The sequence below is a fragment of the Pseudomonas sp. GW821-FHT02A08 genome (genome assembly GCF_059422045.1).
In genome coordinates this window covers 1-114,669 of sequence record NZ_JBWKWD010000001.1, presented here as the reverse complement: position 1 = coordinate 114,669, position 114,669 = coordinate 1, and the positions used below count along the sequence as shown (strand labels likewise).

The 114,669-nt window shown below is 60.2% G+C and carries 104 protein-coding genes (1 of these 104 only partly in view); 70 read left to right on the top strand and 34 right to left on the bottom strand.

What is annotated here, in order from left to right; genetic code table 11:
- Positions 1 to 1,225, bottom strand: partial view of a glucan biosynthesis protein D gene (locus AC07W4_RS00520; RefSeq protein ID WP_495031125.1) — the 5' portion only. Its footprint begins 404 nt before the window's first position; the window shows 1,225 of its 1,629 coding nt (coding positions 1-1,225); it begins with the start codon at positions 1,223 to 1,225; its stop codon lies beyond the left edge, outside the window.
- Positions 1,226 to 1,641: 416 nt separating this feature from the next.
- Between AC07W4_RS00520 and AC07W4_RS00515 the strand changes: the two genes are divergently transcribed.
- On the top strand, positions 1,642 to 1,827 hold the full coding sequence (locus AC07W4_RS00515; RefSeq protein ID WP_046041279.1) for a hypothetical protein: 186 nt from the start codon (positions 1,642 to 1,644) through the stop codon (positions 1,825 to 1,827).
- Positions 1,828 to 1,887: 60 nt separating this feature from the next.
- On the opposite strand, the gene AC07W4_RS00510 is transcribed toward AC07W4_RS00515, so the two are convergent.
- From AC07W4_RS00510 to AC07W4_RS00470, 9 genes are all read right to left on the bottom strand, one after another.
- Positions 1,888 to 2,394: a BRO-N domain-containing protein gene (locus AC07W4_RS00510; protein ID WP_495031124.1), complete on the bottom strand. Its 507-nt coding sequence runs from the start codon at positions 2,392 to 2,394 to the stop codon at positions 1,888 to 1,890.
- Positions 2,395 to 3,032: 638 nt separating this feature from the next.
- A complete protein-coding gene (locus tag AC07W4_RS00505) occupies positions 3,033 to 4,517 on the bottom strand; it encodes an APC family permease (protein ID WP_495031123.1) in 1,485 nt (494 codons plus the stop codon).
- 233 nt (positions 4,518 to 4,750) lie between these two features.
- Positions 4,751 to 6,175 (bottom strand): gamma-aminobutyraldehyde dehydrogenase, encoded by a 1,425-nt coding sequence (locus tag AC07W4_RS00500; protein WP_495031122.1) that lies wholly within the window; start codon positions 6,173 to 6,175, stop codon positions 4,751 to 4,753.
- Between the two features lie 159 nt (positions 6,176 to 6,334).
- Positions 6,335 to 7,144, bottom strand: coding sequence for an ABC transporter permease (locus AC07W4_RS00495; RefSeq protein ID WP_008052711.1), 810 nt, complete (start codon positions 7,142 to 7,144; stop codon positions 6,335 to 6,337).
- Positions 7,134 to 8,081 carry an ABC transporter permease gene (locus AC07W4_RS00490; RefSeq protein WP_495031121.1) on the bottom strand — a complete coding sequence of 316 codons (948 nt, stop codon included), beginning with the start codon at positions 8,079 to 8,081 and terminating at the stop codon, positions 7,134 to 7,136. The genes AC07W4_RS00495 and AC07W4_RS00490 overlap by 11 nt, the downstream gene beginning before the upstream one ends.
- Position 8,082: 1 nt before the next feature.
- Positions 8,083 to 9,120, bottom strand: coding sequence for an ABC transporter ATP-binding protein (locus AC07W4_RS00485; RefSeq protein WP_495031120.1), 1,038 nt, complete (start codon positions 9,118 to 9,120; stop codon positions 8,083 to 8,085).
- A gap of 192 nt (positions 9,121 to 9,312) precedes the next feature.
- Positions 9,313 to 10,464, bottom strand: coding sequence for a putative ABC transporter substrate-binding protein YdcS (ydcS, locus tag AC07W4_RS00480; protein WP_495031119.1), 1,152 nt, complete (start codon positions 10,462 to 10,464; stop codon positions 9,313 to 9,315).
- An 83-nt stretch (positions 10,465 to 10,547) separates the two neighbouring features.
- Positions 10,548 to 12,047, bottom strand: a complete 1,500-nt coding sequence (locus AC07W4_RS00475; protein WP_081498110.1) for a gamma-aminobutyraldehyde dehydrogenase — start codon at positions 12,045 to 12,047, stop codon at positions 10,548 to 10,550.
- Between the two features lie 105 nt (positions 12,048 to 12,152).
- Positions 12,153 to 13,067, bottom strand: a complete 915-nt coding sequence (locus AC07W4_RS00470) for a LysR family transcriptional regulator (protein ID WP_007975056.1) — start codon at positions 13,065 to 13,067, stop codon at positions 12,153 to 12,155.
- A 184-nt stretch (positions 13,068 to 13,251) separates the two neighbouring features.
- Between AC07W4_RS00470 and AC07W4_RS00465 the strand changes: the two genes are divergently transcribed.
- The 15 genes from AC07W4_RS00465 (at position 13,252) to AC07W4_RS00395 (ending at position 29,924) form a co-directional block, all read left to right on the top strand.
- A complete protein-coding gene (locus tag AC07W4_RS00465; protein WP_495031118.1) occupies positions 13,252 to 13,944 on the top strand; it encodes a tellurite resistance TerB family protein in 693 nt (230 codons plus the stop codon).
- Positions 13,945 to 14,256: 312 nt separating this feature from the next.
- A complete protein-coding gene (locus AC07W4_RS00460; protein WP_495031117.1) occupies positions 14,257 to 15,879 on the top strand; it encodes a methyl-accepting chemotaxis protein in 1,623 nt (540 codons plus the stop codon).
- The gene (locus AC07W4_RS00455; RefSeq protein WP_495031116.1) at positions 15,879 to 16,415 is read left to right on the top strand and encodes a chemotaxis protein CheW; all 537 of its coding nucleotides are present in this window, start codon (positions 15,879 to 15,881) and stop codon (positions 16,413 to 16,415) included. Before AC07W4_RS00460 ends, AC07W4_RS00455 begins: the two co-directional genes overlap by 1 nt.
- Positions 16,412 to 17,683: a CheR family methyltransferase gene (locus tag AC07W4_RS00450; protein WP_495031115.1), complete on the top strand. Its 1,272-nt coding sequence runs from the start codon at positions 16,412 to 16,414 to the stop codon at positions 17,681 to 17,683. The genes AC07W4_RS00455 and AC07W4_RS00450 overlap by 4 nt, the downstream gene beginning before the upstream one ends.
- Complete coding sequence (locus tag AC07W4_RS00445) at positions 17,680 to 18,360, top strand: chemotaxis protein CheW (protein WP_495031114.1); 681 nt, start codon at positions 17,680 to 17,682, stop codon at positions 18,358 to 18,360. The genes AC07W4_RS00450 and AC07W4_RS00445 overlap by 4 nt, the downstream gene beginning before the upstream one ends.
- Positions 18,357 to 20,636, top strand: coding sequence for a hybrid sensor histidine kinase/response regulator (locus tag AC07W4_RS00440; RefSeq protein ID WP_495031113.1), 2,280 nt, complete (start codon positions 18,357 to 18,359; stop codon positions 20,634 to 20,636). The genes AC07W4_RS00445 and AC07W4_RS00440 overlap by 4 nt, the downstream gene beginning before the upstream one ends.
- A complete protein-coding gene (locus AC07W4_RS00435; protein ID WP_495031112.1) occupies positions 20,633 to 21,643 on the top strand; it encodes a chemotaxis response regulator protein-glutamate methylesterase in 1,011 nt (336 codons plus the stop codon). Before AC07W4_RS00440 ends, AC07W4_RS00435 begins: the two co-directional genes overlap by 4 nt.
- A 48-nt stretch (positions 21,644 to 21,691) precedes the next feature.
- On the top strand, positions 21,692 to 22,693 hold the full coding sequence (locus AC07W4_RS00430; RefSeq protein ID WP_495031111.1) for a diguanylate cyclase domain-containing protein: 1,002 nt from the start codon (positions 21,692 to 21,694) through the stop codon (positions 22,691 to 22,693).
- Positions 22,694 to 22,975: 282 nt separating this feature from the next.
- Positions 22,976 to 24,071, top strand: a protein-coding gene (prfB, locus tag AC07W4_RS00425; RefSeq protein ID WP_109790603.1) for a peptide chain release factor 2 whose coding sequence is annotated in 2 segments (ribosomal slippage) — positions 22,976 to 23,047 and positions 23,049 to 24,071 — 1,095 coding nt in all. Because the reading frame shifts where the segments join, the coding sequence is not laid out codon by codon here.
- A gap of 95 nt (positions 24,072 to 24,166) precedes the next feature.
- Entirely contained in the window at positions 24,167 to 25,669 is a 1,503-nt protein-coding gene (lysS, locus tag AC07W4_RS00420) for a lysine--tRNA ligase (protein ID WP_057716207.1), read from the top strand.
- A 98-nt stretch (positions 25,670 to 25,767) separates the two neighbouring features.
- Positions 25,768 to 26,484, top strand: coding sequence for a TetR/AcrR family transcriptional regulator (locus tag AC07W4_RS00415; RefSeq protein WP_008051378.1), 717 nt, complete (start codon positions 25,768 to 25,770; stop codon positions 26,482 to 26,484).
- Positions 26,485 to 26,672: 188 nt separating this feature from the next.
- On the top strand, positions 26,673 to 27,227 hold the full coding sequence (locus AC07W4_RS00410) for a hypothetical protein (RefSeq protein ID WP_495031110.1): 555 nt from the start codon (positions 26,673 to 26,675) through the stop codon (positions 27,225 to 27,227).
- 32 nt (positions 27,228 to 27,259) lie between these two features.
- The gene (locus AC07W4_RS00405) at positions 27,260 to 28,537 is read left to right on the top strand and encodes a flavohemoglobin expression-modulating QEGLA motif protein (protein ID WP_008051382.1); all 1,278 of its coding nucleotides are present in this window, start codon (positions 27,260 to 27,262) and stop codon (positions 28,535 to 28,537) included.
- A 146-nt stretch (positions 28,538 to 28,683) separates the two neighbouring features.
- The gene (locus tag AC07W4_RS00400; RefSeq protein ID WP_495031109.1) at positions 28,684 to 29,598 is read left to right on the top strand and encodes an alpha/beta hydrolase; all 915 of its coding nucleotides are present in this window, start codon (positions 28,684 to 28,686) and stop codon (positions 29,596 to 29,598) included.
- Positions 29,595 to 29,924: a PA3694 family proteiin gene (locus AC07W4_RS00395; protein WP_008051386.1), complete on the top strand. Its 330-nt coding sequence runs from the start codon at positions 29,595 to 29,597 to the stop codon at positions 29,922 to 29,924. The genes AC07W4_RS00400 and AC07W4_RS00395 overlap by 4 nt, the downstream gene beginning before the upstream one ends.
- Positions 29,925 to 30,071: 147 nt before the next feature.
- Here AC07W4_RS00395 and AC07W4_RS00390 read toward each other — a convergent pair whose 3' ends face one another.
- Complete coding sequence (locus tag AC07W4_RS00390; RefSeq protein WP_008051389.1) at positions 30,072 to 30,416, bottom strand: hypothetical protein; 345 nt, start codon at positions 30,414 to 30,416, stop codon at positions 30,072 to 30,074.
- 201 nt (positions 30,417 to 30,617) lie between these two features.
- Between AC07W4_RS00390 and ppc the strand changes: the two genes are divergently transcribed.
- From ppc to AC07W4_RS00360, 6 genes are all read left to right on the top strand, one after another.
- The gene (gene ppc, locus AC07W4_RS00385; protein ID WP_495031108.1) at positions 30,618 to 33,248 is read left to right on the top strand and encodes a phosphoenolpyruvate carboxylase; all 2,631 of its coding nucleotides are present in this window, start codon (positions 30,618 to 30,620) and stop codon (positions 33,246 to 33,248) included.
- A 288-nt stretch (positions 33,249 to 33,536) separates the two neighbouring features.
- Positions 33,537 to 34,184 (top strand): adenylate kinase, encoded by a 648-nt coding sequence (gene adk / locus AC07W4_RS00380; protein WP_008051393.1) that lies wholly within the window; start codon positions 33,537 to 33,539, stop codon positions 34,182 to 34,184.
- A gap of 94 nt (positions 34,185 to 34,278) precedes the next feature.
- Positions 34,279 to 34,953, top strand: coding sequence for a tRNA (adenosine(37)-N6)-threonylcarbamoyltransferase complex dimerization subunit type 1 TsaB (tsaB, locus tag AC07W4_RS00375; protein ID WP_495031107.1), 675 nt, complete (start codon positions 34,279 to 34,281; stop codon positions 34,951 to 34,953).
- 254 nt (positions 34,954 to 35,207) lie between these two features.
- Positions 35,208 to 35,513 (top strand): hypothetical protein, encoded by a 306-nt coding sequence (locus AC07W4_RS00370; RefSeq protein WP_057716196.1) that lies wholly within the window; start codon positions 35,208 to 35,210, stop codon positions 35,511 to 35,513.
- Entirely contained in the window at positions 35,513 to 36,373 is an 861-nt protein-coding gene (locus AC07W4_RS00365; protein ID WP_495031106.1) for a DUF72 domain-containing protein, read from the top strand. Before AC07W4_RS00370 ends, AC07W4_RS00365 begins: the two co-directional genes overlap by 1 nt.
- A 34-nt stretch (positions 36,374 to 36,407) precedes the next feature.
- Positions 36,408 to 37,229, top strand: coding sequence for an isocitrate lyase/PEP mutase family protein (locus AC07W4_RS00360; protein ID WP_495031105.1), 822 nt, complete (start codon positions 36,408 to 36,410; stop codon positions 37,227 to 37,229).
- A 21-nt stretch (positions 37,230 to 37,250) separates the two neighbouring features.
- Here the strand turns inward: AC07W4_RS00360 and AC07W4_RS00355 are convergent, their stop codons facing one another.
- On the bottom strand, positions 37,251 to 37,871 hold the full coding sequence (locus AC07W4_RS00355) for an energy transducer TonB (protein ID WP_495031104.1): 621 nt from the start codon (positions 37,869 to 37,871) through the stop codon (positions 37,251 to 37,253).
- A 93-nt stretch (positions 37,872 to 37,964) separates the two neighbouring features.
- Here AC07W4_RS00355 and AC07W4_RS00350 point away from each other — a divergent pair, with 93 nt between their 5' ends.
- The gene (locus AC07W4_RS00350; RefSeq protein WP_495031103.1) at positions 37,965 to 38,747 is read left to right on the top strand and encodes a class I SAM-dependent methyltransferase; all 783 of its coding nucleotides are present in this window, start codon (positions 37,965 to 37,967) and stop codon (positions 38,745 to 38,747) included.
- A 137-nt stretch (positions 38,748 to 38,884) separates the two neighbouring features.
- On the opposite strand, the gene AC07W4_RS00345 is transcribed toward AC07W4_RS00350, so the two are convergent.
- A complete protein-coding gene (locus AC07W4_RS00345) occupies positions 38,885 to 39,523 on the bottom strand; it encodes a TetR/AcrR family transcriptional regulator (RefSeq protein WP_495031102.1) in 639 nt (212 codons plus the stop codon).
- 93 nt (positions 39,524 to 39,616) lie between these two features.
- Here AC07W4_RS00345 and AC07W4_RS00340 point away from each other — a divergent pair, with 93 nt between their 5' ends.
- The 3 genes from AC07W4_RS00340 (at position 39,617) to AC07W4_RS00330 (ending at position 44,757) form a co-directional block, all read left to right on the top strand.
- Positions 39,617 to 40,717 (top strand): efflux RND transporter periplasmic adaptor subunit, encoded by a 1,101-nt coding sequence (locus AC07W4_RS00340; protein WP_008051407.1) that lies wholly within the window; start codon positions 39,617 to 39,619, stop codon positions 40,715 to 40,717.
- Between the two features lie 6 nt (positions 40,718 to 40,723).
- Positions 40,724 to 43,789, top strand: a complete 3,066-nt coding sequence (locus AC07W4_RS00335; protein ID WP_495031101.1) for an efflux RND transporter permease subunit — start codon at positions 40,724 to 40,726, stop codon at positions 43,787 to 43,789.
- A gap of 692 nt (positions 43,790 to 44,481) precedes the next feature.
- On the top strand, positions 44,482 to 44,757 hold the full coding sequence (locus tag AC07W4_RS00330; RefSeq protein ID WP_008052805.1) for a DUF6124 family protein: 276 nt from the start codon (positions 44,482 to 44,484) through the stop codon (positions 44,755 to 44,757).
- Positions 44,758 to 44,823: 66 nt separating this feature from the next.
- Here the strand turns inward: AC07W4_RS00330 and AC07W4_RS00325 are convergent, their stop codons facing one another.
- The 4 genes from AC07W4_RS00325 to plsB form a co-directional block, all read right to left on the bottom strand.
- Positions 44,824 to 45,513, bottom strand: a complete 690-nt coding sequence (locus AC07W4_RS00325; protein ID WP_007995770.1) for a DUF4197 domain-containing protein — start codon at positions 45,511 to 45,513, stop codon at positions 44,824 to 44,826.
- Between the two features lie 30 nt (positions 45,514 to 45,543).
- Positions 45,544 to 45,942: a YbaY family lipoprotein gene (locus tag AC07W4_RS00320; protein ID WP_495031100.1), complete on the bottom strand. Its 399-nt coding sequence runs from the start codon at positions 45,940 to 45,942 to the stop codon at positions 45,544 to 45,546.
- A gap of 100 nt (positions 45,943 to 46,042) precedes the next feature.
- On the bottom strand, positions 46,043 to 46,384 hold the full coding sequence (locus tag AC07W4_RS00315) for a YbaY family lipoprotein (RefSeq protein WP_495031099.1): 342 nt from the start codon (positions 46,382 to 46,384) through the stop codon (positions 46,043 to 46,045).
- A gap of 169 nt (positions 46,385 to 46,553) precedes the next feature.
- The gene (plsB, locus tag AC07W4_RS00310) at positions 46,554 to 49,046 is read right to left on the bottom strand and encodes a glycerol-3-phosphate 1-O-acyltransferase PlsB (protein ID WP_495031098.1); all 2,493 of its coding nucleotides are present in this window, start codon (positions 49,044 to 49,046) and stop codon (positions 46,554 to 46,556) included.
- Between the two features lie 236 nt (positions 49,047 to 49,282).
- Between plsB and AC07W4_RS00305 the strand changes: the two genes are divergently transcribed.
- On the top strand, positions 49,283 to 49,492 hold the full coding sequence (locus AC07W4_RS00305; RefSeq protein WP_007954750.1) for a cold shock domain-containing protein: 210 nt from the start codon (positions 49,283 to 49,285) through the stop codon (positions 49,490 to 49,492).
- A 125-nt stretch (positions 49,493 to 49,617) separates the two neighbouring features.
- On the opposite strand, the gene AC07W4_RS00300 is transcribed toward AC07W4_RS00305, so the two are convergent.
- The 4 genes from AC07W4_RS00300 to AC07W4_RS00285 form a co-directional block, all read right to left on the bottom strand.
- Entirely contained in the window at positions 49,618 to 49,995 is a 378-nt protein-coding gene (locus AC07W4_RS00300; RefSeq protein ID WP_008052800.1) for a hypothetical protein, read from the bottom strand.
- Between the two features lie 76 nt (positions 49,996 to 50,071).
- Positions 50,072 to 50,881, bottom strand: a complete 810-nt coding sequence (locus AC07W4_RS00295; protein ID WP_495031097.1) for a putative RNA methyltransferase — start codon at positions 50,879 to 50,881, stop codon at positions 50,072 to 50,074.
- Entirely contained in the window at positions 50,881 to 52,032 is a 1,152-nt protein-coding gene (gene dapE / locus AC07W4_RS00290) for a succinyl-diaminopimelate desuccinylase (protein ID WP_008052798.1), read from the bottom strand. Before dapE ends, AC07W4_RS00295 begins: the two co-directional genes overlap by 1 nt.
- Before the next feature lie 216 nt (positions 52,033 to 52,248).
- On the bottom strand, positions 52,249 to 54,840 hold the full coding sequence (locus AC07W4_RS00285; protein ID WP_495031096.1) for a glycosyltransferase: 2,592 nt from the start codon (positions 54,838 to 54,840) through the stop codon (positions 52,249 to 52,251).
- Positions 54,841 to 55,110: 270 nt separating this feature from the next.
- Here AC07W4_RS00285 and tcdA point away from each other — a divergent pair, with 270 nt between their 5' ends.
- Positions 55,111 to 55,923: a tRNA cyclic N6-threonylcarbamoyladenosine(37) synthase TcdA gene (gene tcdA, locus AC07W4_RS00280; protein WP_442967262.1), complete on the top strand. Its 813-nt coding sequence runs from the start codon at positions 55,111 to 55,113 to the stop codon at positions 55,921 to 55,923.
- A gap of 117 nt (positions 55,924 to 56,040) precedes the next feature.
- Here the strand turns inward: tcdA and AC07W4_RS00275 are convergent, their stop codons facing one another.
- The 4 genes from AC07W4_RS00275 to AC07W4_RS00260 form a co-directional block, all read right to left on the bottom strand.
- On the bottom strand, positions 56,041 to 56,445 hold the full coding sequence (locus AC07W4_RS00275; protein ID WP_495031095.1) for a SufE family protein: 405 nt from the start codon (positions 56,443 to 56,445) through the stop codon (positions 56,041 to 56,043).
- On the bottom strand, positions 56,442 to 57,647 hold the full coding sequence (locus AC07W4_RS00270) for an aminotransferase class V-fold PLP-dependent enzyme (protein WP_008052794.1): 1,206 nt from the start codon (positions 57,645 to 57,647) through the stop codon (positions 56,442 to 56,444). The genes AC07W4_RS00275 and AC07W4_RS00270 overlap by 4 nt, the downstream gene beginning before the upstream one ends.
- 142 nt (positions 57,648 to 57,789) lie before the next feature.
- On the bottom strand, positions 57,790 to 58,824 hold the full coding sequence (gene dapD, locus AC07W4_RS00265) for a 2,3,4,5-tetrahydropyridine-2,6-dicarboxylate N-succinyltransferase (protein ID WP_495031094.1): 1,035 nt from the start codon (positions 58,822 to 58,824) through the stop codon (positions 57,790 to 57,792).
- Between the two features lie 32 nt (positions 58,825 to 58,856).
- On the bottom strand, positions 58,857 to 59,165 hold the full coding sequence (locus tag AC07W4_RS00260; protein WP_238538813.1) for an arsenate reductase: 309 nt from the start codon (positions 59,163 to 59,165) through the stop codon (positions 58,857 to 58,859).
- Between the two features lie 348 nt (positions 59,166 to 59,513).
- On the opposite strand from AC07W4_RS00260, the gene AC07W4_RS00255 reads away from it, so the two are divergent.
- Positions 59,514 to 61,145, top strand: coding sequence for a Na+/H+ antiporter (locus tag AC07W4_RS00255; RefSeq protein ID WP_495031093.1), 1,632 nt, complete (start codon positions 59,514 to 59,516; stop codon positions 61,143 to 61,145).
- A gap of 10 nt (positions 61,146 to 61,155) precedes the next feature.
- Here the strand turns inward: AC07W4_RS00255 and dapC are convergent, their stop codons facing one another.
- From dapC to map, 3 genes are all read right to left on the bottom strand, one after another.
- The gene (gene dapC / locus AC07W4_RS00250) at positions 61,156 to 62,352 is read right to left on the bottom strand and encodes a succinyldiaminopimelate transaminase (RefSeq protein WP_495031092.1); all 1,197 of its coding nucleotides are present in this window, start codon (positions 62,350 to 62,352) and stop codon (positions 61,156 to 61,158) included.
- Positions 62,353 to 62,510: 158 nt separating this feature from the next.
- Complete coding sequence (locus tag AC07W4_RS00245; protein ID WP_495031091.1) at positions 62,511 to 65,213, bottom strand: [protein-PII] uridylyltransferase; 2,703 nt, start codon at positions 65,211 to 65,213, stop codon at positions 62,511 to 62,513.
- A 41-nt stretch (positions 65,214 to 65,254) separates the two neighbouring features.
- The gene (gene map / locus AC07W4_RS00240; protein ID WP_102669828.1) at positions 65,255 to 66,037 is read right to left on the bottom strand and encodes a type I methionyl aminopeptidase; all 783 of its coding nucleotides are present in this window, start codon (positions 66,035 to 66,037) and stop codon (positions 65,255 to 65,257) included.
- Between the two features lie 371 nt (positions 66,038 to 66,408).
- On the opposite strand from map, the gene rpsB reads away from it, so the two are divergent.
- The 23 genes from rpsB (at position 66,409) to ispD (ending at position 92,542) form a co-directional block, all read left to right on the top strand.
- Positions 66,409 to 67,146, top strand: a complete 738-nt coding sequence (gene rpsB, locus AC07W4_RS00235; protein WP_008052780.1) for a 30S ribosomal protein S2 — start codon at positions 66,409 to 66,411, stop codon at positions 67,144 to 67,146.
- 189 nt (positions 67,147 to 67,335) lie between these two features.
- Positions 67,336 to 68,199 (top strand): translation elongation factor Ts, encoded by an 864-nt coding sequence (tsf, locus tag AC07W4_RS00230; protein ID WP_008052779.1) that lies wholly within the window; start codon positions 67,336 to 67,338, stop codon positions 68,197 to 68,199.
- A gap of 210 nt (positions 68,200 to 68,409) precedes the next feature.
- Positions 68,410 to 69,153 (top strand): UMP kinase, encoded by a 744-nt coding sequence (gene pyrH, locus AC07W4_RS00225; protein WP_003222124.1) that lies wholly within the window; start codon positions 68,410 to 68,412, stop codon positions 69,151 to 69,153.
- Positions 69,150 to 69,707: a ribosome recycling factor gene (frr, locus tag AC07W4_RS00220; protein ID WP_007978385.1), complete on the top strand. Its 558-nt coding sequence runs from the start codon at positions 69,150 to 69,152 to the stop codon at positions 69,705 to 69,707. Before pyrH ends, frr begins: the two co-directional genes overlap by 4 nt.
- A 13-nt stretch (positions 69,708 to 69,720) precedes the next feature.
- Positions 69,721 to 70,476: a polyprenyl diphosphate synthase gene (uppS, locus tag AC07W4_RS00215; protein WP_008052778.1), complete on the top strand. Its 756-nt coding sequence runs from the start codon at positions 69,721 to 69,723 to the stop codon at positions 70,474 to 70,476.
- The gene (locus AC07W4_RS00210) at positions 70,476 to 71,282 is read left to right on the top strand and encodes a phosphatidate cytidylyltransferase (RefSeq protein ID WP_414929171.1); all 807 of its coding nucleotides are present in this window, start codon (positions 70,476 to 70,478) and stop codon (positions 71,280 to 71,282) included. The genes uppS and AC07W4_RS00210 overlap by 1 nt, the downstream gene beginning before the upstream one ends.
- Positions 71,279 to 72,469 (top strand): 1-deoxy-D-xylulose-5-phosphate reductoisomerase, encoded by a 1,191-nt coding sequence (ispC, locus tag AC07W4_RS00205; protein ID WP_495031090.1) that lies wholly within the window; start codon positions 71,279 to 71,281, stop codon positions 72,467 to 72,469. Before AC07W4_RS00210 ends, ispC begins: the two co-directional genes overlap by 4 nt.
- Positions 72,470 to 72,522: 53 nt before the next feature.
- A complete protein-coding gene (gene rseP, locus AC07W4_RS00200) occupies positions 72,523 to 73,875 on the top strand; it encodes a sigma E protease regulator RseP (protein ID WP_495031089.1) in 1,353 nt (450 codons plus the stop codon).
- Between the two features lie 74 nt (positions 73,876 to 73,949).
- Positions 73,950 to 76,340 (top strand): outer membrane protein assembly factor BamA, encoded by a 2,391-nt coding sequence (gene bamA, locus AC07W4_RS00195; protein WP_495031088.1) that lies wholly within the window; start codon positions 73,950 to 73,952, stop codon positions 76,338 to 76,340.
- Between the two features lie 45 nt (positions 76,341 to 76,385).
- A complete protein-coding gene (locus tag AC07W4_RS00190) occupies positions 76,386 to 76,889 on the top strand; it encodes an OmpH/Skp family outer membrane protein (RefSeq protein WP_007990260.1) in 504 nt (167 codons plus the stop codon).
- A gap of 3 nt (positions 76,890 to 76,892) precedes the next feature.
- On the top strand, positions 76,893 to 77,948 hold the full coding sequence (gene lpxD / locus AC07W4_RS00185) for a UDP-3-O-(3-hydroxymyristoyl)glucosamine N-acyltransferase (RefSeq protein WP_495031087.1): 1,056 nt from the start codon (positions 76,893 to 76,895) through the stop codon (positions 77,946 to 77,948).
- Between the two features lie 108 nt (positions 77,949 to 78,056).
- Positions 78,057 to 78,497 carry a 3-hydroxyacyl-ACP dehydratase FabZ gene (gene fabZ, locus AC07W4_RS00180; protein ID WP_007978374.1) on the top strand — a complete coding sequence of 147 codons (441 nt, stop codon included), beginning with the start codon at positions 78,057 to 78,059 and terminating at the stop codon, positions 78,495 to 78,497.
- Positions 78,494 to 79,270 carry an acyl-ACP--UDP-N-acetylglucosamine O-acyltransferase gene (gene lpxA / locus AC07W4_RS00175; RefSeq protein ID WP_008052771.1) on the top strand — a complete coding sequence of 259 codons (777 nt, stop codon included), beginning with the start codon at positions 78,494 to 78,496 and terminating at the stop codon, positions 79,268 to 79,270. Before fabZ ends, lpxA begins: the two co-directional genes overlap by 4 nt.
- 2 nt (positions 79,271 to 79,272) lie before the next feature.
- The gene (gene lpxB / locus AC07W4_RS00170; RefSeq protein WP_495031086.1) at positions 79,273 to 80,403 is read left to right on the top strand and encodes a lipid-A-disaccharide synthase; all 1,131 of its coding nucleotides are present in this window, start codon (positions 79,273 to 79,275) and stop codon (positions 80,401 to 80,403) included.
- A gap of 11 nt (positions 80,404 to 80,414) precedes the next feature.
- Positions 80,415 to 81,041: a ribonuclease HII gene (gene rnhB / locus AC07W4_RS00165; protein WP_340316675.1), complete on the top strand. Its 627-nt coding sequence runs from the start codon at positions 80,415 to 80,417 to the stop codon at positions 81,039 to 81,041.
- A 76-nt stretch (positions 81,042 to 81,117) separates the two neighbouring features.
- Positions 81,118 to 84,639, top strand: coding sequence for a DNA polymerase III subunit alpha (gene dnaE, locus AC07W4_RS00160; RefSeq protein WP_008052762.1), 3,522 nt, complete (start codon positions 81,118 to 81,120; stop codon positions 84,637 to 84,639).
- A 139-nt stretch (positions 84,640 to 84,778) separates the two neighbouring features.
- Complete coding sequence (locus AC07W4_RS00155; RefSeq protein WP_223442774.1) at positions 84,779 to 85,726, top strand: acetyl-CoA carboxylase carboxyltransferase subunit alpha; 948 nt, start codon at positions 84,779 to 84,781, stop codon at positions 85,724 to 85,726.
- A 131-nt stretch (positions 85,727 to 85,857) separates the two neighbouring features.
- Entirely contained in the window at positions 85,858 to 87,186 is a 1,329-nt protein-coding gene (gene tilS / locus AC07W4_RS00150) for a tRNA lysidine(34) synthetase TilS (RefSeq protein WP_495031085.1), read from the top strand.
- Between the two features lie 274 nt (positions 87,187 to 87,460).
- Entirely contained in the window at positions 87,461 to 89,092 is a 1,632-nt protein-coding gene (gene pyrG / locus AC07W4_RS00145; protein WP_008019781.1) for a CTP synthase, read from the top strand.
- Between the two features lie 5 nt (positions 89,093 to 89,097).
- Positions 89,098 to 89,943 carry a 3-deoxy-8-phosphooctulonate synthase gene (gene kdsA / locus AC07W4_RS00140; RefSeq protein WP_495031084.1) on the top strand — a complete coding sequence of 282 codons (846 nt, stop codon included), beginning with the start codon at positions 89,098 to 89,100 and terminating at the stop codon, positions 89,941 to 89,943.
- Between the two features lie 156 nt (positions 89,944 to 90,099).
- Positions 90,100 to 91,389 (top strand): phosphopyruvate hydratase, encoded by a 1,290-nt coding sequence (gene eno, locus AC07W4_RS00135; protein WP_007990244.1) that lies wholly within the window; start codon positions 90,100 to 90,102, stop codon positions 91,387 to 91,389.
- 170 nt (positions 91,390 to 91,559) lie between these two features.
- A complete protein-coding gene (gene ftsB / locus AC07W4_RS00130; RefSeq protein ID WP_007970710.1) occupies positions 91,560 to 91,838 on the top strand; it encodes a cell division protein FtsB in 279 nt (92 codons plus the stop codon).
- Entirely contained in the window at positions 91,835 to 92,542 is a 708-nt protein-coding gene (gene ispD, locus AC07W4_RS00125; RefSeq protein ID WP_495031083.1) for a 2-C-methyl-D-erythritol 4-phosphate cytidylyltransferase, read from the top strand. Before ftsB ends, ispD begins: the two co-directional genes overlap by 4 nt.
- A gap of 191 nt (positions 92,543 to 92,733) precedes the next feature.
- Here ispD and AC07W4_RS00120 read toward each other — a convergent pair whose 3' ends face one another.
- A complete protein-coding gene (locus tag AC07W4_RS00120) occupies positions 92,734 to 93,630 on the bottom strand; it encodes a LysR family transcriptional regulator (RefSeq protein WP_495031082.1) in 897 nt (298 codons plus the stop codon).
- A gap of 107 nt (positions 93,631 to 93,737) precedes the next feature.
- Between AC07W4_RS00120 and AC07W4_RS00115 the strand changes: the two genes are divergently transcribed.
- The 8 genes from AC07W4_RS00115 (at position 93,738) to rpoS (ending at position 100,873) form a co-directional block, all read left to right on the top strand.
- Positions 93,738 to 94,850, top strand: coding sequence for an S-(hydroxymethyl)glutathione dehydrogenase/class III alcohol dehydrogenase (locus tag AC07W4_RS00115; RefSeq protein WP_495031081.1), 1,113 nt, complete (start codon positions 93,738 to 93,740; stop codon positions 94,848 to 94,850).
- An 8-nt stretch (positions 94,851 to 94,858) separates the two neighbouring features.
- Positions 94,859 to 95,704: an S-formylglutathione hydrolase gene (fghA, locus tag AC07W4_RS00110; protein WP_495031080.1), complete on the top strand. Its 846-nt coding sequence runs from the start codon at positions 94,859 to 94,861 to the stop codon at positions 95,702 to 95,704.
- 43 nt (positions 95,705 to 95,747) lie between these two features.
- Complete coding sequence (gene ispF / locus AC07W4_RS00105; RefSeq protein WP_007970721.1) at positions 95,748 to 96,221, top strand: 2-C-methyl-D-erythritol 2,4-cyclodiphosphate synthase; 474 nt, start codon at positions 95,748 to 95,750, stop codon at positions 96,219 to 96,221.
- Entirely contained in the window at positions 96,218 to 97,276 is a 1,059-nt protein-coding gene (gene truD / locus AC07W4_RS00100; RefSeq protein ID WP_495031079.1) for a tRNA pseudouridine(13) synthase TruD, read from the top strand. The genes ispF and truD overlap by 4 nt, the downstream gene beginning before the upstream one ends.
- Entirely contained in the window at positions 97,264 to 98,013 is a 750-nt protein-coding gene (gene surE / locus AC07W4_RS00095; RefSeq protein WP_495031078.1) for a 5'/3'-nucleotidase SurE, read from the top strand. Before truD ends, surE begins: the two co-directional genes overlap by 13 nt.
- Before the next feature lie 41 nt (positions 98,014 to 98,054).
- The gene (locus AC07W4_RS00090; protein WP_172435346.1) at positions 98,055 to 98,690 is read left to right on the top strand and encodes a protein-L-isoaspartate(D-aspartate) O-methyltransferase; all 636 of its coding nucleotides are present in this window, start codon (positions 98,055 to 98,057) and stop codon (positions 98,688 to 98,690) included.
- A gap of 212 nt (positions 98,691 to 98,902) precedes the next feature.
- Entirely contained in the window at positions 98,903 to 99,760 is an 858-nt protein-coding gene (locus tag AC07W4_RS00085) for a peptidoglycan DD-metalloendopeptidase family protein (protein WP_489318605.1), read from the top strand.
- 105 nt (positions 99,761 to 99,865) lie between these two features.
- Complete coding sequence (gene rpoS, locus AC07W4_RS00080) at positions 99,866 to 100,873, top strand: RNA polymerase sigma factor RpoS (RefSeq protein WP_007990225.1); 1,008 nt, start codon at positions 99,866 to 99,868, stop codon at positions 100,871 to 100,873.
- Between the two features lie 599 nt (positions 100,874 to 101,472).
- On the opposite strand, the gene fdxA is transcribed toward rpoS, so the two are convergent.
- Together fdxA and mutS are read right to left on the bottom strand one after the other, a co-directional pair.
- Positions 101,473 to 101,796, bottom strand: a complete 324-nt coding sequence (fdxA, locus tag AC07W4_RS00075; protein ID WP_108227902.1) for a ferredoxin FdxA — start codon at positions 101,794 to 101,796, stop codon at positions 101,473 to 101,475.
- A 142-nt stretch (positions 101,797 to 101,938) separates the two neighbouring features.
- A complete protein-coding gene (gene mutS, locus AC07W4_RS00070; RefSeq protein WP_495031077.1) occupies positions 101,939 to 104,518 on the bottom strand; it encodes a DNA mismatch repair protein MutS in 2,580 nt (859 codons plus the stop codon).
- A 209-nt stretch (positions 104,519 to 104,727) separates the two neighbouring features.
- Here mutS and AC07W4_RS00065 point away from each other — a divergent pair, with 209 nt between their 5' ends.
- The 5 genes from AC07W4_RS00065 (at position 104,728) to recX (ending at position 108,212) form a co-directional block, all read left to right on the top strand.
- Positions 104,728 to 105,462: an XRE family transcriptional regulator gene (locus tag AC07W4_RS00065; RefSeq protein WP_495031292.1), complete on the top strand. Its 735-nt coding sequence runs from the start codon at positions 104,728 to 104,730 to the stop codon at positions 105,460 to 105,462.
- Positions 105,463 to 105,633: 171 nt separating this feature from the next.
- Positions 105,634 to 105,975 carry a phage holin family protein gene (locus AC07W4_RS00060; RefSeq protein WP_495031076.1) on the top strand — a complete coding sequence of 114 codons (342 nt, stop codon included), beginning with the start codon at positions 105,634 to 105,636 and terminating at the stop codon, positions 105,973 to 105,975.
- Positions 105,976 to 106,093: 118 nt separating this feature from the next.
- Positions 106,094 to 106,594, top strand: a complete 501-nt coding sequence (locus AC07W4_RS00055; RefSeq protein WP_008054081.1) for a CinA family protein — start codon at positions 106,094 to 106,096, stop codon at positions 106,592 to 106,594.
- An 83-nt stretch (positions 106,595 to 106,677) separates the two neighbouring features.
- Positions 106,678 to 107,736: a recombinase RecA gene (recA, locus tag AC07W4_RS00050; RefSeq protein WP_007996915.1), complete on the top strand. Its 1,059-nt coding sequence runs from the start codon at positions 106,678 to 106,680 to the stop codon at positions 107,734 to 107,736.
- Between the two features lie 8 nt (positions 107,737 to 107,744).
- On the top strand, positions 107,745 to 108,212 hold the full coding sequence (gene recX / locus AC07W4_RS00045; RefSeq protein WP_008054083.1) for a recombination regulator RecX: 468 nt from the start codon (positions 107,745 to 107,747) through the stop codon (positions 108,210 to 108,212).
- 45 nt (positions 108,213 to 108,257) lie between these two features.
- Here the strand turns inward: recX and AC07W4_RS00040 are convergent, their stop codons facing one another.
- A complete protein-coding gene (locus tag AC07W4_RS00040) occupies positions 108,258 to 109,376 on the bottom strand; it encodes an LOG family protein (RefSeq protein ID WP_495031075.1) in 1,119 nt (372 codons plus the stop codon).
- A 479-nt stretch (positions 109,377 to 109,855) separates the two neighbouring features.
- On the opposite strand from AC07W4_RS00040, the gene AC07W4_RS00035 reads away from it, so the two are divergent.
- Entirely contained in the window at positions 109,856 to 110,050 is a 195-nt protein-coding gene (locus AC07W4_RS00035; RefSeq protein ID WP_057716151.1) for a hypothetical protein, read from the top strand.
- Here AC07W4_RS00035 and AC07W4_RS00030 read toward each other — a convergent pair whose 3' ends face one another.
- Complete coding sequence (locus AC07W4_RS00030; protein WP_008054088.1) at positions 110,051 to 110,473, bottom strand: quorum-sensing-regulated virulence factor family protein; 423 nt, start codon at positions 110,471 to 110,473, stop codon at positions 110,051 to 110,053. It lies immediately after the preceding gene.
- A 189-nt stretch (positions 110,474 to 110,662) separates the two neighbouring features.
- Between AC07W4_RS00030 and AC07W4_RS00025 the strand changes: the two genes are divergently transcribed.
- The 3 genes from AC07W4_RS00025 (at position 110,663) to AC07W4_RS00015 (ending at position 112,728) form a co-directional block, all read left to right on the top strand.
- A complete protein-coding gene (locus tag AC07W4_RS00025) occupies positions 110,663 to 111,421 on the top strand; it encodes a tRNA-uridine aminocarboxypropyltransferase (protein ID WP_495031074.1) in 759 nt (252 codons plus the stop codon).
- Between the two features lie 218 nt (positions 111,422 to 111,639).
- Positions 111,640 to 112,290, top strand: coding sequence for a response regulator transcription factor ErdR (gene erdR, locus AC07W4_RS00020; protein ID WP_008054094.1), 651 nt, complete (start codon positions 111,640 to 111,642; stop codon positions 112,288 to 112,290).
- Positions 112,291 to 112,365: 75 nt separating this feature from the next.
- Positions 112,366 to 112,728, top strand: coding sequence for a diacylglycerol kinase (locus AC07W4_RS00015; protein WP_495031073.1), 363 nt, complete (start codon positions 112,366 to 112,368; stop codon positions 112,726 to 112,728).
- Here the strand turns inward: AC07W4_RS00015 and AC07W4_RS00010 are convergent.
- The gene (locus AC07W4_RS00010) at positions 112,725 to 113,651 is read right to left on the bottom strand and encodes a LysR family transcriptional regulator (protein WP_008054099.1); all 927 of its coding nucleotides are present in this window, start codon (positions 113,649 to 113,651) and stop codon (positions 112,725 to 112,727) included. The genes AC07W4_RS00015 and AC07W4_RS00010 overlap by 4 nt on opposite strands.
- A gap of 146 nt (positions 113,652 to 113,797) precedes the next feature.
- Between AC07W4_RS00010 and fpr the strand changes: the two genes are divergently transcribed.
- Positions 113,798 to 114,577, top strand: a complete 780-nt coding sequence (gene fpr, locus AC07W4_RS00005) for a ferredoxin-NADP reductase (RefSeq protein WP_008054100.1) — start codon at positions 113,798 to 113,800, stop codon at positions 114,575 to 114,577.
- Positions 114,578 to 114,669 lie beyond the last annotated feature (92 nt).

Sequence of the window (114,669 nt, the reverse complement as noted above, 5' to 3'; positions counted from 1 at the left end):
ACAGCTTGTAGCCGTAGTTCAACGAATCCCCCGCAGCCACCGGTTTCTTCGGCGTCCAGAAGGCGACGATGTTGTCCATGGTTTCGCCGGTCGTAGGAATTTCCAGCAGATCGACCGAGCCTTCGCCCCACGCGGTGGTCGGTTCGACCCACAGGCTCGGGCGACGGCTGTACCAGTCGACGGTGTCCTGATAACTGGCGAATTCGTGATCGGTCTGCACCAGGCCGAAGCCCTTCGGGTCGATATCGGCGAAGGCATTGAATTGCAGGGTCGCCGGGTTGTTCAGCGGGCGGCAGATCCACTCGCCGTTGCCGCGCCACATGGCCAGGCGGTCGGAGTCATGGATTTGCGGGTGAATGGTGTCGCACATGCGGCGCTCGTGGGTGCCGCAGCTGAACATGCTGGTCATCGGCGCAATGCCCAACTGGTCGATGGCGGTCCGTGCGTTGACGTGGGCGTCGATCTCCATCACCACGCGCTCGGCCTGGCAGTCGATATCGAAGCGGTAGGCACCGGTGGCGCTCGGCGAGTCGAGCAGGGCATAGACCACGAAACGGGTGCTGTCCTTGTCCGGCGTCTCGAACCAGAACCTGGTGAAGTCCGGGAATTCCTCACGTTTCTTGGCATAGGTATCGATGGCCAGCCCGCGGGCCGACAAGCCGTACTGGCCGGTAGCGTCTACCGCGCGGAAATAACTGGCACCGAGGAAGGACACGACGTCGTGCTTGTCCAGTTCCGGAGCCTTGAACAACTTGAAGCCGGAGAAACCCAGGTCGCCCTTGAGCTGTGCGGTGTCGACCGTGGTGTTTTCATAGTTGAACAGCGACGGGCGAAAATGCACCTCGCGGGCCATCCGGGTTTTCGGATCGACGCTGTACATGCGCACCGGCTGCTTGAACCCCATGCCGACGTGGAAGAACTGCACGTCCAGTTGGCCCTTGAGCTCTTTCCACAACGAATGATTGCCGTCGTAGCGGATCGCATTGAAGTTCTGCGGCGTCATGGTCGCCAGGGTCGGCGGCAACTGCTGCTTGGTGTCCTGGTAGCGATTGCTGGCGAGCTGTTTGGCCTGGAGCTTCAGCGCCTCGAAATCGAACGCGGTGGCCTCGCCATCAGCGGTGCCGCCGCCGGCGGCCCAGGCTTGGGCGGCCAACAGTCCCGTGGCGGACAAACCGGTGTAGGCCGCGATGGCCATGGAGGCTTTGAGCAAGTTCCTGCGGTGCATAAATACAACCTGTCGTGAACAATCCCGCGCCGTTCCTGGCACGTGCTGGATCAGAAATATCGGTTCGGACATGCCTTCGGCCAAACACAACGGACTTTTACACAGATGCCCGACAGCTTAAACCGTTCGATTGAAGAGCAAAATTGATTGATGGCACTGCGCTGGCTCGGCAATGAAACAAGACATGTCGGGAAACAATTCCGACAGGGGCTTCTGATTTAAAGGGCATTTCTGCTTTTTTCGACTAATTACTCTAAAAACAGCTTTTCAGCGTCCGGAATATTTCTATTCTGTGCACATGACCGGTTTATGCCCGAAAGACCGGTGCGGTTCAGTCGGCACGATGCGGCTGCTGAAAAGGGAGAGGGCGATGCGGTTTTTTGCAGTTTTCTTTGACGTTTAGAAGGACATCGTCCATGTCGAAAGTACAAGGCATCACCGAAATGTTGGGAATCTTTCCGTGTCTGGCCCTGGGGCGACGAAGACGCCGGCTCAATAGCGAGGAAATGAAACTGGTGGAACGCTATCGGGAACTGTCGGAGAGCGACAGGATCGCGATGAGGTATCTGGTGGATGCGATGAGGAGTGTTTCGCGGTTTTAACTAGCCAATCAAAGGGGCCGGCTGAAGTCGGCCCCTTTGATCATTCACTCAATGTGTTCTTTAGCAGCAAGTGTCAACAACCGGGAACGGTCGCTGTACCTGCATCAAATCAGGCATGTCTCGCCACTTGATCCAGGCGTGATGTTGGTAATGCAGCAAGGGCACCGAAACTCCGGCCCAGTTCAAGGAACTCAGGCTTGGCAGGTTTTCCACAGGCTCTGATTTCGCATCACGCAGCGAGGGAATGACTTCGTTGCTCAACCACTGGCGCAGGTTGCGGTTTTCCGGGACGAAGTGGTGAACCAGCAAGGCGTACATGCCTGATTCGCTGACCATCAGGGTTTCGATCGTTTTACCGTCCTTGCGCAGCCAGACGGTGCGACGTTGGTCGGGATCGAGTTTCAGGGTCAGGCGATCATTGAGTGGTTTGCCCATCATGCGACCCAGATCCTGGGCGCAGAACCAGGCTTGGTTGCCTTGCATGAAGGCGTGGAGGAAGCGGTTGTGGCGGGTGAAGACGGAGGGATCGAAATAGGGAAGAGGCGAGCTTTGAGGATGCATTGGCATGGCGTGATTTCCGTTTTGGCTTGGAAAGTCGCCACCAACCCTTCGACAGGTTGGGTGGCGGACCGAGTGACGTTCGAAGCCGGGACACTTCCAATCAAAACGGAAGCCGGAAGCCCCGCGCCACACGGCCCGCCATAAAGCAGAACTGAAGGCATAAAACAGCCACAGTTCTATGGGGGCACACGAGCACCGTTTTGACTTGTTCCGGCTTCGACTCCGGGCCGCTGATTTGGCAGCGACGGAGCAAAGCCTATCGGTCAGGCGCTCGCGGCGCCAAGTCTACTCTGGCGACGCGTGTTGTAGGAATCGAGGGTTTTTCAGGAAGGGCGGATCTGTAGGATCTTGCTGGTTTTGTATAACGCTGAGTGGTGCTGATCAGTTAAGCCAAAATACGATCTGTAGCAGCTGGCGTAGCCTGCGTCCGGCTGCGTAGCAGTCGTGAAATCGGACCACGCGGTGTTTCAGGAAGATCTCGCACGCAGGCTTTACGACTGCTGCGCAGCCGAACGCAGGCTTCGCCAGCTGCTACTCCGCATTTCGCTTTCTGAGGGTGGTGTTTCATGTCCCCTCAGCCCCTTATTGACTTGAAGTCCTGCCCGTATCGTTACGGGCAGGGTCTCCAAGCGAGGGCGAATACCTTACCGACTAACCTTCCACGCATCCCCCGCAGGTGCCTTTCCGTGGTCATATGGTTTGGCGATCCACATGTAGAGCAGGCCCAGGCCAATAACGATGGCAGTACTCAGGACCATGGCGTAGTTGATGTACCACGCGGCATCCGGGGTGCGTGGCCAGGCCATGTTGATAATGGCCCCGACACCATAGACCAGCGCGCCGATGTTCACCGCCCAGCCCCAGGCGCCGAGGGAGAATTTACCGCTCGGTTTCCAGCCCTTCATGCGGGCGTACAGGGCCGCGAGCACGATCATCTGGAACGCCAGGTAGATGCCGATGGCCGCGAAGCTGACGATGGTGGCGACCGCATCCTGCAGGAAGAAGCCGAGGATGATGATGAGTGCCGGCAGGACTCCGGACACGAACAGCGCGGCAACTGGAACCTGAGTCGTAGGGGAAATCTTCTTCAGCAGTCGGCTGCCGATGACCATTTCGTCACGGGCGTAGGAATACAGCAGACGACTGGCCGCTGCTTGCAGGCTGATGACGCAGGAGATGAAGGAAATCATCACCACGCCCATCACCACTTTCGAACCGACCGGGCCGAAGGCGTTGTTGAGGATGGTGGTGACTGGATCCTTGTCGGTGCCGTTGATCACGGCCTGCATGTCCGGTACGGCCAGGATCAGTGCCAGGCAGGCGAACATCGCCGCGATGCCGCCGATGTAGATCGTCATGCGCATGGCCACCGGGATCTTCTTGCTCGGATTCGGGGTTTCTTCGGCCACGTCGCCGCAGGCCTCGAAGCCGTAGTACAGGAACATCCCCGCCAGAGACGCGGTGAGGAACGCCGGCAGGTACGAGCCGTCGACGCTGATATCAAAGGTATTGAACAACACGCTGATGGGTTGATGACGCTCGAAAATCAGCAGGTAAACGCCGACGATCACCGCGCCCACCAGCTCGCAGAGGAAGCCGAACATGGCAATGCGCGCCAGTACTTTGGTGCCGCTTAGGTTGACCAGGGTGGCGAACAGCGTCAGGAACAGGGCAATGATGATGTTGGTGTTGTTGCTCGGTTCAAAGCCCATCATGGCGGCGAGGTACGGACCGGCACCCACGGCAACCGCCGCGATGGTCACGCACAGGGCGATGGAGTAGATCCAGCCGACCATCCACGCCCAACGCTTGCCCACCAGGCGGCGGGCCCATGGGTACACGCCGCCGGAAATCGGGAACTGCGAAACCACTTCGCCGAAGATCAGGCACACCAGCAACTGGCCGCAACCGACCAGCAGATAAGCCCAGAACATCGGTGGCCCGCCCGCGGCAAGGCACAAGCCGAACAGGGTATAAACCCCGACGACCGGGGAAAGGTAAGTGAAGCCCAGGGCGAAGTTTTCCCACAGGCTCATGCTGCGGTTGAAATTGGAGGTGTAACCCAGCTTGCGTAGTTGCTCGGCATCGCTGTCGGCAAGGGCTGCAGAGAGTTCGGGTGATGCACTCATATGTGATTGCTCCGGAAAATCGGCAGATTTCGGATGTCCGAAACCGTGACGGGGCCTTGAGGGCACCGCCCGGATCGGTGGTTATTGTTTTGTTTTTTTGGTGTGGAGCCTGGTGGTGCGTATTGCCGGTTTCTGCCTTGAAACCGAGGTGACCTCTTCGCGAGCAAGCCCGCTCCCACAGGTACTGCGCAGTCCATGTGGGAGCGGGCTTGCTCGCGAAGCTTTTAATGCCTTTAGTGCTTGAACATCACATGCCGTACGACGGTGTAGTCCTCAAGCCCGTACATGGACATGTCCTTGCCATAGCCCGACAGTTTCTGACCGCCATGAGGCATTTCGCTGACCAGCATGAAGTGCGTGTTCACCCAGGTGCAGCCGTAATGTAAGCGGGCCGACAGGCGATGAGCGCGACCGACGTCGGCGGTCCATATCGAGGAGGCCAGGCCGTATTCCGAATCGTTGGCCCAGCCGAGTACCTGCGCTTCATTGCTGAATTTGGTCACCGACACCACCGGCCCGAACACTTCACGGCGGACGATTTCGTCGTCCTGCTGGGCGTCGGCCAGCACCGTCGGTTCGAAGAAGTAGCCGTTGCCCTCGACAGCCTTGCCGCCAGTGATCAAGCGAATGTGCGGCTGGGCGATGGCGCGCTCGACGAAACCGGCCACGCGGTCGCGGTGTTGTGCGGTGATCAGCGGGCCGAGTTCGGTAGACGGATCGTCCTGCAAGCCGTACTTGATGCTGCTGACCGCAGCCCCGAGTTTCTCCACGAACTTGTCGTAGATGCCTTCCTGCGCGTAGATGCGGCAGGCGGCGGTGCAGTCCTGGCCGGCATTGTAGAAACCGAAGGTGCGGATGCCTTCGACGGCGGCGTCGATGTCGGCGTCGTCGAAGATGATCACCGGAGCCTTGCCGCCCAGTTCCATGTGCATGCGTTTGACGCTGTCGGCGGTGCTGGAAATGATGTTCGAACCGGTTGCGATCGAACCGGTCAGCGACACCATGCGCACTTTCGGGTGGGTGACCAATGGGCTACCGACGGTAGGACCACGGCCGAACACCAGGTTGAGCACGCCGGCCGGGAATATGTCCGACGCCAGTTCGGCCAGGCGCAGGGCAGTCAGCGGGGTCTGTTCCGATGGCTTGAGCACCACGGTATTACCGGCGGCCAGGGCCGGGGCGATTTTCCAGGCGACCATCATCAGCGGGTAGTTCCACGGCGCGATGGAAGCGATCACGCCCACTGGGTCGCGGCGGATCATCGAGGTGTGGCCCGGCAGGTATTCGCCACCGGCCGAACCGCTCATGCAACGGCTGGCGCCGGCGAAGAAGCGGAACACGTCGGCAATCGCCGGGATCTCGTCGTTCAGCGCGGCGCTGTAAGGCTTGCCGCAGTTGTCCGATTCCAGCCTGGCCAACTCTTCGCCGTGGGCTTCTATGGCATCGGCGAGTTTGAGCAGCAGCAGCGAACGCTCTTTCGGCGGGGTATGCGACCAGCTGTCGAACGCGGCGTCGGCGGCGCGCACGGCGGCATCGACCTGGGCTTCGCTGGCTTCGTTGATTTCCACGAGCACACGACCCAAGGCCGGGTTGAAGACGGGTTGGGCGGGGCCTTCGCCGTTTTGCAGTTGGCCGTTGATCAAGAGTTTGGTTTGCATGGCTTTGTCCTCATCAATGCAGATCTTGTTTTGAAACCGGTCCCTGTGGGAGCGAGCTTGCTCGCGATGGCGGTGTGTCAGCCACCATCCATGCTGAATGTGATGGCCTCATCGCGAGCAAGCTCGCTCCCACAGGGGGTAGTGGTGTCTATTTTGAGTTTATTTCCCGCCACTCCCCGCAACGCTCTCACCACCCCGCGTCAGGTAATAGGCACCAAGAATCGGCAGCATGGTCACGATCATCACCAGCATCGCCACGACGTTGGTCACCGGTACGTCCCGTGGGCGGCTTAGCTGGTTGAGCAACCACAGCGGCAGGGTGCGTTCATGGCCGGCGGTGAAGGTGGTGACGATGATTTCGTCGAACGACAGGGCAAACGCCAGCATGCCGCCGGCCAGCAACGCCGAGCCGAGGTTCGGCAGGATGATGTAGCGGAAGGTTTGCCAGCCGTCGGCACCGAGGTCCATCGAGGCCTCGATCAGGCTGTGGGAGGTACGGCGCAAACGGGCGATGACGTTGTTGTAGACGATCACCACACAGAAAGTCGCGTGACCGACGATGATGGTGAACATCCCCGGCTCGATGCCCAATGTCTTGAAGGTCGCCAGCAGCGCGATCCCGGTGATGATCCCCGGCAGGGCAATCGGCAGGATCAGCATCAGCGAGATGCCTTGCTTTCCGAAGAAATCCCGGCGGTACAACGCCGCCGACGCCAGGGTGCCGAGGACCATGGCAATCGCCGTTGCAATGGCGGCGATTTGCAGCGACAGCTTGATCGCTTCCAGCACGTCCGGTCGCGAGAACGCCACACCGATCCACCTCCAAGTGAAACCCTTGGGCGGGAAGCTGAACGCCGCGTCTTCGGTGTTGAAGGCGTACAGGAAGATGATCAGGATCGGGAAGTGCAGGAACACCAGTCCGCCCCAGGCCGCGATGCGCAGGCCAATTGAAGCTTTCTCAGAGTGCATCGAAGGCTCCCAGTCGTTTGACGATGGACAGGTAAATGGCGATCAGCACGATCGGCACCAGGGTGAAGGCCGCGGCCATCGGCATGTTGCCGATCGCGCCTTGCTGGGCGTACACCATGCTGCCGACGAAGTAGCCGGGCGGGCCCACCAGTTGCGGCACGATGAAGTCGCCCAGGGTCAGCGAAAACGTGAAGATCGAGCCTGCGGCAATGCCTGGGACCGACAGCGGCAGAATCACTTGCATGAAGGTCTGGCGTGGCCTGGCACCGAGGTCGGCGGAGGCTTGCAGCAGCGAGGGAGGCAGGCGTTCCAGCGAAGCCTGGATCGGCAGGATCATGAACGGCAGCCAGATGTAGACGAACACCATGAAGCGCCCCAGGTGCGAGGTCGACAAGGTGCTGCCGCCAACGCCCGGAATGCCCAGCACGAATTGCAGAACCGGTTCCAGCCCCAGGTGCTGCACGAACCACTGTGCCACGCCGCCCTTGGCCAGCAGCAGCGTCCAGGCGTAGGCCTTGACGATGTAACTGGCCCACATCGGCATCATCACCGCGATGTAGAAAAACGCTTTGGTCTTGCCCGTGGTGTAGCGCGCCATGTAGTAGGCAATCGGGAACGCGACGATGGCGCTGGCAATCGACACCACAATCGCCATGCCCAGGGTGCGCAGGATGATGTCGAAGTTCGACGGCTGGAACAGCGCGGTGAAGTTCGCCAGGGTCAGGTCGGGAGTGACCGCCATGGTGAAGTCGTCGAAGGTGTAGAAACCTTGCCACAGCAAGGTCAGCAACGAGCCCAGATAGATCGCGCCGAACCACAGCAGCGGCGGCACCAGCAGCAGCGACAGGTACAGGTTCGGCCGGCGATACAACAGGTTGGAAAACCTGCGCAACGGCGAGCCGCCTGACGAGGTTTGAGAAATAGCCAAGGTGCTCATCTCACACCCCGCCTGCCAGGGTGTCGTGCAACTGGACCATCGCTTCCCGTGCCCAGCGAGCGCTGAGACGTTGCCCGGTCTGATGTTGCGCGCTGCTGTCGATCCACTGATTGTTGGCCTGGCTGATGTTCAGGGTCTGGCCGTTTTCCAGTTTCAGTTCATAGCGGGTGGCGCTGCCCTGGTACTGGATGTCGTGCAGCATACCGCTGACTTCGATTTCATGGCTGGCCAGCGGTCCTTCGGCGAATCGCACGTGTTCCGGGCGAATCGAAAACGGCTGTGGATTACCGCTCAGCTGCCTGGCCAGGTCGCCGCGAATCACGTTGGAGGTGCCGACGAACTCGGCGACGAAGGTGGTCGCCGGTTTCATGTACAGGTTGCGCGGGCTGTCGACCTGTTCGATGCGCCCCTTGTTGAACACCGCCACGCGGTCGGACATCGACAGCGCTTCGGTCTGGTCGTGGGTGACGAAAATGAAGGTGATGCCGAGCTGGCGTTGCAGCTTCTTCAACTCGCCCTGCATTTGCTCGCGCAACTTCAGGTCGAGGGCGCCGAGGGGTTCGTCCAGCAACAGTACGCGAGGACGATTGACCAAGGCGCGGGCCAGGGCCACACGCTGGCGCTGACCGCCGGAGAGTTGCACCGGCTTGCGCTCGCCGTAGCCGCCGAGGGCGACCATTTCCAGGGATGCTTCGGCGCGCTTGAGGCGCTCGGTCTTGCCGATGCCTTTGACTTTCAAACCGTAGGCGACGTTGTCGCGCACATTCATGTGCGGGAACAGCGCGTAATCCTGGAACACGGTGTTCACGTCGCGCTGGTAGGGCGGCAGGTGGGCGGCCTCTTCGCCATGAATACGGATGGAGCCCGCGCTCGGTTGTTCAAAACCGGCAATCAGGCGCAAACAGGTGGTCTTGCCCGAGCCGGACGGCCCCAGCATGGAGAAGAACTCGCCGTCCTGGATGTCGATGGAAACCCGGTCGACGGCTTTCACTTCGCCGAATAGACGGGAGACGTTGGTGAACTGGACTGCAAGCGTCATGGTGCGGTGCTCCAAAAAGGCGAAGGCCGTCGCAGCGGCCCTGCCTGGACTTCTGAAAAAGCTGAATCAAAGTGAACTGCGTCGTAGCAGCTGCCGAGGTACGAGGCTGCGTTGCGTGTCCGCGGGACCGCCCTCGGGGGGCCGCTGCGCAGCCCGACGCAGCCTCGTGCCTCGGCAGCTGCTACAGAGGGGTTAACGGCCGCCCATGATCGCGATGTAGTCCTGGGTCCAGCGGCTGTACGGCACGAACTTGCCGCCTTCAGCCTGCGGGGTTTTCCAGAAGGCGATCTTGTCGAAATTGTCGAAACCGTTGGTCTTGCAGCCCTCGGCGCCGAGCAATTCGCTACCGGTGCATGCTGCCGGGACTGCCGGCAACGAGCCGAACCACGCCGCTACGTCACCCTGGACCTTCGGTTGCAGTGACCAGTCCATCCACTTGTAGGCGCAGTTCGGGTGCTTGGCCTCGGCGTGCATCATGGTGGTGTCGGCCCAACCGGTGGCGCCTTCTTTCGGGATGGTCGAGGCGATTGGCTGCTTCTCGTTCATCAGACCGTTGACCTGATACGGCCACGAACTGGAGGCGACCACGCCTTCGTTCTTGAAGTCGCTCATTTGCACAGTGGTGTCGTGCCAGTAGCGGTGGATCAACGGCTGCTGGGCGCGCAACAGGTCGAGCACGGCCTTGTACTGGGCTTCGGTCAGTTCGTAGGGGTTCTGGATGCCCAGTTCCGGCTTGGCGCTCTTCAGGTACAGCGCCGCGTCGGCGATGTAGATCGGGCCGTCATAGGCCTGCACGCGGCCCTTGTTCGACTTGCCGTCCGGCAGGTTTTGCGCATTGAACAGCACGCCCCAGCTGGTGGGCGCGGTCTTGAACACGTTGGTGTTGTACATCAACACGTTCGGGCCCCATTGATACGGGGTGCCAAAGGTCTGCTTGTTGACCACGTACCACGGTCCATCCTTGAGGCGCGGGTCGAGGTTTTTCCAGTTCGGGATCAACGCAGTGTTGATCGGCTGCACACGCTTGCCGACGATCAGGCGTAGGGAGGCATCGCCCGACGCCGTCACCAGGTCGTAACCACCCTTGGCCATCAGGCTGACCATTTCGTCGGAGGTGCCCGCCGTCTTGACGTTGACCTTGCAGCCGGTTTCCTTCTCGAAAACGGTTACCCAGTCGTAGGCTTTGTCGCTCTCGCCACGTTCGATGTAGCCAGGCCAGGCCACAATATCCAGTTGGCCCTCGCCGGCCCCGACAGCTTTGAGCGGCTCGGCGGCCTGGACACTGGCGCTGGCCAGCAGCGCGGTGGTGATTGCACTGAGCAGTGCGGTCTTGTGCACGAACATGGAATTTCCCTCTTCTTCAAATTATGGTCGGGGCAGTTGTGAACGTGGTGAAGCATGCCGTTGGTGGCTTGTTATAAGCGTAGTCAGAGATGCTCGCCATGGCGGGCCATGATGTGTCGCACCACGCTGTAGTCCTGAAGCGAATCGCTGGACAGGTCTTTGCCGTAGCCCGAACGTTTCAGGCCGCCATGGGGCATTTCGCTGACCAGCATGAAATGGCTGTTGATCCAGGTGCAGCCGTACTGCAGGCGCGCTGCGACCTGCATGGCCTTGTCGAGGTTCTGGGTCCAGACCGACGAGGCCAGGCCGTATTCCGAGTCGTTGGCCCAGTCCACCGCTTGTTCGAGTTCATCGAAACGGGTCACGGTGACCACCGGCCCGAACACTTCGCGCTGGACGATCTCGTCACTTTGCTTGCAACCGGCGAGCAAGGTCGGCTGGTAATAGAAGCCGGCGCCGGAATGCACGGCCGCGCCGGTCACACGCTCGATGTGCGGCTGGCCGAGGGCCCGTTCGACAAAACTGGCCACGCGATCACGCTGGCGGGTGCTGATCAGCGGGCCGATTTCGTTGTCGGCGTCACGTTTACCGGCGAAGCGCAGGCTGCTGACCGCCGCGCCGAGCTCGGCCACCAGGCGGTCATGAATCCCGGCCTGGGCGTAAATGCGGCAAGCGGCGGTGCAATCCTGGCCGGCGTTGTAATAGCCGTAGGTGCGCACGCCTTCGATCACGGCCTGAATATCGGCATCGTTGCAGACGATCACCGGGGCCTTGCCGCCGAGTTCCAGGTGGGTGCGTTTGAGCGTCTTCGATGCGGCCTGGAGAATCTTCTGGCCGGTGACGATATCGCCGGTCAGCGACACCATGCGCACTTTTGGATGGCTGACCAAATGGCTGCCGACCCCTTCGCCGCCACCGCAAACGATGTTGATCACACCCCGTGGCAGGATCTCGGCCAGCGCGGGTGCCAGGGCCAGGATCGACAGCGGCGTGTGTTCCGACGGCTTGAATACCAGGGTGTTGCCGGCGGCGAGGGCCGGGGCGATTTTCCACGCGGCCATCATGATCGGGTAGTTCCACGGCGCAATCGACGCCACGACCCCGATCGGATCGCGACGGACCATGCTGGTGTAGCCCGGCAGGTATTCGCCGCTGAGCTGGCCGGTCTGGCAACGTACGGCACCGGCGAAGAAGCGGAACACGTCGACCGTGGCATTGAGGTCATCCTGACGGGCCAGGTGCAACGGCTTGCCGCAGTTCATGGATTCGAGGCGGGCCAGCAGGTCGGCGTTTTTTTCGATGGCGTTGGCGATCTCCAGCAGCAGGTTGGAACGTTGCTGTGGCGTGGTGCGTGACCAACCGGCAAAGGCACGGTGGGCGGCGAGGATGGCGGCTTCGACTTGCTCGGTGCTGGCTTCAGCGATCTGCGTCAGGACTTCGCCGGTGGCCGGGTTGAGGATCGGCTCGGCAAAGCCTTGCCCGGCGACCAGTTCACCATCGATCAACAGGGCGGTGAACAACGGAGTCTGCGCGCCAGCCATTTTTCGGGTTCTCGTTTTTTGTGTGGCTTGTTGTGTAGACATGGCAGCGCTCCCTGTGACTGGGGCCCGGCCGTCTTTATTAGATGCAACAAGACTAGTTTGCGGACCCGAGGACAACAAATACTAAATACTGAAGGTGGCGTTCGATTAAATAGATGGCTTGCGCCCGCCGTGGGGTTGTTCGCGAGCGACCGTGAGAAAGGGGTCCACCAGCGCCGGGCGCGCGGTGCCGCGACGCCAGGCCAGGCCGACATCCAGGGTCTGGCTGAGGTCGGCAATCGGCCGCGCTTCGATTATGTCGCCCTCCAGTGACCACGGGCGATAGGTCATGTCTGGCTGGATCGACACACCCAATCCGGCGGCCACCAGGCTTCGCACTGCTTCGGTCGAGGCTGTGCGCAGGGTGATGCGCGGTTGCAGCGAGGCGGCGGACCACATGCGTTGGGCGTTGCGGTCCATTTCGTCGACGTTCAGTTGAATCAAGGGCTCGCGGGCCACATCGGCGAGGTTGATGCTGTCGTGTTCCAGCAAGGGATGCTGGGCCGGCAGCCATAGCCGGTGCGGCGAGTGGGTCAGCACCTCGGTCTGCAAGGCGTGACGGTCTTCGAGGTTGGAGAGGATCAGCACGCCGACATCGATCTCGCCGCTGACCAGCAAATGCTCGATGTATGGGCGCTCGTCTTCCATCACGCGGATTTCCACGTTGGGGTAGGCGCGCTGGAAGCGGGTGAGCAGATCCGCCAGGTAATAACCGGCCACAAGGCTGGTCACGCCGACGATCAGTTGCCCGGCAACCTGGTCGGTGCTCTGTTGCAGGCTGCGCTTGGCGTTATCCACCGTGGCCAGGATCAAGTGCGCCTGACGCAGGAATTGATGCCCCTGGTGGGTCAGGGTCATGCCCTTGGCATGGCGGCTGAACAGGCTGACGCCGATTTCCTCCTCCAGTTGCTGGATGGCCAGGGTCAGGGTCGACTGGGAAATGAACGCGGTTTGCGCGGCGGCCGAGATCGAGCCGGTCTCGGCCACGGCGATGAAGTGACGGATCTGACGCAGGGTCATCATGGGGGGAAGCACCCGGTGGGCTGTTTTTATCGATTTATTGGAGTGTATATCTTTTTTTTCGATGGTCAGCGCCAGGTGCCCTGGCGATGCAACATCTGGAAGCACTCTCGCGCACGGGGCGTCGGCACTTTCGATCTAGGCTGGTGCCCTTGATTTCAGGTTAAACGTCCTGTGGAGGCAGCAAATGAACACCCGTGGATTGCTCGATCAACTTCTCAAGTCCGGCCAGGACCTGCTTCAGAACAAGGCCGGTGGCTCACAGCAAAAGGGCGTGAGCGGTGGCACCGGCGCCCTTGGCGGTTTGCTCTCCGGTGCGAGCGGCGGGGCATTGGCGGCAGGCGCCATGGGCTTGTTACTTGGTAGCAAGAAGGCCCGCAAGGTGGGCGGCAAGGTTGCGGTCTACGGCGGCCTCGCCGCGTTGGGCGTGCTGGCCTACAAGGCCTACGGCAACTGGCAGGCGCAGCAGGGCACTGCGCCAGAAACGGAACCGCAAACCCTCGACCGCTTGCCTGCCGCGCAAGTCGAGCAGCACAGCCAGGCGATTCTCAAGGCGCTGGTGGCTGCGGCCAAGGCTGACGGTCATATCGATGAACGTGAGCGCGAGCTGATCGAAGGCGAATTCAGCAAACTCGACAATGACCAGGAGCTGCAACACTGGCTGCACGCCGAGCTCAACAAGCCGCTGGACCCGAGCGATGTCGCCCGCGCCGCCGGCTCCCCGGAAATCGCCGCCGAGATGTACATCGCCAGCGTGATGATGGTGGACGAGGAAAACTTCATGGAGAAGGCCTATCTCGATGAGCTGGCGCGTCAGCTGAAGCTGGAGCCGGGGTTGAAGGCTGAACTGGAGAAGCAGGTGCGCCAGGCTTCGATGTAATTGTGGGAGCTGGCTTGCCAGCGAAGGCGGACATTCAGTCAGTAATCGGTTGTCTGGCACGACGCTTTCGCTGGCAAGCCAGCTCCCACAGGGGCCTCGTTTTCAGCTGCACCACATCCCCAATGGCCGAACCATCGCCCGATTCTACCCAATCACCCCTAACACCCATTCCCTCAATTAGCGGACAGTCCCACCCAGAGCCCATCCCGCCTTTTTTCAACGGGATGAGAAGTGGCGTGCATCCGTCTTATAAATGAAACACCGCCCTCGGCTATACTCCCCGCATTTCGAATCAGGCCCCGAGGATTGACTGTGAAGAACTGGACGTTGCGCCAACGCATTTTGGCGAGCTTTGCGGTAATTATCGCCATCATGTTGCTGATGGTGGTCGTCTCGTATTCCCGGCTGTTGACGATCGAAAACAGCGAGGCCAACGTGCGTGAGGACGCTCTGCCAGGGTTGTATTACAGCTCGATGATTCGTGGCGCGTGGTCCGACAGTTATGTACGCATTCAGGCCATGCTCGGTCTGGAGCAAGGGCAGAGCTTCACTGCCGAGGATACTGCGAACTTCAAGGGCTTCGCTGAACGGTTGAAAGAGCAGATGGACCTCTACCGTGCAACGATGGGCGACGAAGAAGACAGGGTCGATTTCGCAGCGTTCGAAAAACTTCATGAGGACTACCAACGGATTCTGGCCACGGTGATCGAGTTGCATAAACGCAACCAGAACGCCGAGGCGGTCAACATGTTCCACAGTGAACTGACCCCGACCTGGGCGGCGGGTCGAATGAAGGTCAATGACATCCTGCGTCATAACAAGACCGTGGCGGACACAGAAATCGCGGCCATTGATGATGCGGTGTTCACCGCCAAAGTCATCATGGGCATTTCCCTGGCGATCGCGGTGCTGGCCGCTGCCCTCTGCGGCCTGTTGTTGATGCGCGCCATCATGGCGCCGATGAACCGCATCGTGAAAATCCTTGAAATCATGCGCACTGGCGACCTGAGCAGCCGCCTGAACCTGGAGCGCAAGGACGAGTTCGGCGCGGTAGAGACCGGTTTCAACGACATGATGACCGAGCTCACTTCCCTGGTGTCCCAGGCCCAGCGCTCGTCGGTGCAAGTGACCACGTCGGTGACCGAGATCGCCGCGACGTCCAAGCAGCAACAAGCCACCGCTACCGAAACCGCCGCTACCACCACGGAAATCGGTGCGACCTCCCGTGAAATCGCCGCCACTTCCAGGGATCTGGTGCGCACCATGACCGAGGTTTCCACCGCCGCCGATCAGGCTTCCGTGGCCGCAGGCTCAGGGCAACAGGGCTTGGCGCGCATGGAGGAAACCATGCATTCGGTGATGGGCGCGGCCGATCTGGTCAATGCCAAGCTGGCGATCCTCAACGAGAAGGCCGGTAACATCAATCAGGTGGTGGTGACCATCGTCAAGGTCGCCGACCAGACCAACCTGTTGTCGCTCAACGCCGCCATCGAAGCCGAGAAGGCCGGGGAGTACGGGCGCGGTTTTGCTGTGGTCGCCACCGAAGTGCGGCGTCTGGCGGATCAGACGGCCGTGGCCACCTACGACATCGAGCAAATGGTGCGCGAGATCCAGTCGGCGGTATCGGCCGGGGTCATGGGCATGGACAAGTTTTCCGAAGAGGTGCGTCGCGGCATGTCCGAGGTGCAGCAGGTCGGCGAGCAATTGTCGCAGATCATCCATCAGGTCCAGGCGTTGGCGCCGCGGGTGCTGATGGTCAACGAAGGCATGCAGGCCCAGGCCACCGGTGCCGAGCAGATCAACCATGCGCTGGTGCAGTTGGGTGACGCCAGCAGCCAGACAGTCGAGTCTCTGCGCCAGGCCAGTTTCGCCATCGATGAGCTGAGCCAGGTGGCCGTCGGGCTGCGCAGCGGCGTTTCGCGATTCAAAGTCTGATGAGCGAAATCACGGCCAAACGCACTGCCGTGAAACAGGTGCCGCATGCCTTGTTTCTGGTGTTTCGCATCGGCAACGAGCGCTATGCCTTGAAGGCCATCGAAGTGGCTGAAGTGCTGCCGCGCCTGCCGTTGAAGCCCATCCCCCATGCTCCCGCCTGGGTCGCCGGGGTGTTCGCCTATCGGGGCGCCGTGGTGCCGGTGATCGATTTGAGCGCTCTGACCTTTGGTGCGTCTGCACAGGCCCGTACCAGCACGCGACTGGTGCTGGTCAACTATCGCCCGGATGAAACTGTCGAGACACAGCTGCTCGGGCTGATCCTGGAGCAGGCGACTGACACCTTGCGCTGCGATCCGGCGGATTTTCAGCACTATGGCCTGGACAACCGCCAGACGCCTTACCTCGGGCCGGTGCGCAAGGACGAGCAGGGCTTGCTGCAATGGGTACGGGTCGGCGATCTGCTGGGCGACCGGGTGCGCGCCTTGTTGTTTCCCTCGCCGCCAATGGATCCGGCGCTGCTGCAGGAGCGGCCATGAACAACGATCAGCGTTTTTTCGACTTTCTCAAGGAAACTATCGGGCTCGACGTGACCTCGGTAGGGCCTGCGATCATCGAGCGAGCGGTGCGCCAGCGCAGCATCGTTTCGCAAGCATTGTCGGCCGATGAATACTGGCGGACCTTGCAGGGCTCGCGGGACGAGCAGCAGGCGTTGATCGAAGCGGTGATCGTTCCGGAAACCTGGTTCTTCCGCTATCCGGAGTCCTTCGTTACCCTGGCGAAACTGGCGAGCAAGCGTCTGGCCGAGATCAACAACCTGCGCGCACTGCGAATTCTCAGCCTGCCGTGCTCAACCGGCGAAGAACCCTACTCGATCGCCATGGCGTTGCTCGATGCCGGGCTCAAACCGCACCAGTTCAAAGTCGACGGCCTGGACGTCAGCCCGTTGTCAGTGGAAAAAGCCCGGCGGGCGTTGTACGGCAAGAACTCCTTTCGGGGTGATGACATTGCGTTTCGCGACCGTCATTTCAGCGCCGAAGGCGAGAGCTATCGCCTCGATCAGCGGGTAATCGAGCAAGTGCGCCTGCAGGTCGGCAACCTGCTGGATCCGGCCTTGCTGGCCGGTGAACCGCCCTTCGATTTCGTGTTTTGTCGCAACCTGCTGATCTACTTCGACCAGCCGACCCAGAAGCAAGTCTTCGAAGTGCTCAAGTGCCTGACTCACGTTGACGGCGTGCTGTTTATCGGTCCGGCCGAAGGCAGTCTGCTGGGGCGTCTGGGGATGCGCTCGATCGCAATCCCGCAGTCCTTCGCGTTCAGTCGACAGGGCACTGCGGACCCTGAGCCCTTGCCGACATTCTTGCCCGCACCATTGCCTGTGCCGCAACCGCTGCGCAATCCACCGCCTGCGCCAGTGCGCAGCCGTCCGTTTGCCCGGATTGCGCCGTTGCGGCCTGCGCCCGCAACCTCCGGCTCCGACACTGCCGCGCTGCTGGCCAATATCGCCGTGCTGGCCGATGAAGGCAAAAGCGCCGAGGCGCGAGCGGCGTGTGAAAGCTACTTGCGCAGCCATGAACCGGTGGCCCAGGTCTTTTATTGGTTGGGACTGCTCAGCGATGTGGCCGGCAATACCCTTGAAGCCCAGGGTTTTTACCGCAAGGCGTTGTACCTCGAGCCGCAACATCCCGAAGCGTTGATGCACCTGGCCGGGTTGCTGCAGGCCCAGGGCGACGCAATGGGAGCCAGACGATTGCAGGAACGTGCCGCCCGCAGCGCACGCGCCGCTGACAGTGAGCGTAAACGATGATCGCCCCAGACACCTTCAGCGTCACCCGGGACGCCCAGGCCATCGACGATTGCTGGAATCGCATCGGTATCCACGGCGACAAGTCCTGCCCGTTGCTCAGCGAGCATATTCATTGCCGCAATTGTGCGGTGTATTCGGCGGCTGCCACACGCTTGCTCGATCGTTATGCATTGCAGCAGGAAGATCGCGGGAGCGTGTCCGTCGCGGTCGAGAGCGAGGTGAAAACCCGCTCGCTGTTGATGTTCCGTCTGGGTGAAGAGTGGCTGGGGCTTGCGACCCGTAGTCTGGTAGAGGTGGCGCCGCTGCAAGCGATTCACTCGTTGCCGCATCAACGTTCCCGGGCCTTGCTCGGCGTGGCGAATGTGCGCGGCGCGCTGGTCGCCTGCCTGTCGCTGGTGGAACTGCTCGGGCTCGACGGCGCCAGCAGCGTGGCCACCGGTGCGCGGGTCATGCCGCGCATGCTGATCATCGCGGCCCACGGCGGGCCGGTGGTGGTGCCGGTGGACGAAGTCGACGGGATTCACGCCATTGACGAGCGCATCCTCGAAACCGCATCGCGCTCGGGTACTCAGGCCAGCGCCAAATACACCCGTGGCGTATTGCAATTCAAAGGTCGCAGCCTGCGTTGGCTGGATGAAGAACAGCTGCTGTCCGCCGTGACCCGGAGCCTCACATGACCCCCGAGCAAATGCGCGACGCCTCTTTGCTCGAGCTGTTCAGCCTGGAGGCGGAGGCTCAGACCCAGATCTTGAGCGCCGGCCTGCTGGCGCTTGAGCGCGACCCGACCCAGGCCGATCAACTTGAATCGTGCATGCGTGCCGCACACTCGCTCAAGGGCGCGGCGCGGATCGTCGGTGTCGACGCCGGGGTCAGCGTTTCCCATGTGATGGAGGATTGCCTGGTCAGTGCCCAGGAAGGTCGCCTGTTGCTGCACCCCGAACACATCGATGCATTGCTGCAAGGCACCGATTTGCTGATGCGCATCGCCACGCCGAACAACAACCCGGAGGCCGCGGACATCGAGGCCTATGTGGCGTTGATGGCGCGGTTGCTCGACCCTGCGGCCCCGTTGGTTGCGCCTGCCGTACCGGTGATGGCCGAACTTCAGCTCGAAGCACCCATACCCAGGGTCGAGCCGCCGGCGCCTGCCGTCGAACCGCCATCGGCGCCAGCCTCGCGCAAGACCAAACGCACCATCGAAAACGGCGAACGTGTGCTGCGTGTCACCGCCGAGCGCCTGAACAGTCTGCTCGATCTGTCGAGCAAATCCCTGGTGGAAACCCTGCGGCTCAAACCGCACCTGGCGACCATGCAGCGACTCAAGCGCATGCAGAGCAACAGCCTGCGCGCACTGGAGAATCTCAATGTGCATCTCAAGGATCACGCCTTGAGCCTGGAGGCCCAGGAAGCCCTTGAGGATGCGCGGCGATTGCTCGCGCAGTCCCAGCAACTGCTCATGGAAAAGAATGCCGAGCTTGATGAGTTCGCCTGGCATGCTAGCCAGCGGGCGCAGGTGTTGTACGACACGGCGCTGGCTTGTCGCATGCGGCCGTTTGCCGATGTGCTGACCGGGCAGGTGCGGATGGTCCGGGATCTGGGGCGCGATCTGGGCAAACAGGTTCGGCTGGAAATTGAAGGCGAAAAAACCCAGGTCGATCGCGACGTACTGGAAAAGCTCGAAGCGCCGCTGACTCACTTGTTGCGCAACGCGGTCGATCACGGCATCGAAACCCCGGAGCAGCGCCTGCTGGCGGGCAAGCCGGCGGAAGGTTTGATTCGCCTGCGCGCGTCCCATCAGGCCGGCTTGCTGGTGCTTGAACTGAGCGATGACGGTAACGGCGTGGACCTGGAAAAGGTCCGTCGCAGCATCGTTGAGCGAAATCTGTCGCCTGCGCAAACCGCTGCGCAGTTGAGCGAAGAAGAGTTGCTGACGTTCCTGTTCCTGCCCGGTTTCAGTCTGCGCGACACGGTCACCGAGGTGTCCGGTCGCGGTGTCGGCCTGGATGCGGTGCAGCACATGGTCCGGCAGTTGCGCGGCGCGGTGGTGCTGGAGCAGACGGCGGGCGAGGGCAGTCGGTTCCACCTTGAGGTGCCGCTGACCCTGTCGGTGGTGCGCAGCCTTGTGGTGGAAGTCGGCGATGAAGCCTATGCCTTCCCGCTGGCGCACATTGAGCGCATGTGCGACCTGGAGCCGTCGGATATCGTACAGGTCGAAGGTCGCCAGCATTTCTGGCACGAAGACCGGCATGTCGGCCTGGTGGCGGCCAGTCAGTTGCTGCAACGTCCGGCCAGCCAGAGCAGTGGGCAAACCCTGAAGGTCGTGGTGATTCGCGAGCGCGATGCGATCTACGGCGTGGCCGTGGAGCGGTTTATCGGTGAGCGCACCTTGGTGGTGCTGCCGCTGGATGAGCGTCTGGGCAAGGTGCAGGACATTTCCGCCGGGGCCCTGCTCGACGACGGTTCAGTGGTGCTGATCGTCGATGTCGAAGACATGCTGCGGTCGGTGGAGAAACTGCTCAACACCGGTCGTCTGGAGCGCATTGCCCGCCACAGCAATCAGGTGGTCGAGGCGACCCGCAAACGAATTCTGGTGGTGGATGATTCCCTGACCGTGCGAGAGTTGCAGCGCAAGCTGTTGCTCAATCGCGGCTACGACGTGGCGGTTGCGGTGGATGGCATGGACGGCTGGAACGCGCTGCGCTCGGAGGATTTCGATCTGCTGATCACCGACATTGATATGCCGCGCATGGACGGCATCGAACTGGTCACGCTGTTGCGTCGGGACAATCGCCTGCAATCGCTGCCGGTGATGGTGGTGTCCTACAAGGATCGTGAAGAGGACCGGCGCCGTGGACTGGATGCCGGGGCCGACTATTATCTAGCCAAGGCCAGTTTTCATGACGACGCCTTGCTCGATGCAGTGGTCGAGCTCATTGGAGGAGCGCGAGCATGAGGATTGCTATCGTCAACGATATGCCCATGGCGGTGGAGGCCTTGCGCCGCGCCCTGGCATTCGAGCCAACACACCAGGTGGTCTGGGTCGCCGGTAATGGCGCCGAGGCGGTGCGTCAGTGCGCCCAGGACACCCCGGACCTGATTCTGATGGACCTGATCATGCCGGTGATGGATGGCGTCGAGGCCACGCGACGGATCATGGCCGAGACCCCCTGTGCCATCGTCATCGTCACCGTGGATCGCCAGCAGAACGTGCACCGGGTGTTCGAGGCCATGGGCCACGGTGCGCTGGATGTGGTCGATACCCCGACGGTAGGTGCCGGCAATGCCCAGGAAGCGGCCGCGCCGTTGTTGCGCAAGATCTTGAATATTAGCTGGCTGATCGGCGACAACGGCAATCGCCCGCGCTTGACCACGGCGCCATTGCACCGCTCGGGCTCACGCCAGAGCCTGATCTCCATTGGCTCATCCGCTGGCGGGCCGGCAGCGCTGGAAGTCTTGCTCAAGGGGCTGCCGCGTGATTTCTCTCCGGCCATCGTGCTCGTGCAGCATGTTGATCAGGTGTTTGCCGCCGGCATGGCTGAATGGCTCGGCAGCGCCAGCGGTCTCAACGTGCGCCTGGCCCAGGAAGGCGAGACGCCGCAAAGCGGCACGGTACTGTTGGCCGGCACCAATCACCATATTCGCTTGCTGAAAAACGGCACGCTGGCCTACACCGCCGAACCGGTCAACGAGATCTACCGGCCCTCCATCGACGTGTTCTTCGAGAGCGTGGCCAGTTACTGGAATGGCGATGCCGTGGGGGTTTTGCTCACCGGCATGGGGCGTGATGGTGCCCAAGGGCTTAAACTCATGCGCCAACAGGGCTACCTGACCATCGCACAAGACCAGGGCAGCAGTGCGGTGTACGGTATGCCGAAGGCGGCCGCAGCCATCGACGCCGCCGTGGAGATTCGCCCGCTGGACAAGATAGCGCCACGATTGCTGGAGATTTTCGCCAAGTGAGCACATTTTCCCTCATTCCTGGCTCAAGTAGTACTCAGGTGACCGCACATGACTGAATTACAGCTCGACGACTTCAAGACCGACGAAAACGCCGCCATGGTGTTGCTGGTGGACGATCAGGCCATGATCGGCGAAGCCGTGCGTCGCGGCCTGTCGAACGAAGAGAACATCGATTTCCACTTCTGCGCCGACCCGCACCAGGCCATCGCCCACGCGGTGCGCATCAAGCCGACGGTGATCCTGCAGGATCTGGTCATGCCCGGCCTCGACGGCCTGAGCCTGGTGCGTGAGTACCGCAATCACCCGGCGACCAAGGACATTCCGATCATCGTCCTGTCGACCAAGGAAGACCCGCTGATCAAGAGCGCGGCCTTTGCCGCCGGTGCCAACGATTATCTGGTCAAGCTGCCTGACAACATCGAACTGGTCGCGCGCATCCGCTATCACTCGCGCTCCTACATGACCCTGCTGCAACGGGACGCGGCGTACCGCGCGTTGCGGGTCAGCCAGCAGCAACTGCTCGACACCAACCTGGTGCTGCAACGCCTGATGAACTCCGATGGCCTGACCGGGTTGTCGAACCGTCGGCACTTCGACGAATACATGGAACTGGAGTGGCGTCGTTCGTTACGTGAGCAGAGCCAGTTGTCGTTGCTGATGATCGACGTGGACTACTTCAAGGCCTACAACGACAGCTTCGGCCACCTGGAAGGCGATGAAGCCCTGCGCAAGGTCGCCGCGGCGATCAAGGACGCCAGCGCCCGGCCTTCGGACCTGCCGGCCCGTTACGGCGGCGAAGAGTTCGCCCTGGTACTGCCCAACACTTCCCAGGGCGGTGCACGGCTGGTGGCCGAGAAGCTGCGCCAGACCGTGGCAGCCCTGAAAATCCCGCATAACTCGCCCACCGAAGGTTCGAGCCTGACCATCAGCATCGGCCTGTCGACCATCACGCCGAAAGCGGGCAGCAACTGCCGTGACCTGATCAAGGCGGCGGACAACGGGCTGTATTCGGCAAAAAACAATGGGCGCAATCAGGTAGGGATCGAGTAACCAAAAGCGCTGCTCGTAGCACTGTAGCGCTGTAGCAGCTGCCGAGCCCGCGAGGCTGCGTTCGAGGACGAAGTCCTCGCCATCGCCGTTTTCCTGAAAAACTGCATCGTCCGGTTTTACGACGGCTGCGCCGCCGAACGCAGCCTCACAGGCTCGGCAGCTGCTACCAGTGCCTTGCCGTGGAAACCATTCGCCGGTAAACCCGCCATGCGGGCTGCCGGGGCCGCTTGATTACGGTATACTCGCCGGCTTTCAAAAGTTCGCCAACGAGTGCTGCCCGTCATGGAAATCAACCCGATCCTGAACACCATCAAGGACCTGTCCGAGCGCTCCGAAACTATTCGGGGGTATCTTTGACTACGATCAAAAGCATGAGCGTCTGACCGAAGTCAATCGCGAGCTTGAAGATCCGAGTGTCTGGAACAAACCTGAATACGCCCAGGAACTGGGCCGCGAGCGCGCTGCGCTGGCGCAGATCGTCGATACCCTGGACGAGCTGAACACGGGGCTGGCCGATTGCCGAGACCTGCTGGACATGGCCGTTGAAGAGAACGACGAAGGCGCAGTGGGCGATGTCGTCGCCGAGCTGGCCCGTCTCGAGGAAAGTCTGGCCAAGCTGGAATTCCGCCGTATGTTCAGCCATGAAATGGACCCGAACAACGCCTACCTGGACATCCAGGCCGGTTCCGGCGGCACCGAAGCCCAGGACTGGGCCAACATCCTGCTGCGCATGTACCTGCGCTGGGCCGACAAACGCGGTTTCGACGCGACCATCATGGAACTGTCCGCCGGTGAAGTCGCCGGGATCAAGGGCGCGACCGTGCACATCAAGGGCGAATACGCGTTTGGCTGGTTGCGGACCGAGATCGGCGTGCACCGTCTGGTGCGCAAGAGCCCGTTCGACTCCGGCAACCGTCGCCACACATCTTTCTCTGCGGTGTTCGTTTCCCCCGAGATCGATGACAAGGTGGAAATCGAGATCAATCCGGCAGACCTGCGGATCGACACCTATCGTTCCTCCGGTGCCGGTGGTCAGCACGTAAACACCACCGACTCGGCCGTACGTATCACCCACGTACCGACCAACACCGTGGTCAGCTGCCAGAATGAACGTTCCCAGCATGCCAACAAGGACACCGCCATGAAAATGCTGCGGGCCAAGTTGTATGAGCAGGAAATGCAGAAGCGCAACGCTGCGTCCCAGGCGCTGGAAGACACCAAGTCCGATATCGGCTGGGGTCATCAGATCCGTTCGTACGTGCTCGATGCCTCGCGGATCAAGGATCTGCGCACGAACATCGAACGCAGCGACTGTGACAAGGTGCTCGATGGCGATATCGACGAATACCTGGAAGCGAGCCTGAAATCCGGGCTGTAAGTTACTGACACACCGCGATCCCCTGTAGGAGCCGGCTTGCCGGCGATCCCCGGCCGCAGGCCGGGGAAAACGAACCAGATGGAATATTTAAAGACATGAGCGACCTAGAACTCGACCCGCAAGCCCTGCAACAGGAAGAAAACTCCCTGATCGCCCTGCGCAAGGAAAAGCTTGCTGCCGAGCGCGCCAAGGGCAATGCCTTCCCGAACGACTTCCGCCGCGAAAACTACTGCGAACAACTGCAGAAACAGTACGCGGACAAGACCAAGGAAGAGCTGGCAGAGGCTGCGATCCCGGTCAAGGTTGCCGGTCGTATCATGCTCAACCGTGGCTCGTTCATGGTGATCCAGGACATGACCGGTCGCATCCAGGTCTACGTCAATCGCAAGACCCTGTCCGAAGAAACCCTGGCCGCGGTGAAAACCTGGGACATGGGCGACATCATTGCCGCCGAAGGCACCCTGGCCCGTTCCGGCAAGGGCGACCTGTACGTTGAAATGACCAGCGTGCGCCTGCTGACCAAATCCCTGCGCCCGCTGCCGGACAAGCACCACGGCCTGACCGACACCGAACAGCGCTACCGCCAGCGCTACGTTGACCTGATCGTCAACGAAGACGTGCGCCAGACGTTCCGCGTGCGTTCGCAAGTCATCGCCCACATCCGCAGCTTCCTGATGAAGCGTGACTTCCTGGAAGTGGAAACGCCGATGCTGCAGACCATCCCGGGCGGCGCGGCAGCCAAGCCGTTCGAGACCCACCACAATGCGCTGGACATGGGCATGTTCCTGCGTATCGCGCCGGAGCTGTACCTCAAGCGCCTTGTTGTTGGCGGCTTCGAGAAAGTGTTCGAGATCAACCGCAACTTCCGTAACGAAGGCGTTTCGACTCGTCACAACCCTGAATTCACCATGTTGGAGTTCTACCAGGCCTACGCCGACTACGAAGACAACATGGACCTGACCGAAGAACTGTTCCGCGAACTGGCGCAGCTGGTTCTGGGCAGCACCGACGTGCCATACGGCGACAAGGTGTTCCACTTCGGCGAGCCGTTCGTGCGTCTGTCGGTGTTCGACTCGATCCTCAAGTACAACCCAGAGCTGACCGCCGATGACCTGAACGACATCGACAAGGCCCGCGCCATCGCCAAGAAGGCCGGCGCCAAGGTGCTGGGCTTCGAAGGCCTGGGCAAGCTGCAGGTGATGATTTTCGAAGAGCTGGTCGAGCACAAGCTGGAACAGCCGCACTTCATTACCCAGTACCCGTTCGAAGTGTCGCCGCTGGCCCGTCGTAACGATGACAACCCGAACGTCACCGATCGCTTCGAGCTGTTCATCGGTGGCCGTGAAATCGCCAACGCCTACTCCGAGTTGAACGATGCGGAAGACCAGGCCGAGCGTTTCATGGCCCAGGTGGCCGACAAGGACGCCGGCGACGACGAAGCCATGCACTACGACGCCGACTTCGTGCGTGCGCTGGAGTACGGCATGCCGCCAACGGCGGGTGAAGGCATCGGTATCGACCGTCTGGTGATGCTGCTGACCAACTCCCCGTCGATCCGCGACGTGATCCTGTTCCCGCACATGCGGCCGCAAGCGTAAGTGTTTCAAATAAAAAGCCGCCTTTGAGGCGGCTTTTTATTGCCTGTCTGGTACAAACGTATCAACTTGTTACTTTCATCTGAGAGGAAATACCTGTCGTGATTCGTGCAATAGCTCAAGAAGGTGCAGCGGGTGTCGCCACTGCGGTCGCTGAAAGCGTTCAGTACCAGGGCCGCAAGGCCAGCCGACAGGGCAGCGAACAGCGACGACAGGAAATCCTGGATGCCGCCATGCGCATTGTCGTGCGTGACGGCGTACGGGCCGTACGGCACCGTGCGGTGGCCGCCGAGGCACAAGTGCCGTTGTCGGCGACCACTTACTATTTCAAGGATATCGATGACCTGCTCACCGATACCTTCGCCCAATACGTGGAGCGCAGTGCGGCGTACATGGGCAAACTGTGGGTGAACAACGAGGGCCTGCTGCGCGAGATGATCGACAGTGGCGATGGCAGCCCGCAGGCGCGTTCGCAGTTGGCGGACGACATTGCACGGCTGATGACCGATTACGTTCACCGGCAACTGGTCAATCGGCGCGAACATTTGATGGCCGAGCAGGCGTTCCGTCAGGAGGCATTGCTCAACCCGCGCCTGGCCGAACTGGTGCGCTCGCATCAACAGATTCTGTTGCAGGGCTCTTGCCAGTTGTTCCAGGTGTTGGGCTCGCGCGAGCCGCATCAGGATGCCAAGGTGTTGACGGCGATTATCGGGCGGATGGAATATCAGGGCCTGCTCAACGTAGACGAGCCTGCCGCCGAAGAGGAAATGCTCGGCATCCTGACGCGCTACATGCACCTGGTGCTGGCGTCGGTGTGAGTTGAGCGCGGTCCCCGTAGCAGCTGCAGAAGGCTGCGCTCGGCGACGAAGTCGTCGTAAAACCTGCCACCGTGTTCCTTCAGGTTGATTCGGGATTCAGATTTTACGACTGCTTCGCAGCCGAACGCAGCCTTCGGCAGCCGCTACCGGTCAGCGCGAGGGGTGTTGTGTTTCATAGGGAGTATTGAATGAAAGCCAGGCGTGTCGTTGTGATCGCCTTGACGTTCCTGCTGCTCAGTGGCTGTCTGGTGACCTTCAAGGAACCGCTGCCCACGAGCGAGCCCGCGCCCAAAGGGTTGCTCGGCAAGTGGACCAGCACCAGCGCCTGGGGTGAGCCCGTCAATCTGGAGTTGACCCGCATCGGCGACAATCGCTACCAGGCCGTCAGCTACTTCAAGGCCAATCCCAAGGAGCGTGAAGCCTACCCCTTCACCGTGTCGCGTCATGGCAACCGTTGGTACCTGTCGGCGAAGGTGCCGGCGCAGTTCGGCGGGCATTTCATCATTGGCGGCTTCGAGCTGACCGACCAGCGTGAACTGGTGCTGTACAACCTCGACCTCGAACAGATCAACCAGGCGCTGAAGCAAAACGCCCTGAGCGGCGAAGCGTTTCAGACTGACGACGGCGCAGGCGTGCTGATCAACAGCCACATGGATCAAGTCGCCGCCTACCTCGACGACCCGGCCAATTCCGATGTGTTCGTCGAAGCCGTACGCTACCAGCGTCAGGCCAAAGCCAAATAAGCAGCACCAACAGGTTTCTACAGGAGTTTCGGGTGGACGATTACCAACAGTCGATACGCATTTTGTCCGATCGCATCGTGCTGGCGCAGACACCGATCCGCGTCCTCGATGCGGTCAAGTGGGACGACAACATTCGTAAGGGGTTCCTCAAGGCCAAGGGCAAGGAAATGCCGGCAGTGGACCGCGACTACTACCTCAACCGGCCGCTGGCGTTCGATTCCAGCAAAGTGAAGCTGGAGTTCCAGAACATCGAGCGCGACATCACCCGCCAGCTCGGCCAGTTCAACCCGGTCGGCCAGATCATGCGCCGCATGTGCAAGGAATACCGCATGGTGGTGCGCATGCTCGAAGCGCGCGGCACCGAGGATTTCGGCCTGATTTCCCAGGAGTTGTACGGCGCCGCGTCCGACGCGTTTCACGCTGGCGACCCGACCCTGTCCGACCTGGGCATGATGCTGTCCGAATACCTGAACAACATCGACGGCCGTGGCGATCTCAAGGATGAACCGAAGACGCTGACGGCCAAGGACGCGGTCGATCTGTTGCAGCATCGCTTGAACAAGGTGTTTGGCGAAGCCGAGGAAACCATCCGGGTGTTCGAATCCGACGGCATCGTCGCCGATGCGGCGGCGGGCGCCGACTACATCAAGATCCGCGCCGATGCGATGTTCAACGACCGCGACGTGCGGGCACTGGAAGTTCACGAAGGGCTGGTGCACGTCGGTACCACCCTCAACGGTCTGAACCAGCCGATCTGCACCTTCCTTTCCAAGGGGCCGCCCTCGTCGACGGTGACCCAGGAAGGCCTGGCGATCCTGATGGAGATCATCACCTTCGCCTCGTACCCGAGCCGTCTGCGCAAACTGACCAACCGCACGCGGGCCATTCACATGGTGGAGGAGGGGGCCGACTTCCTGCAGGTGTTCGAATTCTTCCGCGAACAAGGCTTCGAAATGCCCGAAAGCTACAGCAACGCCAGTCGCGTTTTCCGCGGCTCGGTGCCGACAGGTCTGCCATTTACCAAAGACTTGTCCTACCTCAAGGGCTTCATCATGATTTACAACTACATTCAACTGGCCGTGCGTAAAGGCAAGCTGGAGCAGATACCGCTGTTGTTCTGCGGCAAGACCACCCTGGAAGACATGCGCACCTTGCGCCAGTTGGTGGACGAAGGACTGGTGGTGCCGCCCAAGTACCTGCCGGAACAGTTCCGCGACATGAACGCGTTGTCGGCGTGGATGTGCTTCTCCAACTTCCTCAACCACCTGAGCCTGGACCGGATCGAGGCGGATTACTCGAACATCCTCTGAGGCTGGTGTTATCCCCCTGTGGGAGCGGGCTTGCTCGCGAATGAGGTTTAACATTCAACAATAATGTTGACTGATACACCGCCTTCGCGAGCAAGCCCGCTCCCACAGGGGTATGTATTCCAATCTTCACTGCGAGGTTTCAACGGATGAGAATCCTCGGCATCCTCTGCCTTCTCCTGACCTTGAGCGGTTGCAGCTCGCTATTGTTCTACCCGGAACCCGGCCAGTTGTTCACGCCGGAAAAGGCCGGGCTCGAATACCGCACTGTCACCCTGATCACCGCCGATGGCCTCAAGCTGAACGCCTGGTGGCTGCCGGCGAAGAAGGGTGTCGAGGTCAAAGGCACGGTGCTGCACCTGCACGGCAACGGCGGAAACCTGCCCATGCACCTCGGCGGGAGCTTTTGGTTGCCGAAAAATGGTTACCAGGTGTTGCTTGTGGACTATCGCGGTTACGGCCTGTCCGAAGGCGAACCGAGCCTGCCGGCGATCTACCAGGACATCGATGCGGCGTTCGCCTGGCTGGACAAGGCGCCGGAGGTTCAAGGCAAGCCGCTGATCCTGCTCGGCCAGAGCCTTGGTGGCTCAATGGCCGTGCATTACCTGGTCCAGCACCCGGAACGGCAGAAACAACTGAAGGCTTTTGTCCTCGACGGTGTGCCCGCCAGTTACCGAAGCATCGGTCAGTTTGCCCTGAGCAATTCGTGGATGACCTGGCCGTTCCAGGTGCCGTTGTCGTGGCTGGTACCGGACGGCGACAGCGCAATCAACTCCATGGCGCAGCTTAAAGATGTGCCGAAACTGCTCTACCACAGCATCGACGATCCGATCGTGCCTCTTTCCAACGGCATCCGACTGTATCAAGCTGCGCCGCCGCCACGGGTGCTGCAACTGACCCGTGGCGGTCATGTGCAGACGTTCGCTGACCCGGTCTGGCGCAAGGTCATGTTGCGTTATCTTGATGATCCGCAGCATTTCAACGGCCTGCGCCGCCTGGGTGAGATCCCCAATTACCCGGCGCCCCCGAATTCTGAAGATGAACCACCAGAGAGTCCGCAATGAGTGAAGAACGCAACGCCATCCCGCTGATCATCACCGGTATCTGCAGCATCCTCGGCACCGTCGGTGCCCTGTGGTGGTACGGCTACCTGCACTTCGCCAAGCCCGAGGATGCGTTGCTCCTCAACGAATTCACCATGCTCAAAACGATTCCGGGCGAAGACTACAAAGTCTCCCTGGAGCCGGCGGCGCAAGTGGCGCAGTGCATCGATGGCGTGCTGGTGCTGTTCGACATGGAGCAGAAGGGGCTGACCGGCGTGCTGGTAGACAGCAAGAAAAAAGCCGTGCGCTGCATGGGGCAGGAGACGCCGCAGAAGCTGGAGCAATAAGCCCGTACTTGTTGGCAGCAGAGTTCAAATGTGGGAGCGGGCTTGCTCGCGAATGAGGTTTAACATTCAACAATAATGTTGACTGATACACCGCCTTCGTCGGAACGCCGCCCGGAGCAAGCCCGCTCCCACAGGTTCTGTGGATAATCAGTGTTTCTGTTTGTCGTCAGGCACCGACAAATCGTGCAAATGTCGACGGGACAGCGCCAGAAAACGCGGGGTCGGCCCGATGTCTTCGTACAGTGGATCACCTTCTTCATCGGTGGCGACCACGGTCGTGCCTTTGACGTACGGGAAGCTTCTTTCCAGTTCTTCCAGGGCGGCGCCGATCAGATCGCCGAGCAGTTCTTCGGGATGCCGCTTGGGGTACATCTCGACGAGCGCGGCCAGCCGTGCGGCAGACTCCACGTCCAGATGAATCGAGTAGCCGGTGTCGGTCAGGCGACCCTTGGCGTTTTCTTCCCAGTGGTGGGCAAGCTCGCGGATTTTCATATTGACCTCATTGCGCTCCCGCTCGTGGCAGGCAGAGTGAGTGTCCGGCACTGGCCGGTGACAACCGTTGTACGGCTTATCGTTCAGACTAGCCTCAACAGGCAAGGTTTAAAGGTCCTTCGTCGTCTTGCTTGTAAGAACCCGTCTGGGGCGGCACTCTCTAGGTTCCTAGCCGCCCGGATTTTTGCTGGAGACCTGCTGATGACCGATATTGATGCACGCTTGCGCGAGGACGTTCACCTGTTGGGTGAGCTGTTGGGCAATACCATTCGTGAGCAATATGGCGACGGTTTTCTCGACAAGATCGAGCAGATCCGCAAGGGCGCCAAGGCTGACCGACGGGGTTCCATGGACGCCGAACTCAGCGCCAGCCTCAATCAGTTGACCGAAGACGAGTTGCTGCCGGTGGCGCGGGCGTTCAACCAGTTCCTCAACCTGGCCAATATCGCCGAGCAATATCAGTTGATTCACCGCCGCGATGAATCACAACCGGCGCCGTTCGAAGCCCGTGTGCTGCCAGAGCTGCTCGCGCGCCTGAGCGCCGAGGGGCATGGCGCCGACGCACTGGCCCGGCAACTGGGGCGGCTGGAGATCGAACTGGTACTCACGGCGCACCCGACCGAAGTTGCACGCCGCACGCTGATCCAGAAGTACGACGCCATCGCCGCGCAACTGGCGGCACAGGATCACAGAGACCTGACCAGTGCCGAGCGCGAGCAGATCAAGAACACCTTGCAACGCCTGATCGCCGAAGCCTGGCATACCGAGGAAATCCGCCGCACGCGTCCGACGCCGGTGGACGAAGCCAAGTGGGGTTTCGCGGTGATCGAGCATTCGCTGTGGCAGGCCATTCCCAATTACCTGCGCAAGGCCGATCAGGCCCTGCACGCCGCCACCGGTCTGCGCTTGCCCCTGGAGGCGGCACCGATTCGCTTTGCCTCGTGGATGGGCGGCGACCGCGACGGCAACCCGAACGTGACGGCGGCGGTTACCCGGGAAGTTTTACTGTTGGCGCGCTGGATGGCGGCTGATTTGTACCTGCGCGATGTCGATCGGCTGGCCGCCGAGCTGTCGATGCAGCAGGCCAGCGATGAATTGAAGGCCAAGGCCGGAGACAGCGCCGAACCGTACCGGGCAGTGCTCAAACAGCTGCGCGATCGCTTGCGGGCAACGCGTAACTGGGCACACGCCGCCTTGTCGACGTCAGCGCCGGCACCGACCGATGTACTGCAAGACAACCGCGAACTGCTCGATCCACTGGAGCTTTGCTACCACTCCTTGCACGAGTGCGGCATGGGCGTGATCGCTGACGGGCCGTTGCTCGATTGCCTGCGACGGGCAGTGACGTTCGGACTGTTCCTTGTTCGTCTGGATGTGCGCCAGGACTCGTCGCGACACACCGCCGCAATGACCGAAATCACTGACTATCTTGGCCTGGGGCGCTACGAGGACTGGAGCGAGGGCGAGCGCATCGCCTTCCTGATGCGCGAATTGAGCAATCGTCGGCCCTTGTTGCCGACGTACTTCAAACCCTCCGCCGACACTGCCGAAGTGCTGGCGACCTGCCGGGAAATCGCCGCTGCGCCAGGGGCATCCCTCGGTTCCTATGTGATTTCCATGGCCGGCGCGGCTTCCGATGTACTTGCTGTGCAATTGCTGCTCAAAGAGTCCGGCGTGTTGCGGCCGATGCGCGTGGTGCCGCTGTTCGAAACCCTGGCCGACCTCGACAACGCGGGGCCGGTGATCGAGAAGCTGCTGCTGTTGCCGGGCTATCGCGCGCGCCTGCAAGGGCCGCAGGAAGTGATGATCGGCTACTCCGACTCGGCCAAGGACGCCGGCACCACCGCGGCGGCCTGGGCGCAGTACCGGGCGCAGGAGCGACTGGTGGATATCTGCCGCGAGCAACAAGTTGAGCTGCTGTTGTTCCACGGTCGCGGCGGCACGGTGGGGCGTGGCGGCGGCCCGGCCCACGCGGCGATCCTGTCGCAGCCACCGGGTTCGGTGGCGGGGCGTTTTCGCACCACCGAACAGGGCGAAATGATTCGCTTCAAGTTCGGCCTGCCGGACATCGCCGAGCAAAACCTCAATCTGTACCTGGCCGCTGTGCTGGAGGCGACCTTGCTGCCTCCGCCGCCACCTACGCCCGAGTGGCGCCATTTGATGGACGAGCTGGCCGCGGACGGTGTCGGCGCCTACCGCGCCGTGGTGCGGGAGAATCCGCAGTTTGTAGAGTATTTCCGCCAGTCCACACCGGAGCAGGAACTCGGTCGATTGCCGCTGGGCAGTCGTCCGGCCAAGCGCCGGGCCGGGGGGATCGAAAGCCTGCGGGCGATTCCATGGATCTTCGGCTGGACCCAGACGCGCCTGATGCTACCGGCCTGGCTGGGTTGGGAAGCGGCCCTGAGCAAGGCGCTGGAGCGTGGCGAAGGCGAACTGCTGGGGCAGATGCGCGAGCAGTGGCCGTTCTTCCGCACCCGCATCGACATGCTGGAAATGGTCCTGGCCAAGGCCGATGTAGACATTGCACGGTCCTACGATGAGCGTCTGGTGGAGCCGAATCTGTTGCCATTGGGTGCGCACTTACGCGACCTATTGTCGCAGGCGTGCACCATCGTTCTCGGCCTGACCGGGCAGTCGCAGCTGCTGGCACATAGCCCCGCGACCCTTGAATTCATCCGCTTGCGCAACACCTACCTCGACCCGCTTCATCTATTGCAGGCCGAGTTGCTGGCCCGTTCAAGAATGCAGGACGTGGCGCAAGGCAGCCCGGTAGAACAGGCCTTGCTGGTGTCTGTGGCGGGGATTGCCGCCGGTTTGCGTAACACCGGCTAAGGTTTTTGCCGTGGGGTCAGGCATCCGGCAGGTGAGCCGGATGCCGCTGTATGCCGGGTGCAAAAGTGCTGTCAGGCGACAGTTAGTGATGGGGTTGCGACTTGGGAAACTGCGCGCAATGGTCGCAAGAGGCAGCGGTTTCTCCGACTTTTGGCGTCTTGTGTGGGCGCAGCCTGCTGTGTATCTTGATCAGCCTTTGACCGTTTGGGCGGTCACGACCCTATTTTTGAGATTGGCCCCACGAGGCGAATCTGACGTTATCCATATAAAAAATTGAGGAGCACATCGATGCGCGTCATTCTGCTGGGAGCTCCCGGGGCCGGTAAAGGTACTCAGGCTAAGTTCATCACCGAAAAATTCGGCATTCCGCAAATCTCCACCGGCGACATGTTGCGTGCAGCGGTCAAGGCCGGCACCGAGCTGGGCATCAAGGCCAAGAGCATCATGGATGCCGGTGGCCTGGTGTCCGATGACCTGATCATCGCACTGGTCAAGGACCGCATCGCCCAGTCCGACTGCGCCAACGGTTTCCTGTTCGACGGCTTCCCGCGCACCATTCCCCAGGCTGAAGCCCTGGTGACTGCAGGCGTCGAACTGGATGCCGTGGTTGAAATCGCCGTTGAAGACGAAGAAATCGTCCAGCGTATCGCCGGTCGCCGTGTTCACGAGGCCAGCGGCCGTGTGTACCACATCGTCTACAACCCGCCGAAAGTGGCTGGCACAGACGACGTCACCGGTGAAGAGCTGGTACAGCGCAAGGACGACACCGAAGAAACCGTGCGTCATCGCCTGTCGGTCTACCACTCCCAGACCAAGCCGCTGGTGGAGTTCTACCAGACGCTGTCGGCTGCCAATGGCAAGCCGAAGTACAGCCACATCGAAGGCGTCGGTTCGGTTGAAGCGATCACCGCCAAGGTGCTTGCAGCCCTGAGCTGAAAAGTCTGACCCGCTGCATCATCCACGGCCCGCTTGCGGGCCGTAGTTGTTTATACTGACGCACTTTTTTCTGATCTCTCTTGTGGATACATCGATGAGCACCTTGCTGGCCCTGGACACCGCGACTGAAGCTTGCTCCGTTGCCTTGCTGCATGACGGCAAGGTCACGAGCCATTACGAGGTGATCCCGCGCCTGCACGCGCAGAAGCTGTTGCCGATGATCAAGCAATTGCTGGCTGATGCGGGCACCACGCTGCAAGCGGTCGACGCCATCGCGTTCGGCCGTGGCCCGGGCGCCTTCACCGGCGTGCGCATTGCCATCGGCGTGGTGCAAGGCCTGGCGTTTGCCCTGGATCGCCCGGTGTTGCCGGTGTCGAACCTGGCGGTGCTGGCGCAACGCGCGCTGCGCGAACACGGCACCACTCAGGTCGCCGCCGCCATCGATGCGCGCATGGATGAAGTGTATTGGGGTTGCTACCGCGAAACGGCCGGAGAGATGCGTCTGGTGGGTGCTGAAGCGGTCCTGGCGCCGGAGTCTGCTGCATTGCCGGCCGATGCCGACGGCGAGTGGTTCGGCGCAGGCACCGGTTGGGGCTATGGCGAGCGTATCGCCGTCAACCTGAGCGGGCAGGACGCGGGCATGTTGCCCCATGCGCAAGACTTGCTGACTTTGGCGCGGTTTGCCTGGGAGCGCGGCGAGGGGATCGTGGCCGATGAGGCGCAGCCGGTTTATCTGCGTGACAAGGTGGCGACACCGAAGGCGCGTTGATTCACGCAGTACCTGTGGGAGCGGGCTTGCTCGCGAAGACGGTGTGTCAGGCAACAGAAATGTTGAATGTTATACCGCCTTCGCGAGCAAGCCCGCTCCCACAGGGATAGTGTTCTGCTCTGATTCTGCCAATCGTCAGTTTCTAACTGCAGCTTTTAAACCTTTTGCCTTTTATGTGTTCTAGTTATCACTCGCGGTTTGCGAAGTGGGTTTTGCGCCACTAAACTGCCATCACTGATTCCGAGTATGCACGTATGCGTATCGACGGCGTTTCCTCACAGTCCTACCCCATCAAGCGCAAACCTCGCAAAGGCCGCGTGGTGGAAGACGACGCCATTGATATCGAAGGCGAGCTGGAATTCCCGACTGAAGAGCAACTGGCTGCCCGCGCCGCCAAAGCCTCTGCGCAAAAACTGAGCAATCTTCCCGCCCGTCAGCAAGACATGATTTACCACCGTGCCATGAGCAAAAGCGTGGCGACAGCCCTGGCCAGCTACCTGAGCACCGCCGGTTTCGTCGATTGGGAAGCGGATGTGCTGGGTCTCGACCTGTACATCTGATGCTGCTGCCGTATTACCTCGGATGCCCGTCCTGGAGCGAAAACGCCTGGCGCGATTACCTGTATCCGCCGCACGCCAAACCCGCCGATTTTCTTGATCTCTATTCCCGGGTTTTCAATGCCGTGGAAGGCAACACGACCTTTTACGCGAGCCCGGCCGCCGGCACCGTGCAGCGTTGGGCCGAGACCATGCCCGAGCACTTTCGCTTCACCGCCAAGTTTCCCGGCGAGATCAGCCACGGTGGAGATCTGCGCGAGCAACTGAGCGCCGCAGAAACCTTCCTGCAATTGCTCAGCCCTCTGGGTGAGCGGGTGTCGCCATTGTGGTTGCAGCTGTCGAAAAGCTTCACGCCCCAACGTTTGCCTGAGCTGGCCGGGTTTATCGATGCCCTGCAGCGACCGTTGGCCGTGGAAGTGCGGCATGACGAGTTTTTCGCCAAGGGTGACAGCGAGCGAATGCTCAACCGCCTGCTGCTGGATCGCGGTGTCGAACGCATCTGTCTCGATCCCCGTGCGCTGTTCAGTTGCACCTCGACCGAGCCCTCGGTGCTCCATGCGCAATCGAAGAAACCCCGTGTGCCGCCGCGTCCGGCGGCATTCACGGCATTCCCGCAGGTACGTTTTATCGGCCATCCGATGCTTGAGGCCAACGATGCGTTTCTGGAACCCTGGGTTGAAAAAATCGCGGTGTGGATCGAAGAAGGCCGCACGCCGTATATCTTCCTGCACACGGCCGACAACGTACTGGCCGCGAAACTGGCGCAGCGCTTTCACGCCCGGCTGATGCTGCGTTTGCCTGGCTTGCCGGCGCTGCCTGAGCTATACAGAGAGCCCGCCGCCGAGCAACTTGGCCTGCTCTGAGGCGGATTCTTTCCCCTCTTCAGGAGCCTGCCCAATGGATGCGCAAACCTTTCGAGCCCAGGCGTTCAAAGCCCTTCACGAACGCCCCGGGGCTTTTGTGATTCCCAATCCGTGGGATGCCGGTTCAGCGAAAATGCTCGCCAGCCTCGGCTTCGAGGCGCTGGCGACCACCAGCGCCGGTTATGCCTTTTCCCAGGGCCGTGCCGATGGCGGATTGACCCTCGACGATACCCTGATGAACGTTCAGGCGATTGTCACCGTCACCGACCTGCCGGTTGCCGTCGACCTGGAAAACGGTTTTGCCGACAACCCGGCCGACTGCGCCAAAAGTATCTTGCGCGCCGCAGAGGTCGGCGCCGTCGGTGGTTCGATCGAAGATGCCACTGGCCGCGAAGAAGGCCCGATCTATTGTTTCGAACACGCCGTGGCCCGCATCGAAGCCGCTGTGGCGGCCGCTCGCAGTCTGCCGTTCGACTTTACGTTGACTGCCCGGGCGGAAAATTTCCTGCACGGCAATCCCGATCTGGCCGACACCATCCGCCGCTTGCAGGCATTCGCCGAGGCCGGTGCCGATGTGCTCTACGCACCGGGCCTGCGCAGCGCCGAGGATGTGCTGGCGGTGGTGCGCGCCGTGGCACCAAAACCGGTGAATGTGTTGATGTCGGGCGGATTGAAGCTGACGGTCGCACAGTTGGGTGAGATGGGGGTCAAACGCATCAGTGTGGGCTCGGCGCTGGCATTGGCGGCCTATGGCGAATTCTTGCGCGCCGCCGAAGAAATCCAGACGTCAGGCACGTTCGGTTTCACGTCCCGGTCGATGCCGTACCAGAAGGCCAATCAGTTTTTCAAAGGCTGAGGAAGAGGGCGCGGCTGAGGATCAGGCGGCGATACGCAGGTTCTGCAGGATGATCGGGCGCGCCCAGCCATTGTCGAAATCGAGTTGTTTTTGCTGCTCCACCCGTTCTTCTGGCGAGAACGGCGGGAATGGCTTGTCGAGCAGATCGAGTTCGAACTCGGCGATGGGCAGGTGCAGGGGACGCGGTTGTGGGGCTGGGCTGGCTTCTGGCACCGGCTGACCGGCGTTCAATACGATCGGGCGAACCCAGCCGCTTTCGAAGTCCTGTTGTTTTTGCTGGGCGACGATTTCGTCCGCCGGGAATGGAGGGAACGGCTTGTCCGCCAGGTCCATTTCGAATTCGGCAATCGGCAGGAACAGCGGCTCGGGCGGGCGGATTTCGTTGTCCTTCACGTCACATTCACGCTGGGACACGATGTGGGCCAACAGGTCGCTGCCGACCGTGGGTTCAACAGGACTTTCGAGGTCGACCGGTGGAAAGTTCAGCGATTGCGGCAGCACTTCACCCGACTGTTCGGCCAGCGCTCGGGCAAAGAAATCCTGCCAGATGTGGCTGACGCCGCTCAGTGCCTGGGTGTTTCGCAGGTTGTAGTCGCCGTAGGGCGAGATAAAACCTGTGATTGTGGGTTGAATGTCTGACATTTCTCTCGGTCGACGCTCAGCTCTGGCAAAATGCTCGATAGTTTTGTTATCGGCAGTTTTTGCCGATCATTAATTTTTTGAGCGTGTTTTCCGATGATTGATCAACCTGCGGCCTGCCGCATCCATGTCCAGGCCCTCGATGCGGCTTTCGAGCCACAGGCCGAGCAATGGGCCGAGCGTCTGGGCTTGCCGCTGCAAGTGGCTGATGGCGAGTTTGCGTTGCAGGTGGGCGACCAGGGTTTGCAGCTGCAACAACTGGGGCCGGATGCGCCGGGCCCGGTGCGGGTGGACTTCGTCGAAGGCGGTGCGGCCCATCGCCGGCTGTACGGCGGTGGCAGCGGACAGATGATCGCCAAGGCCGTTGGCGTCGCCCAAGGCGTGCGCCCGAGGGTGCTGGATGCCACGGCGGGGCTGGGCAAGGACGCGTTCGTGCTGGCCAGCCTCGGTTGCGAGATGAGCCTGATCGAGCGTCAGCCGCTGATCGGCGCCTTGCTGGAAGACGGCCTGGCCCGTGGCGCGGAAGATTTCGACGTGGCGCCAATCGTGGCGCGGATGCGCTTGCTCAAGGGTAACTCGATCGAGGTGATGCGCAATTGGGAAGGCGAACCGCCCCAAGTGATCTATCTCGACCCGATGTTCCCGCACCGTGAGAAAACTGCGCTGGTGAAGAAGGAAATGCGCCTGTTCCGGCCGCTGGTGGGCGATGACCCGGATGCGCCGGCATTGCTCGAAGCCGCGTTGGCCCTGGCCAGCCACCGGGTGGTGGTCAAGCGTCCGCGCAAGGCACCGTGCATCGACGGGCCGAAGCCGAGCCATGCGCTCGATGGCAAGTCCAGTCGGTATGACATTTATCCGAAGAAGGCGCTCAAGCCTTAAGACCGAGGCGCCTGCTTCGCGAGCAAGCCCGCTCCCACAGGTTTTGTGCCGGGTTCAAAATTCGAGTACACCTCGGACCCTGTGGGAGCGGGCTTGCCCGCGAAGGCGTCGGTACAGTCAACGCAATACTGTCAGGCTCACTCAGGCCGATAAGCCCGCATAAACAACCCCACCACTTCCCGCACATGGCTCTCCGCCTCTTCACCAACCGGCGGCTCGCCGCAGCCATACAGCAAGCGGAAATTCCCGGCGCCCTTGATCAGGCAGAAGAAGTGCTCGGCCGCGTTGTGCGGCTTGTCGATGCGCAGCACGCCGCTTTCATCGATCTTGCTCAGCAAGCGTTCCATGCCATGCAGCATGCGCTCCGGTCCGGCCTCGAAGAAGATCTGCGAGAGCTTCGGGTCCTGGCTGCCCAGGGTCATCATCAAGCGGTGCAGGTTCACCGATTCATCACTGTTGATCAGCTGATGAAAGCCGCGCGCGATGTTCAGCAGCACGGTTTCCACGGCCACACCTTCCGGCAATTCGAAGAACAGCGGTGGCAACTGCTCCTCGCACTTGGCCACCACGGCGGCGGAGAACAGCGTCTCCTTGTCATTGAAGTGGCTATAGACCGTCAGCTTCGACACACCGGCCTCGGTTGCGACGGCATCCATGCTGGTATTGGCATAACCCTTACTCAGAAACAGCGCTTTGGCCGCATCGAGAATCGCCTGGCGCTTGACCAGGTCCTTGGGTCTGCCTGGGCCATTGGGTGCTGAAAGATTGTTTGGCATATTCGTTTTTATTACTGGACTGGTGAGTTTGCTATTAATAACATACTGCTCAGTATAATTATTCAAAGCACCATTAGCGAAAGGTCCTTCACCATGTTCCGCTATGCCTTGCCCCTGGCGTTGCCAGTCACCCTGGCTTTTTTATTGTCTGCGTGCGGTCACGAAGAGGCGCCGCAGGTCAGTGTGCGCCCGGCCATGGTGGTCCAGCCAGAGCCTTCGGCGCAGGCCATGGAAAGCTATCCCGGTGAAGTTCGCGCGCGGTATGAGCCGGACCTGGCATTCCGTATCGGCGGCAAAGTCAGCCGACGACTGGTCGAAGAGGGGCAGCGGGTCAAGGCCGATCAACCCTTGGCGGAGCTCGACCCTCAGGACGTGCGCCTGCAACTGGAGGCCACCCGGGCCCAGGTCGCCGCCGCCGAAGCCAATCTGAACCTGGTGCGTTCCGAGCGTGATCGCTACAAGACCCTGATGGAGCGCCAACTGGTCAGCCGCTCGCAATACGACAACGCGGAAAACCTCTACCGCTCCGGTGAGGCGCGCCTCAAGCAAATCAAAGCCGAATTCAACGTTTCCAATAACCAGGCCAGCTACGCCGTGTTGCGTGCGCCGCAGGACGGTGTCGTGGCCAAGCGCCTGGTGGAAGTCGGGCAAGTCGTGGCTGCCGGGCAAACAGTCTTCACACTGGCAACCGATGGCGAGCGTGAAGTCTTGATCAGCCTGCCGGAGCAAAACTTCGGCCGCTTCAAGGTCGGTGAGCCGGTGTCGGTGGAACTCTGGACCCAGCCCGACCAGCGTCTGGCCGGGCGCATCCGTGAGTTGTCGCCTGCAGCCGATCCCAAGTCGCGCACCTTCGCGGCGCGTATCGCCTTCAATGCCGGTACTGTGCCTGTCGAGCTGGGCCAGAGCGCCCGAGTGTTCGTGCAGGCCGTCGACGTGGTTCCACTCTCCGTTCCGCTGTCTGCGCTGACGGCGGAAAACGGCGTGACCTATGTCTGGGTCGTCAGCGCCAACAACACCTTGAAGAAAACCCCGGTGCGGGTCGGTGCCTTTGGCGAAAAAACCGTTCCGGTGCTTGAAGGGCTCAACGCCAGCGACTGGGTAGTGGCCGCCGGTGTCCATGTGCTTCTCGAAGGGCAGCAGGTGCGCCCGGTGGATCGCTCCAATCGCGTGGTCAATCTGGCGGACAAGGAGTAAGCCCCGATGCGCTTCAACGTTTCCGAATGGGCGCTGCGTAATCGCCAGATCGTCCTGTTCCTGATGCTGTTGCTGGCCATCGTCGGCGCACTTTCCTATACCAAGCTGGGCCAGAGCGAGGACCCTCCGTTCACCTTCAAGGCCATGGTGATTCGCACCAACTGGCCGGGGGCGACCGCTGAAGAAGTCTCGCGCCAGGTCACCGAGCGCATCGAAAAGAAGCTGATGGAAACCGGCGAGTACGAGCGCATCGTGTCGTTCTCTCGCCCCGGCGAATCCCAGGTGACCTTCATTGCGCGCGACTCCATGCACTCGGTGGAGATCCCGGAGCTCTGGTACCAGGTGCGCAAGAAGATCAGCGACATCCGTCATACCCTGCCGCCGGGGATTCAGGGACCGTTCTTCAACGATGAGTTCGGCACCACCTTCGGCAATATCTACGCCCTGACTGGCGACGGCTTTGACTACGCCGTGCTCAAGGATTACGCCGACCGCATCCAGATCCAGCTGCAACGGGTCAAGGATGTGGGCAAGGTCGAACTGCTGGGGTTGCAGGACGAGAAGATCTGGATCGAACTCTCCAACGTCAAGCTCGCCACCCTCGGCTTACCGCTGGCGGCCGTCCAGCAAGCCCTTGAAGAACAGAACGCGGTGTCCACGGCGGGTTTCTTCGAAACCAGCAGCGAGCGATTGCAGCTACGGGTGACGGGGAATTTTCAGACGGTAGACGAGATCAAGAACTTCCCGATCCGCGTCGGTGATCGCACCTTCCGCATCTCCGATGTGGCCGACGTGCGCCGTGGTTTCAACGATCCACCGGCGCCGCGCATGCGTTTCATGGCGCAGGACGCCATCGGCCTGGCGGTGGCAATGAAGGACGGCGGTGACATCCTGGTACTGGGCAAGGCGCTGGAAATCGAGTTCGCCCGCATCCAGAACAACCTCCCGGCCGGCATGGAGTTGCGCAAAGTCTCCGACCAGCCGGCGGCGGTGAAAACCGGTGTTGGCGAGTTCGTGCAAGTGCTGGTCGAGGCACTGGCCATTGTGTTGCTGGTGAGCTTCTTCTCCCTCGGCGTGCGCACCGGCATGGTCGTGGCCCTGGCGATTCCGCTGGTGCTGGCGATGACGTTCGCGTGCATGTATTACCTGGGCATCGGCCTGCACAAGATCTCCCTCGGCGCGCTGGTACTGGCCCTGGGGTTGCTGGTGGATGATGCGATCATCGCCGTGGAAATGATGGCGATCAAAATGGAGCAGGGTTTCGACCGGGTCAAAGCCGCGAGTTATGCCTGGACCAGTACCGCGTTCCCGATGCTCACCGGCACGTTGATCACCGCAGCCGGCTTCCTGCCGATTGCCACGGCGCAATCGGGCACTGGCGAATACACCCGTTCGATCTTCGAAGTGGTCACCATCGCGCTGTTGGCGTCCTGGGTGGCCGCGGTGGTGTTCGTGCCGTACCTCGGTGAAAAACTGCTGCCGGACCTGGCGAAAATTCACGCCGCCAAGCATGGTGCCGGCCAGCCAGATCCCTATGGCACGCCGTTCTATCAGCGCGTCCGGCGTCTGGTGGAATGGTGTGTGCGCTGGCGCAAAACCGTGATCGCAGCGACCGTGATGTTATTCATCGCCTCCATCGTGCTGTTCAAGTTTGTGCCGCAACAGTTCTTCCCTGCATCGGGTCGCCTGGAGTTGATGGTCGACCTGAAACTGGCCGAAGGCGCTTCGCTGAGCAACACCGCCGACGAGGTCAAGCGCCTCGAAGCACTGCTCAAGGACAAAGCGGGGATCGACAATTACGTGGCCTACGTCGGCACCGGTTCGCCGCGATTCTACCTGCCGCTGGATCAGCAACTGCCGGCGGCGAGCTTCGCCCAGTTTGTCGTCCTGGCGAAAACCATCGAAGAACGGGAAACCCTGCGTACCTGGTTGATCTCGACCCTCAACGAGCAATTCCCGGCTCTGCGTTCGCGGGTCACGCGCCTGGAAAACGGTCCGCCGGTTGGCTACCCGGTGCAGTTCCGCGTGACCGGGGAGCACATCGAGGAAGTACGGGCGCTGGCGCGCAAAGTCGCGGCCAAGGTTCGCCAGAACCCCCATGTGGTCAACGTCCACCTGGACTGGGAGGAACCGAGCAAAGTCGTCTACCTGAACATCGATCAGGACCGCGCGCGGGCGCTGGGCGTGAGTACGGCGAACCTGTCGAGGTTCTTGCAAAGCTCCCTGACCGGTTCCAGCGTCAGCCAGTACCGCGAAGACAATGAGTTGATCGAGATCCTGTTGCGCGGCACCGTGCATGAGCGCACCGAGTTGTCATTGCTGCCGAGCCTGGCAGTACCGACCGATAACGGTCGCAGTGTCGCGCTGTCGCAGATCGCGACCCTGGAATACGGCTTCGAGGAGGGCATCATCTGGCACCGCAACCGCCTGCCAAACGTGACCGTTCGCGCCGACATCTACGGCAAGGAACAACCGGCGACGCTGGTGCAGCAGATCATGCCGACCCTCGATCCGATTCGCGCCGAACTGCCGGATGGCTACTTGCTGGATGTCGGTGGCACGGTGGAAGACTCGGCGCGGGGACAGAACTCGGTGAAGGCCGGCGTGCCGTTGTTCATTGTGGTGGTGTTGACCTTGCTGATGCTGCAACTGCGAAGTTTCTCGCGCACGGCGATGGTATTTCTGACGGCGCCGCTGGGGTTGATCGGGGTGGCGCTGTTTCTGTTGGTGTTCCGCCAGCCGTTCGGTTTCGTGGCCATGCTGGGGACCATCGCCTTGTCGGGGATGATCATGCGTAACTCGGTGATTCTGGTGGATCAGATCGAGCAGGACATTGCTGCCGGTTTGAAGCCTTGGCAGGCGATTATCGAGGCGACGGTGCGGCGGTTCCGGCCGATTGTGTTGACGGCACTTGCTGCTGTTTTGGCGATGATTCCGTTGTCGCGCAGTGTGTTCTTTGGGCCGATGGCGGTGGCGATCATGGGGGGGTTGATCGTTGCTACGGCGTTGACGCTTTTGTTTTTGCCGGCGTTGTATGCGGCCTGGTTCCGCGTTCGCAAAGAGTCTGTTTGACCGGTTGACCGTGGCGGCCTTCGGGCCGACCAGGTTCTTGGTTGATTGAGTACATATCCGTTGCTGCGGTAACGGCGGCTTATGGTTTCGCCCTTACGGCGAGTCCCTTTTGGCAAACGCCCGGAGTGCCGGCCCAGCCAAAAGGAACCAAAAGGTCTCGCCCCTTACGTACGGCCCCTCGCTAAGGCTCGGCGTTCCTTCGCTCCGGTATTCATCCGGGGGCATTGCCCTCCGGTCGGCTTCGCTTCGACCTACATGCAATGAGTTCGACTGCGTCGAACGGCGCTGCGCGCCTATCCCCGGATAAACACCGGAACGAGGCCTCCCGAGGGGGCGGGTGGATCAAGATCAAGAGCTGCAGGCGAGCTAACGCTCGACCTGATGAGTGGTGAGAAGCGGGTGTTCGCAACTCTGCTGTTCTGTGGGAGCTGGCTTGCCAGCGATGGCGGCCTGTCAGCCGACCTGATTCTCTCGGATGCCCACTATCCCTGTGGGAGCGGGCTTGCCCGCGAAGGCGTCCTGACAGTCAACAACGTTTATCGCCCAAGCCAACCATTCAGACCATTCCCACAAGACTTTCAGGTTGCCTGTCGGAAGCACGATCACTAGCCTCTGACGGTCGCTGCCAATTCAGCGACCGGGACTGCAAGCCCGCCAATAGTTTGTTAGGCGCCAACTTTGGGAGCTTCGCAATGATCAATGACAGTCCAGACCCCTCCGCCTCTGAGTCCGAAAAACAAGCGTCACGCCGCCCCTGCCCAATTTTCACCATCCACCCAGGCGTCGATTCCGAAACCCTGCTGGTCCATGCCTATGAAACTCTCGCTTCAGCCAATGTAATGGCAACCGAACTGTCGTCCATCCTGACCGGCCCAACCTGCAATCTGACACTCGGCATTCAGCAGATGATTGTCTTGGCGCAGCTATCGGTGAATCGCGTGCTGGATCAATTGGATTCGCCTCGATAGCACAACGAAAAAGCCCGCTGAACCTTTGAAGGTCAGCGGGCTTCGGTTGTTGCCGTCAGCTAAAAGTTACAAAGTCCCAAACACCTTCTTCGCCAAACTGGTCGCCGCAGCCGCCGGGTTCTGGCGGATGGTTTCTTCCTGTTTGCCGATCATTTCGAACAAGCCGTTCAGCGCCTGCTCGGTGACGTAGTTTTCGACGTTGGCATTCTTCGCATCCACTACGCCCATGGTCGCCGCTTGCCCGGCGAACGAGTTGTACTGCTGGGCCAGGCCGACCTTGTCGGTGGCTTGCTTGACGATCGGCAGGAACTTGGCGCGGATCTGTTCGCGGCTGGTCTTGTTCAGGTATTGGGTGGCCGAGTCGTTGCCGCCGCTGAGGATGCCCTTGGCATCTTCCACGGTCATTTTCTTCACGGCATCGATGAGGATTGGCTGGGCCTGGGTCACGGCTGTTTCCGCCGCCTTGTTCATGCTGGCTTCCAGTTCATCGACCTGATCACCCATGCCGAACTGTTTCATCTTGCTCGCGACCTTGCCCAGTTTGCCCGGCAGTTCGATTTTCACGTCGGGGTTGTTGCTGAAGCCACCCGGGGTGCCGAGTTGTTTCACGGCCAGTTGCGCGCCTTGGGTCAGTGCGTCCTTGAGTCCGCCAGTGGCGTCTTTCTGCGACAGGTCGCTGAGGGACAGCGCCAGGGCGTTGGCGCAGATCATCAAACCTGCGCACAGGCCGGCAAAACGAAGGGTAGGGCGGAGCATGGCAGCTTCCTTGTTCAAAAAAAGAGAGAATTAGCGAACGGTGTCGACGCGGATTTTCAGCGGTTGCGGGTCCTTGCCATCAAGACGCACGGCATGGTTTTCGGTGGTGATGAACATCAGCTTGCCGTCGACTTCGATGCGCGCGCTGACCGAGTAACGATGACCCGGCTTGACCTGCGCCGGATCGTAACTCAGATGAAACGGCAGTGGCACCTGGCCTTTGACCTGACCTTTCTGTTCATCGAGGACAATGGCCGTTGCGTCGGCCAGGGACACGTCCTGCAAGCTTACGCTCAGGGTAGCGGTGGGCGGCAGGGCGCTGCGTTGCAGGTAAAAGACTTCGCCGTCGAGGCTGGCTTTCGGGGCAGGTTGCATGGATTGGCAGGCGCCGAGCAAAACCGTAAGCCCGAGGAGAGAGAGTTTTTTCATGAGGCAAATCCTTGTCATTGGCGCCCGAAGAAGACCGGCGCCAACGACAATTTAACGGATTTTACCGAGGATATCGCCCAACTTGCCTGAGGGGATATTCTCAAACGAGGCTGACCAGCACTTCCTGCCCTTCTACATGATCGGCACCCAGTTCCACCTGGTGTTGTTGAGTGGTGGCGAAGATCAGGCGGTCTTCGTGGGTGATGCTCGCGCTGATTGCATAGGTATGGCCGGGCAGGACATCAGCAAAGCTGTACGTCAGTTTGAATTTCAGCCCGGCTTTTTCTGCATTGGGAGTGATCTGAACGGTCAGCTCCTTCGCGACGACATCTTGCAGGCTGACATCCAGCAGTCGGACATGAAGAGTCGAGTCAGCCGACAGTGCAATCCTTTGCAGGTAATGGACTTTGCCACTGATGGTTTTTACGGTTTCGCTGCTCATATTGATTTCCTTATCGATTGATCGTCGGTAGTGACGAGCGCCCAGCATAGGGTCAAGGCAGCGTTTGCTATGTAGGGGAATGCCTGCGAACTGGGGCGAAAAGGAAGTGGCATGAGTCAGTAGCGTCCTTGCTTCAGCCATGAAACTTCCGCGCAGAGATGTGAGTGAGTCAGAGCGGCGTGACCAGCTCCGCCGCATCTTCACTGCGATGCAGCGCCACCTGACGGATCGACAAACGAATCTCCGCCGGCAATACGCGCTTGGCCGCGCCTTCGGCCAGTTCACCGAGCAGTTCGTGGTAGCTCAACTTGCCCGCTTCATCGCGCTTGAGCACGTCGAGGTCGAGCATGGTCTGGATGAAGTGGCGGAACAGGCTCTTGTCGAAGAATTCCGGGGCGTTCAGGCCGTGCAGGATCGACAGGCGCTGGGCCATGACCGTGCACAGGTCTTCCAGTTCTTCGGCGCTGATGCTGTTCTGGCCGCTGTTGAGCAGCAGTGACACGGTCATGTAGAAGCGCTGCAGGGTCTGGGCGATGCTTTTCGATAGCAGCGTCAACAGCACGAAATGCCGCGAGCTTGGCGCCGGGCGCAGGTACACGTTGTTCTCGAAACGCAGCAGGCCTTGCTCGACGAATGCCTCAAGCCATTGGTCGATCACCCCATCCAGTTCGTCCAGCGACCAGCGAATGAACAGTTCCGCTTGCAGGTAGGGATACAGCGCGCGGGTGTAGCGCAGGATCTGTTCGCGGCTCATGCGCGAGGCGCTCTGGAAGAAGCTCGCCAGCAGCGCCGGCAGCGCGAAGATGTGCAGCACGTTGTTGCGGTAGTAGGTCATCAGGACGGCGTTCTGTTCGTCCAGATACAGGATCTTGCCCAGGGCATCGCTCTGTTCGGACAGCAGGTCCATGTCCTTCACGTGCTCGATCAGCGCCCGGCCATCGCCTTCCGGCAGGGTGGTGTGCGGCGAGTACGGCACCTTGCGCAACAGCGCCAGGTACAGATCCAGCACCCGCGCCATGGCCCGATCATCCAGCGCCAGTCGGGTGGTCGACAGCAGCGCCAGTGCCACCAGATTGACCGGGTTGATCGCTGCCGCTTCGTTCAGATGCCGGGCGACCTTCTCGCCGAGGCGGTTGGTGGTTTCGTTGAGCCAGGCGGGTCTGAATTGCGGGCCGAGTTCCTGCTGACGCCAGTCCGGTTGTTCGCCGTCGAGGAATTCCGCCAGTTTGATCGGCTCGCCGAAGTTCACCGCCACCTGGCCGAAGCGCTGTTTGAGCGCGCCGATGACTTTGAAAATATCGAAAATCGACTCCTTCTTCTTGGCCGCACCGCGCAATTCGCCGAGGTAAGTCCGGCCTTCCAGTACGCGCTCGTAGCCGATGTACACCGGCACGAACACGATGGGCATGCGCGAGGAACGCAGGAAGCTGCGCAGGGTGATCGACAGCATCCCGGTCTTCGGTTGCAGCATGCGCCCGGTGCGCGAACGGCCACCTTCGACGAAGTACTCCACCGGAAAACCCTTGGTGAACAGGGTGTGCAGGTATTCGTTGAACACCGAGGTGTAGAGCGGGTTGCCCTTGAACGTTCGGCGCATGAAGAAGGCGCCGCCACGACGCAGCAGACCGCCGATCACCGGCATGTTCAGGTTGATCCCGGCGGCAATGTGCGGCGGGGTCAGGCCGTTGCGGAACAGCAGGTAGGACAGCAGTAGATAGTCGATGTGGCTGCGGTGGCACGGCACGTAGATCACTTCGTGACCCTGGGCGACCTTCTGCACGCCTTCGATGTGGTTGACCTTGATGCCGTCGTAGATCTTGTTCCAGAACCAGCTCAGCACCACTTCCATAAAACGGATGGCCGTGTAGGTGTAGTCCGAGGCGATTTCGTTGCCGTAGCGCAGCGCCTGGGCTTTGGCTTTCTCCGGCGAGATGTTCTCGCGCTCGGCTTCGTCGAGGATCGCTTGTTTGACCTGTGGCTGGTTGAGCAGGCCTTTGACCAGGTTACGGCGGTGGGAGATGTCCGGGCCGATCACCGCGGCCTTCAGGTTGCGGAAATGCACCCGCAGGATGCGCTGGGCCATGCGCACGGTGCGCTCGTGGCCCTTGTTGTGTTCGATCAGCTCGCGCAGGTGGATCGGCGCGGAGAACTGCACGCGGGTCTTGCGTCCCAGCACGATGACGCTCAGCAAGCGTCGCAGGCGCCCGGTAACCGCCCAGCTGTCGGCGAACAGGAGTTTCCACGGGCTGTTTTCGCTGTCCGGCGACTGGCCCCAGAACACGCTGACCGGAATGATCTGCGCGTCTTCGGCGGCGTTCTGGCTCAGGGCGCTGACCAGGCGGGTCAGTGTCGGCGGTGCGCCGCGCTTGTCCTGGCGGCCGAGCCAGTCCGGGTCGGGTGTCAGGTAGAAGAACGCGGCCGGTTCCAGCAGGTTGCCCACCGATACCGGCAGCACCGGGCGTGGCAGGCCGGCCTTGCTGCACTCGGTGTCGACCACGGCGAGGTCGGTCAGCGAAGGGTTTTGCAGGACGTAGAACACCGGACGACTGCGGTCGAGGTTGAGGGTGAACGACGACTGGTTGATCGTCTCGGAGCGAACCCAGAGGTACAACAGTCGGCGCAGGGTGCCAAACACAAGACGGCGGAACGGGGAACGGGTCATACGGCTTCTGCGTGAGTGAATGAAACCAAGCGTTTGCTTGGGCAGCCGATAGTGTGCCGTATTCGCTTAAAATCGGCAAAAAAGCGGCGAAGTAAACTCCTGTTGAGAGTTTTGACGTCTGTCATATACTCGGCGCTCTGTCGCCGTTGCCCTTATGGGACCGGTATGCGCAGGCTGACGTTCCCGAGGCTTTCCTGCGAAAAGCCCGATCAATAATAAAAAGGGAGTATGAACAAATGGCAACACGCGAAACCGGCAATGTGAAGTGGTTCAACGACGCCAAGGGCTACGGCTTCATTCAGCGCGAGGACGGGGTGGATGTGTTCGTGCACTACCGCGCGATTCGCGGTGAAGGCCACCGTTCGCTGACCGAAGGCCAGCAGGTTGAATACGCGGTGGTGGAAGGGCAGAAGGGGTTGCAGGCTGAGGATGTTGTAGGCCTGTAATCACGCAAAACCACTGTGGGAGCGGGCTTGCTCGCGAATGCGGTGTATCAGTCGACATCAATTTTGACTGATACACCGCATTCGCGAGCAAGCCCGCTCTCACATTTGATCGGTGTTGCTGACTCTTAAGCGGTCTTCCAGGTGATCTCTTCTTCACCATCAACGCTGATGCGAATCCAGCGATCGGCAGTCTCTTCACCTTCTTCCTCGACCCAGGTGCCCGGTGCGCAACGCACTTCCACGTTCAGCGCGGCAAACGCGGCGCGGGCGCAGGCGATGTCGTCGTCCCACGGGGTCTGGTCGCTTTCCAGGTACAGGCTGTTCCACTTGCCGACGGCTTTTGGCAGCCAGGTCACTGGCACATTGCCAGCCTTGCACTTGTAGGTCTGGCCCTTCTGGACCCAATCGGTGCACGGGCCCAATGCCGCGCCGAGCCAGGCGGAAATGGCCTTGTGGTCGACGTCGGCGTCTTTCAGGTAAATCTCGATATCGGGTTGGCGCATGGATGTCCTCACTGCGGGTCTGAAAAATCCATTCGCGGATTTAGCCGGTCTCGGGCACTCGCCCGAGACCAAAAGGTTATTGAAGAACGAAATAATCGTAGCGCATCGACACGGTGGTCTCGAACGGCTCGGTCTGTTCGATCACCGCCGCTCGACGCTCGGCACTGGCACGCCAGCCGTGGGGCGTCATCGCTAGCAGGTTGGCGCGGTCCTGCGGCTTGTCCAGCGTCAGCTTGAACGTCAGCGTCTCGCTGTGCGCCAGTGCCATGCCTTCGGGCACCAGGTCCAGATGCTTGTCGTCAATGTACTCGCGCACTTCGTCGTACAGCCGTTCACGCAACTCCATCAGGTGGCCGCTGGTCGGTCCGACTTTCATCAGGCCGCCGCCAACACTGAGCAGGCGCTTGGCTTCTTCCCAATCCAGCGGGCTGAAGACACTGGCCAGGAACTGGCAACTGCCGGAAGCCAACGGCACCCGCGCCATGCTGGCAATCAACCAGGTGAGCTGCGGATTGCGTTTGCAGGCGCGTTTGACCGCTTCGCGGGAGATGTCCAGGGCATAACCTTCGGCATCCGGCAGTGCCTCGGCGATTTGCGCGGTGTAATAACCCTCGCCACAGCCGATGTCCAGCCAGTGCCGGGGTGCATAACCAGCAGCCAGCTGCGCCAGACGCTTGGCCACCGGGGCGTAGTGCCCGGCGTTCAAAAAGTCTCGGCGGGCTTCGACCATCGCCTGGTTATCCCCAGGGTCGCGGCTGTTTTTGTGCTGCACCGGCAACAGGTTCAAGTAACCCTGGCGCGCGCGGTCGAAACGATGCCCGGCGGGGCAGGCCACGCCATTGTCCACCGCATTGAGCGGCTCACTGCAGATCGGGCACGCAAGCATCAGGCGAGCAACTTGATCAGGGTCTGGTAGTAGATTTCGGTCAGCACGTCGAGATCGGCTGCCAGCACCCGCTCGTTGACCTGGTGGATGGTCGCGTTGACCGGACCCAGTTCAACCACTTGGGTGCCCATGGTCGCGATGAAGCGACCATCGGAGGTACCACCGCTGGTGGACGCCTTGGTTTCACGACCAGTGATGTCCTTGATACTCGCCGACACTGCGTCGAGCAGCGCGCCCGGTTCGGTGAGGAACGGCAGGCCGGACAGCGCCCAGTCGATGTGCCAGTCCAGGCCATGCTTGTCGAGGATGTCCGCCACGCGTTTTTGCAGGCCTTCGACTGTCGACTCGGTGGAGAAACGGAAGTTGAACACCGCCACCAGGTCACCCGGGATGACGTTGGTCGCGCCGGTGCCGGAATTGACGTTGGAGATCTGGAAACTGGTCGGCGGGAAGAAATCGTTGCCGTGGTCCCAGTGCTCGGCAGCCAGTTCGGCCAGGGCCGGGGCAGCGAGGTGGATCGGGTTCTTCGCCAGGTGCGGGTAGGCCACGTGACCTTGCACGCCGCGCACGGTCAGCTTGGCGCCAAGGGAGCCGCGACGGCCGTTCTTGACCACGTCACCCACCAGGGTGGTGCTCGAAGGCTCGCCGACAATGCACCAGTCCAGACGCTCCTTGCGCGCGGCCAGGCGTTCAACCACCGCCTTGGTGCCGTGGTGCGCCGGGCCTTCTTCGTCGCTGGTGATCAGGAACGCGACTTTGCCCTTGTGATTCGGGTAGTCGGCGACAAAACGCTCGGAGGCGACGGTCATGGCGGCGAGGCTGCCTTTCATGTCGGCGGCGCCACGGCCGCAGAGCATGCCGTGTTCATCGATCAGTGCGTTGAACGGCTCGATCTGCCAGGCCGCCACCGGGCCGGTCGGGACCACGTCGGTGTGGCCGGCGAAGCACAGTACCGGACCGTCGTTCTGGCCGTGGGTGGCCCAGAAGTTATCCACATCTTCGATGCGCATCGGTTCCAGGGTGAAACCGGCATCGCCCAGGCGCTGCATCATCTGCTTCTGGCAATCGGCGTCGATCGGCGTCACGGACGGACGGCGGATCAGGTCGATGGCGAGTTGGAGGGTCGGCGAAAGGTCGGCGTGGGCCGTCATGGAAAACTCCGGAATCATTAGATTTGGGCTTTGGCTTTTCATGTGGGAGCGGGCTTGCTCGCGAATGCGGTGTATCAGTCAACATACTCCTCGACTGTTACAAAGCATTCGCGAGCAAGCCCGCTCCCACAGGGATAGGGCCAAGCCCCGCAAAATGGCGCTTATCTTAAAGCAAAACGGCGACCATTGGCCGCCGTTTAGTGCATCCGCGCAGATTTAGACGACAGGTGCCGTTTCAGGCTCAGCGGTCGGTTTCGGTAGCGACGACAGGAACGCCATGATCAGCGCCGCCACGTACGGCAGCGACTGCACCAGCAGCATGGTGACCCAGAAGCGCATGTCGTTGCTCGGCAGGCCCTGCACCAGGAAGATCCCCAGCGCCGCGCCCCACAACAGCAACATGATGAACATCTCTTCCCGGGCTTCGGAAATCGCCACCCAGAAGCCGTGGTTATCGGCGTTTTTCGGCGTTCGGAAGAACGGAATGCTGCTGGTGAAGAAGCCGTACAGCACCGCTTTGGCGATGGTGTGGGACAGCGCCAGACCGGCCAATGCCGCGCAGAAGGCATCCTTCAGGTTCACTCCGACCGCACGACGGTAGAGGAAGATGATCTTGGCGACCTTGAACACGAACAGCGCCAATGGCGGGATTGCGAAGATCAGCAGCGGCGGATCGACCCGGTGCGGCACGATGATCATCGCCGCCGACCACAACAGTGCGCCGACGGTGAAGAAGATGTTCATGCCGTCCGCCACCCACGGCAACCAGCCCGCGAGGAAGTGGTAGCGCTGGCCACGGGTCAGCTCGGTGTCCTTGCCGCGCAGCAGGCTGGCGGTGTGGCGCTTGATGATTTGAATCGCTCCGTAGGCCCAGCGGAAACGCTGTTTCTTGAAGTCGATGAAGGTATCGGGCATCAGGCCTTTGCCGTAGCTGGTGTGGTAATACGCCGCCGACAAGCCTTTTTCGAATACCCGCAGGCCCAGCTCGGCGTCTTCACAGATGCACCAGTCGGCCCAGCCCAGTTCTTCGAGCACCGAGCGGCGGGTCATGGTCATGGTGCCGTGCTGGATGATCGCGTCGCGGTCGTTGCGGGTCACCATGCCGATGTGGAAGAAGCCTTTGTATTCCGCGTAGCAGAGCTTCTTGAAGGTGCTTTCGTTCTGGTCGCGATAATCCTGCGGCGATTGCACCACGGCGATTTTCGGGTCGGCGAAGTGCGGCACCATGTGCTTGAGCCAGTTCGGGTGCACGCAGTAATCGGAGTCGATCACCGCGATCACTTCGGCATCCTTGGCGGTGTGCGGGATCAGGTAGTTCAGCGCGCCGCCCTTGAAGCCGGCCAGTGGTGCCACGTGGAAGAACTTGAAGCGCGGGCCGAGGGTTGCGCAGTAATCTCGCACCGGTTCCCAGACCGCCGGGTCCTTGGTGTTGTTGTCGATGATCAGGACTTCGAAGTCCGGATAGTCGAGGTTGGCCAAGGCGTTGAGGGTCTGTTTGACCATCTCCGGCGGCTCGTTGTAGCAGGGCACATGGATCGACACTTTCGGACGGTAGCTGGAGTCGCCTTCCACCGGCAGGAACTCGCGCCGGCGCTTGTGCACCCACACGGCTTCGGCCAGTTCATGGGCTTCGGTCAGCAGCACGATAAACACCCCGAGCGCACCGAGGGCGAGCAAGAAGCCCACCGTCAGGCTGAACCAGGTGCTGTATTGCTGGCTGTAGTCGTAACCGATCCACACCAGCACCGAACCACACAGGAACGCAATGAAGGTCAGGAAGGTACGGCCACGCTGGCGCAGGGCCGAGCCGTCGATCATCAGCAGGGTCAGCGACAACAGCGCCAATACCACCGAGCCAATGGCCAATACGCGCCATTGCGGAATCGCCACCACCGGGCCTTCGAAGTTGAATTTCTGCTGGCGCGCGGCGTTGAACACGCCCCAGTAGGCGCCGACGGAGCCTTCGTCGCTGGCTTTCCACGGCTGGTCAAACGCTTCGATCACGAAGTAGTTGAAGCCCTGGCGGTTGAGCTTGTTGACCAGGGTTCGCAGGTAGATCGCCTGGTCCGCCGGGGAGGCATCGGCGCCACCGCGCATGCGGCCGTTGCTCGGCCAGCCCACCTCGGACAGCAGCAGTGGTTTTTTCGGGAACATCTTTTTCAGGTCGCGGGCGCGGTCGAGGACGAACTGCCCGGCCTTGTCCATCGGGACGAACTCCCAGTAAGGCAGGATGTGCGCGGCGATCAGGTCGACGTGCTTGGCCAGTTCCGGATGTTCTTCCCACACGTGCCACTGTTCGGACGTGGTCACCGGCACTTTCACGGCAGCGCGCACGCGATCGAGCATGACGCTGAGTTCCTGGGCGGTGATTTCCTTGCGGTAAATCGCTTCGTTGCCGACCACCACGCGAACCACGCTGCGCGAGGAGTTGGCGATTTCAATGGCGCGGGTGATTTCCCGTTCGTTGCGTTCCTGGTCCGGGCTGATCCAGATCCCCAGGGTCACCCGCAAGCCGAACTCTTCCGCCAGCTTCGGGATGTTTTGCAGCGTGCCATCGACCGAGTAGATGCGGATGTTGTCCGTCAGCTTGCTCATGATCTCCAGGTCGCGACGCATTTGATCGTCGGTCGGGAACTGGTCCTTCTGCGGGAACTGGCCCTGCTGGAATGGCGAGTACGAGAAGCCGGAGATCTGTTCAGGCCAGTTGGGGGCGGTGACCGGGCGGTTGATCAGCGCCCAGAAGCCGGTAAACAAGGCAGCGATGGCGAGCACCACGACCAGGTTGAGTCCAAATTTACGCGATGACATAGTTATTTCGGGTTCCAAAGACTGTGGAACGAAGGAACGGTTGGCGGTCGCCAAGGGGCGCGCATCCTACACCGGGCATTCTCTGGTCGTACAGCAGACAGGGAATTGCCTGACATTGGGCAATCCAAGTCGGTTTAAGTTCTTTCTTTAGAGCGTGTAGGGCAAATCTTTGTTCGATGTAGTTTTCGTGGATGTTGCCCGTTCATAGCGCAATGATGCTCTTGGGCGCCGACGGCTCTATAATGCGCGCCGGTTTTTGGGGTAATGGTCATGAGTACAGAAGATCCGCGGTTTGCTGGCATCGCCCGTTTGTATGGCATCGAAGGCCTTGAGCGCCTGCGCGCGGCCCATGTGGCGATCGTCGGCGTCGGTGGTGTCGGCTCCTGGGCGGCGGAAGCCATGGCCCGTTGTGGCGTGGGCGAGATTTCGCTGTTCGATCTGGACGACGTCTGCGTCAGCAATGCCAACCGCCAGTTGCACGCGCTGGACAGCACTGTGGGCAAGCCCAAGGTCGAGGTGATGGCCGAGCGTCTGCGCGGGATCAACCCGGACTGCACGGTGCACGCTGTGCCTGACTTCGTCACCCGCGAGACCATGGCCGAGTACATCACACCGAACATCGACTGCGTGATCGACTGCATCGACAGCGTCAACGCCAAGGCCGCGCTGATCGCCTGGTGCAAACGGCGCAAGATCCAGATCATCACCACCGGCGGCGCAGGCGGGCAGATTGACCCGACATTGATCCAGGTCTGCGATCTCAATCGCACGTTCAACGATCCGTTGGCGTCGAAAGTGCGCTCCACGCTGCGCCGCGACTACGGCTTCTCACGCACCGTGACCCGCCATTACAGCGTGCCGTGCGTGTTTTCCACCGAACAACTGCGCTACCCGAAACCGGACGGCAGCATTTGCCTGCAGAAGAGTTTTGTCGGGGATGGCGTGAAGCTCGACTGTGCCGGCGGGTTTGGCGCAGTGATGATGGTGACGGCGACCTTCGGCATGGTCGCGGCGACCAAGGCTGTGGACAAGATTGTGGCGGGTGTGCGGCGGCCGGCGGAGCGGGTCAAACCGCAAGTTTAAAGTGCTGCTGATGGTCTCTTCGCGGGCAAGTCGGATCGCCGCACCGCCGCTCCCACATTTGGAATGCATACCCCTGTGGGAGCGGGCTTGCTCGCGATGGGCTGCGAAGCGGCCCCGTTACTGCGCCAACTCCCGCATCCGCTGAAGCACCGCATTCAAGCCATTACTACGGGATTCAGACAACTGCCGCCCCAACCCAAGCTGATTGAACCAGTCCGGCAGATCCACCTGCTGCAACTCAGCCGCGGACAAGCCGTTGACCCGCGCCAGCAGCAACGCCACTAGCCCGCGAATCAACCGCGCATCGCTGTTGGCGCTGAATTGCCAGTGGCCATCGCGCAATTCGCCCACCAGCCACACCTGGCTTTCACAGCCGTGCACCCGGTTGGCATCGCACATCTGTGCATCACTCAACGCCGGCAGACGCTCGCCCCATTGCATCAGCAGGCGTGCGCGTTGTTCCCAGCCGGCGGCTTTCTGAAAGGTGTCCAGTGCCGTCACGGCGTCGGCGGGCAGGTTCATCGCAATAGCTCCAGCGCCTGATCCAGGGCTTCAAAGAACCGCTCCAGGTCTTCGGAATCGTTGTACAGCGCCAACGACACCCGAATCGCTCCGGCCAGTTCGAAGCGTTTGAGTAGCGGCATCGCACAGTGATGGCCGGCACGCACTGCGATCCCTTGTTCGGTCAGCAAATGCGCGAGATCGGAGTTATGCACACCCTCGACGGTGAAACTGGCCAGCGCCACTTGCGGCTTGCCCAGCAGGCGAATGCCGTTGCGCGCCTCCAGGCCCTTGAGCAGACAGGCATGCAGCGCCGCTTCATGGGCGGACACGGCGTCCTGATCGAGCCCGGCGAGGTAGTCCAGGGTCGCTCCCAGGCCGATCACGCTGGCAATCGGCGGCGTCCCGGCCTCGAAGCCCAGCGGTGCCGGGCGAAAGCGTGCGTCGTGGTAATTGGCATCGAGCACCATTTCGCCGCCGAATTGCCAGGGACGCAGTTGTTTCAGCGCCGTATGGCGCCCGAACAACACGCCCAGGCCATCGGGGCCGTAAAGCTTGTGGCTGGAGAACACATAAAAATCGCAGCCCAGCGCTTGCACGTCGTGGCGGCCATGGACCACGCCCTGGGCACCATCGATCACGGTCAGGGCGTTGTGCGCCTTGGCCAATGCCAGTAATTCAGGCAGTGGCTGCCATGCGCCAATCACGTTGGACAACTGGCTGACGGCCAACAGACGCGTGCGTGGACTGATCAAACCGGCGGCGGCTTCAAGGTCGATCACGCCGTCGGCATCCAGCGGCAGGATCACCAGTTTCAGCTCGCGACGGTGCGCCAGTTGCTGCCAAGGCAGCAGGTTGGCGTGATGCTCCAGGGCGCTGATGACAATCTCGTCGCCCGGATTGAAAAGATGTTCAAGGCCATAGGCCAGGAGATTCAGCGCGGACGTCGCGCCGTGGGTAAAGATGATCTGCCCGCTATCGCCGGCATTGAGCCATTGCGCGACTTTGCGGCGGCTGTCTTCGAATGCCTGGGTGGCGTGGGCGCCGGGCAAGTGTTGCGCCCGATGCACGTTGGCCGCGCCGTTGGCGTAGTAATGCGCGAGGGCATCGAGCAGGGCCTGAGGTTTTTGCGTGGTGGCGGCGTTGTCCAGATAGGTCTGGTCTTGCCGTTGCAGGGCGGCGATGGCCGGAAAATCGGCGCGCCAGGGAGAGAGAATCATCATGGTGTTCGCCTGTACGCCTGACCCCTGTAGGAGCGAGCTTGCTCGCGATGATCGTGTGGACGACACGGGCTGTCTGATGCCGCGCGTTATCGTTGACGTCCATCGCGAGCAAGCTCGCTCCTACATAGGTGATGCGTGCTGCTTAGTTGTGAGCGTGCAGCGCTTCGTTCAGTTCGATGGCCGATTTGTGGGTTTTGCATTCCACGGCACCGGTCTGCGAATTGCGACGGAACAGCAGGTCGGTCTGGCCGGCCAGATCACGGGCCTTGACCACTTTGACCAGTTGATTGTTCTCGTCCAGCAGCGCGACTTTGGTGCCGGCGGTCAGGTACAGGCCCGACTCGACGGTGTTGCGGTCGCCCAACGGAATACCGATACCGGCATTGGCGCCGATCAGGCAGCCTTCGCCGACCTTGATCACGATGTTGCCGCCGCCCGACAGGGTGCCCATGGTCGAGCAGCCGCCGCCCAGGTCCGAACCCTTGCCGACGAATACGCCAGCGGATACGCGGCCTTCGATCATGCCCGGGCCTTCGGTGCCGGCGTTGAAGTTGATGAAACCTTCGTGCATCACGGTGGTGCCTTCGCCCACGTAAGCGCCCAGGCGCAGACGCGCAGCATCAGCGATGCGCACGCCGGCCGGAACCACGTAGTCAGTCATTTTCGGGAATTTGTCCACAGAGAACACTTCCAGCAGCTCGCCGCGCAGGCGGGCTTCGAGTTGCAGTTCGGCCAGTTCGCTCAGGTCGACCGCGCCCTGGCTGGTCCAGGCCACGTTTGGCAGCAGCGGGAAGATCCCGGCCAGGTTCAGGCCGTGGGGCTTGACCAGGCGATGGCTCAGCAGGTGCAGCTTGAGGTAGGCCTCAGGGGTGGACGACAGCTGGGTGTCTTCAGCCAGCAGGGTCGCGACCAGCGGCTTGTGGCTCTCGGCCAGGCGGGTCAGCAGGGCAGCCTGGGCAGCGTCGATGCCTTTGAGCGCTTCAGCCAGTTGCGAGGCCTGGGCGGTGCTGAATGCGATGGCCTGATTGCCTTCGGTGTAGCCCAGGATCGGTGCGATAGCAGCGACGACTTCAGCCGATGGCTTGAGGACCGGGGCGGCGTAGAACACTTCCAGCCATGCGCCTTGACGGTTTTGAGTGCCGACGCCGAAGGCCAGGCTGAACAGGGTAGCGGACATGTGTATACCTCTAACAAAATTGAACGGGCTGCTTACTTGAGCGCGGCCGCGTAGATATCTGGCTTGAAGCCAATCAGGGTTCGGTCACCGAGATCGAGCACCGGGCGCTTGATCATCGAGGGTTGTGCGAGCATCAGTTCGATGGCTTTCGTCTGGTCGAGATCGGCTTTGCGTTCGTCGTCGAGCTTGCGAAAGGTCGTGCCTGCACGGTTCAACACCACTTCCCAGCCGTGCTCGTTGCACCATTGGGTCAGGTGTTCACGGTCGATACCGACCGCTTTGTAATCATGAAAGTCATAGCTGACAGCGTGTTCATCGAGCCAGGTGCGCGCCTTTTTCATGGTGTCGCAGGCTTTGATGCCGAAAAGGTGCAACGTTTTGCTTGAAACGGTCAAGGAATTGCCCCCTTTGCAGGTGCCGTAAATATAAAGGTGACGGATTATGCCATGACCGGACGGTTTCGCGGCGGCTGTGGTGACTGACAGCGCAAATCCAATGTGGGAGCGGGCTTGCTCGCGAATGCGGTGTATCTGGTCAATCAATGTCGACTGACACTCCCTCTTCGCGAGCAAGCCCGCTCCCACAGGGATTGTGGTGTGCCGGCGTGCGACATTGGTACAACGGTCAGGCCAAGTCTAAGCGGCTAATATGGCACTTCAATGCTGTCGATTGTCCGGGAACCACGCTTTATGCAAACCGCCTACACCGTCCTGATCCTGTTGATGCTGGTCGGCGTTTCGCGCCTGATCGGACGGGTGGTTCCGCTGCCGTTGCCGTTGGTGCAGATTGCCGCCGGTGCCCTGCTTGCCTGGCCGACGCTCGGCCTGCATGTAGCCCTCGATCCCGAACTGTTCTTGTTTCTGTTCCTGCCGCCACTGTTGTTCTCCGACGGCTGGCGCATGCCCAAGCGCGAATTCTGGCACCTGCGTGGCCCGATCCTGACCCTGGCGGTGGGCCTGGTGCTGTTCACGGTGGTCGGCGCCGGGTATTTCATTCATTGGCTGCTGCCTGGTGTGCCGTTGCCGGTGGCGTTTGCCCTCGCGGCCGTGCTGTCACCAACGGACGCGGTGGCGGTGTCGGCCATTTCCCGCAATCGACTGCCGACCCCGTTGATGCACATCTTGCAGGGCGAGGCGCTGATGAACGATGCCTCGGGCCTGGTAACGTTCAAGTTTGCCCTGGTGGCAGCGGTTACCGGCGTGTTCTCGCTGGCCAATGCCAGCTTGACGTTTGTACTGGTCGCGGTGGGCGGGCTGACCGTCGGGGTGGCCTTGAGCTGGCTGGTCGGTCGTATGCGGGCGTGGATGATCGCGCGGGGCTGGGATGATCCGGCGACGCACGTGGTGTTCATGTTGCTGTTGCCGTTTGCGGCCTACGTGCTGGCCGAGCGCATGGAGGTGTCAGGCATCCTGTCAGCGGTGGCGGCGGGGATGATGCAGAGCTGGCTCGACCTGCTGCCGCGCCAGACCAACACGCGCTTGCTCAATCGAAGTGTCTGGTCATTGCTGGAGTTCGCCTTCAACGGTTTGATCTTCCTGCTGTTGGGGTTGCAGTTGCCGGACATCATCAAGGCGGTGGCCAGCCACGAAACTTCGCTATGGCCGACGTTGCTGTATCGCGGGCTGGACGTGGTGGCGATTTTCCTGGTGCTGCTGGTTTTGCGGTTCGTTTGGGTACAGAGCATCTGGCGGCTGTCAATTCTGCTGCGGCGCTGGCGCGGCAAAGCTGAGCTGACACGGGTGCCCAGCGCGCGTTCCTGCTGGTTGCTGACCGTCGGCGGCGTGCGTGGTGCGGTGACGCTGGCGGGTGTGATGTCGGTGCCGATGCTCATGGGGGCCAGTGCGTTTCCCGAGCGCGACCTGCTGATATTCATCGCCGCCGGGGTGATTCTGCTGTCGTTGATTGCGGCCTGCATTGCGCTGCCACTGTTGTTGCGCGGCATCGAGGCCAGCCCGGACGACAAGCGACGCAATGAAGTGCGCGAGGCTTGGCGCAAGACAGCAGAGGCGGCGATTCATGCCCTCGAAACGGAGGAGGTCAATCCCCAGGACGCCGCTGAATCTGCTTTGGCGGCGGAGCTCAAGGCGAGAATCATGTCCGAGTACCGGCATCAGTTGGAGGTGTTCAATGATTCGGCAGAGGCCCAGGCCCTGGCGTTTCAGATGGACTTGCTGGAGCGACGTCTACGCGTGAAGGCGCTGCGGGCGCAGCGCCTGGAGCTTTACAGCCTGAGTCGTCATCACCAGATTGGCGATGACGTGTTGCGTGAGGTGTTGGGGGAGCTGGATCTGAGTGAGGCCAAGCTTGGCCAGGTGAAGTAACGCCTGGCTCCTACCGGCGCTGGATGAACGCACGAATACGCTCGGCAGCCTCGACACATTCTGCCAACGGCGCAACCAGCGCCATGCGCACGCGCCCGGCCCCCGGGTTGACGCCATCGACGTCCCGCGACAGGTATGAGCCAGGCACTACCGTCACGTGCTCCTGCTCGAACAGGTCGCGGCAGAACGCTGCGTCGTCACCGGCGACATTCGGCCACAGGTAGAAACTGCCATCCGGCCGCTGTACGTCCAGCACCGGGCTGAGGATTTCAAGCACCGCATCAAACTTCTCGCGATACAGCGCCCGGTTGGCGCGTACGTGTACTTCGTCATTCCACGCAGCAACGCTGGCCAGTTGCGTCTGAACCGGCATCGCACAGCCGTGGTAGGTGCGGTAGAGCAGGAAGCCCTTGAGGACGTCGGCATCACCGGCTACAAAGCCCGAGCGCAGGCCTGGCAGGTTGGAGCGCTTGGACAGGCTATGGAACACCACGCAACGCTTGAAGTCCTTGCGACCCAGTTCCGCGCAGGCGCTGAGCAGGCCCGGTGGCGGCGTTTGTTCGTCGAAGTACAGTTCGCTGTAGCACTCGTCCGCGGCGATCACGAAATCGTGTTCATCGGCCAGGGCAATCAGCTTTTTCAGGGTCTCGACCGGGATCAGGGCACCGGTCGGGTTGCCCGGCGAGCACAGGAACAGAATCTGGCAGCGTTTCCAGATGTCCGCAGAAACCGCGTCGAAGTCCGGGTTGAAGCCGTTTTCGTCCAGGCACGGCAGGTAATGCGGCTTGGCGCCGGCGAGAAAGGCCGCGCCTTCGTAGATCTGGTAGAACGGGTTCGGACTGACCACCAGTGCGTCATCGCCACGGTTGACCACGGTCTGGGTGAAGGCGAACAGGGCCTCGCGGGTACCATTGACCGGCAGCACGTTGCGCGCGGGGTCGATCCAGCCCTTTGGGACATCGAAGCGGCGTTCGCACCATGCAGCAATGGCTTCACGCAGCTCCGGGATGCCGAGGGTGGTCGGGTACACGGCCATTTTTTCCAGATTGCTGGCCAGGGCCTCGGCGACAAAGCTCGGCGAACGGTGTTTCGGCTCGCCGATGGACAGTGCAATCGGACGCTTGTCCGGGTTGGGCGTGACGCTGCCGAGCAAGGCGCGGAGCTTTTCGAACGGGTAAGGCTGGAGCTGGGACAGAGCGTTGTTCATCGATAAATCTCGTTCGGTGTTGGAGCGGCGCTGGTCCCTGTAGGAGCGAGCTTGCTCGCGATGGTCGTCAACGATAACGCGTTCTTGCCAGAATAACGCGGCGTATTTGAGTTCATCGCGAGCAAGCTCGCTCCTACAAAAAGCGGGCCGTTGTTAAGTCAGATGCTGATGCGCGACAGTTTGATATCGGGTTCCTGGTTGACGCTCAACTGCTCGACGATTGCATCCTGTAATCGGCTGCACAGCAGCGGATCGGAAAGAGGGTGGTTGTTGGCGTCGGTGATGAAGAACACGTCTTCCACGCGCTCGCCGAGGGTGGCGATCTTGGCATTCTGCAGTGACAGGTCGAACTCCAGGAAGATCGTGCCGATCCGCGCCAGCAGGCCCGGGCGGTCGGGAGCGGTGAGTTCGAGCACCGTCACCTGGCGCTGGGCATCGTTGTGGATCGTCACCTGTGGTGCAAAGGCGAAATGCTTGAGCTGACGTGGCACCCGGCGCTGGATGATGGTCGGGTAGTCGTCAGGGTTGCGCAGGGCTTCGGTCAGGCCTTCGCGGATCTGTTTGACCCGCGCCGGGTTGTCGCCAATCGAGTCGCCGTCGGTGTCGAGCACGATATAGGTGTCGAGGGTGAACTGGCTGCTGGAGGTGATGACCCGGGCGTCGTGAATGTTCAGGTTGAGCTGGTCCATCGCGGCCACGGTCACGGCAAAGAAGTCGTGCTGGTCGGGGGCATAGATGAAGATCTGCGTGCCACCTTCGAACTCGCGCTGGGTGGTCTCCTTGATCAGCACCAGCGGCCCGCCGTCGGCCGGTTGCTGGAGGATCGCGTCACTGTGCCAGGCCACGTCGCCGGCCGTGTGGCGCAGAAAATAGTCATCACCCAGTTGCGCCCACAACTGCTCGACATCGTCCGGGTCGGTGCCGCCGCGCACCAGGATATCCAGGGCGGCGCTCTGGGTCTGGCGGATCTGCTCTTCGCGATCCACCGGGTTCTCCAGGCCGCGACGCAGGGCGCGCTTGGTCTCGGTGTAGAGCTGACGCAGCAGGCTGGCGCGCCAGGAGTTCCACAGGGTCGGGTTGGTGGCGTTGATGTCGGAGACGGTCAGCACATACAGGTAGTCGAGGCGGGTTTCGTCACCGACGATCTGGGCAAAGTCGTGGATCACCTGCGGGTCGGACAAGTCCTTGCGCTGGGCGGTGGTCGACATCACCAGGTGGTTCTGCACCAGCCACACGATCAGGCGGCTGTCCCACACTGGCAGCTGATGGCGCTGGCAAAACGCCTCGGCATCGACTGCTCCGATGTCCGAGTGGTCGCCATGTCGGCCTTTGCCGATGTCGTGGTAGAGGCCGGCCATGTAGATCAGTTCGGGTTTGGGCAGTTTGCCCATGAGCTTGCTGGCCAGCGGAAATTTTTCCGACACCTGGGTGTACTGCAACTTACGCAGGTGCTTGATCAGGTTCAGGGTATGGGCATCGACTGTATAGATGTGGAACAGGTCATGCTGCATCTGCCCGACGATAAAGCCGAATTCGGGCAGGTAGCGCCCCAGGATGCCGTAACGGTTCATCCGCCGCAGGTTGCGGTGGATGCCGATCTTGCACTTGAACAGCTCGATAAACAGGCTGGTGTTGCGAATATCGTTGCGGAAGTCGTCGTCGATCAGGTGGCGGTGTTCCCGCAGCAGACGAATGGTGTCGGCGCGAACGCCCTTGATTTCCGGCTGCTGGGCCATCAGCACGAAGATTTCGAGCATGGCGAACGGGGTACGGCGGAAAACGTTGTCGTTGCGTGCCTCGATGTAGCCGTCATGCAGCTGGAAACGCGAGTTGATTGGCTGCGGTGGTGATTCGTCTTCAGGTGCGAGGATGACTTCCTCGAAGTGCTGGATGATCAGGTCGCTGAGTTGGGCGATGCTCATGACCACCCGGTAATACTGCTGCATGAAGTTTTCGATGGCTTGCTTGGCGTCGTCGCCTTTGAAGCCTAGCAGTCCGGCAATGGTGCGCTGGTGATCGAACAGCAGGCGGTCTTCGGAACGACCGGCGAGCATGTGCAGGGCATAGCGAACCTTCCACAGGAACTCCTGGGAGGAGGCGAGCAGGGCGTTTTCACTTTCGACCAGGAATCCTTCCCCAGCCAGTGCCCGCAGGTTCAGGGTGCCGTACTCGCGACGGGCCACCCACAGAATCGTCTGGATATCCCGCAGGCCGCCGGGTGAGCCTTTGACGTTGGGTTCCAGGTTGTATTCGGTGTCGTTGTACTTGTGGTGGCGGGCCTTTTGTTCGGCACGCTTGGCCAGGAAGAAGTCCTTGCTCGGCCACATGTGCCCGGTGCCGGTGACGTCCAGCATGCGCTGGCGCAGATGCTCGGGGCCTGCGATGGTGCGGCTTTCCATCAGGTTGGTGACGACCGTCAGGTCGGCGCGGGCCTCGACGGCGCATTCGTCGACCGAGCGAACGCTCTGGCCGACCTCCAGGCCGATGTCCCACAACAGCGTCAGAAAACGCTCGATGGAATCGCGGAAAACCTCGTGGTCGGCGCTGTCCAGCAGGATCAGCAAGTCGATATCGGAATAAGGGTGCAATTCGCCACGGCCGTAGCCGCCGACCGCGACCAGCGCGATGTCGGCGTCCTCGCTCCAGCTGAACTGCTCCCAGGCCTTTTGCAGGATGTTATCGACGAACCAGGCGCGATCCTCGATCAGCCGGCGAATGTCCCGGCCATTGCGAAAGCGCGTATCGAGCACTTCGCGGGCCTGGCGGATCGCCTTCTTGAAGGCCGAGATCGGGCTTGCCTTCAGGGCCAGTTCAGCCTGGAACTGGCCGCGGTCGAAGAGTTCGGGATCCACCTGCGGCATCGATTGGCTTTCCTTTCTATAGGCGAGGTTCGGTGGCGGGATCAGGCCGAAACGCGAGGGATGGTGTCATCGCTGCGCAAGGTGAAGATCTCGTAACCGGTTTCGGTCACCAGCAGGGTGTGTTCCCACTGTGCCGAGAGCTTGCGGTCCTTGGTGATCGCGGTCCAGCCGTCGCCCAATACCTTGGTGTCGGCACGGCCCTGGTTGATCATCGGCTCGATGGTGAAGGTCATGCCGGCCTTGAGTTCCATACCGGTGCCCGCGCGGCCGTAGTGCAGGATCTGCGGCTCTTCGTGAAATACCTTGCCGATACCATGGCCGCAGAATTCGCGAACCACCGAGAAGCCGTTCTTTTCCGCGTGCTTCTGGATGATTTCGCCGATGTCGCCCAGGCGGCAGCCGGGTTTGACGATCTCGATCGCCTTATACATGCACTCCTGGGTTACCTGGGACAGACGCTCGGCCCAGACTGGCACGTTGCCGACGTGGAACATGCGGCTGGTGTCGCCGTGGTAACCGTCCTTGATGACGGTGACGTCGATGTTCAGGGTGTCGCCATCCTTGAGCGGCTTGTCGTTCGGGATGCCGTGGCAGACCACATGGTTGATCGACGTGCAGATCGACTTTGGATAGCCCTTGTAGTTGAGCGGGGCAGGGATGGCTTTCTGCTCATTGACGATGTAGTCGTGGCAGATCTGGTTCAGTTGATCGGTGGTAACGCCCGGCTTGACGTATTCGGCAATCATTTCCAGCACATCGGCGGCCAGTTTGCCGGCGATGCGCATCTTGGCGATATCCTCGGGGGTTTTGAGGGTGACGGTCATACAGGCTCTCTCTGCGCCAGGCGGCGCTTTCTAAACGAAAAGGGCATTGCGCGATCAAACTTCGCGGCCCTGAAAAATGCGATTCTACCAGACGATCAGCGCAAATCTGCGCCTGTGTGCATCGCTTCTCTCTATAGAATGGTGCATTCTTGGCGGATTCCAAGGGAAGGAGCAAAACGCTCGCCAGGATTTCAGAATCCGGGTTTCGTTTTGCCTCGTCTTGTGGTATAAAATGCGCCGCTTTCCGGGGATGTCCCGTAAAGCCTAAATCCACACACGTGTCGACACGATGACCTGGGTGCCTTCAGCTGATGCTGCTGGTTGGTCATTGGGATACGTGGAGGCCAAACCCGACTTATTAAGGAACTATCATGTCCCAAGTCAACATGCGCGATATGCTGAAGGCCGGTGTGCACTTCGGTCACCAGACCCGTTACTGGAACCCGAAAATGGGCAAGTACATTTTCGGCGCGCGTAACAAGATCCACATTATCAACCTTGAAAAAACCCTGCCAATGTTCAACGAAGCTCTGACTTTCGTAGAGCGTCTGGCCCAGGGCAAAAACAAGATTCTGTTCGTCGGCACCAAGCGCTCCGCTGGCAAGATCGTTGCTGAAGAAGCAGCACGCTGCGGTTCGCCGTACGTCGATCACCGCTGGTTGGGCGGCATGCTGACCAACTTCAAAACCATCCGTGCTTCCATCAAGCGTCTGCGTGACCTTGAAGTTCAAGCCGAAGACGGTACTTTCGCCAAGCTGACCAAGAAAGAAGCGCTGATGCGCACTCGTGACCTGGAAAAGCTGGATCGTTCCCTGGGTGGTATCAAGGACATGGGCGGTCTGCCAGACGCTCTGTTCGTTATCGACGTTGATCACGAGCGCATCGCGATCACCGAAGCCAACAAGCTGGGCATCCCGGTTATCGGCGTAGTCGATACCAACAGCAGCCCGGAAGGCGTTGACTACATCATCCCAGGCAACGATGACGCAATCCGCGCTATCCAGCTGTACATGGGTTCGATGGCTGACGCTGTTATCCGTGGTCGCAACAATGTTGCCGGCGGCACTGTAGAGTTCGCAGCTGAAGAAACTCAGGCTGCAGCTGAGTAATTGACGCCTTGGCGTTGACTCAGTAAGCAAAAAGGGGGCTTGGCCCCCTTTTTGCCACCTCGAAAACCATTTGTCGGCGCCCACTGCTCTATCTGTAACGTGCGGCAGCTAACAAGGGTGGTTCGGGAAGAATTGATCGCCCGTTCGATCGGGTGGAATGGTTGAAAACCTATCCAAGAGGATTTTGAAATGGCAGAGATTACTGCAGCGTTGGTCAAAGAACTGCGCGAGCGTACTGGCGAAGGCATGATGGACTGCAAAAAGGCCTTGACCAAGGCTGGCGGCGACATCGAGAAAGCCATTGATGACATGCGTGCTTCGGGCGCCATCAAGGCTGCCAAGAAAGCCGGCAACGTTGCTGCTGAAGGCGCTATCGCCATCAAGGCTGACGACAAGGCAGCCGTGCTGCTGGAAGTCAACTCGCAGACCGACTTCCTGGCCCTGCAAGACGACTTCAAGAACTTCGTTGCTGCCTGTGTAGAAAAAGCTTTCGACGAAAAACTGACCGACGCAGCTCCGCTGATCGCCGCTCAGGAATCGGCTCGTGAAGCACTGGTTGCCAAAGTAGGCGAGAACGTCAACATTCGTCGCCTGGTACGCGTAGAGGGCGACGTTGTCGGCACCTACCTGCACGGTAACAAGATCGGTGTTGCTGTTGTTCTCAAGGGCGGCGATGTTCAGCTGGCCAAAGAGATCGCCATGCACGTGGCGGCAAGCAACCCTGAGTTCCTGCTGCCATCGCAGGTTTCGCCGGAAGCCATCGAGCGCGAGAAGGGTGTTTTCCTGACCCTGAACGAAGACAAGATGAAAGGCAAGCCAGCTGAAATCGTCGAGAAGATGATTGCCGGTCGCATCACCAAGTTCCTGGCCGAAGCCAGCCTGGTCGAGCAAGCTTTCGTCATGAACCCGGAAGTCACCGTAGGTGCCCTGGCCAAGAAAGCCGGCGCTGAAATCGTTTCCTTCACTTACTTCAAAGTAGGCGAAGGCATCGAGAAGCCAGTGGACAACTTCGCAGAAGAAGTTGCTGCCCAGCTGGCTGCCGCCAAGCAATAAGACGGTTTTTTAACTGTCGCCCAGAAGAGGCTGCCCGCTCACGCGCGCAGCCTCTTTTCAGATGGGGGATCAATTTTTATTTGGTTTCCCTTTGGAACTGGCTTACAAAGCCATGTTCCGATGGCGCTGAAGCAGCGCCAAGCTAGATTGAACGCCAGCTGTAAACAGCTCGCAAAGAATTTTTAAAATACGCCGCAGGAGAGATTCGCAATGGCTCAGCAGGGCAGTGGTTATCAGGCTCGCTATAAACGCATTCTACTCAAGCTTAGCGGCGAGGCCCTGATGGGCTCGGAAGAGTTCGGGATCGATCCGAAAGTTCTGGATCGCATGGCATTGGAAGTTGGCCAGTTGGTCGGCATCGGTGTTCAGGTCGGTCTGGTTATCGGTGGTGGCAACCTGTTCCGCGGTGAAGCGCTGAGCAAGGCTGGCATGGACCGGGTCACCGGCGACCACATGGGCATGCTGGCCACTGTGATGAACGCCCTGGCCATGCGCGACGCCCTCGAGCGCGCCAACATCTCGGCCATCGTGATGTCCGCTATTTCCATGGTTGGCGTGACCGATCACTACGATCGTCGCAAAGCCATGCGCCACCTGAACTCCAAGGACGTGGTGATTTTCGCGGCCGGTACCGGCAACCCGTTCTTTACGACGGATTCGGCCGCCTGCCTGCGTGCAATCGAAATCGATGCCGATGTCGTGCTCAAGGCGACCAAGGTCGATGGCGTCTACACCGCTGACCCGTTCAAAGACCCGCATGCCGAGAAGTTCGATCATCTGACCTACGATGAAGTGCTGGATCGCAAGCTGGGTGTGATGGACCTGACGGCCATTTGCCTGTGCCGCGACCACAAGATGCCGCTGCGCGTATTTAACATGAACAAGCCCGGCGCCCTGCTGAACATCGTGCATGGCGGCGCTGAAGGAACCCTGATCGAGGAAGGCCAACAATGATCAACGAAATCAAGAAAGACGCTAAAGAACGCATGCAGAAGTCCGTGGAATCGCTGGCGCACAACTTCGGCCGCATTCGTACCGGTCAAGCGCACCCGAGCATCCTGGAAGGCGTGATGGTGCCGTACTACGGTTCCGACACCCCGATCAAGCAAGTGGCCAACATCACCGTCAAAGATGCCCGTACCCTGCAAGTCGTTGCCTTCGAGCGCAACATGCTGGGCGCCGTCGACAAGGCGATCGGCAGTGCAGGCTTGAACCTGAACCCGACCAACCTTGGTGAGCTGCTGCTGATCAGCATGCCGGCCCTGACCGAAGAAACCCGTCGCGGTTTCACCAAGCAGGCTCGTGATGTAGCTGAAGATGCCCGTGTTGCCGTGCGCAACATCCGTCGCGATGCAAACAGCTCGCTGAAGGATCTGGTCAAGGAAAAGGAAATCAGCGAAGACGAAGAGCGTCGCGCCACTGGCGAGATCGACGACCTGACCAAGAAGTTCGTAGCTGAAATCGACGCTAAGTTGGCGGAGAAAGAAAAAGACCTGATGGCCGTATAAGGGTCGCGTTTTCATGGAAAAGACCAAGCAGTCTGCACCGTCCGCGGTGCCGCGCCATGTCGCGATCATCATGGATGGTAACAATCGCTGGGCGAAAAAACGCTTTATGCCGGGTGTCGCCGGGCATAAAGCGGGCGTGGATGCGGTACGTGCCGTCATTGAAGTTTGTGCTGAGGCCAAGGTCGAAGTGCTGACCCTGTTCGCCTTTTCCAGCGAGAACTGGCAGCGTCCGGCCGATGAGGTCAGCGCTTTGATGGATCTGTTCTTCAAGGCGCTGCGTCGTGAGGCCAAGCGCCTCAACGACAACAACATCAGCCTGCGTATCATTGGCGATCGCTCGCGCTTTCATCCCGAGTTGCAGGCTGCCATGCGTGAAGCCGAGGCCATGACGGCCGGCGCCAATCGTTTTGTCCTGCAGATCGCCGCCAATTACGGTGGCCAGTGGGATATCGCGCAAGCTGCGCAGCGACTGGCGCGAGAGGTCCAGGCCGGACACCTGCGTCCGGAAGACATCACGCCTGATCTGCTGCAGACCTGCCTGGCCACGGGCGACCTGCCGCTGCCGGACCTGTGTATCCGCACCGGTGGCGAGCATCGCATCAGCAACTTCCTGCTCTGGCAGCTGGCCTATGCCGAGCTGTATTTCTCCGACCTGTTCTGGCCGGACTTCAAACACGATGCCATGCGCAATGCGCTGGCCGATTTCGCTTCCCGCCAGCGCCGCTTCGGTAAAACGAGCGAGCAGGTCGAGGCTGGAGCCCGGGTTTAATGCTTAAACAACGAATCATCACCGCACTGATCCTGCTGCCGATTGCCCTGTGCGGGTTTTTCCTGCTTGAAGGTTCCGGTTTTGCACTGTTCATCGGGCTGGTCGTGACCCTGGGTGCCTGGGAATGGGCGCGTCTGGCGGGTTTCGCCGGTCAGGCGTTCCGCGTGGGCTATGCCGCCGTGGTCGCTCTGGCGCTGTTCCTCATGTACATCCTGCCCGGCCTCGCGCCTTGGGTGTTGGGCGCGTCAGTGCTGTGGTGGGCTGTGGCGACGTATCTGGTGCTGACCTATCCGCGTTCGAGCGAGCACTGGTCCGCTGCGGCGACCAAATTGGTGATCGGCCTGTTGATTCTCCTGCCGGCCTGGCAAGGCCTGGTGCAGATCAAGCAATACCCGCTGGGTAACTGGCTGATCATGGCGGTGATGGTGCTGGTCTGGGGTGCCGATATTGGCGCCTACTTCTCCGGTCGTGCTTTCGGCAAGCGCAAGCTCGCACCGCAGGTCAGTCCGGGAAAAAGTTGGGAAGGCGTGTACGGTGGCCTGGCGCTGAGCCTGGTGATTACCACGATCGTTGCTCTGGTACGCGACTGGACGGTGGCCGAGCTGTTCAAAGGGTTGATCGGTGCCGCGCTGATCGTGTTCATTTCGGTGGTGGGTGATCTCACTGAAAGCATGTTCAAGCGTCAATCCGGGATCAAGGACAGCAGCAATCTGCTTCCGGGTCACGGTGGCGTGCTGGATCGTATCGACAGCCTGACGGCAGCGATTCCGGTGTTTGCGGTACTGCTGTGGATGGCGGCCCCATGAGCCGCCCGCAACTGATTACCGTTCTGGGCGCGACCGGCTCGATTGGCCTGAGTACACTCGACGTCATCGCTCGTCACCCCGATCGTTATCAGGTCTTTGCTTTGACTGGCTTCACTCGCTTGAGTGAATTGCTGGCGCTCTGCGTGCGCCATGTGCCGCGATTTGCCGTGGTGCCTGAAGTCGCAGCTGCCCGCGCCTTGCAGGATGATCTGCGTGCGGCAGGCCTTTCGACCCGTGTTCTGGCGGGTGAAGAGGGTTTGTGTCAGGTCGCTTCCGATCCGGAAGTCGATACGGTTATGGCGGCGATCGTCGGTGCCGCGGGATTGCGTCCGACACTGGCGGCGGTCGAGGCCGGCAAGAAGATCCTCCTGGCCAATAAAGAAGCGCTGGTGATGTCTGGCGCGCTGTTCATGCAGGCTGTGCGCAAGAGCGGCTCGGTGTTGCTGCCGATCGATAGCGAGCACAACGCCATTTTCCAGTGCATGCCGCTGGATTATGCGCGCGGCCTTGAGGCGGTCGGTGTACGCCGGATTTTGCTGACGGCTTCCGGCGGTCCGTTCCGGCAGACGCCCATGGCTGACCTGGCACATGTTTCTCCCGATCAGGCCTGTGCTCACCCGAACTGGTCCATGGGGCGAAAAATCTCCGTTGACTCGGCCAGCATGATGAACAAGGGGCTTGAGTTGATCGAAGCCTGCTGGCTGTTCGATGCCAGGCCTTCGCAGGTCGAAGTGGTGATTCACCCGCAAAGCGTGATTCATTCGCTGGTCGACTATGTCGATGGTTCTGTCCTGGCGCAGTTGGGTAATCCGGACATGCGCACGCCCATCGCCAATGCCTTGGCGTGGCCTGAGCGGATCGATTCGGGTGTGGCGCCGCTGGATCTGTTTGCCATTGCGCGACTGGACTTCCAGGCGCCCGATGAGGAGCGTTTCCCTTGTCTGCGTCTGGCCCGTCAGGCGGCCGAAGCAGGTAACAGTGCGCCGGCCATGCTCAATGCGGCGAACGAAGTGGCGGTGGCGGCATTTCTCGACGAGCGGGTTCGTTACCTGGAAATCGCGAGTATCATCGAGGAAGTACTGAGTCTGGAGCCCGTAGTGGCTGTGGATGATCTCGATGCAGTGTTCACGGCGGACGCGAAGGCGCGATTGCTGGCCGGACAATGGTTGAGCCGTCACGGGCGGTAGATGTTGCGGATGGTTGGCCCAGGCAGCAGCGGATAGGATTGCGGAGAAAGTAGATGAGCGCGCTCTATATGATTGTCGGCACCCTGGTTGCACTGGGTGTGCTGGTTACCTTCCACGAGTTCGGCCATTTTTGGGTCGCGCGTCGCTGTGGGGTCAAGGTGCTGCGCTTCTCCGTAGGCTTCGGCATGCCTTTGCTGCGCTGGCACGACAAGCAGGGAACCGAATTCGTCGTTGCCGCCATTCCGTTGGGCGGTTACGTCAAAATGCTCGACGAGCGCGAAGGTGAAGTGCCGCTCGATCAGCTTGGTCAAACCTTCAATCGTAAGTCCGTTCGTCAGCGAATTGCCATCGTAGCGGCGGGACCGATTGCCAACTTCCTTCTGGCATTGGCGTTCTTCTGGGTGTTGGCAATGCTCGGCAGCGAGCAGGTGCGTCCGGTCATCGGCGCTGTCGAGTCCGGCAGTATTGCGGCCAAGGCAGGTTTGAGCCCCGGCCAGGAAATCGTGGCCATTGATGGTGAGGCGACTTCCGGTTGGGCGGCGGTGAACCTGCAACTGGTGCGTCGCCTGGGTGAAAGCGGGTCGTTGCAGATACTGGTGCGCGAGCAAGGCTCCACGACCGATTCTCCTCGTGAACTTGTGCTGGACAAGTGGCTCAAAGGGGCCGATGAGCCCGATCCTATCCAATCGTTGGGGATTCGTCCGTGGCGTCCGGCATTGCCGCCGGTCCTGGCCGAACTCGATCCAAAGGGGCCGGCCAAGGCTGCCGGCCTGAAGACCGGTGACCGGTTGCTGACACTCGATGGTCGTGCGCTGGATGACTGGCAGCAGGTTGTCGATACCGTCCGTATGCATCCTGATACCAGAATCATGCTGCGGGTTGAGCGCGACGGTGCTCAAATCGACGTCCCGGTAACGCTTGCCGCTCGCGGCGAGAGCAAGTCACCCAGCGGTTATTTGGGGGCAGGGGTGAAGGCGATCGACTGGCCGCCGGAGATGATCCGCGAGGTCAGTTACGGGCCATTGGCAGCAATTGGCGAGGGGGCTCGACGCACCTGGACCATGAGCGTGCTGACCCTCGATTCACTGAAGAAAATGTTGTTCGGCGAGCTCTCGGTAAAAAACTTGAGTGGACCGATAACCATTGCTAAAGTGGCGGGCGCTTCGGCCCAGTCGGGTGTCGCTGATTTCCTGAATTTCCTTGCTTATCTGAGTATTAGCTTGGGGGTTCTGAATTTGTTGCCCATTCCGGTACTGGATGGGGGGCATTTGTTGTTTTATCTGATCGAGTGGGTGCGTGGTCGTCCCTTGTCAGATCGGGTGCAAGGTTGGGGGATACAGATCGGCATCAGTTTGGTGATCGGGGTGATGTTGCTTGCTCTGGTCAATGATCTGGGTCGACTGTAACGCTTCGCTGAATTGCGAATCTGCCGCATTTTGCGGCAGTTTGTTTATTGCCAGTTGGAATAAGAAAGGACTTCATGAAACGTCTGCTGCTAACTGCGGTTCTCACCGTATTGATGATCGCCGAAGTTCACGCCGAGTCCTTCACTATCTCTGATATTCGCGTCAATGGCCTCCAGCGGGTCTCCGCGGGTAGCGTCTTTGGTGCTTTGCCGTTGAACGTCGGTGAACAGGCGGACGATCGTCGCCTGGTGGAATCCACTCGTGCGTTGTTCAAAACCGGTTTCTTTCAAGATATCCAGCTGGGCCGCGATGGCAACGTCCTGGTCATCACGGTAGTCGAGCGCCCGTCGGTCGCCAGTATCGAGATCGAAGGTAACAAGGCGATCTCTACCGAAGACCTGATGAAAGGCCTCAAACAATCCGGTCTGGCCGAAGGCGAGATCTTCCAGCGTGCCACCCTTGAAGGTGTGCGTAACGAACTGCAACGCCAGTACGTCGCCCAGGGTCGCTACTCGGCTACCGTCGACACCGAAGTGGTGCCACAGCCGCGTAACCGCGTCGGCCTGAAGGTCAACATCAACGAAGGCACCGTTGCGGCTATCCAGCACATCAACGTGGTGGGCAACACGGTCTTCCCTGATGAAGACCTGATCGACCTGTTCGAACTCAAGACCACCAACTGGTTGTCGTTCTTCAAGAACGACGACAAGTACGCCCGTGAAAAACTGTCCGGTGACCTGGAGCGCCTGCGTTCCTATTACCTGGACCGTGGCTATATCAACATGGATATCGCTTCGACCCAGGTCTCCATTACGCCGGACAAGAAGCACGTCTACATCACCGTCAACGTCAACGAAGGCGAGAAGTACACCGTTCGTGACGTCAAGCTCAGCGGTGACCTGAAAGTCCCTGAAGACCAGGTCAAGTCCCTGCTGCTGGTGCAAAAAGGCCAGGTGTTCTCGCGCAAGCTGATGACCACCACCTCCGAACTGATCACCCGTCGCCTGGGGAACGAGGGTTACACCTTCGCCAACGTCAACGGCGTGCCTCAACCGCACGATGAAGATCACACCGTGGACATCCTGTTCGCGGTCGATCCAGGCAAGCGTGCTTACGTGAACCGCATCAACTTCCGTGGCAACACCAAGTCCGAAGACGAAGTGCTGCGTCGTGAAATGCGTCAGATGGAAGGCGGCTGGGCTTCGACCTACCTGATCGACCAATCCAAGACCCGTCTCGAACGTCTGGGCTTCTTCAAGGAAGTCAACGTCGAGACCCCGGCCGTGCCAGGTGTCGATGACCAGGTGGACGTCAACTACAGCGTTGAAGAACAAGCCTCCGGTTCGATTACCGCCAGTGTCGGTTTCGCCCAGAGTGCCGGTCTGATCCTCGGTGGTTCGATCACCCAGAACAACTTCCTGGGTACCGGTAACAAGGTCAGCGTCGGTTTGACCAAAAGCGAATACCAGACCCGGTATAACTTCGGCTTTGTCGACCCCTACTGGACCGCCGACGGCGTGAGCCTGGGTTACAACGCGTTCTACCGCACGACTGACTACGATGAGCTCGATACCGACGTCGCCAGCTACGCCGTGGACAGCCTGGGTGCCGGTGTGAGTGTCGGTTATCCAATCAGCGAGACTTCGCGTCTGACCTTCGGCCTGAATGCGCAACAGGACACGATCAAGACTGGCGTTTACACCGTCGACGAAATCTTCGACTTCGTTAACCGGGAAGGCGACAAGTATCTGAACTTCAAGGCTTCGGCCGGTTGGTCCGAGTCCACCCTGAACAAAGGCGTTTTGGCGACTCGTGGTCACTCCCAAAGCTTGACGGCGGAAGTCACCGTGCCGGGTAGTGACTTGTCGTTCTTCAAACTCGATTACCGTGGTCAGTTGTTCCAGCCGCTGAGTGAAAACTACACCATGCGCCTGCACACCGAATTGGGTTATGGCGACGGCTACGGTTCGACCGAAGGCTTGCCATTCTATGAAAACTACTATGCTGGTGGTTTCAACTCGGTTCGTGGCTTCAAGGACAGTACACTGGGACCGCGTAGTACTCCGAGCCGCGGCGCACTCGAAACGGGCAACCCGGGTACTCTTGCTGACCCGGACCAGGATCCACTGCCGTTCGGTGGTAACGTCCTGATCCAGGGTGGTGCAGAAATTCTGTTCCCGCTGCCGTTCGTCAAGGATCAACGATCCCTGCGTACCTCGGTATTCTGGGATGTGGGTAACGTATTCGACTCCAAGTGCGAGCAGACGACCAATACCAACCCTGCGTCGAAGTCCAATACGCAGTGTAACGATATCAGTCTGAGCAACATGGCCAGTTCCGTCGGTGTGGGAGTGACCTGGGTCACCGCACTGGGGCCTCTGAGTTTCGCCCTGGCCATGCCAGTCAAGAAACCGGATGACGCTGAAACCCAAGTGTTCCAATTCTCTCTCGGCCAGACGTTCTAAGCGTCTGACCCAAGATAACGACAATGAATTTTGTAGGAGTGCATCGTGCGTAAGTTGACTCAATTGGTTCTCCTGGCCAGCGTACTGGTCGCTGGTCCGGCATTCGCCGACATGAAAATTGCTGTTCTGAACTATCAGATGGCTCTGCTGGAGTCCGACGCGGCCAAGAAATACGCCGTGGATGCCGAGAAGAAGTTCGGTCCTCAGCTGACCAAGCTCAAGACGCTGGAAAGCAGCGCCAAGGGCATTCAGGATCGTCTGATGGCCGGTGGCGACAAAATGCAACAGGGCGAGCGCGAGCGTCTGGAGCTTGAATTCAAGCAAAAGGCCCGTGACTTCCAGTTCCAGTCCAAGGAACTGAACGAAGCCAAAGCCGTTGCCGACCGTGAAATGCTGAAGCAGCTCAAGCCCAAACTGGACAGCGCTGTGGAAGAAGTCATCAAGAAAGGTGCTTTTGACCTGGTCTTCGAGCGTGGCGCAGTGATTGATGTCAAGCCTCAGTACGACATCACGCGCCAGGTTATCGAGCGCATGAATCAGCTGAAGTAACCCATGACCGTGACCATTAAGCTCGGCCAATTGGCCGAGTTCCTCGGCGCCACGCTACGTGGCGACCCCGAGAAAGCAATTACTGGGCTAGCCACCTTGCAGGAGGCTGGCCCAGCTCAGTTGAGCTTTCTCGCAAACCCCCAGTATCGTAAATACCTGGCAGGCAGTCAGGCTGCAGCACTGTTGCTCAAAGCTGCTGATGCCGAAGGCTTTTCCGGTAATGCGCTGGTGGTGCCAGACCCGTACGCAGCCTACGCCCGTATTTCTCACTTGTTCGATCCCAAGCCCAAAGCGGCTGCCGGTGTTCATCCGACGGCGGTGATCGCGGCGGATGCGGTGGTTGACCCGACGGCGAGTATTGGTGCCTTTGCAGTCATCGAAAGCGGGGTGCATATTGCTGCCGGTACCGCCGTTGGCGCGCACTGTTTCATCGGTGCCCGTTGTGTGATCGGCGAAGGTGGCTGGCTCGCTCCACGCGTGACCTTGTATCACGACGTGCGCGTCGGCAAGCGTGTGGTGATTCAGTCCGGTGCCGTACTCGGTGGTGAAGGTTTTGGTTTTGCCAACGAGAAAGGCATCTGGCAGAAAATCGCCCAGATTGGTGGGGTTTTGATTGGCGACGATGTGGAAATCGGCGTGAATACCGCCATTGACCGTGGCGCGCTGGCCGACACCATCATTGGTAACGGCGTGAAGCTCGACAACCAGATTCAGATCGCCCACAACGTCCAGGTCGGTGATCACACCGCCATGGCCGCGTGCGTGGGGATTTCCGGCAGCACCAAAATCGGCAAGCACTGCATGCTTGCCGGTGGCGTAGGTCTGGTGGGGCATATCGATATTTGCGACAACGTGTTCATCACCGGGATGACCATGGTGACTCACTCGATCACCGAGCCGGGCGCCTATTCATCCGGTACGGCGATGCAGCCAGCGGCCGAATGGCGCAAAAGCGCGGCACGTCTGCGTCAGCTCGATGACATCGCGCGACGTTTGCGACAGCTGGAAAAGCAAGCAGGGGAAGTGACCCCTGGCGGTAAAGCTTCATCAGATGGCTGATACCATTTCCATATCAAGTGTGCACAGCCGCTAGACTGCGTCCTTGATTTGCTAGAGGAGCGCGCGCCAGTTGCGCGCCCCCAATCTTTACATAGGCTTCCCCCCGAAATGATGGACATCAACGAGATTCGCGAATACCTGCCTCACCGTTACCCGTTCCTGCTGGTGGACCGGGTAGTGGAGCTGGATGTTGAAGGCAAGCGCATTCGCGCCTACAAGAATGTCAGCATCAACGAACCGTTCTTCAATGGTCACTTCCCTGCGCATCCAATCATGCCGGGCGTATTGATCATCGAGGCAATGGCTCAGGCTGCCGGGATCCTTGGTTTCAAAATGCTCGACGTGAAGCCTGCCGATGGCACGCTCTACTACTTCGTCGGTTCCGACAAACTGCGTTTCCGCCAGCCTGTGCTGCCGGGCGATCAGTTGATCCTCGAAGCCAAGTTCATCAGCTGCAAGCGTCAGATCTGGAAGTTCGAATGCCAGGCTTCGGTCGATGGCAAGCCTGTTTGCTCGGCTGAAATCATCTGTGCGGAACGCAAGCTATGAGTTTGATTGACCCTCGTGCAATCATCGATCCGACGGCCATCCTGGCTGACGGAGTCGAGGTCGGCCCGTGGTCGATCGTCGGCGCAGGTGTTGAAATCGGCGAGGGGACAGTCATCGGGCCACACGTGATTCTCAAGGGCCCGACCCGAATCGGTAAGCACAATCGCATCTACCAGTTTTCCTCGGTGGGCGAAGACACCCCTGACCTGAAGTACAAGGGCGAGGAAACCCGCCTGGTGATCGGTGATCACAACGTCATCCGTGAAGGCGTGACGATTCACCGTGGCACTGTCCAGGACCGTTCGGAAACGACCCTGGGCGATCACAACCTGATCATGGCCTACGCCCACATCGGCCACGACAGCGTTATCGGCAACCACTGCATCCTGGTGAACAACACCGCACTGGCGGGCCATGTGCACGTGGAAGACTGGGCGATCCTCTCCGGTTTCACCCTGGTTCACCAGTATTGCCACATTGGCGCCCACAGCTTTTCAGGCATGGGTACGGCGATCGGCAAGGATGTTCCTGCGTATGTCACGGTGTTCGGCAACCCTGCCGAAGCCCGGAGCATGAACTTCGAGGGCATGCGCCGTCGGGGCTTCAGCGAAGATGCGATCCACGCGCTGCGTCGTGCCTACAAAGTGGTCTATCGCCAGGGCCTGACCGTGGAGCAGGCACTCGCCGAACTGGCCGAGCCTTCTGCGCAGTTCCCGGAAGTAGCAGTGTTCCGTGACTCCATCCAGTCTTCGACCCGCGGCATCACCCGCTGACCATGGCCAATCTGCGTATTGCGCTGGTAGCGGGTGAAGCTTCCGGCGACATTCTGGGCGCGGGCCTCATGCGTGCGCTCAAGGCTCGTCACCCGGCTGTCGAGTTCATCGGTGTCGGTGGTCCGTTGATGCAGGCGGAAGGCCTGGCCTCGTATTTTCCGATGGAACGTCTGTCCGTCATGGGCCTGGTGGAAGTGCTGGGTCGGTTGCGCGAGCTGCTGGCGCGGCGCAAGAAGCTGGTTGCCGACCTGATCGACGCGAAACCCGATGTGTTCATTGGTATCGACGCGCCGGACTTCAACCTCAATATCGAACTCAAGCTTCGCCAGGCCGGAATCAGGACCGTGCATTACGTCAGCCCATCGGTCTGGGCCTGGCGGCAGAAACGCGTGCTGAAGATTCGCGAAGGCTGCGACCTGATGCTCACGCTGTTCCCGTTCGAAGCCAGATTCTACGAAGAGAAAGGCGTGCCGGTGCGGTTCGTCGGCCATACCCTGGCCGATGCCATTCCACTGCAGGCCGATCGCGCTGCTGCGCGGGCCGAACTCGGTCTGCCCGACGGGCCGCTGGTGGCATTGATGCCCGGCAGCCGTGGCGGTGAAGTTGGCCGGCTCGGTGCGTTGTTTCTCGATACGGCCCAGCGCTTGCGTGCGCTGCGCCCGGGGGTGCGGTTTGTCATGCCATGCGCCAATGCGCAACGCCGCGCACAGCTTGAAGAACTGTTGGCCGGTCGCGATCTGCCCCTGACCCTGCTCGACGGCCAGTCTCATCTGGCCCTGGCAGCCTGTGATGCGGTGTTGATTGCCTCCGGCACTGCAACGCTTGAAGCGCTGCTGTACAAGCGACCGATGGTGGTCGCCTATCGCCTGGCGCCGCTGACATTCTGGATTCTCAAGCGCATGGTGAAAAGCCCCTACATTTCGTTGCCGAACTTGTTGGCTCAGCGTCTGTTGGTGCCCGAGTTGTTGCAGGACGATGCCACGGTCGAAGCGCTGGCCCAGACCTTGTCGCCGCTGATCGAGGATGGGGAAGAGCAGACCCGCGGTTTTGACGAGATTCACCGGACCCTGCGCCTGGATGCCTCCAATCAGGCTGCGGACGCAGTGCTGAACCTGATCGGCCAAGTAAAATGAGTAAAACGAATATGCAGATGGGGCTGGATTTCACCTTGGTCGCTGAAATCGAGGAGTTGGTTGCCGGTGTCGATGAAGTGGGGCGCGGCCCGCTCTGTGGCGCGGTGGTAACGGCGGCGGTGATTCTTGATCCGAACCGCCCGATCCTCGGTCTGAACGATTCGAAGAAACTCACCGAAGCCCGTCGCGAAAAGCTCTACGACGAAATCTGCGAAAAAGCCCTGAGCTGGTGCATCGCTCGCGCTGAAGTCGAAGAGATCGACGAACTGAATATCCTGCACGCCACCATGCTGGCCATGCAGCGCGCGGTCGCCGGGCTGCATGTTCAGCCGAAGCTGGCAATGATCGACGGCAACCGTTGCCCGAAACTGCCGATGCGCTCCGAAGCCGTGGTCAAGGGCGATAGCAAGGTTCCCGCCATCGCCGCCGCATCGATCCTGGCCAAGGTCAGCCGTGATCGTGAAATGGCTGCGTTCGAATTGATCTACCCGGGTTACGGCATCGGCGGCCACAAAGGCTATCCGACCCCCGTTCATCTGGAAGCACTGGCACGGCTTGGGCCGACCCCGATTCATCGGCGTTCGTTTGCCCCGGTGCGGCTGGCATATGAGGCGCGCGAAGGTTTGATCGAGAGTTAGCCGCAAGGCTGATGTTTTACTCAAGGCCCGGTACAATCCGGGCCTTGTTGTTTTCATGACTTAACGCAGGATCACTATGCCGGCTTCATTCGTTCACCTACGCCTGCACACTGAATACTCCCTGGTCGACGGTCTGGTGCGGATCAAACCGCTGGTCAAGACCCTGGTCGGCATGAACATGCCCGCCGTTGCGGTTACCGATCAGAACAACATGTGTTCCCTGGTCAAATTCTATAAAAACGCCATGGGTGCCGGGATCAAGCCGATCTGCGGCGCCGACCTGTGGCTGTCGAACAAGGATCCGGACAACCCGCTGAGCCGGATCAGCCTGCTGGTGATGAACGCCGAAGGCTATCGCAACCTTACCGAGCTGATTTCCCGCGGTTTTATCGATGGCCAGCGCAATGGCGCGATCATCATCGAGCGCGAATGGGTCGCTGAAGCCAACGCTGGCTTGATCATGCTGTCGGCGGCCAAAGAGGGCGAGATCGGCCAGGCCATGCTCAGCGGCAACCCCGCCGAGGCCGAAACCCTGGCCCGCGAATGGATGGAAGTGTTTCCGGATCGTTTCTATCTGGAAATCCAGCGCACCAACCGCCCCAACGATGAAGAGCAACTGCACGGCGCCGTGGCCCTGGCCGAGAAGCTCGGTGCCCCGCTGGTGGCGACCAACGATGTGCGCTTCATCAAGCAGGAAGACTTCGCCGCCCACGAAACCCGCGTTTGCATCGGTGAGGGCCGTGCCCTCGACGATCCGCGGCGTTCGAAGAATTACAGCGATCAGCAGTACCTCAAAAGCGCCGAGGAAATGGCCGAGCTGTTCAGCGACATTCCCGAGGCACTGGAAAACACCGTCGAGATCGCCAAGCGCTGCAACATTGAAGTGAAGCTGGGCACGCACTTCCTGCCCAACTTCCCGATCCCCGATGGCATGACCATCGACGAATACTTCCGCAAGGTGTCCTTCGACGGCCTGGAAGAGCGCCTTGCCGTTCTGTTGCCCAAGGACACCACCGAAGACTACGAGGCCAAGCGTCAGGTCTATGTCGACCGGCTGAATTTCGAGCTGGATATCATCATCCAGATGGGGTTCCCCGGTTACTTCCTGATCGTGATGGACTTTATCCAGTGGGCCAAGAACAACGGCGTACCGGTGGGCCCGGGCCGTGGATCGGGTGCCGGCTCGTTGGTGGCCTACGTACAGAAGATCACCGACCTCGACCCGCTGGAATATGACCTGCTGTTCGAACGCTTCCTCAACCCGGAACGGGTATCCATGCCCGACTTCGACGTCGACTTCTGCATGGACGGTCGTGACCGGGTAATCGACTACGTAGCCGAGAAGTACGGCCGCAACGCGGTGAGCCAGATCATCACCTTCGGTTCCATGGCGGCAAAGGCCGTGGTTCGCGACGTGGCGCGGGTGCAGGGCAAGTCCTATGGCCTGGCGGATCGTCTGTCGAAGATGATTCCGTTCGAAGTCGGCATGACCCTGGAAAAGGCCTACGAGCAAGAAGAGATCCTGCGCGACTTCATCAAGGTCGATGAAGAGGCCGCGGAAATCTGGGAGATGGCCCGCAAGCTCGAAGGCGTTGTGCGTAACGTCGGCAAGCACGCCGGTGGTGTGGTGATCGCGCCGACCAAGCTGACCGACTTCTCGCCAATCTATTGCGACGAGGCCGGTGATGGCCTGGTAACCCAGTTCGACAAGGATGACGTCGAGGCGGCTGGCCTTGTGAAGTTCGACTTCCTGGGCCTTCGGACCCTGACGATCATCGACTGGGCGCTGAAAACCATCAACCGCGACCGCGCCAAGGTCAACGAGCCACCGCTGGATATCGCGTTCATCCCGCTGGATGACAAGCCGACCTACACCTTGCTGCAAAAAGCCGAAACCACGGCGGTGTTCCAGCTTGAATCCCGGGGCATGAAGGAGCTGATCAAAAAGCTCAAGCCCGACTGCCTGGAAGACTTGATCGCACTGGTGGCATTGTTCCGTCCGGGGCCGCTGCAATCGGGCATGGTGGACGACTTCATCAACCGCAAGCACGGTCGCGCCGAGCTGGCGTATCCACACTCGGACTACCAGTACGAAGGTCTCAAGCCAGTACTGGCACCGACTTACGGCATCATCCTGTATCAGGAACAGGTGATGCAGATTGCCCAGGTCATGGCCGGTTACACCCTCGGTGGTGCGGACATGCTGCGTCGAGCCATGGGTAAGAAAAAGCCCGAGGAAATGGCCAAGCAGCGCGGTGGCTTCATTGAAGGTTGCGCCACCAATAATATCGACGCGGACCTCGCCGGTAACATTTTTGACCTGGTAGAAAAATTTGCCGGTTACGGCTTCAACAAGTCCCACTCCGCCGCCTATGGCCTGGTGTCGTACCAGACAGCTTGGCTGAAGGCGCACTACCCGGCGCCGTTCATGGCTGCGGTACTCTCGGCGGATATGCACAACACCGACAAGGTCGTGACCTTGATCGAAGAAGTGCGGACCATGAAGCTGCGTCTCGACGCGCCAGACGTAAACACGTCCGAATTCAAGTTCACGGTGAACGACGAAGGCCGGATCATTTACGGCCTGGGTGCAATCAAGGGCGTGGGTGAGGGTCCGGTCGAGGCGATCACCGAAGCGCGTCTGGCGGGTCCGTTCAAGGATCTGTTCGATTTCTGCGCACGGGTCGACCTCAAGCGTATCAACAAGCGCACCCTCGACGGTTTGATCCGCAGCGGTGCCCTGGATCGCCTCGGGCCGTATTTCCACGATGAGCAGAAAGCCTACCAGGCCAACATCGACCGCAATCGCGCGGTGCTGCTGACGGCCATGGAAGAGGCGATCAAGGCGGCCGAACAGACCGCGCGCACCCAGGACAGCGGTCACTCCGACCTGTTTGGCGGTCTGTTTGTCGAAGAAGACGCCGACGTCTACGCCAATCATCGCAAGGCCAAGGAGCTGACCCTCAAGGAGCGCCTGAAAGGGGAGAAAGATACCCTCGGCCTGTACCTGACCGGTCACCCGATCGACGAATACGAAGGTGAAATCCGTCGCTTCGCCCGCCAGCGCATCATCGATCTGAAACCGGCGCGCGATACCCAGACCGTCGCCGGAATGATCATCGCCTTGCGGGTGATGAAGAACAAAAAGGGCGACAAGATGGGGTTCATCACCCTAGACGACCGCTCCGGACGGATCGAGGCCTCGCTGTTTTCCGAGGCGTTCCATTCCGCGCAGTCGCTGTTGCAGACGGACGCGATGGTGGTGGTCGAAGGCGAAGTCAGCAACGACGACTTCTCCGGTGGCCTGAAGTTGCGGGTCAAGCGGGTGATGAGCATGGAAGATGCGCGCACCAACCTGGCCGAGAGCCTGCGCCTGAAGTTGCATGCCAAGGACCTCAAGGGCGATCAGCTGCGCTGGCTGGGTGAGCTGTTGAAGCGTCACCGCGGCGCGTGCCCGATCACCATGGACTACACCAGCCCCGATGCGAAGGCTTTGTTGCAGTTCGGCGAAGGCTGGCGAATCGATCCGGCGGATGCGTTGATTCAAGCCCTGCGTGACCAGTTCGGGCGAGACAACGTCTTCCTCCAATACCGTTGACGGTCAGTGCTATCAGATTGCCCTGACCCAAACCTGAATTTTTAATCTCGACCTCAACGCGCCTGTCCCTTAAGGTAGGGCGCGAATAGACAACCGGCCGGCCCAAGAACCCTTGGGACTCGACCCAAGACGGACGCCTATGAACCCGAATTTTCTAGATTTCGAACAGCCGATCGCCGACCTGCAAGCCAAGATCGAAGAGTTGCGCTTGGTCGGTAATGACAATTCGCTGAATATCGGCGATGAGATCTCCCGCCTGCAGGACAAGAGCAAAACGCTGACCGAAGACATCTTCGGCAAGCTGACCAGCTGGCAGATCGCACGCCTGGCACGTCACCCGAAACGTCCGTATACCCTGGACTACATCGAACACATCTTTACCGAGTTCGACGAACTGCACGGTGACCGTCACTTCTCCGACGACGCGGCCATCGTTGGCGGTATTGCCCGTCTGGACGACAAGCCGGTGATGATCATCGGTCACCAGAAAGGCCGTGAAGTGCGCGAGAAGGTTCGCCGCAACTTCGGCATGCCGCGTCCGGAAGGCTACCGCAAGGCTTGCCGCCTGATGGAAATGGCCGAACGTTTCAAAATGCCGATCCTGACCTTCATCGACACCCCTGGCGCTTACCCTGGCATCGATGCTGAAGAACGTAACCAGAGCGAGGCGATTGCCTGGAACCTGCGTGTCATGGCCCGCCTGAAAACCCCAATCATCGCCACCGTGATCGGTGAGGGTGGTTCCGGTGGTGCACTGGCGATCGGTGTCTGCGACCAGTTGAACATGCTGCAATACTCGACCTACGCGGTGATCTCGCCGGAAGGTTGCGCTTCGATTCTGTGGAAAACCGCCGAGAAGGCACCGGATGCCGCCGAAGCGATGGGCATCACCGCCGAACGCCTCAAGGGCCTGGGCATCGTGGACAAGGTGATTGGCGAGCCACTGGGTGGTGCGCACCGTGACCCGGCTGCCGCAGCGGCATCGATCCGTGCCGAGCTGAGCTCGCAACTGGCGATGCTCAAGAAGTTCGATAACGATGCGCTGTTGAAGCGTCGTTATGATCGACTGATGAGCTACGGTCTCTGATCTGACCTCGGCTTGAATGTGGGAGCGGGCTTGCTCGCGAAAGCGGTATAACAGTCAACTGATGTGTTGAATGTTCAGCCGCCTTCGCGAGCAAGCCCGCTCCCACATTTGATTTGTGCAAAGGGAAAGATATGGATCGGCCCGCGATTGACTTGCCTTCCAGGCTTTTGCTGAATCTGAAACCGTGGCGTAACGCTCCGGCCTGGCGCATCGCCTTCTCCGGCGGCCTGGACTCCGCAGTCCTGCTGCACCTCCTTGCACATCTTGCAAAAACCGAATCCCTGCCGGCGCTGAGCGCCATCCATGTTCATCACGGCCTTCAAGCTGTGGCCGATACGTGGCCGGAACATTGTCGTTCTGTGTGCGCTGCGCTGGGCGTCCCCTTGCAGATCGTTCGGGTGCAGGTGCAGCCCGGTGCCAGTCTGGAGCGTGCGGCGCGGGACGCGCGTTATCACGCGTTCACCGAAGTGACTCGGCCCGGTGACGTGCTGCTGACAGCCCAGCACCGCGACGATCAGGCGGAAACCTTGCTGTTTCGTTTGTTGCGTGGAGCGGGCGTGCGCGGATTGTCCGGGATGCCGCGTCAGCGTCCGTTGGGCAAGGGCCATCTGCTGCGGCCATTGCTTGATGTCACGCGGGCTGAACTTGAGGTCTATGCCAACGAGCATGGCTTGAGCTGGATCGAAGATCCTTCAAACGAAGAACGGCAGTACTCTCGCAATTACCTCAGGCATCAAGTCTTGCCCGTGCTCATCCAGCGCTGGCCAAAAGCGTTGGCGACCATGGCCCGCAGCGCGGCGCATTTGACTGAAGCGCAGGGGTTGCTCGAAGAGCTGGCGGAAATGGATTTGCGTGAGGCCACCTCTGCCAGTGAGTTCGACTGGCTGGGCTTGCGATCCCTTGAGCTGGCGCCCCTTGCGCAATTGTCTGATGCCCGGCAGCGCAATGCCTTGAGTCATTGGCTCGAACCGCTGACCCGCCTGCCGGACACTGACCATTGGTCGGGTTGGGAGGATTTGCGCGACGCCACCGGCGATGCCTGCCCGGTGTGGCGGCTGGCCGATGGTGAGCTGCATCGGGCGGGCGGGCGAATCTGGTGGTTGTCCGGCCACTGGTTGCGGTCTCTGCCCGGCGTCGGGGTGTGGCTGGATCCGGCTTCTGCGCTGTCTATTCCGGGCAACGGCGTGCTTTCGCTCACCGGTCAAATCCCCGATGGCCCGCTGCAGATCCGCTATCGTGAGGGGGGAGAGGTCATGGCTTTGCCGGGCCGCGGCCATCGGGACTTGAAACGTTTGCTCAATGAAAGCGGTGTACCGTCCTTCGTACGCGGCAGATTGCCGCTGCTCTACAAAGATGGGCAACTGCTGGCGGTCGCGAACCTCAAGGGGCTCGATGGTGGTGCGCTCGGTGACTGGCATTTGCATTGGCAGCCACTGAACGAAGATCAAGGTTTGAGCTGAAAGGGGGTTTCCGGTAGACTACGCTCCCTTCTTGATACAACTTCTGTGGATTCGCCTGAATTGCAGGAGTTGCCGATTACCAAGCAGTCTTTGCTGGGCGATTCCAAAAAATGTGTAGCGAGCAACGAACCGGTGATTCATTTTCCGGTCTGTCCCAACGCGGCGGTTTTTTTGAAAGGTGCACTGTGATTAATGCAGGTGATCGGGGGCTTCGGCCTTCCTTCGCTTTCCCCGGCGGCTCGGACCGCTTTAACGCAGACTTCTAGGGTTTTTCATGACGCGCTACATATTCGTCACGGGCGGTGTTGTTTCTTCATTGGGGAAAGGCATTGCATCGGCATCATTGGCGGCCATCCTGGAGGCGCGGGGACTTAAGGTCACCATGCTGAAGCTGGACCCGTACATCAACGTCGACCCGGGCACCATGAGCCCGTTCCAGCACGGTGAAGTGTTCGTCACCCACGACGGCGCCGAGACCGACCTGGACCTGGGCCACTACGAGCGGTTCATCCGCACGACCATGACCCAGAACAACAACTTCACCACCGGCCGTGTCTACGAACACGTCCTGCGCAAGGAGCGTCGTGGTGACTACCTGGGTGCAACCATCCAGGTGATCCCGCACATCACCGACGAAATCAAGCGCCGCATCATCAAGGGTGCCGGCGACGCTGACGTGGCAATGGTCGAGATCGGTGGCACCGTGGGTGACATCGAGTCGCAACCGTTCCTCGAAGCCATCCGCCAGCTGCGTTTCGAAGTCGGCGCCAAGCGCGCGATGCTGATGCACCTGACACTGGTGCCGTACATCGCCACTGCCGGAGAAACCAAGACCAAGCCAACCCAGCACTCGGTGAAGGAGCTGCGTTCCATCGGCCTGCAACCGGACGTGCTGGTCTGCCGCTCCGATCACCCGATCGATATTTCCTCGCGTCGCAAGATCGCGCAGTTCACCAACGTTGAAGAACGTGCGGTGATCGGCCTGGAAGACGCCGATACCATCTACAAGATCCCGGGCATCCTGCACTCCCAGGGCCTGGACGATTTCGTCGTCGAGCGTTTCGGCTTGCAATGCGGCGGTGCCGATCTGTCCGAGTGGGAAGCCGTGGTCGACGCCAAGCTCAACCCTGAGCACGAAGTCACCATCGCCATGGTCGGCAAGTACATGGAGCTGCTGGACGCCTACAAGTCGCTGATCGAAGCGATGAGTCACGCCGGCATCAGCAACCGTACCAAGGTCAACCTGCGCTACATCGATTCCGAGGACATCGAGAACCAGGGTACCGCGCTGCTCGAAGGCGTCGACGCCATCCTGGTACCTGGCGGCTTCGGCCTGCGTGGCGTTGAAGGCAAGATCACCGCCGTTCAATACGCTCGCGAAAACAAGGTTCCGTACCTGGGTATCTGCCTGGGCATGCAAGTGGCCGTTATCGAGTTCGCACGTAATGTGATGGGCTGGAAAGACGCCAACTCCACCGAGTTCGATCGTGCAAGCGGTCACCCGGTCGTGGGCCTGATCACCGAGTGGGAAGATGCCACCGGCGCTGTCGAAACCCGTACCGAAACCTCCGATCTGGGCGGCACCATGCGCCTGGGCGCGCAGGACTGCCTGCTGGAACCGGGTTCCCTGGTCCACGGTTGCTACGGCAAGGACGTGATTGTCGAGCGTCATCGTCATCGCTACGAAGTGAACAACAACCTGCTGCCGCAAATCATGGAAGCCGGTTTGAAAATCTCCGGTCGTTCCGGTGATGGCGCACTGGTTGAAGTGGTTGAAGCTCCGGATCACCCATGGTTCGTCGCTTGCCAGTTCCACCCTGAGTTCACCTCGACGCCACGCGACGGTCACCCGCTGTTCAGCGGTTTCGTCAAGGCAGCGTTGGCTCAACACCAGAAGAAGGCGTAACCCCGATGGCACAGAAGATCATCCGCGTCGGCGACATCGAGATTGCCAACGACAAGCCCATGGTGCTGTTCGGCGGCATGAACGTGCTGGAAAGCCGTGACATGGCCATGCAGGTTTGCGAAGAGTATGTGAGGGTCACCGAAAAGCTCGGTATCCCTTACGTGTTCAAGGCCAGCTTCGACAAGGCCAACCGGTCTTCTGTGACCTCCTATCGCGGTCCTGGCCTGGAAGAAGGCATGCGCATCTTCCAGGACATCAAGCAAGCCTTCGGCGTGCCGGTCATCACCGACGTCCACGAGCCGGATCAGGCCGCGGTCGTCGCTGAAGTCTGCGACATCATCCAGTTGCCGGCCTTCCTGTCGCGCCAGACCGACCTTGTGGTCGCGATGGCCAGGACAGGCGCGGTGATCAACATCAAGAAAGCCCAGTTCCTCGCCCCTCAGGAAATGAAGCACATCCTGAACAAGTGCGTGGAAGCGGGTAATGATCAGTTGATTCTCTGCGAGCGTGGTTCGAGCTTCGGCTACAACAACCTGGTCGTCGACATGCTCGGCTTCGGCATCATGAAGCAGTTCGAGTACCCGGTGTTCTTCGACGTGACCCACGCGCTGCAAATGCCTGGTGGTCGCTCCGATTCCGCTGGCGGTCGTCGCGCCCAGGTTACCGATCTGGCGAAGGCCGGCATGAGCCAGTCGCTGGCTGGCCTGTTCCTGGAAGCCCACCCGGATCCGGACAATGCCAAATGCGACGGTCCTTGCGCCTTGCGCCTGGACAAACTGGAGCCATTCCTGGCCCAGCTCAAGGCTTTGGACGAACTGGTGAAGAGTTTTCCGACGGTAGAAACCGCGTAATCCTCAATTCTCCGGTAAAGTACCGCACGATTTAACGCTCAGGCCCTCGGGCCTGAGCCTTGTCGTCTGCAAGACTGCCCGCTGCACCTCACTTGCCGACGATCAAAGATTTCCTACAGCTGCGTCGTTTTCGTCAACTTTGGAGTGTTTACAACAATGGCTAAAATCGTCGACATCAAAGGTCGTGAAGTTCTCGACTCCCGTGGCAATCCCACCGTGGAAGCGGACGTGCTTCTCGACAACGGCATCATCGGCAGTGCCTGCGCGCCGTCCGGTGCTTCCACTGGCTCGCGTGAAGCGCTCGAGCTGCGTGATGGCGACAAGAGCCGTTACCTGGGCAAGGGCGTTCTGAAGGCCGTAGCCAACATCAACGGTCCGATCAAAGACCTGTTGAAAGGCATGGACCCAAGCGACCAGAAAGCGCTCGATCTGGCAATGATCAAGCTCGACGGTACTGAAAACAAAGGTTCCCTGGGCGCCAACGCGATCCTCGCCGTGTCCCTGGCTGCCGCCAAGGCCGCAGCACAGGACCAGGACCTGCCGCTGTACGCTCACATCGCCAACCTGAACGGCACTCCGGGTGTCTACTCGATGCCGGTTCCGATGATGAACATCATCAACGGCGGCGAGCACGCCGACAACAACGTCGATATCCAGGAATTCATGGTTCAGCCGGTTGGCGCCAAGTCTTTCTCGGAAGGTCTGCGCATGGGCACCGAGATTTTCCACCACCTAAAAGCCGTGCTGAAGGCCCGTGGCCTGAGCACTGCCGTGGGTGACGAAGGTGGCTTCGCGCCGAACCTGGCTTCCAACGAAGACGCTTTGAAAGTGATCTCCGAAGCCGTGGCCAACGCCGGTTACAAGCTGGGCACCGACGTGACCCTGGCCCTGGACTGTGCGGCCAGCGAATTCTACGAAGACGGCAAGTACAACCTGTCCGGCGAAGGCCAGGTGTTCACCGCTGAAGGTTTCGCTGACTACCTCAAAGGCCTGACCGAGCGTTACCCGATCATCTCCATCGAAGATGGCCTGGACGAGTCCGACTGGGCTGGCTGGAAAATCCTCACCGACAAGATCGGCGAGAAAACCCAGCTGGTAGGCGACGACCTGTTCGTGACCAACACCAAGATCCTGAAAGAAGGCATCGACAAGAAGATCGCCAACTCGATCCTGATCAAGTTCAACCAGATCGGCACCCTGACCGAAACCCTGGAAGCCATCCAGATGGCCAAGGCTGCCGGTTACACTGCCGTGATCTCGCACCGCTCCGGCGAAACCGAAGATTCGACCATTGCCGACCTGGCCGTGGGCACCTCGGCTGGCCAGATCAAGACCGGCTCCCTGTGCCGTTCCGACCGCGTCTCCAAGTACAACCAACTGCTGCGTATCGAAGAGCAGTTGAACGGCAAAGCCAAGTACAACGGTCGCAGCGAGTTCCGCGGTTAAGCGCAAATCGATAAAAAGACACCGGATTGTGTCGAAAAAATCGCTACAGCGACGTTTTTGCCACTAATCTGATGCCTTATATGCACAAGCCTGGTTCTTCCAGGCTTCGTGCTATCAGTAGCTTCACGTTTTGGCATGGCTGTCTTTTTTCACTGGATACCCGATATTCGATGCGCAGTCCCAATTGGTTGTTCCTCATCCTGCTTTTGCTGCTGGCTGGCTTGCAGTACCGCCTGTGGGTGGGAAACGGCAGTCTGGCGCAAGTGGCCGAGTTGACTCAGCAGATTGCGGATCAGCAGGCTGAGAACCAGGCATTGCTGGAACGCAACCGGGTGATGGACGCCGAAGTCAGTGAGTTGAAAAAGGGCATGGAGACCGTCGAAGAGCGGGCTCGGCATGAGTTGGGCATGGTCAAGGATGGTGAAACCCTTTACCAGTTGGCCCAATGATTGATTCGTTACCGGCCTTCTGGGCCGTGATTCCTGCCGCGGGCGTTGGTGCCCGTATGGCTGCGGACCGTCCCAAGCAGTACCTGCAATTGGGTGGACGCACTATTCTCGAACACAGCCTTGGCTGTTTCCTTGATCATCCATGCCTCAAAGGCCTGGTGGTCAGTCTTGCGGTTGACGATCCTTACTGGCCGAACCTGGCATGTGCCAGTGATTTGCGTATTGCCCGGGTTGAGGGTGGTTCCGAACGTTCCGGGTCGGTGCTCAATGCCTTGCTGCACTTGCATGCGCAGGGTGCCGACGATGAGGATTGGGTACTGGTTCACGATGCCGCACGGCCGAACCTCAGTCGTGACGATCTGGACAAATTGCTGGCTGAGCTGGCTGACGATCCTGTCGGTGGGCTGCTGGCGGTTCCGGCGCGGGATACGCTCAAGCGGGTCGACAAGCACGGTCGTGTGGTCGAAACCGTGGATCGCAGTGTGATCTGGCAGGCCTACACGCCGCAGATGTTTCGCCTTGGGGCGTTGCATCGCGCACTGGCTGACAGTCTGGTGGCCGATGCCGTTATTACCGACGAAGCTTCGGCCATGGAGTGGGCCGGTTCGGCGCCGCGCCTGATCGAAGGGCGGTCCGATAACCTCAAGGTTACGCGTCCTGAAGACCTTGAATGGTTGAGGCAGCGTTGGGCCAATCGTCGCTAAGTTGTGCGGCAATCAACTTTGAGACCGCATCGCGCCTTTCGCGAGCAAGCCCGCTCCCACATTTGACCGGTGTTGCCCGCAATTTTTGTGAGCAAGACTGTTCCCCTGTGGGAGCGGGCTTGCTCCGGGCGGCGATCCGACGAAAGCGCCGTTTCAGTCAGCCAGTCTGTCACTGAGAAACTCTGGAGGTTCTAACCCCGATACTCTGGCCTTTCAGCCAGCCCCTCCTTCAAGTAATCCACCAGCTTGCGCACCTTCGGCGACAAATGCCGCTGCTGCGGATACAGCGCCCAAACCGCCGTATTCGGCGGTTGATGTGCTTCCAGCAACGAAATCAACGCGCCGCTATTCAGATGCTCCAGCACGTAATAGTCCGGCAGCTGACACAGCCCTACGCCTTGCAGCGCGGCATCCAGCACCGCTTGCCCACTGTTGCAGCGCCAGTTTCCCTGCACCCTTTGCGAAAACTCCCGCCCGTTCTGTTCCAGCTGCCAGAGGTCCGAGCTACCGATGAGGCAGTTGTGGCGGCTCAGCTCCGACAGGCTGTGCGGGCGACCGTAGTGTTCAAGGTAGGAGGGCGATGCACAGAGAAACATGCGGCGCGGCGCGAGGCGGGTGGCGACCAGCCGAGAATCCTGCAAGCGGCCGAGGCGAATCGCCAGGTCGAGGCCTTCGTGTACCAGGTCAAGCTGGCGATTGGTCAGTTCGATGTCGATGCGCAGTTGCGGATACAGCCCCATGAAACGAGTCACCAGCGGCACGATGAAGCGCTCGCCGTAAGCCACGGCGCAGGTCATGCGCAACATGCCCTTGGGTTCGCTGGTCAGGTCGCCCACCGCTCGCAACGCTTCTTCACGGCCGTCCTGCAAACGCTGGCAATGTTGCAGAAAGGTTTGCCCGGCCTCGGTCAGCGTGACCCGACGGGTACTGCGGTAGAGCAGACGGGTTTGCAGGCGTTCTTCAAGGCGTACGATTTGTCGACTGACATGGGAGGAGGAAACCCCCAGGCGCTCCGCCGCAGCGGTGAACTGGCTGCATTCGGCAACGGCGACAAACTCGTCGATCCCTTCCCAGCGATTTTCGGACATCAATGATTATCCCTGTGTGGCAATAATATTTTGCATTTGCATCGATTATTCATCGTTGAGCCATGTATTACACTGCCTGTCTCGTTTTTATTCGCTGGAGAGTCATCATGATCAAGTCGCGCGCCGCCGTTGCCTTCGAGGCCAAGAAGCCCCTCGAAATCGTTGAAGTCGATGTCGCCATGCCCAAGGCTGGTGAAGTCTTGCTGCGCGTCGTCGCCTCCGGTGTCTGCCATACCGATGCCTACACCCTGTCTGGCGCGGACCCGGAAGGTATTTTTCCGTCGATCCTGGGTCACGAAGGTGGCGCGGTGGTCGAAGCGATCGGCGAGGGTGTAACCTCGGTTGCCGTCGGCGATCATGTGATCCCGCTGTACACCCCGGAATGTGGCAAGTGCAAATTCTGTCTGTCGGGTAAAACCAACCTCTGTCAGGCAATTCGTGCGACACAGGGTAAAGGCCTGATGCCGGATGGCACTTCGCGTTTTTCCTACAAGGGCGAAACGATTTTCCACTACATGGGCACCTCGACGTTTTCCGAGTACACCGTGCTGCCGGAAATCTCCGTCGCCAAAATTCCTAAAGAAGCACCGCTGGAAAAAGTCTGCCTGCTGGGCTGTGGCGTCACCACCGGCATCGGTGCGGTGATCAACACTGCCAAGGTCAAACCGGGGGATACCGTTGCCATCTTCGGCTTGGGCGGCATCGGACTGTCTGCCGTGATAGGCGCGGTCAAGGCCAAGGCTGGCCGGATCATCGCCATCGACATCAACCCGGCCAAGTTCGAAATCGCCAGGCAATTGGGCGCCACTGATTGCGTAAACCCGAAAGACTTCGATCGCCCGATTCAGGAAGTGATCGTCGACATGACTGATGGCGGCGTCGACTTTTCCTTCGAATGCATCGGCAACGTCCAGTTGATGCGTGCCGCGCTTGAGTGCTGCCACAAGGGCTGGGGCGAGTCGGTCATCATCGGCGTTGCCGGTGCCGGTCAGGAAATCTCGACCCGTCCGTTCCAGTTGGTCACCGGCCGCGTCTGGCGGGGATCGGCGTTCGGCGGCGTGCGCGGCCGTACCGAGTTGCCAAGCTATGTGGAAATGGCCGAGACCGGTGAGATTCCGCTGGATACCTTCATCACCCACACCATGGGCCTGGAAGATATCAACAAGGCGTTTGACCTGATGCATGAAGGAAAAAGCATCCGCTCCGTCATCCATTTCTGAGGTCCGCCATGAGCCTGGAAAACATCTCCTGCCAGAAAAGCTTCGGCGGCTGGCACAAACGCTATCGCCATCGCTCGCAAGTGCTCGGTTGCGACATGGTGTTCGCCGTGTACCTGCCGCCGCAGGCGGAGCAGGGCGGCAAGCTGCCGGTGTTGTACTGGTTGTCCGGCCTGACCTGCACCGACGAGAACTTCATGCAAAAGGCTGGCGCCATGCGCATGGCCGCCGAGTTGGGGCTGATCATCGTCGCACCGGACACCAGCCCTCGCGGTCCTGATGTGCCGGGTGATCCGGATGGCGCCTGGGACTTCGGCCTCGGCGCCGGGTTTTACCTGAATGCCACCCAGGAGCCTTGGTCGCGCCACTATCGGATGCATGACTATGTCGTGCAGGAATTGCCGACTTTGGTTGAAGCCCATTTCCCTGCGTCGGACAAGCGCGGCATCAGTGGCCATTCCATGGGTGGCCACGGTGCGCTGGTCTGCGCATTGCGCAATCCGGGGTGCTATCTGTCGGTGTCGGCGTTCTCGCCAATCAACAATCCGATGGATTGTCCGTGGGGGCAGAAAGCCTTCTCCCGCTATCTGGGAGAGGACCGTTCGAAATGGCGCGAATGGGATGCCTGTGCGTTGATTGCCGAGGCCGATGAAAAGCTGCCGCTGCTGGTCGACCAGGGTGATCGCGACGATTTCCTCGCCAACCAGCTCAAGCCCGAAGCCTTGCAGCAGGCGGCCAAACTGGCCGGTCACCCACTGACGTTGCGCCTGCAACCGGGCTACGACCACAGCTATTTCTTCATTGCCAGTTTCATCGATGAGCACTTGCGGCATCACGCGCATGCTCTGGTTGGCTAATGCAGGTAGAATCACGCCCTGACAAAAATCGGGGCGTTTTTTTATGCGTATTGGCCACGGCTATGATGTGCACCGTTTCGCTGAAGGCGATTTCATCACTCTGGGCGGCGTGCGCATTGCGCACAGCTTCGGGCTGCTCGCTCACTCTGACGGTGACGTCCTCTTGCACGCCTTGAGCGATGCCTTGCTCGGTGCCGCGGCGCTGGGCGACATCGGCAAGCATTTCCCGGATACCGACCCACAATTCAAGGGCGCCGACAGCCGTGCACTGTTGCGTCACGTCGTCGCGCTAGTCCATGCCAAGGGCTGGAAAGTCGGCAACGTCGACAACACCATCGTCGCCCAGGCGCCGAAAATGGCCCCGCATATCGAATCGATGCGCGCGCTGATTGCCGCGGATCTTCAAGTAGAGTTGGATCAAGTGAACGTGAAAGCTACCACCACCGAAAAGCTCGGCTTTGTCGGTCGCGAAGAAGGCATTGCCGTGCACTCCGTTGCCTTGTTGCTGCGCGCATGAACGAACTGCAATTGCTCGGCCCGCGGGCTTACGGTGAGGCCCTCGGCACGGCGGTCCTGAAAGCGATCGCGGAAGATTTCCAGGTCGACGAAGTCCTCGACATTCCCCTCAGCGGCGAAGGCGAACACCTGTGGATCTGGGTGGAAAAGCGTGGCCTGAATACTGAAGAAGCAGCGCGACGGATTGCCAAGGCGGCCGGCGTGCCATTGCGCACCGTCAGCTATGCCGGGCTCAAGGACCGTCAGGCGTTGACTCGCCAGTGGTTCAGCGTGCAATTGCCGGGCAAGGCCGACCCGGATCTGTCGGCCGCGGAAAACGATACGCTGAAGATCCTCAAGACCGCCCGCCACAAGCGCAAACTGCAGCGCGGTGCTCACTCGGCCAACGGTTTTACATTGCGCCTGACGCAATTCGCCGGCGACAAGGCTGCGCTTGAAGAGCGTCTGCAACTGATCGCCAAACAAGGCATCCCCAATTATTTCGGCGCCCAGCGTTTCGGCCATGACGGCGGCAACGTCGTCGATGCTCGTGCCTGGGCCGCGCGCAAGGCACTGCCGGAGCAGCGCAACGTGCGCTCGCGCCTGCTTTCCACGGCGCGCAGTTTTCTGTTCAACCAGGTATTGGCCGCGCGTGTCGCCGACGGCACCTGGCAGCGTGCCCAGGTGGGCGATCTGCTGGCGTTCACCGACAGCCGCAGTTTTTTCCCGGCAGGCGAAGCCGAGTGCAGCGACCCGCGCCTGGCGATTCTCGATCTGCACCCGACCGGTCCGCAGTGGGGCGAAGGTGACTCGCCGGCCACGGGCGTTGTCCATGAACTGGAGCAGGCCATCGTCGCACGCGAAGCGGATTTGCGTGACTGGTTGATCAATGCCGGAATGAGCCACGAACGTCGCATCCTGCGGCTGCCCATTGGCGGGTTGACGTGGCATTATCCCGAACCTGACATTCTGCAACTGGAATTCGTCCTGCCGGCCGGATGCTTCGCCACCGTATTGGTGCGCGAGCTTGTTGATCTGGTGCCGGTGGGGCAGACGGACAGCCCATGCGTATTCTGATTTCTAACGACGATGGGGTAACAGCACCCGGTCTCGCCGCGCTTTATGCTGCGCTGGCGGATTACACCGAGTGCGTGGTTATCGCCCCGGACCAGGACAAGAGCGGCGCCAGCAGTTCGCTGACGCTCGACCGTCCATTGCACCCGCAAACCCTGGCCAACGGCTTTATCAGCCTCAACGGCACGCCAACCGATTGTGTGCACTTGGGCCTCAACGGCCTGCTGGAGCGCGAAGCGGACATGGTGGTTTCCGGTATCAACCTGGGCGCGAACCTGGGGGACGATGTCCTGTATTCCGGCACGGTGGCGGCGGCCCTCGAGGGGCGTTTCCTGAAACACCCTTCGTTTGCCTTTTCGCTGGTCTCACGCCAGGTAGATAACCTTCCCACAGCTGCCCATTTCGCGCGCAAACTGGTTGAAGCCCATGCTGAGCTGGATCTGCCACCGCGTACGGTACTGAACGTGAACATTCCCAATCTGCCGCTGGACCGTATCCGCGGTATCCAGTTGACTCGCCTGGGCCATCGCGCCCGAGCCGCGGCACCGATGAAAGTGGTGGATCCGCGGGGCAAGTCCGGTTACTGGATCGCAGCGGCCGGGGATGCCGAAGATGGTGGCCCGGGGACCGATTTCCATGCAGTGATGCAGGGTTATGTTTCGATCACGCCGCTGCAACTGGATCGCACCTTCAATGATGCCTTCAGAAGTCTGGACGGCTGGCTGGAGGGGCTGCGCTGATGGGTCGCGAACAAGACGATATGCTGCGTCGCGGTATTGGCATGACCTCTCAGCGAACCCGGGAGCGGCTGATCCAGCGCCTGTACGAAGAGGGCATCTCCAACGCCAGGGTGCTGGAGGTCATTCGCCGGACCCCTCGTCACCTGTTTGTCGACGAAGCGCTGGCACATCGTGCCTATGAAGACACCGCGCTGCCGATTGGCAACAACCAGACCATCTCCCAGCCTTATATGGTGGCGCGCATGAGCGAGCTGCTGCTGGAGGCCGGTCCCCTCGACAAGGTGCTGGAAATCGGCACCGGGTCGGGCTATCAGACGGCGGTGCTGTCGCAACTGGTCGAGCGTGTATTCTCGGTCGAACGCATCAAGGTTCTGCAGGATCGGGCAAAGGAACGTCTGGTCGAACTGAACCTGCGCAACGTGGTGTTCCGCTGGGGCGATGGCTGGGAAGGCTGGCCGGCACTGGCGCCGTACAACGGGATTATCGTCACCGCGGTAGCGACCGATGTGCCCCAGGCACTGCTTGACCAGTTGGCGCCGGGAGGCCGAATGGTGATCCCGGTCGGGGCCGGCGAAGTCCAGCAATTGATGTTGATCATCCGCGAGGAACAGGGTTTTTCCAGGCATGTCCTGGGGGCTGTGCGCTTCGTGCCATTGCTCAATGGGCCACTGGCCTGAGCATTTGTTTCGGCACGCTGAATTCTCTTCGATTGCCTGTGTCTTACAGCGGCATCGTTCGGTTGAACGGGATTGATCTTCAGGCAGCAAACGTGTGCGCGACACCGATTCGCTACATTAAAGGTAAAGCGTGCACGGCCCGTTATACTTGCGACAGTTCATTACCGGACTCCGGTATTTCACATTTTCAGCCACCACAGAGGGAGCGGCGGGTGAGTCTCACAGTCATTGCGCAGCGTATGAGTAAAACGAGCTTTCAGCGCCTGGTGACTGGCCTTGTCTTGAGCACCTTGCTGGTCGGTTGTTCCAGCAACAAGTCCAGCGATGTTCGTGTCGTGGACCGCAACAATGCCGCGGCTCAGCGTCCAGCCGTGACCACCGGGCAATACGTCGTTCGGCCCAAGGACACCCTGTTTTCCATTGCCTTCCGTTACGGCTGGGACTACAAGGCCCTGGCGGCGCGCAACAACATTCCTGCGCCTTACACCATCCGCCCGGGTCAGACGATTCGCTTTGATGGTCGTACCGATTCAACGTCGACGGCGGTGGTCAGTTCGTCCAGTTCAACACCTTCGTCGTCGAGTAAAACCACGGTCATCCGTCGTTCGGCAAACGGTACGACCACGAGCACAACGACGGTTGTACCGTCCGTCGCGAGCAAGCCTGCACCCGCGCCATTGCCCCCTCCCGGACCGGCCCCGACCGGCTGGGGATGGCCATCTAATGGCATTCTGATTGGAAAATTCTCTTCAAACGGTAGTTTGAATAAAGGAATTGATATCGCCGGAGATTTGGGACAGCCTGTTTTAGCTGCGTCTGATGGGACGGTGGTATACGCCGGGAGTGGCTTAAGGGGCTACGGCGAATTAGTGATCATCAAACACAGTGAAACCTACGTAAGCGCCTACGGACATAACCGCAGGCTGTTGGTTCGGGAGGGGCAGCAGGTCAAGGTCGGACAGACAATTGCCGAAATGGGGTCAACGGGTACAGACCGGGTGAAACTGCATTTTGAGATTCGCCGCCAGGGTAAACCTGTAGATCCGCTGCAATTCCTGCCACGTCGTTGATCGCTTACCAGCCTGTTCCGTCGCGTAGAGGGGACAGGCTCCAGCGTTGCCAGGGAGAAAGGCGCCGCTTGAGCTTGAGGTCGAACTCACCAAAGGACTATAACAATGGCTCTCAGTAAAGAAGTGCCGGAGTTTGACATCGACGATGAGGTTCTCCTGATGGAGAGCAGCATCGATACGGATTCGATGTCGAATGATGAAGGGGCGGCTCCACCTTCCGTTCGTGCCAAATCCAAACACTCCGCATCCTTGAAACAGCACAAGTACATTGACTACACGCGGGCACTTGATGCCACGCAGCTGTATCTCAATGAAATTGGTTTCTCTCCCCTGCTTTCACCCGAAGAAGAAGTTCATTTTGCGCGCCTGTCGCAAAGTGGCGATCCGGCCGGGCGCAAACGCATGATTGAAAGTAACCTGCGGCTGGTGGTGAAAATCGCTCGTCGTTACGTCAATCGTGGGCTGTCGCTGCTGGACCTGATCGAAGAGGGTAACCTCGGCTTGATCCGGGCGGTGGAGAAGTTCGATCCGGAACGCGGTTTCCGCTTCTCGACCTACGCGACCTGGTGGATTCGCCAGACCATCGAACGCGCAATCATGAATCAGACCCGAACCATCCGGCTGCCGATCCATGTGGTCAAGGAGCTGAATGTGTACCTGCGGGCTGCGCGGGAGCTGACGCAAAAACTCGACCATGAACCCTCACCCGAAGAAATCGCCAACCTTCTGGAAAAACCGGTGGGAGAGGTCAAGCGCATGCTCGGCCTTAACGAGCGGGTTTCTTCGGTCGACGTCTCGCTGGGTCCGGATTCGGATAAAACCCTGCTCGATACCCTGACTGACGACCGTCCTACCGATCCATGCGAACTGTTGCAGGACGACGACCTGTCCCAGAGCATCGATCAATGGCTCTCGGAACTTACCGACAAGCAACGCGAAGTGGTTGTACGCCGCTTCGGCCTGCGCGGCCATGAAAGCAGCACCCTTGAAGACGTAGGCCTGGAAATCGGCCTGACCCGGGAGCGGGTCAGACAGATTCAGGTGGAAGGCTTGAAGCGGCTGCGCGAGATACTGGAAAAAAATGGTCTGTCGAGCGAGTCGCTGTTCCAATAAGGCACTCACTGCGATGGCATGAAAAACCCCGACCTGCTCGGGGTTTTTTTTTGTTGCGATTCAAAGGATGTACTCTGATCCAGTGTGGGAGCGGGCTTGCTCGCGAAGGCGGTCTAACCGGCAACATTGATGCTGAATGTGATGGCCTCTTCGCGAGCAAGCCCGCTCCCACAAGGGGGGCTGGCAGGTCCATTTCGCGTTAGCTCGGGATTTTGGTTTCGTGCTGTAAGCCCAGGCTTACACTTGCGTAAGTGTTCGTTATTTTTACACCCTGGCAATCGTCCATGTTGAACGTTTTTTGTTTTTATCTTTTTGATTTATATAGCTATTTTTTATTATTAATGACGTGTGACAGCTGGGTTTCGCGCCAAGGGGCGATTGATCCCGCAGGGGAACACTCTAGTATTGAGGTTGTGTCGACGGACAGACACGTCCTTCAAGGATGAGGGATAGGGATATCGCAGGACGCGATTCATCAGGACGATGAAAAGGAACACAGGGAATAGGGAAAAAATGTGGGCGGGTCAAACCGCCCCTTTTTTTGCCTGCAGAAAAGCAAAAAGGCCCTTGTGGGGCCTTTTTCGCGAACGCGGGGGTAATCAGCGTTCGAGGTGTTCGATCTTGCCTGTCTTGCCGTCCCATTCTGCGGAATCGGGCAAAGGGTCTTTACGTTCGGTGATGTTTGGCCAGATATCGGCCAGCTCTGCGTTCAGCTCGATGAAGTTTTCCATGCCGGCCGGAACCTCATCTTCAGAGAAGATAGCCACAGCAGGGCATTCAGGTTCGCACAGCGCGCAATCGATGCACTCATCCGGGTGAATCACCAGGAAATTCGGGCCTTCGTAAAAGCAGTCCACCGGACAGACTTCTACGCAGTCGGTGTACTTGCACTTGATGCAGTTGTCGGTGACGACGAAGGTCATTTCTAATTTTCTCCTCAGGCGCGGCTTGCTGCGCCCCTTCTCGTAGGGGTCGCCAGGTTCGGGAGCGATAGTCTGCTGGCCAGGCTATTAGCCAGCAGCATCCCAAACCGCGCGAGATTCTAACAGCTTGCAAGCCGCTGCGTTAGATCCGTGTCTTTAGTGTATAGAGCATTTCGAGAGCACGACGCGGCGTCATGTCGTCCAGGTCGAGCTTGGCCAGGTCATCCAGCACCGGATGCGGCAGGCTGGCAAACAGGTCGCTTTGCTGCGGCGCGGCCGATTTGCCTTTGGCTGGTGCCGGGGTTTCATGGGGCAGGGCGGTGTCTTCCAGGCGGCTCAAATGCTCGCGGGCACGGGTGATCACCTCATTCGGTACGCCTGCCAGCTGCGCAACGGCCAGGCCGTAACTCTGGCTGGCCGGCCCGGGCAGCACGTGGTGCAGGAACACGATGCGTTCATTGTGCTCGGTAGCATTGAGGTGCACGTTGGCCACCAGCGGCTGGGCTTCCGGCAGGACGGTCAGTTCAAAGTAGTGGGTGGCGAACAACGTGTAGGCTCGCAGATGCGCCAGGCGTTCGGCCGCCGCCCATGCCAGGGACAGGCCGTCGAAGGTGCTGGTACCGCGCCCGACTTCGTCCATCAGTACCAGGCTGCGTTCGGTGGCGTTGTGCAGGATGTTCGCGGTTTCGCTCATTTCCACCATGAAGGTCGAACGCCCGCCGGCCAGGTCATCGCTGGAGCCGATCCGGGTGAAGATGCGGTCGACCAGCGACAATTCACAACTGGCTGCCGGCACGAAGCTGCCGATGTGCGCCAGGAGCACGATCAAGGCGGTCTGACGCATGTAGGTGGATTTACCACCCATGTTGGGACCTGTGATCACCAGCATGCGGGTATTGTCGTCCAGGCTCAGGTCGTTGGCCACGAACGGCGTGGTCAACACTTGTTCTACCACCGGGTGACGACCCTGGCTGATGCGCATGCACGGTTCACTGACGAAGCGCGGGCAGTTCAGGTCGAGGTTCAGCGCACGTTCGGCCAGGTTACTCAAGACGTCCAGTTCAGCCAGGGCGCCGGCTGTGTCCTGCAACGGTGGCAGCTGGCTGATCAGATCTTCCAGCAGCGCTTCGTACAGCATCTTTTCGCGGGCCAGGGCGCGGCTCTTGGCTGACAGCGCCTTGTCTTCGAACGCCTTGAGTTCCGGCGTAATGAAACGCTCGGCGCCTTTGAGCGTCTGTCGGCGAATGTAGTCGGCCGGTGCCGATTCCGCCTGCTTGCTTGGCAGCTCGATGAAATAACCGTGGATGCGGTTGTAACCAACCTTCAGGTGCGACAGGCCGGTGCGGGCCTTTTCCCGTGCTTCGAGGTCGATCAGGAATTGCCCGGCGTTTTCGCTCAGCGACTGCAGTTCGTCGAGTTCGCTGTCGTAGCCGGTTTTCAGCACGCCGCCGTCACGAATGACCGCGGGCGGGTTGTCGATGATGGCTGTTTCCAGGAGCGCCGCCAGTTCCGGGTAGGTGCTGGTAATGGTGGCGAGTTGCTGGAGGTGGGGGGCTTCGAGCTCCGTCATTGCCACTTGCAGTTCGGGCAGGGCGCCGAGGGCGTCACGCAAGCGGGCGAGGTCGCGGGGACGGGCATTGCGCAGGCCGATCCGCGCAAGAATCCGCTCGATGTCGCCGATTTCCTTGAGTTGCGGTTGCAGCCTTTCAAAGCGATAGCCGTCGAGCAGGCAAGTAATCGAAGTCTGACGCGCCAACAGCACCGTCAAATCGCGCAACGGGCGATTCAGCCAGCGGGTCAGCAGGCGGCTGCCCATGGCGGTCTGGCATCGGTCCACCACCGATTGCAGGGTGTTGTCGCGGCCCCCGGCCAGGTTGGTGTCGAGCTCCAGGTTGCGACGGCTGGCGCCATCGAGCACCACGGTGTCGTCCAGGCGTTCATGGCGCAGGCTGCGCAAATGGGGCAGGGCGGTGCGCTGGGTTTCCTTGGCGTAGGCCAACAGGCAGCCGGCGGCGCCGATGGCCAGGGTCAGGTTTTCGCAGCCAAAGCCCTTGAGGTCCTGGGTCGAGAATTGCTGACACAGGCTTTTGAGCGCCGAATCGCGCTCGAAATCCCAGGGCGCGCGGCGACGCACACCACGGCGTTTTTCCGCCGGCAAGTCCTTGGGCCAGTCATCCGGGATCAGCAGCTCCACCGGGTTGACCCGCTCCAGTTCCGCCAGCAGATTTTCCCAACCCTTGATTTCCAGCACGCTGAAGTTGCCACTGGTGATGTCCAGCACCGCCAGGCCGAACAGGCGCTCATCGCCCAGCACGGCGGCGATCAGGTTGTCCCGACGCTCGTCCAGCAGCGCCTCGTCACTCACCGTCCCCGGCGTGATGATACGCACGACCTGACGCTCCACCGGCCCTTTGCTGGTGGCCGGGTCGCCGACCTGCTCGCAGATCACCACCGACTCGCCAAGCTTCACCAGCTTTGCCAGGTAACCCTCGGCGGCGTGGTAAGGAATCCCGCACATCGGAATCGCCTGGCCAGCCGACTGCCCGCGGGCCGTCAGGGTGATGTCCAGCAACTTGGCGGCCTTCTTCGCGTCTTCATAGAAGATCTCGTAGAAGTCGCCCATGCGGTAGAACATCAGCTGGTCCGGGTGCTGGTTTTTCAGGCGCCAGTATTGCTGCATCATCGGGGTGTGGGAGGACAGGTCGGAGACGGCTTTATTCATCGGATTGTCAGGAAGCTCGTTGAAAGAGGTGGGGCAAAAGCGGGGCAATGGCCGGGCTTTTCCGCGATGGGCGCAAGGTTACCATGGGCGGTCTACCCGACGCAGGCACCACGGCCGGGTGACATCTTTTACGATGCGAAAATCATGTTATGCATCGATCATGCAAATCGGCATTGTCTTCTTCAGGAAGAGCACGCACTATGCAGGTTATGCAAAAACGCAACGTATCTACCGTATTAAGAGCATTGCTCGATCAGCACGGGATCTCCCCCACGGAGCTTCACCGTCGAACCGGTGTGCCTCAATCCACGCTCTCGCGCATCCTCAGCGGGAAGATCGTCGATCCTTCGGATAAACATATTTCGAAGATCGCCGAGTATTTCTCCTTGAGCACCGACCAATTGCGTGGCCGCGCGGACGTCTCGTCTGCCGCTAAAGCCGGGCGGGCTCCCGTGCATTCGGAACTCAAGGATATAAGTCTGTGGGATGACGATACCCCTGTCGATGACGACGAGGTGTCGGTCCCCTTTCTTCGCGAGGTTGAATTGGCCGCGGGATCAGGAAGATTCGTCATCGAAGAAAGCGAGCGCTCCAGCCTGCGCTTTGGCAAGCGAAGCCTGCGCCATAACGGTGTGCAGTTCGACCAGGCAAAGTGCGTGACAGTGCGGGGCAACAGCATGTTGCCGGTGCTGCGCGACGGAGCCACGGTCGGGGTCAATGCCGGCAAGTGCGGCATTGGCGATATCGTTGACGGCGACCTTTATGCAATCAATCACAACGGCCAATTGCGGGTGAAGCAGTTGTATCGCCTGCCGACCGGGATTCGCTTGCGCAGCTTCAACCGTGACGAACATCCGGATGAAGATTACAGCTTTCAGGAAATCCAGGAGGAGCCAATTGTTATCCTCGGACATGTTTTCTGGTGGGGGATGTACGCCCGCTAACCCTCATCCGCTCAGATAAAACCCGCTTCCCGAGCGGGTTTTTTTTGTGTGCCGAAAGCTTTGGGGGTTCTTTTGTATGCGCCTGTGCATTGACTGAATATGCATTAGTGCATAATCTTGTGCCTGTCCATTCAAGAACACGGTGTGATCGTTCACTCAAGGAGGCATGAAATGACCGCTGAGCAATATGCGTTGCTGGACATGCCTTTGTGGCTGGTCATCAGCCTGCCAATACTCGGTGGCGTTACCGGTGAAATGTGGCGTGCCGACAAAGAGGGCGTTAGTGGCTGGCCCCTTGTCCGGCGCCTGGGCCTGCGGTCTGGATCCAGCATGATCTGCGGTGCTTCGGTCATCATGCTGCTGCACGCCGCCAATGTTTCAATCTGGGCTGCTTGTGCGGGTGGTTGCCTGGCGGCGATGGCCGGGACAGACGTTGTTTTAGGGTTGTATGAGCGTTGGGTGGCCAAGCGTATGGGGGGCGGTCATGTTCCGTCTGGTGACGTTGACGATTGATTCTCCGACAGTCCCTTTCCAGAGCCTTTGATTCCTTACATATTGATCGCTCCTGTCGCTTGCAAGTGCGGTCTGCTCGTGTACGTTTAACCTCATCCCGCCCGATCAGGAGATGACCGTGAACGAAATCACCCAGCTTGCCGCCGAACTCGGCAGACGCCTGCAGGTTCTCAATGCCCACGTCACTACGGCGGAGTCCTGCACCGGCGGAGGCATCGCCGAGGCAATCACCCGTATCCCCGGGAGTTCGGCCTGGTTCGAGGCCGGTTATGTCACCTACTCCAACCGGCAGAAAACCTTGCAACTGGATGTCCCGGTGGAGTTGTTCACCACCGTGGGCGCGGTCAGCCGCGAGGTGGTCGAGGCCATGGTCCGGGGGGCGCAGAAAAAAAATAGCGCGTATTTCTCCGTGGCGGTCAGTGGCATCGCCGGACCGGATGGTGGAACGGCGAACAAGCCTGTTGGCACGGTTTGGCTGGCCTGGGGCATTGGAGACCAGGTGTTCTGTGAGCGGCAGCACTTCCCGGGTAATCGCGACGACGTCCGCCGACAAACGGTGAAGGCCGCGCTAGAGGGGCTGTTGCGGTATGCCGCGGCAGAAATCTCAAATCAGGGGTAGGCGATCCGCAAACGCTGTGGAATAATACTGGCTACTTATACAGGTGTTGGCCGTCAGGCCTTATTGATTACGTGAGGACTTTAATGGACGACAACAAGAAGAAAGCCTTGGCTGCGGCCCTGGGTCAGATCGAACGTCAATTCGGCAAGGGTGCCGTAATGCGTATGGGCGATCAGGACCGTCAGGCGATCCCGGCCATCTCCACTGGCTCTCTGGGGCTGGACATCGCTCTCGGCATCGGCGGTCTGCCAAAAGGCCGTATTGTTGAAATCTACGGTCCTGAATCCTCCGGTAAAACCACGCTGACCTTGTCCGTGATCGCCCAGGCTCAAAAAGCCGGCGCGACCTGCGCATTCGTCGACGCCGAACACGCCCTCGACCCTGAGTACGCCGGCAAGCTGGGCGTCAACGTCGACGACCTGCTGGTTTCCCAGCCGGACACCGGCGAACAGGCCCTGGAAATCACCGACATGCTGGTGCGTTCCAACGCGGTTGACGTGATCATCGTCGACTCCGTAGCCGCCCTGGTGCCAAAGGCTGAAATCGAAGGCGAAATGGGTGACATGCACGTGGGTCTGCAAGCCCGTCTGATGTCCCAGGCGCTGCGTAAAATCACCGGTAACATCAAGAACGCCAACTGCCTGGTGATCTTCATCAACCAGATCCGTATGAAAATCGGCGTGATGTTCGGTAGCCCGGAAACCACCACCGGTGGTAACGCTCTGAAGTTCTACGCCTCGGTTCGTCTGGACATCCGTCGTACGGGCGCGGTGAAAGAAGGTGATGAGGTCGTCGGTAGCGAAACCCGCGTCAAGGTTGTGAAGAACAAGGTGGCTTCGCCGTTCCGTCAGGCCGAGTTCCAGATTCTTTACGGCAAGGGCATCTACCTCAACGGTGAGATGATCGACCTGGGTGTTCTGCACGGTTTCGTCGAGAAATCCGGTGCCTGGTATGCCTATGAAGGCACCAAGATCGGTCAGGGCAAGGCCAACTCGGCCAAGTTCCTGGCAGACAACCCGGAAGTCGCGGCAAAGCTGGAGAAGCAACTGCGTGACAAGCTGCTGTCGCCTGCATCGGTTGCAGACGCCAAAGCTTCTGCGGTCAAAGAGACCGAAGACGACCTGGCTGACGCTGATATCTGATCGAAGCAATGACCGCCGTACTCGATACACTCGTCGCGGTGCGGCGAACCGCAATGGACCTGCTCGCACGACGCGAGCACGGTCGTGTCGAGCTGACGCGTAAACTGCGTCAGCGCGGCGCTCTCCCTGAAATGATCGAAACAGCACTCGACCGGTTGACGGAAGAGGGGTTGTTGTCTGAAACCCGTTACCTTGAAAGTTTTGTTTCCTACCGTGCCCGTTCCGGTTATGGCCCTTTACGCATTCGTGAAGAGTTGAGTCAACGCGGCCTGCAGCGCACCGATATTGAACTCGCCCTGCGTGAGAGCGGTATCGACTGGCAGGAACAGCTGGCCGATACCTGGCGCCGCAAGTTCTCCGGGCAATTGCCGGCAGACGCCCGGGAGCGAGCCAAACAAGGCAGGTTCCTGGCGTATCGGGGATACTCCATGGAAATGATCAATCGCCTGTTCAGCGGTCGAGGGATGGACGATTGAACTGAAACGGCCCGCTATTTTGATAGCGGGCCGTTTTTTTATGCCTCACGAAACCTTTGACGGCTCCCGGGTGCGTTGTTGTACCTGGGGTTTTGATTGTGCCCAGTTTTCCGGCAGGTTGATGTAGTCCACAAGCTCACGCAGACGGCCATGATTGCGGGCGTTGAAGTTGAAGACCAGCCGCGCCAGATGGCTGAATTCGGCTTCGTCGTGTTCCTCGCCGCTGTAGGTGTGCTGATGGAAATGATCGCTAAGGCACAGGTCGGCGAAAGCTTCCTGCATGTGTTCGAGTGCGTGATCGCTGAGTGTGTGATTCATGCGAATCAGGAACTGATGCTTGAGCCAGCGACTGGAGTGGAAGTTGCTGTAGAACTGGTTGATGTGCTCTACCGCTTCTTCGACGTTGTAGACCAGTTTCATAAGCTTCATGTCAGTGGGCAGGATGTAGTGGTTTTCCTCCAGTTGCTGGTGAATGAAGTCCAGTGCGCCTTGCCAGAATTTGCCGCCCGGCGCGTCGAGCAGCACCACGGGCACCAATGGACTCTTGCCGGTCTGGATCAACGTCAGCACTTCCAGCGCCTCATCCAGCGTACCGAAGCCACCCGGGCACAGCACCAGGGCGTCGGCTTCCTTGACGAAGAACAGCTTGCGGGTGAAGAAAAAGTGGAAGGGCAGCAGGTTGGTCGTGCCGTCGACAGTGGGGTTGGCATGCTGCTCGAAGGGCAGGGTGATGTTGAAGCCCAGGCTGTGTGTCAGGCCGGCGCCCTCATGGGCGGCGGCCATGATGCCGCCACCGGCGCCGGTAATGACCATCATGTCCGAGCGCGCCAGAGCGGCGCCGAGTTCCCGGGCCATGGTGTAGAGCGGATGTTCCATGGGGGTGCGGGCCGAGCCGAAAACAGTGACCTTGCGCCGCCCCTTGAATTGTTCGAGCACGCGAAAAGCCTGTTCCAGTTCGCGCAGGGCTTGAAGGGTGATTTTGGCATTCCAGCGGTTGTGGTCTTCCTGGGCCATGCGCAGCACGGTCAGGATCATGTCGCGGTAGATCGGGATGTTCGGACTGTTGGGTGAAATCAGCTTGAGTTGTTCTTCGACCTTGCTGATGAGGTCGTGGCCGCTTTCTTCAAAATGACGGCTCAGGAGGTCATTCGGTTGGTAAGGCATTCAACTTCTCCTTCTGCACAGAACCCTCGGCCCGACAACGTAAGCCGGTGCCACGACACTTCATGTGTCGCTGTCTGCCCAGGCCCATGCCTGGGCGACCTACTTGACCCGAAAGGCATCGGATCATCCAAACAGGCTCTGTTTTCCCTTGAATGAAAAAAGTTCGCACTACACGACAAGCGACGGCCAGCCCCTTTCCAGCCTTGAAGAAGTATAGGTGGATACTCTGAAATCCAGACCTTCAAAGTGAGTTGCGCTGCCTTGATCATTGCGCCACAAAGTCTTTCCTGGCAACCGCTTATTGACGATTTGCAAGGGGCTTTCACCGCTCGTCTGAACGCGCGTCGCATGTGCTGCACTCTGATTTACTAAGTTACAGGTGCCACACGACAACTTTGCGTCAATGGCAAGGCGCACGGCACAAGCGATTCAAGGATTTATCACTTAAACATGAGTGAAGTGCAGGGAGGCGGGAAACCATGGCCAGAGTCGTTCTGGAGATCGATACGCAACTGTATCGATTGCTGAAGTCATCAGCCGAGACCCATCATTTGAGTCTCGAAGAGGAGTGCTGCCGACGTTTGCGCGGTGGCGAGCGTCGTTCACATTACTTGCAGGCGCTACTGGCAGAACTGCGCGCCGAAGATGAACAGCGGCGCGCCAATTCCAGGTGATTACTTTTTCTTCTTGGCCGGTTGCAGGCAATCCGATTCCTGGAAGCTTGCGGAGCCGACCGGGCGATTGGTCTTCACCTCGGTGAAGTCGTAGCGCATGATCGCGCCCTTGGCCATCAGCTTGCGAAACCCTTCGTTTCGGCAGACAGAGGCCCCCAACTGGAAGTACACGGCTTTCGGGTCTGCACGCATCTTGTCGGCGTGGCTGCTCTGCACGCTCAGGTGGTTGATCAGCTGTTTGCCTTCAACGGTGTAGCCTTGATCGAGAATGTCTTCGTTGATCGCTCGAGGAGTGCCGACGCTGCTCTGGCTGGCGACGTTTTGCAGCATTTTGTTCAGTTCTGTGTCTTTCAAGGACGCAGCCTGGGCGTTGAAGGACGACGCCAGCAAAATGGCCGCGGTAGGAACGATAAGGCGCAGCATGAAACTCTCCTGGTTCAGTGATGCGGGGTTGGACCCGTCACGTGGCTGTGCGTTCAGTGGCGGCGAATTATAGGGGAGGCGGGCTGGACGGTACAGGCTTGCGCCGGGCGGTCTGGTAAACTGCTGGCACTTTTTACCCTGTCGAGTGTTTTTCGTGTCGATTTCCCTTCTCTGTGGGCGTTGCCCGCTATGAGTCATACCCCCGCGCGCTTTGCCTTGAATGCCGTAGCCCGCTTGCGCGATCAGCGTGAGGAGGAGGGCATCAAGCCGATTCAGGCCCGGGGCTGGCGCGCGCCGCGCTGCCGTGACTGCCGGGTGATCGAGAGTCACTGCCTGTGCGCTTGGCGTCCGCAGGTCGCTACCCGCTCCGGCGTGTGCCTGATCATGACCAACAAGGAAGTGTTCAAGCCGAGCAACACCGGTTGGTTGATCGCCGACGTGGTACCTGACAACCATGCCTTCATCTGGTCCCGTACCGAAATCGATCCGAAGTTGCTGGCGCTGTTGTCCGACCCGCAATGGCAGCCTTACCTGGTGTTTCCGGGTGAGTACGTCGAACCTGAGCGTGTGACAAACACTGTGGACGTCGATGGCATGAAGCGCCCGCTGTTCATTCTGTTGGATGCGACCTGGACCGAAGCGCGGAAGATCTTTCGCAAGAGCCCCTATTTCGACCGACTGCCGATCCTCAGCCTGCTGCCGGAGAAACTCTCCCGTTACCGGTTGCGCCGCTCGACCCGCAGCGAGCATCTGTGCACGGCGGAAGTGGCGGCGCTGTGCCTTGACCTTGCAGGCGATGTCGCCGCGGCATCGGCGCTGGATGCCTACTTCGATGTGTTCAGCCAGCATTACCTCGATGCCAAACACCAGTTGGAGATGAGCGTTTCGACCCCGGCGCACGCCGAGTTGATGCCCTATGTTCAGCCGGCCACTCCATTGATGAGCTGATTGTCGCGCATACTGCAATAAAGTGTACCGGCCATGCGGCTTGACCACCCCGGCTTCGCTGGGCATGCTTGGCGCCGATCAGGGTACGGCCGGAATTTTCGACGTCGTTTTTTGCGTTGAACGTGCCTTGTCGGTGCAGCTCCGTGGCTGTGCCTTGAGGTGCTTTGGCGAGGTCCGAATGCATCGGGCGTCCCATGAAAAACAGGATCATTTGAAAAATGGCCACATACGAAATCCTGATTGCCGATGACCACCCGCTTTTTCGTAGTGCCTTGCATCAAGCGCTGACCCTGGGCCTTGGCCCGGACGTCCGTCTGGTGGAAGTGGCGAGCATCGCCGAACTGGAAGTGCGCCTGACGGAAAAGTCCGACTGGGATCTGGTGCTGCTGGACCTGAACATGCCAGGGGCCTACGGTTTTTCCGGGCTGGTCCTGCTGCGCGGCCAGTACCCGCAGATTCCGGTGGTCATGGTCTCGGCCCAGGAAGAGCCGACCATCATGGTCAAGTCTCGTGAATTCGGCGCCAGTGGCTTCATTCCCAAATCCAGTGACTTGAGTGTGATCCAGAAAGCCGTGCGTGCGGTCCTCGATGGCGATGTGTTCTGGCCGCCGCAGGCGTTCGAAGCGGTCAGCGTCTCGGATGAGGCCAAGGCGGCCAGCGAAGGGCTTGCCAGCCTGACTCCGCAACAATTTCGGGTGCTGACCATGGTCTGCGAAGGCTTGCTGAACAAGCAGATCGCCTACGAGCTGAGTGTTTCCGAGGCGACTATCAAGGCGCACGTGACCGCGATTTTCCGTAAACTGAATGTGCGGACCCGGACCCAGGCCGCGCTACTCCTGCAACAACTTGAGTCAATTTCCAGCCATTAAAGGCTGGCAAATTCACGCTTTTTTGACTTTGGTTGAACTAGCTTTCCCACTTCTTTTTTGTCAGTTGCCCACTCTATGTCACCTTTCAAAGGCCAGACCGGTCTGAAACGTATTCTCAATGCCTCCGGTTATTCGCTGGACGGCCTGCGCGCAGCCTTCACCGGTGAAGCCGCCTTTCGGCAATTGGTATTGCTCAACGTCATTCTGATCCCTTTGTCGTTCTTCCTGAATGTCAGCCGGGTCGAACAGGCGTTGTTGATCGCGGTATGCCTGCTGGCGTTGATCGTCGAGTTGCTCAACTCGGCGGTGGAAGCGGCCATCGACCGGATTTCCCTTGAGCGGCATCCGCTGTCCAAGAATGCCAAGGACATGGGCAGTGCCGCCCAGGCTGTGGCATTGACCATGATTGCCCTGGTGTGGGCGGTGATCCTGCTTTAAGCGATCGTCGGCAGCACGATCTCGTCGCTGCGCTGAACCCCGGCGGTGAAGGCGCGGCACAGATCGAGGAATTCGCGCATCGCCGAGGTCTGATATTTCTGTTTATGCCAGATGAAATAAAACTGTCGCGCCAGATCCAGATCCGGCGTCTCGACAGGCACCAGGCTGCCGCGGCGGAATGCGTCGCGCAGAGCCAGCCTGGAAATGCAGCCAATCCCCAAACCTGATTCCACCGCGCGCTTGATCGCTTCTGTGTGCTCAAGTTCGAGCCGGATGTTTAACGAAGTGCGGTGATGGCGCATGGCTTGATCGAAGGTCAATCGCGTGCCTGACCCCTGTTCTCGCAAGATCCAGGCTTCTTGGCTCAACTCGTCCATGGTGGCCGTGCCGCGCTTGGCCAACGGATGCTGAGGGGCGCAAAACACCACCAGTTCGTCCTCGACCCAGCTTTGCACTTCGATGTCAGGGTGACTGCAGTCGCCTTCGATTAGACCCAGATCAATTTCATAGTGGGCCACTTGTTGCACGATATTGGCAGTGTTCTGCACATGCAGTTTCACCTGGCTTTCCGGGTGGCGCTGCATGAAGCTGCCGATCAACAATGTGGCCAGGTAATTGCCGATGGTCAGGGTCGCGCCCACGGCCAGCGAGCCGAAACCGGACTTGCCATTGAGCAGGTCTTCGATTTCCTTGGCCTGGTCCAGCAGCGCCACCGCTTGCGGCAACAGTTGTTTGCCCAGGGCGTTCAGGCTCAACCGTTTGCCGGCACGGTCGAACAACTGGCAGCTGCACTGGCGCTCCAGTTCGGTGATCGAGGTGCTCGCCGCCGATTGCGAGAGGTTGAGCAGGCCCGCGGCACGGGACACACTTTCCTGCTGGGCGACGGCGACGAATACTTGAAGTTGACGGAGAGTAAATCGCATATCTATATAACCGATAACCCTTATCTTAATAATCCATTTAACAGATATTGTCTCTGCCTTTAGAATGCGATGCAATTGCGCAGAGCTGGCTTTCTTTGCAGAGCACACCGAACACGCGCAGACCAATCTCCAGGAGTCCCACGTACATGAGCAACATGAACCACGAGCGTGTCCTCAGTGTTCACCACTGGAACGACACTCTGTTCAGCTTCAAGTGCACCCGTGATCCGGGCCTGCGCTTCGAGAACGGTCAGTTCGTGATGATCGGCCTGCAACAGCCCAACGGCCGCCCGCTTATGCGCGCTTACTCGATTGCCAGCCCGAACTGGGAAGAGCATCTCGAGTTCTTCAGCATCAAGGTGCCTGATGGCCCGCTGACTTCGCAGTTGCAGCATCTGAAGGAAGGCGACGAGATCATCATCAGCAAGAAGCCTACCGGCACGCTGGTACTGGATGACTTGAAGCCTGGCAAGCATTTGTACCTGCTCAGCACCGGTACCGGCCTGGCGCCGTTCATGAGCGTCATCCAGGACCCGGAAACCTACGAGCGTTTCGAAAAAGTGATCCTGTGCCACGGCGTGCGTTACGTCAACGAAGTCGCTTACCGCGAGTTCATCACCGAGCACCTGCCGCAGAACGAATTCTTCGGCGACGCGCTGCGTGACAAGTTGATCTACTACCCGACCGTGACCCGCGAGCCGTTCGAGAACGAAGGTCGCCTGACCGACCTGATGCGCAGCGGCAAGCTGTTCAGCGACATCGGTCTGCCACCGATCAACCCGCAGGACGACCGCGCCATGCTGTGCGGCAGCCCGAGCATGCTCGACGAGACCAGCGAAGTGCTGAACAGCTTCGGCCTGAAGGTTTCGCCGCGGATGCGCGAGCCGGGTGATTACCTGATCGAGCGTGCGTTCGTCGAGAAGTAAGCAGCCGCTCAACGGCTCTGCTTTCCCTGTGGGAGCGGGCTTGCTCGCGAAGGCGGTGTGTCAGTCGACATTAAAGTTGACTGACACACCGC

Coding starts and splice junctions, on each gene's coding strand:
- AC07W4_RS00515 (WP_046041279.1), top strand. CDS start 1,642: ATGTCGAAAGTACAAGGCATCACCGAAATGTTGGGAATCTTTCCGTGT.
- AC07W4_RS00510 (WP_495031124.1), bottom strand. CDS start 2,394: ATGCCAATGCATCCTCAAAGCTCGCCTCTTCCCTATTTCGATCCCTCC.
- AC07W4_RS00505 (WP_495031123.1), bottom strand. CDS start 4,517: ATGAGTGCATCACCCGAACTCTCTGCAGCCCTTGCCGACAGCGATGCC.
- AC07W4_RS00500 (WP_495031122.1), bottom strand. CDS start 6,175: ATGCAAACCAAACTCTTGATCAACGGCCAACTGCAAAACGGCGAAGGC.
- AC07W4_RS00495 (WP_008052711.1), bottom strand. CDS start 7,144: ATGCACTCTGAGAAAGCTTCAATTGGCCTGCGCATCGCGGCCTGGGGC.
- AC07W4_RS00490 (WP_495031121.1), bottom strand. CDS start 8,081: ATGAGCACCTTGGCTATTTCTCAAACCTCGTCAGGCGGCTCGCCGTTG.
- AC07W4_RS00485 (WP_495031120.1), bottom strand. CDS start 9,120: ATGACGCTTGCAGTCCAGTTCACCAACGTCTCCCGTCTATTCGGCGAA.
- ydcS (WP_495031119.1), bottom strand. CDS start 10,464: ATGTTCGTGCACAAGACCGCACTGCTCAGTGCAATCACCACCGCGCTG.
- AC07W4_RS00475 (WP_081498110.1), bottom strand. CDS start 12,047: ATGTCTACACAACAAGCCACACAAAAAACGAGAACCCGAAAAATGGCT.
- AC07W4_RS00470 (WP_007975056.1), bottom strand. CDS start 13,067: ATGATGACCCTGCGTCAGATCCGTCACTTCATCGCCGTGGCCGAGACC.
- AC07W4_RS00465 (WP_495031118.1), top strand. CDS start 13,252: ATGAACACCCGTGGATTGCTCGATCAACTTCTCAAGTCCGGCCAGGAC.
- AC07W4_RS00455 (WP_495031116.1), top strand. CDS start 15,879: ATGAGCGAAATCACGGCCAAACGCACTGCCGTGAAACAGGTGCCGCAT.
- AC07W4_RS00450 (WP_495031115.1), top strand. CDS start 16,412: ATGAACAACGATCAGCGTTTTTTCGACTTTCTCAAGGAAACTATCGGG.
- AC07W4_RS00445 (WP_495031114.1), top strand. CDS start 17,680: ATGATCGCCCCAGACACCTTCAGCGTCACCCGGGACGCCCAGGCCATC.
- AC07W4_RS00440 (WP_495031113.1), top strand. CDS start 18,357: ATGACCCCCGAGCAAATGCGCGACGCCTCTTTGCTCGAGCTGTTCAGC.
- AC07W4_RS00435 (WP_495031112.1), top strand. CDS start 20,633: ATGAGGATTGCTATCGTCAACGATATGCCCATGGCGGTGGAGGCCTTG.
- AC07W4_RS00430 (WP_495031111.1), top strand. CDS start 21,692: ATGACTGAATTACAGCTCGACGACTTCAAGACCGACGAAAACGCCGCC.
- lysS (WP_057716207.1), top strand. CDS start 24,167: ATGAGCGACCTAGAACTCGACCCGCAAGCCCTGCAACAGGAAGAAAAC.
- AC07W4_RS00410 (WP_495031110.1), top strand. CDS start 26,673: ATGAAAGCCAGGCGTGTCGTTGTGATCGCCTTGACGTTCCTGCTGCTC.
- AC07W4_RS00400 (WP_495031109.1), top strand. CDS start 28,684: ATGAGAATCCTCGGCATCCTCTGCCTTCTCCTGACCTTGAGCGGTTGC.
- AC07W4_RS00395 (WP_008051386.1), top strand. CDS start 29,595: ATGAGTGAAGAACGCAACGCCATCCCGCTGATCATCACCGGTATCTGC.
- AC07W4_RS00390 (WP_008051389.1), bottom strand. CDS start 30,416: ATGAAAATCCGCGAGCTTGCCCACCACTGGGAAGAAAACGCCAAGGGT.
- ppc (WP_495031108.1), top strand. CDS start 30,618: ATGACCGATATTGATGCACGCTTGCGCGAGGACGTTCACCTGTTGGGT.
- adk (WP_008051393.1), top strand. CDS start 33,537: ATGCGCGTCATTCTGCTGGGAGCTCCCGGGGCCGGTAAAGGTACTCAG.
- tsaB (WP_495031107.1), top strand. CDS start 34,279: ATGAGCACCTTGCTGGCCCTGGACACCGCGACTGAAGCTTGCTCCGTT.
- AC07W4_RS00370 (WP_057716196.1), top strand. CDS start 35,208: ATGCGTATCGACGGCGTTTCCTCACAGTCCTACCCCATCAAGCGCAAA.
- AC07W4_RS00365 (WP_495031106.1), top strand. CDS start 35,513: ATGCTGCTGCCGTATTACCTCGGATGCCCGTCCTGGAGCGAAAACGCC.
- AC07W4_RS00360 (WP_495031105.1), top strand. CDS start 36,408: ATGGATGCGCAAACCTTTCGAGCCCAGGCGTTCAAAGCCCTTCACGAA.
- AC07W4_RS00355 (WP_495031104.1), bottom strand. CDS start 37,871: ATGTCAGACATTCAACCCACAATCACAGGTTTTATCTCGCCCTACGGC.
- AC07W4_RS00350 (WP_495031103.1), top strand. CDS start 37,965: ATGATTGATCAACCTGCGGCCTGCCGCATCCATGTCCAGGCCCTCGAT.
- AC07W4_RS00345 (WP_495031102.1), bottom strand. CDS start 39,523: ATGCCAAACAATCTTTCAGCACCCAATGGCCCAGGCAGACCCAAGGAC.
- AC07W4_RS00340 (WP_008051407.1), top strand. CDS start 39,617: ATGTTCCGCTATGCCTTGCCCCTGGCGTTGCCAGTCACCCTGGCTTTT.
- AC07W4_RS00335 (WP_495031101.1), top strand. CDS start 40,724: ATGCGCTTCAACGTTTCCGAATGGGCGCTGCGTAATCGCCAGATCGTC.
- AC07W4_RS00330 (WP_008052805.1), top strand. CDS start 44,482: ATGATCAATGACAGTCCAGACCCCTCCGCCTCTGAGTCCGAAAAACAA.
- AC07W4_RS00325 (WP_007995770.1), bottom strand. CDS start 45,513: ATGCTCCGCCCTACCCTTCGTTTTGCCGGCCTGTGCGCAGGTTTGATG.
- AC07W4_RS00320 (WP_495031100.1), bottom strand. CDS start 45,942: ATGAAAAAACTCTCTCTCCTCGGGCTTACGGTTTTGCTCGGCGCCTGC.
- AC07W4_RS00315 (WP_495031099.1), bottom strand. CDS start 46,384: ATGAGCAGCGAAACCGTAAAAACCATCAGTGGCAAAGTCCATTACCTG.
- plsB (WP_495031098.1), bottom strand. CDS start 49,046: ATGACCCGTTCCCCGTTCCGCCGTCTTGTGTTTGGCACCCTGCGCCGA.
- AC07W4_RS00305 (WP_007954750.1), top strand. CDS start 49,283: ATGGCAACACGCGAAACCGGCAATGTGAAGTGGTTCAACGACGCCAAG.
- AC07W4_RS00300 (WP_008052800.1), bottom strand. CDS start 49,995: ATGCGCCAACCCGATATCGAGATTTACCTGAAAGACGCCGACGTCGAC.
- AC07W4_RS00295 (WP_495031097.1), bottom strand. CDS start 50,881: ATGCTTGCGTGCCCGATCTGCAGTGAGCCGCTCAATGCGGTGGACAAT.
- dapE (WP_008052798.1), bottom strand. CDS start 52,032: ATGACGGCCCACGCCGACCTTTCGCCGACCCTCCAACTCGCCATCGAC.
- AC07W4_RS00285 (WP_495031096.1), bottom strand. CDS start 54,840: ATGTCATCGCGTAAATTTGGACTCAACCTGGTCGTGGTGCTCGCCATC.
- tcdA (WP_442967262.1), top strand. CDS start 55,111: ATGAGTACAGAAGATCCGCGGTTTGCTGGCATCGCCCGTTTGTATGGC.
- AC07W4_RS00275 (WP_495031095.1), bottom strand. CDS start 56,445: ATGAACCTGCCCGCCGACGCCGTGACGGCACTGGACACCTTTCAGAAA.
- AC07W4_RS00270 (WP_008052794.1), bottom strand. CDS start 57,647: ATGATGATTCTCTCTCCCTGGCGCGCCGATTTTCCGGCCATCGCCGCC.
- dapD (WP_495031094.1), bottom strand. CDS start 58,824: ATGTCCGCTACCCTGTTCAGCCTGGCCTTCGGCGTCGGCACTCAAAAC.
- AC07W4_RS00260 (WP_238538813.1), bottom strand. CDS start 59,165: ATGAAAAAGGCGCGCACCTGGCTCGATGAACACGCTGTCAGCTATGAC.
- AC07W4_RS00255 (WP_495031093.1), top strand. CDS start 59,514: ATGCAAACCGCCTACACCGTCCTGATCCTGTTGATGCTGGTCGGCGTT.
- dapC (WP_495031092.1), bottom strand. CDS start 62,352: ATGAACAACGCTCTGTCCCAGCTCCAGCCTTACCCGTTCGAAAAGCTC.
- AC07W4_RS00245 (WP_495031091.1), bottom strand. CDS start 65,213: ATGCCGCAGGTGGATCCCGAACTCTTCGACCGCGGCCAGTTCCAGGCT.
- map (WP_102669828.1), bottom strand. CDS start 66,037: ATGACCGTCACCCTCAAAACCCCCGAGGATATCGCCAAGATGCGCATC.
- rpsB (WP_008052780.1), top strand. CDS start 66,409: ATGTCCCAAGTCAACATGCGCGATATGCTGAAGGCCGGTGTGCACTTC.
- tsf (WP_008052779.1), top strand. CDS start 67,336: ATGGCAGAGATTACTGCAGCGTTGGTCAAAGAACTGCGCGAGCGTACT.
- pyrH (WP_003222124.1), top strand. CDS start 68,410: ATGGCTCAGCAGGGCAGTGGTTATCAGGCTCGCTATAAACGCATTCTA.
- frr (WP_007978385.1), top strand. CDS start 69,150: ATGATCAACGAAATCAAGAAAGACGCTAAAGAACGCATGCAGAAGTCC.
- uppS (WP_008052778.1), top strand. CDS start 69,721: ATGGAAAAGACCAAGCAGTCTGCACCGTCCGCGGTGCCGCGCCATGTC.
- AC07W4_RS00210 (WP_414929171.1), top strand. CDS start 70,476: ATGCTTAAACAACGAATCATCACCGCACTGATCCTGCTGCCGATTGCC.
- ispC (WP_495031090.1), top strand. CDS start 71,279: ATGAGCCGCCCGCAACTGATTACCGTTCTGGGCGCGACCGGCTCGATT.
- rseP (WP_495031089.1), top strand. CDS start 72,523: ATGAGCGCGCTCTATATGATTGTCGGCACCCTGGTTGCACTGGGTGTG.
- bamA (WP_495031088.1), top strand. CDS start 73,950: ATGAAACGTCTGCTGCTAACTGCGGTTCTCACCGTATTGATGATCGCC.
- lpxD (WP_495031087.1), top strand. CDS start 76,893: ATGACCGTGACCATTAAGCTCGGCCAATTGGCCGAGTTCCTCGGCGCC.
- fabZ (WP_007978374.1), top strand. CDS start 78,057: ATGATGGACATCAACGAGATTCGCGAATACCTGCCTCACCGTTACCCG.
- lpxA (WP_008052771.1), top strand. CDS start 78,494: ATGAGTTTGATTGACCCTCGTGCAATCATCGATCCGACGGCCATCCTG.
- lpxB (WP_495031086.1), top strand. CDS start 79,273: ATGGCCAATCTGCGTATTGCGCTGGTAGCGGGTGAAGCTTCCGGCGAC.
- rnhB (WP_340316675.1), top strand. CDS start 80,415: ATGCAGATGGGGCTGGATTTCACCTTGGTCGCTGAAATCGAGGAGTTG.
- dnaE (WP_008052762.1), top strand. CDS start 81,118: ATGCCGGCTTCATTCGTTCACCTACGCCTGCACACTGAATACTCCCTG.
- AC07W4_RS00155 (WP_223442774.1), top strand. CDS start 84,779: ATGAACCCGAATTTTCTAGATTTCGAACAGCCGATCGCCGACCTGCAA.
- tilS (WP_495031085.1), top strand. CDS start 85,858: ATGGATCGGCCCGCGATTGACTTGCCTTCCAGGCTTTTGCTGAATCTG.
- pyrG (WP_008019781.1), top strand. CDS start 87,461: ATGACGCGCTACATATTCGTCACGGGCGGTGTTGTTTCTTCATTGGGG.
- kdsA (WP_495031084.1), top strand. CDS start 89,098: ATGGCACAGAAGATCATCCGCGTCGGCGACATCGAGATTGCCAACGAC.
- eno (WP_007990244.1), top strand. CDS start 90,100: ATGGCTAAAATCGTCGACATCAAAGGTCGTGAAGTTCTCGACTCCCGT.
- ftsB (WP_007970710.1), top strand. CDS start 91,560: ATGCGCAGTCCCAATTGGTTGTTCCTCATCCTGCTTTTGCTGCTGGCT.
- ispD (WP_495031083.1), top strand. CDS start 91,835: ATGATTGATTCGTTACCGGCCTTCTGGGCCGTGATTCCTGCCGCGGGC.
- AC07W4_RS00120 (WP_495031082.1), bottom strand. CDS start 93,630: ATGTCCGAAAATCGCTGGGAAGGGATCGACGAGTTTGTCGCCGTTGCC.
- AC07W4_RS00115 (WP_495031081.1), top strand. CDS start 93,738: ATGATCAAGTCGCGCGCCGCCGTTGCCTTCGAGGCCAAGAAGCCCCTC.
- fghA (WP_495031080.1), top strand. CDS start 94,859: ATGAGCCTGGAAAACATCTCCTGCCAGAAAAGCTTCGGCGGCTGGCAC.
- ispF (WP_007970721.1), top strand. CDS start 95,748: ATGCGTATTGGCCACGGCTATGATGTGCACCGTTTCGCTGAAGGCGAT.
- truD (WP_495031079.1), top strand. CDS start 96,218: ATGAACGAACTGCAATTGCTCGGCCCGCGGGCTTACGGTGAGGCCCTC.
- surE (WP_495031078.1), top strand. CDS start 97,264: ATGCGTATTCTGATTTCTAACGACGATGGGGTAACAGCACCCGGTCTC.
- AC07W4_RS00090 (WP_172435346.1), top strand. CDS start 98,055: ATGACCTCTCAGCGAACCCGGGAGCGGCTGATCCAGCGCCTGTACGAA.
- rpoS (WP_007990225.1), top strand. CDS start 99,866: ATGGCTCTCAGTAAAGAAGTGCCGGAGTTTGACATCGACGATGAGGTT.
- fdxA (WP_108227902.1), bottom strand. CDS start 101,796: ATGACCTTCGTCGTCACCGACAACTGCATCAAGTGCAAGTACACCGAC.
- mutS (WP_495031077.1), bottom strand. CDS start 104,518: ATGAATAAAGCCGTCTCCGACCTGTCCTCCCACACCCCGATGATGCAG.
- AC07W4_RS00065 (WP_495031292.1), top strand. CDS start 104,728: ATGCAAAAACGCAACGTATCTACCGTATTAAGAGCATTGCTCGATCAG.
- AC07W4_RS00060 (WP_495031076.1), top strand. CDS start 105,634: ATGACCGCTGAGCAATATGCGTTGCTGGACATGCCTTTGTGGCTGGTC.
- recA (WP_007996915.1), top strand. CDS start 106,678: ATGGACGACAACAAGAAGAAAGCCTTGGCTGCGGCCCTGGGTCAGATC.
- recX (WP_008054083.1), top strand. CDS start 107,745: ATGACCGCCGTACTCGATACACTCGTCGCGGTGCGGCGAACCGCAATG.
- AC07W4_RS00040 (WP_495031075.1), bottom strand. CDS start 109,376: ATGCCTTACCAACCGAATGACCTCCTGAGCCGTCATTTTGAAGAAAGC.
- AC07W4_RS00035 (WP_057716151.1), top strand. CDS start 109,856: ATGGCCAGAGTCGTTCTGGAGATCGATACGCAACTGTATCGATTGCTG.
- AC07W4_RS00030 (WP_008054088.1), bottom strand. CDS start 110,473: ATGCTGCGCCTTATCGTTCCTACCGCGGCCATTTTGCTGGCGTCGTCC.
- AC07W4_RS00025 (WP_495031074.1), top strand. CDS start 110,663: ATGAGTCATACCCCCGCGCGCTTTGCCTTGAATGCCGTAGCCCGCTTG.
- erdR (WP_008054094.1), top strand. CDS start 111,640: ATGGCCACATACGAAATCCTGATTGCCGATGACCACCCGCTTTTTCGT.
- AC07W4_RS00015 (WP_495031073.1), top strand. CDS start 112,366: ATGTCACCTTTCAAAGGCCAGACCGGTCTGAAACGTATTCTCAATGCC.
- AC07W4_RS00010 (WP_008054099.1), bottom strand. CDS start 113,651: ATGCGATTTACTCTCCGTCAACTTCAAGTATTCGTCGCCGTCGCCCAG.
- fpr (WP_008054100.1), top strand. CDS start 113,798: ATGAGCAACATGAACCACGAGCGTGTCCTCAGTGTTCACCACTGGAAC.